Annotated in this window: 125 protein-coding genes and 3 pseudogenes (2 of these 128 cut by a window edge); 42 read left to right on the forward strand and 86 right to left on the reverse strand. The window is 41.9% G+C overall.

The genetic code is table 11. The annotated features are described in order from the left end of the window. Nucleotides 1-67, reverse strand: the start of a protein-coding gene (locus tag AC623_RS16005) for a hypothetical protein (protein ID WP_049664231.1). The gene continues 245 nt to the left of window position 1, outside the view; 67 of the gene's 312 nt are visible here — the first part of the coding sequence; the start codon lies at nt 65-67; its stop codon lies off the left edge, out of view. 175 nt (nt 68-242) lie between these two features. On the opposite strand from AC623_RS16005, the gene AC623_RS16010 reads away from it, so the two are divergent. Together AC623_RS16010 and AC623_RS16015 are read left to right on the forward strand one after the other, a co-directional pair. After that, nucleotides 243-557: a DMT family transporter gene (locus AC623_RS16010; protein WP_049664236.1), complete on the forward strand. Its 315-nt coding sequence runs from the start codon at nt 243-245 to the stop codon at nt 555-557. A gap of 11 nt (nt 558-568) precedes the next feature. Further along, nucleotides 569-910, forward strand: a complete 342-nt coding sequence (locus AC623_RS16015; protein WP_049664241.1) for a DMT family transporter — start codon at nt 569-571, stop codon at nt 908-910. Between the two features lie 62 nt (nt 911-972). Here AC623_RS16015 and AC623_RS16020 read toward each other — a convergent pair whose 3' ends face one another. The 6 genes and pseudogenes from AC623_RS16020 to AC623_RS16045 form a co-directional block, all read right to left on the reverse strand. Beyond that, nucleotides 973-2,517, reverse strand: a complete 1,545-nt coding sequence (locus AC623_RS16020) for a BCCT family transporter (RefSeq protein WP_049664245.1) — start codon at nt 2,515-2,517, stop codon at nt 973-975. A gap of 179 nt (nt 2,518-2,696) precedes the next feature. Beyond that, the gene (locus tag AC623_RS16025) at nt 2,697-3,770 is read right to left on the reverse strand and encodes a tartrate dehydrogenase (protein ID WP_049664250.1); all 1,074 of its coding nucleotides are present in this window, start codon (nt 3,768-3,770) and stop codon (nt 2,697-2,699) included. A gap of 16 nt (nt 3,771-3,786) precedes the next feature. Then, nucleotides 3,787-5,150: pseudogene (locus AC623_RS16030) on the reverse strand (aldehyde dehydrogenase family protein). After that, a complete protein-coding gene (locus AC623_RS16035) occupies nt 5,143-6,225 on the reverse strand; it encodes an aromatic ring-hydroxylating oxygenase subunit alpha (RefSeq protein ID WP_049664252.1) in 1,083 nt (360 codons plus the stop codon). The pseudogene AC623_RS16030 and the gene AC623_RS16035 overlap by 8 nt, the downstream one beginning before the upstream one ends. Nucleotides 6,226-6,308: 83 nt before the next feature. Then, on the reverse strand, nt 6,309-6,557 hold the full coding sequence (locus tag AC623_RS16040) for a ferredoxin (protein WP_049664256.1): 249 nt from the start codon (nt 6,555-6,557) through the stop codon (nt 6,309-6,311). A 60-nt stretch (nt 6,558-6,617) separates the two neighbouring features. Further along, the gene (locus AC623_RS16045) at nt 6,618-7,637 is read right to left on the reverse strand and encodes an NAD(P)/FAD-dependent oxidoreductase (protein ID WP_049664259.1); all 1,020 of its coding nucleotides are present in this window, start codon (nt 7,635-7,637) and stop codon (nt 6,618-6,620) included. Nucleotides 7,638-7,881: 244 nt separating this feature from the next. On the opposite strand from AC623_RS16045, the gene AC623_RS16050 reads away from it, so the two are divergent. Next, nucleotides 7,882-9,261 (forward strand): sigma-54 interaction domain-containing protein, encoded by a 1,380-nt coding sequence (locus tag AC623_RS16050; protein WP_049664262.1) that lies wholly within the window; start codon nt 7,882-7,884, stop codon nt 9,259-9,261. A gap of 78 nt (nt 9,262-9,339) precedes the next feature. Here the strand turns inward: AC623_RS16050 and AC623_RS16055 are convergent, their stop codons facing one another. The 3 genes from AC623_RS16055 to AC623_RS16065 all read right to left on the reverse strand — a co-directional run bounded on the left by AC623_RS16055 (nt 9,340) and on the right by AC623_RS16065 (nt 11,528). After that, nucleotides 9,340-10,152, reverse strand: a complete 813-nt coding sequence (locus tag AC623_RS16055; protein WP_049664266.1) for a YitT family protein — start codon at nt 10,150-10,152, stop codon at nt 9,340-9,342. Between the two features lie 169 nt (nt 10,153-10,321). Continuing rightward, nucleotides 10,322-11,185: a permease prefix domain 1-containing protein gene (locus tag AC623_RS16060; protein WP_049664269.1), complete on the reverse strand. Its 864-nt coding sequence runs from the start codon at nt 11,183-11,185 to the stop codon at nt 10,322-10,324. Between the two features lie 16 nt (nt 11,186-11,201). Beyond that, nucleotides 11,202-11,528, reverse strand: coding sequence for a PadR family transcriptional regulator (locus AC623_RS16065; RefSeq protein WP_049664273.1), 327 nt, complete (start codon nt 11,526-11,528; stop codon nt 11,202-11,204). Between the two features lie 206 nt (nt 11,529-11,734). Between AC623_RS16065 and AC623_RS16070 the strand changes: the two genes are divergently transcribed. Next, nucleotides 11,735-12,958 (forward strand): MFS transporter, encoded by a 1,224-nt coding sequence (locus tag AC623_RS16070; protein ID WP_049664276.1) that lies wholly within the window; start codon nt 11,735-11,737, stop codon nt 12,956-12,958. A 40-nt stretch (nt 12,959-12,998) separates the two neighbouring features. Here the strand turns inward: AC623_RS16070 and AC623_RS16075 are convergent, their stop codons facing one another. The 3 genes from AC623_RS16075 to AC623_RS16085 form a co-directional block, all read right to left on the reverse strand. Further along, entirely contained in the window at nt 12,999-14,225 is a 1,227-nt protein-coding gene (locus tag AC623_RS16075; RefSeq protein ID WP_156187063.1) for a CynX/NimT family MFS transporter, read from the reverse strand. 2 nt (nt 14,226-14,227) lie between these two features. After that, complete coding sequence (locus tag AC623_RS16080; RefSeq protein ID WP_049664281.1) at nt 14,228-14,920, reverse strand: FadR/GntR family transcriptional regulator; 693 nt, start codon at nt 14,918-14,920, stop codon at nt 14,228-14,230. 218 nt (nt 14,921-15,138) lie between these two features. Then, nucleotides 15,139-16,023, reverse strand: coding sequence for a LysR family transcriptional regulator (locus tag AC623_RS16085; RefSeq protein ID WP_049664286.1), 885 nt, complete (start codon nt 16,021-16,023; stop codon nt 15,139-15,141). A gap of 121 nt (nt 16,024-16,144) precedes the next feature. On the opposite strand from AC623_RS16085, the gene AC623_RS16090 reads away from it, so the two are divergent. Next, nucleotides 16,145-17,329: an MFS transporter gene (locus AC623_RS16090; RefSeq protein ID WP_049664288.1), complete on the forward strand. Its 1,185-nt coding sequence runs from the start codon at nt 16,145-16,147 to the stop codon at nt 17,327-17,329. Between the two features lie 217 nt (nt 17,330-17,546). Here the strand turns inward: AC623_RS16090 and AC623_RS16095 are convergent, their stop codons facing one another. The 4 genes from AC623_RS16095 to AC623_RS16110 form a co-directional block, all read right to left on the reverse strand. Next, complete coding sequence (locus tag AC623_RS16095) at nt 17,547-18,251, reverse strand: pirin family protein (RefSeq protein ID WP_049664291.1); 705 nt, start codon at nt 18,249-18,251, stop codon at nt 17,547-17,549. Between the two features lie 40 nt (nt 18,252-18,291). Continuing rightward, a complete protein-coding gene (locus tag AC623_RS16100) occupies nt 18,292-18,693 on the reverse strand; it encodes a DoxX family protein (protein ID WP_049664294.1) in 402 nt (133 codons plus the stop codon). A gap of 71 nt (nt 18,694-18,764) precedes the next feature. Continuing rightward, complete coding sequence (locus tag AC623_RS16105) at nt 18,765-19,208, reverse strand: MarR family winged helix-turn-helix transcriptional regulator (RefSeq protein ID WP_049664296.1); 444 nt, start codon at nt 19,206-19,208, stop codon at nt 18,765-18,767. Between the two features lie 136 nt (nt 19,209-19,344). Continuing rightward, nucleotides 19,345-19,845, reverse strand: a complete 501-nt coding sequence (locus AC623_RS16110; RefSeq protein ID WP_049664300.1) for a flavin reductase family protein — start codon at nt 19,843-19,845, stop codon at nt 19,345-19,347. Between the two features lie 168 nt (nt 19,846-20,013). Here AC623_RS16110 and AC623_RS16115 point away from each other — a divergent pair, with 168 nt between their 5' ends. Then, the gene (locus AC623_RS16115) at nt 20,014-21,393 is read left to right on the forward strand and encodes an Asp-tRNA(Asn)/Glu-tRNA(Gln) amidotransferase GatCAB subunit A (protein WP_049664303.1); all 1,380 of its coding nucleotides are present in this window, start codon (nt 20,014-20,016) and stop codon (nt 21,391-21,393) included. A gap of 61 nt (nt 21,394-21,454) precedes the next feature. On the opposite strand, the gene AC623_RS16120 is transcribed toward AC623_RS16115, so the two are convergent. The 14 genes from AC623_RS16120 to crcB (AC623_RS16185) form a co-directional block, all read right to left on the reverse strand. Continuing rightward, nucleotides 21,455-23,047: a long-chain-fatty-acid--CoA ligase gene (locus tag AC623_RS16120; protein WP_049664305.1), complete on the reverse strand. Its 1,593-nt coding sequence runs from the start codon at nt 23,045-23,047 to the stop codon at nt 21,455-21,457. 284 nt (nt 23,048-23,331) lie between these two features. Then, complete coding sequence (locus AC623_RS16125) at nt 23,332-24,345, reverse strand: NAD(P)/FAD-dependent oxidoreductase (RefSeq protein ID WP_049664307.1); 1,014 nt, start codon at nt 24,343-24,345, stop codon at nt 23,332-23,334. A 43-nt stretch (nt 24,346-24,388) separates the two neighbouring features. Continuing rightward, nucleotides 24,389-25,426: an aromatic ring-hydroxylating oxygenase subunit alpha gene (locus AC623_RS16130; protein ID WP_049664309.1), complete on the reverse strand. Its 1,038-nt coding sequence runs from the start codon at nt 25,424-25,426 to the stop codon at nt 24,389-24,391. 57 nt (nt 25,427-25,483) lie between these two features. Further along, a complete protein-coding gene (locus AC623_RS16135) occupies nt 25,484-26,926 on the reverse strand; it encodes an aldehyde dehydrogenase family protein (protein ID WP_049666709.1) in 1,443 nt (480 codons plus the stop codon). Between the two features lie 106 nt (nt 26,927-27,032). Next, a complete protein-coding gene (locus tag AC623_RS16140; protein WP_049664312.1) occupies nt 27,033-28,466 on the reverse strand; it encodes an amino acid permease in 1,434 nt (477 codons plus the stop codon). Between the two features lie 91 nt (nt 28,467-28,557). After that, nucleotides 28,558-29,736: a Glu/Leu/Phe/Val family dehydrogenase gene (locus tag AC623_RS16145; RefSeq protein WP_049664315.1), complete on the reverse strand. Its 1,179-nt coding sequence runs from the start codon at nt 29,734-29,736 to the stop codon at nt 28,558-28,560. A 67-nt stretch (nt 29,737-29,803) separates the two neighbouring features. Further along, on the reverse strand, nt 29,804-31,468 hold the full coding sequence (locus AC623_RS16150; RefSeq protein ID WP_049664317.1) for a thiamine pyrophosphate-dependent enzyme: 1,665 nt from the start codon (nt 31,466-31,468) through the stop codon (nt 29,804-29,806). Nucleotides 31,469-31,532: 64 nt separating this feature from the next. Further along, nucleotides 31,533-32,537: a hydroxyacid dehydrogenase gene (locus AC623_RS16155; protein WP_049664318.1), complete on the reverse strand. Its 1,005-nt coding sequence runs from the start codon at nt 32,535-32,537 to the stop codon at nt 31,533-31,535. 199 nt (nt 32,538-32,736) lie between these two features. Next, nucleotides 32,737-34,671, reverse strand: coding sequence for a sigma-54-dependent Fis family transcriptional regulator (locus AC623_RS16160; RefSeq protein WP_049664321.1), 1,935 nt, complete (start codon nt 34,669-34,671; stop codon nt 32,737-32,739). 75 nt (nt 34,672-34,746) lie between these two features. Next, nucleotides 34,747-35,952 (reverse strand): MFS transporter, encoded by a 1,206-nt coding sequence (locus tag AC623_RS16165; protein WP_049664323.1) that lies wholly within the window; start codon nt 35,950-35,952, stop codon nt 34,747-34,749. A gap of 190 nt (nt 35,953-36,142) precedes the next feature. Beyond that, nucleotides 36,143-36,436 (reverse strand): SAV0927 family protein, encoded by a 294-nt coding sequence (locus tag AC623_RS16170; protein WP_049664326.1) that lies wholly within the window; start codon nt 36,434-36,436, stop codon nt 36,143-36,145. 250 nt (nt 36,437-36,686) lie between these two features. Then, complete coding sequence (locus AC623_RS16175; protein WP_049664330.1) at nt 36,687-36,902, reverse strand: DUF6366 family protein; 216 nt, start codon at nt 36,900-36,902, stop codon at nt 36,687-36,689. 59 nt (nt 36,903-36,961) lie between these two features. Further along, the gene (gene crcB, locus AC623_RS16180) at nt 36,962-37,309 is read right to left on the reverse strand and encodes a fluoride efflux transporter CrcB (protein ID WP_049664333.1); all 348 of its coding nucleotides are present in this window, start codon (nt 37,307-37,309) and stop codon (nt 36,962-36,964) included. After that, a complete protein-coding gene (gene crcB, locus AC623_RS16185; RefSeq protein ID WP_049664336.1) occupies nt 37,306-37,692 on the reverse strand; it encodes a fluoride efflux transporter CrcB in 387 nt (128 codons plus the stop codon). The genes crcB (AC623_RS16180) and crcB (AC623_RS16185) overlap by 4 nt, the downstream gene beginning before the upstream one ends. A gap of 173 nt (nt 37,693-37,865) precedes the next feature. On the opposite strand from crcB (AC623_RS16185), the gene AC623_RS16190 reads away from it, so the two are divergent. The 3 genes from AC623_RS16190 to AC623_RS16200 are packed head-to-tail and all read left to right on the forward strand — an operon-like array spanning nt 37,866 to nt 39,444. Beyond that, a complete protein-coding gene (locus AC623_RS16190) occupies nt 37,866-38,207 on the forward strand; it encodes a winged helix-turn-helix transcriptional regulator (protein ID WP_049664340.1) in 342 nt (113 codons plus the stop codon). Further along, nucleotides 38,200-39,135, forward strand: a complete 936-nt coding sequence (locus AC623_RS16195; RefSeq protein WP_049664344.1) for a DsbA family oxidoreductase — start codon at nt 38,200-38,202, stop codon at nt 39,133-39,135. The genes AC623_RS16190 and AC623_RS16195 overlap by 8 nt, the downstream gene beginning before the upstream one ends. Nucleotides 39,136-39,138: 3 nt before the next feature. Then, entirely contained in the window at nt 39,139-39,444 is a 306-nt protein-coding gene (locus AC623_RS16200) for a monooxygenase (RefSeq protein ID WP_049664345.1), read from the forward strand. 60 nt (nt 39,445-39,504) lie between these two features. Here the strand turns inward: AC623_RS16200 and AC623_RS16205 are convergent, their stop codons facing one another. Then, entirely contained in the window at nt 39,505-40,386 is an 882-nt protein-coding gene (locus AC623_RS16205; protein ID WP_049664347.1) for a DUF6612 family protein, read from the reverse strand. 210 nt (nt 40,387-40,596) lie between these two features. Between AC623_RS16205 and AC623_RS16210 the strand changes: the two genes are divergently transcribed. Then, a complete protein-coding gene (locus AC623_RS16210; RefSeq protein ID WP_049664350.1) occupies nt 40,597-41,664 on the forward strand; it encodes a hypothetical protein in 1,068 nt (355 codons plus the stop codon). A gap of 161 nt (nt 41,665-41,825) precedes the next feature. Then, the gene (gene yhfH / locus AC623_RS21200; protein WP_082174451.1) at nt 41,826-41,954 is read left to right on the forward strand and encodes a protein YhfH; all 129 of its coding nucleotides are present in this window, start codon (nt 41,826-41,828) and stop codon (nt 41,952-41,954) included. A 126-nt stretch (nt 41,955-42,080) separates the two neighbouring features. Here yhfH (AC623_RS21200) and AC623_RS16215 read toward each other — a convergent pair whose 3' ends face one another. After that, complete coding sequence (locus AC623_RS16215) at nt 42,081-42,980, reverse strand: LysR family transcriptional regulator (protein WP_049664353.1); 900 nt, start codon at nt 42,978-42,980, stop codon at nt 42,081-42,083. A gap of 135 nt (nt 42,981-43,115) precedes the next feature. On the opposite strand from AC623_RS16215, the gene hutG reads away from it, so the two are divergent. From hutG to mutT, 4 genes are all read left to right on the forward strand, one after another. After that, a complete protein-coding gene (gene hutG / locus AC623_RS16220; protein WP_049664355.1) occupies nt 43,116-44,069 on the forward strand; it encodes a formimidoylglutamase in 954 nt (317 codons plus the stop codon). 11 nt (nt 44,070-44,080) lie between these two features. Then, nucleotides 44,081-45,274 (forward strand): sodium/glutamate symporter, encoded by a 1,194-nt coding sequence (gene gltS / locus AC623_RS16225; protein ID WP_049664357.1) that lies wholly within the window; start codon nt 44,081-44,083, stop codon nt 45,272-45,274. A 165-nt stretch (nt 45,275-45,439) separates the two neighbouring features. After that, complete coding sequence (gene yhfH / locus AC623_RS21205) at nt 45,440-45,568, forward strand: protein YhfH (protein WP_082174452.1); 129 nt, start codon at nt 45,440-45,442, stop codon at nt 45,566-45,568. A gap of 125 nt (nt 45,569-45,693) precedes the next feature. Beyond that, nucleotides 45,694-46,098: an 8-oxo-dGTP diphosphatase MutT gene (gene mutT, locus AC623_RS16230; RefSeq protein WP_049664360.1), complete on the forward strand. Its 405-nt coding sequence runs from the start codon at nt 45,694-45,696 to the stop codon at nt 46,096-46,098. Between the two features lie 38 nt (nt 46,099-46,136). Here the strand turns inward: mutT and AC623_RS16235 are convergent, their stop codons facing one another. From AC623_RS16235 to AC623_RS16245, 3 genes are all read right to left on the reverse strand, one after another. Further along, complete coding sequence (locus tag AC623_RS16235; protein ID WP_049664363.1) at nt 46,137-49,043, reverse strand: DUF3427 domain-containing protein; 2,907 nt, start codon at nt 49,041-49,043, stop codon at nt 46,137-46,139. A 28-nt stretch (nt 49,044-49,071) separates the two neighbouring features. Continuing rightward, nucleotides 49,072-49,512 (reverse strand): GNAT family N-acetyltransferase, encoded by a 441-nt coding sequence (locus AC623_RS16240; protein WP_049664366.1) that lies wholly within the window; start codon nt 49,510-49,512, stop codon nt 49,072-49,074. Nucleotides 49,513-49,646: 134 nt separating this feature from the next. After that, nucleotides 49,647-50,102, reverse strand: coding sequence for a GNAT family N-acetyltransferase (locus AC623_RS16245; RefSeq protein ID WP_049664369.1), 456 nt, complete (start codon nt 50,100-50,102; stop codon nt 49,647-49,649). Between the two features lie 213 nt (nt 50,103-50,315). Here AC623_RS16245 and AC623_RS16250 point away from each other — a divergent pair, with 213 nt between their 5' ends. Both AC623_RS16250 and AC623_RS16255 read left to right on the forward strand, forming a co-directional pair. After that, a complete protein-coding gene (locus AC623_RS16250; RefSeq protein WP_049664372.1) occupies nt 50,316-51,647 on the forward strand; it encodes a S1C family serine protease in 1,332 nt (443 codons plus the stop codon). A 213-nt stretch (nt 51,648-51,860) separates the two neighbouring features. Beyond that, nucleotides 51,861-52,325: a hypothetical protein gene (locus AC623_RS16255; protein ID WP_049664376.1), complete on the forward strand. Its 465-nt coding sequence runs from the start codon at nt 51,861-51,863 to the stop codon at nt 52,323-52,325. 218 nt (nt 52,326-52,543) lie between these two features. On the opposite strand, the gene AC623_RS16260 is transcribed toward AC623_RS16255, so the two are convergent. Together AC623_RS16260 and AC623_RS16270 are read right to left on the reverse strand one after the other, a co-directional pair. Beyond that, the gene (locus AC623_RS16260; protein ID WP_049664381.1) at nt 52,544-52,837 is read right to left on the reverse strand and encodes an SAV0927 family protein; all 294 of its coding nucleotides are present in this window, start codon (nt 52,835-52,837) and stop codon (nt 52,544-52,546) included. A 269-nt stretch (nt 52,838-53,106) separates the two neighbouring features. Then, complete coding sequence (locus AC623_RS16270) at nt 53,107-54,798, reverse strand: hypothetical protein (protein ID WP_053104160.1); 1,692 nt, start codon at nt 54,796-54,798, stop codon at nt 53,107-53,109. A 242-nt stretch (nt 54,799-55,040) separates the two neighbouring features. On the opposite strand from AC623_RS16270, the gene AC623_RS16275 reads away from it, so the two are divergent. Together AC623_RS16275 and AC623_RS16280 are read left to right on the forward strand one after the other, a co-directional pair. After that, complete coding sequence (locus AC623_RS16275) at nt 55,041-55,718, forward strand: response regulator transcription factor (protein WP_049664386.1); 678 nt, start codon at nt 55,041-55,043, stop codon at nt 55,716-55,718. After that, nucleotides 55,711-56,949, forward strand: a complete 1,239-nt coding sequence (locus tag AC623_RS16280; protein ID WP_049664389.1) for a sensor histidine kinase — start codon at nt 55,711-55,713, stop codon at nt 56,947-56,949. Before AC623_RS16275 ends, AC623_RS16280 begins: the two co-directional genes overlap by 8 nt. 23 nt (nt 56,950-56,972) lie before the next feature. Here AC623_RS16280 and AC623_RS16285 read toward each other — a convergent pair whose 3' ends face one another. The 9 genes from AC623_RS16285 to AC623_RS16325 form a co-directional block, all read right to left on the reverse strand. Beyond that, on the reverse strand, nt 56,973-57,524 hold the full coding sequence (locus AC623_RS16285; RefSeq protein ID WP_049664392.1) for a ferric reductase-like transmembrane domain-containing protein: 552 nt from the start codon (nt 57,522-57,524) through the stop codon (nt 56,973-56,975). Further along, a complete protein-coding gene (locus AC623_RS16290) occupies nt 57,521-58,450 on the reverse strand; it encodes an FAD:protein FMN transferase (RefSeq protein WP_049664395.1) in 930 nt (309 codons plus the stop codon). Before AC623_RS16290 ends, AC623_RS16285 begins: the two co-directional genes overlap by 4 nt. Further along, entirely contained in the window at nt 58,416-58,664 is a 249-nt protein-coding gene (locus AC623_RS16295) for a hypothetical protein (protein WP_049664397.1), read from the reverse strand. The genes AC623_RS16290 and AC623_RS16295 overlap by 35 nt, the downstream gene beginning before the upstream one ends. A gap of 14 nt (nt 58,665-58,678) precedes the next feature. Then, entirely contained in the window at nt 58,679-59,296 is a 618-nt protein-coding gene (locus tag AC623_RS16300; RefSeq protein ID WP_049664400.1) for a copper amine oxidase N-terminal domain-containing protein, read from the reverse strand. A gap of 256 nt (nt 59,297-59,552) precedes the next feature. Then, complete coding sequence (locus tag AC623_RS16305; RefSeq protein ID WP_049664403.1) at nt 59,553-59,981, reverse strand: CBS domain-containing protein; 429 nt, start codon at nt 59,979-59,981, stop codon at nt 59,553-59,555. A gap of 84 nt (nt 59,982-60,065) precedes the next feature. Continuing rightward, nucleotides 60,066-60,461, reverse strand: a complete 396-nt coding sequence (locus AC623_RS16310) for a secondary thiamine-phosphate synthase enzyme YjbQ (protein ID WP_049664407.1) — start codon at nt 60,459-60,461, stop codon at nt 60,066-60,068. A gap of 56 nt (nt 60,462-60,517) precedes the next feature. After that, a complete protein-coding gene (locus AC623_RS16315; protein WP_049664411.1) occupies nt 60,518-62,245 on the reverse strand; it encodes a DUF262 domain-containing protein in 1,728 nt (575 codons plus the stop codon). A gap of 90 nt (nt 62,246-62,335) precedes the next feature. Further along, the gene (locus AC623_RS16320; protein ID WP_049664414.1) at nt 62,336-64,768 is read right to left on the reverse strand and encodes a DEAD/DEAH box helicase family protein; all 2,433 of its coding nucleotides are present in this window, start codon (nt 64,766-64,768) and stop codon (nt 62,336-62,338) included. Then, complete coding sequence (locus AC623_RS16325; RefSeq protein ID WP_049664416.1) at nt 64,761-65,087, reverse strand: nucleoside triphosphate pyrophosphohydrolase; 327 nt, start codon at nt 65,085-65,087, stop codon at nt 64,761-64,763. Before AC623_RS16325 ends, AC623_RS16320 begins: the two co-directional genes overlap by 8 nt. Before the next feature lie 204 nt (nt 65,088-65,291). Between AC623_RS16325 and AC623_RS22370 the strand changes: the two genes are divergently transcribed. Further along, nucleotides 65,292-65,471 (forward strand): DUF7878 domain-containing protein, encoded by a 180-nt coding sequence (locus AC623_RS22370; RefSeq protein WP_442853575.1) that lies wholly within the window; start codon nt 65,292-65,294, stop codon nt 65,469-65,471. A 21-nt stretch (nt 65,472-65,492) separates the two neighbouring features. Continuing rightward, the gene (locus AC623_RS21585) at nt 65,493-65,630 is read left to right on the forward strand and encodes a hypothetical protein (RefSeq protein WP_156187064.1); all 138 of its coding nucleotides are present in this window, start codon (nt 65,493-65,495) and stop codon (nt 65,628-65,630) included. Between the two features lie 85 nt (nt 65,631-65,715). Here the strand turns inward: AC623_RS21585 and AC623_RS16330 are convergent, their stop codons facing one another. The 3 genes from AC623_RS16330 to AC623_RS16340 form a co-directional block, all read right to left on the reverse strand. Beyond that, the gene (locus AC623_RS16330) at nt 65,716-67,107 is read right to left on the reverse strand and encodes a M20/M25/M40 family metallo-hydrolase (protein WP_049664420.1); all 1,392 of its coding nucleotides are present in this window, start codon (nt 67,105-67,107) and stop codon (nt 65,716-65,718) included. Nucleotides 67,108-67,176: 69 nt separating this feature from the next. Beyond that, nucleotides 67,177-68,211, reverse strand: coding sequence for a tetratricopeptide repeat protein (locus tag AC623_RS16335; RefSeq protein WP_049664423.1), 1,035 nt, complete (start codon nt 68,209-68,211; stop codon nt 67,177-67,179). Between the two features lie 192 nt (nt 68,212-68,403). Continuing rightward, nucleotides 68,404-69,192 carry a formate/nitrite transporter family protein gene (locus AC623_RS16340; protein WP_049664427.1) on the reverse strand — a complete coding sequence of 263 codons (789 nt, stop codon included), beginning with the start codon at nt 69,190-69,192 and terminating at the stop codon, nt 68,404-68,406. A gap of 451 nt (nt 69,193-69,643) precedes the next feature. Between AC623_RS16340 and AC623_RS16345 the strand changes: the two genes are divergently transcribed. After that, nucleotides 69,644-70,270 (forward strand): FMN-dependent NADH-azoreductase, encoded by a 627-nt coding sequence (locus tag AC623_RS16345; protein WP_049664430.1) that lies wholly within the window; start codon nt 69,644-69,646, stop codon nt 70,268-70,270. Between the two features lie 133 nt (nt 70,271-70,403). Here AC623_RS16345 and AC623_RS22005 read toward each other — a convergent pair whose 3' ends face one another. Together AC623_RS22005 and AC623_RS16350 are read right to left on the reverse strand one after the other, a co-directional pair. Then, nucleotides 70,404-70,532, reverse strand: a complete 129-nt coding sequence (locus AC623_RS22005; RefSeq protein WP_231603533.1) for a DUF6254 family protein — start codon at nt 70,530-70,532, stop codon at nt 70,404-70,406. Between the two features lie 69 nt (nt 70,533-70,601). Further along, on the reverse strand, nt 70,602-71,891 hold the full coding sequence (locus AC623_RS16350) for a glycoside hydrolase family 18 protein (RefSeq protein ID WP_049664435.1): 1,290 nt from the start codon (nt 71,889-71,891) through the stop codon (nt 70,602-70,604). Between the two features lie 212 nt (nt 71,892-72,103). Between AC623_RS16350 and AC623_RS16355 the strand changes: the two genes are divergently transcribed. Continuing rightward, entirely contained in the window at nt 72,104-72,556 is a 453-nt protein-coding gene (locus tag AC623_RS16355; RefSeq protein WP_049664438.1) for a nucleoside deaminase, read from the forward strand. A gap of 196 nt (nt 72,557-72,752) precedes the next feature. On the opposite strand, the gene AC623_RS21210 is transcribed toward AC623_RS16355, so the two are convergent. Beyond that, a complete protein-coding gene (locus AC623_RS21210) occupies nt 72,753-72,887 on the reverse strand; it encodes an FbpB family small basic protein (protein ID WP_077247464.1) in 135 nt (44 codons plus the stop codon). A 193-nt stretch (nt 72,888-73,080) separates the two neighbouring features. Between AC623_RS21210 and AC623_RS16360 the strand changes: the two genes are divergently transcribed. The 4 genes from AC623_RS16360 (at nt 73,081) to AC623_RS16375 (ending at nt 75,201) form a co-directional block, all read left to right on the forward strand. After that, a complete protein-coding gene (locus AC623_RS16360; protein ID WP_049664440.1) occupies nt 73,081-73,572 on the forward strand; it encodes a hypothetical protein in 492 nt (163 codons plus the stop codon). Nucleotides 73,573-73,590: 18 nt separating this feature from the next. Beyond that, nucleotides 73,591-74,049: an OsmC family protein gene (locus tag AC623_RS16365; protein WP_049664442.1), complete on the forward strand. Its 459-nt coding sequence runs from the start codon at nt 73,591-73,593 to the stop codon at nt 74,047-74,049. Between the two features lie 286 nt (nt 74,050-74,335). Then, on the forward strand, nt 74,336-74,788 hold the full coding sequence (locus AC623_RS16370; RefSeq protein ID WP_049664447.1) for a LytTR family DNA-binding domain-containing protein: 453 nt from the start codon (nt 74,336-74,338) through the stop codon (nt 74,786-74,788). A 2-nt stretch (nt 74,789-74,790) separates the two neighbouring features. After that, nucleotides 74,791-75,201, forward strand: coding sequence for a DUF3021 domain-containing protein (locus AC623_RS16375; RefSeq protein ID WP_049664450.1), 411 nt, complete (start codon nt 74,791-74,793; stop codon nt 75,199-75,201). A gap of 49 nt (nt 75,202-75,250) precedes the next feature. On the opposite strand, the gene AC623_RS16380 is transcribed toward AC623_RS16375, so the two are convergent. After that, nucleotides 75,251-75,631, reverse strand: coding sequence for a hypothetical protein (locus AC623_RS16380; RefSeq protein ID WP_049664454.1), 381 nt, complete (start codon nt 75,629-75,631; stop codon nt 75,251-75,253). A 114-nt stretch (nt 75,632-75,745) separates the two neighbouring features. Between AC623_RS16380 and AC623_RS16385 the strand changes: the two genes are divergently transcribed. Then, nucleotides 75,746-76,627 (forward strand): alpha/beta fold hydrolase, encoded by an 882-nt coding sequence (locus tag AC623_RS16385; RefSeq protein ID WP_049664457.1) that lies wholly within the window; start codon nt 75,746-75,748, stop codon nt 76,625-76,627. Nucleotides 76,628-76,703: 76 nt separating this feature from the next. Then, complete coding sequence (locus AC623_RS16390) at nt 76,704-77,585, forward strand: alpha/beta fold hydrolase (protein WP_049664460.1); 882 nt, start codon at nt 76,704-76,706, stop codon at nt 77,583-77,585. A gap of 51 nt (nt 77,586-77,636) precedes the next feature. Here AC623_RS16390 and AC623_RS21215 read toward each other — a convergent pair whose 3' ends face one another. From AC623_RS21215 to AC623_RS16420, 7 genes are all read right to left on the reverse strand, one after another. After that, on the reverse strand, nt 77,637-77,777 hold the full coding sequence (locus AC623_RS21215) for a YfhE family protein (protein ID WP_082174453.1): 141 nt from the start codon (nt 77,775-77,777) through the stop codon (nt 77,637-77,639). Nucleotides 77,778-77,850: 73 nt separating this feature from the next. Beyond that, a complete protein-coding gene (locus tag AC623_RS16395) occupies nt 77,851-78,174 on the reverse strand; it encodes a YnfA family protein (RefSeq protein ID WP_049664463.1) in 324 nt (107 codons plus the stop codon). Between the two features lie 15 nt (nt 78,175-78,189). Then, complete coding sequence (gene arsC / locus AC623_RS16400) at nt 78,190-78,615, reverse strand: arsenate reductase (thioredoxin) (RefSeq protein ID WP_049664465.1); 426 nt, start codon at nt 78,613-78,615, stop codon at nt 78,190-78,192. A 27-nt stretch (nt 78,616-78,642) separates the two neighbouring features. After that, nucleotides 78,643-79,941: an arsenic transporter gene (locus AC623_RS16405; protein WP_049664468.1), complete on the reverse strand. Its 1,299-nt coding sequence runs from the start codon at nt 79,939-79,941 to the stop codon at nt 78,643-78,645. Nucleotides 79,942-79,960: 19 nt separating this feature from the next. Continuing rightward, complete coding sequence (locus tag AC623_RS16410) at nt 79,961-80,296, reverse strand: ArsR/SmtB family transcription factor (RefSeq protein ID WP_082174454.1); 336 nt, start codon at nt 80,294-80,296, stop codon at nt 79,961-79,963. Nucleotides 80,297-80,509: 213 nt separating this feature from the next. Then, nucleotides 80,510-80,929 (reverse strand): universal stress protein, encoded by a 420-nt coding sequence (locus AC623_RS16415; protein WP_049664475.1) that lies wholly within the window; start codon nt 80,927-80,929, stop codon nt 80,510-80,512. Between the two features lie 21 nt (nt 80,930-80,950). Further along, on the reverse strand, nt 80,951-82,408 hold the full coding sequence (locus tag AC623_RS16420; RefSeq protein WP_049664479.1) for a SulP family inorganic anion transporter: 1,458 nt from the start codon (nt 82,406-82,408) through the stop codon (nt 80,951-80,953). 184 nt (nt 82,409-82,592) lie between these two features. Between AC623_RS16420 and AC623_RS16425 the strand changes: the two genes are divergently transcribed. After that, nucleotides 82,593-83,135 carry a recombinase family protein gene (locus tag AC623_RS16425; RefSeq protein ID WP_049664482.1) on the forward strand — a complete coding sequence of 181 codons (543 nt, stop codon included), beginning with the start codon at nt 82,593-82,595 and terminating at the stop codon, nt 83,133-83,135. Between the two features lie 62 nt (nt 83,136-83,197). Here AC623_RS16425 and AC623_RS16430 read toward each other — a convergent pair whose 3' ends face one another. Then, nucleotides 83,198-84,103, reverse strand: a complete 906-nt coding sequence (locus tag AC623_RS16430) for a LysR family transcriptional regulator (protein ID WP_049664485.1) — start codon at nt 84,101-84,103, stop codon at nt 83,198-83,200. A gap of 130 nt (nt 84,104-84,233) precedes the next feature. Between AC623_RS16430 and AC623_RS16435 the strand changes: the two genes are divergently transcribed. Next, nucleotides 84,234-85,271: a YeiH family protein gene (locus AC623_RS16435; RefSeq protein ID WP_231603653.1), complete on the forward strand. Its 1,038-nt coding sequence runs from the start codon at nt 84,234-84,236 to the stop codon at nt 85,269-85,271. 132 nt (nt 85,272-85,403) lie between these two features. Here AC623_RS16435 and AC623_RS22375 read toward each other — a convergent pair whose 3' ends face one another. Next, entirely contained in the window at nt 85,404-85,994 is a 591-nt protein-coding gene (locus AC623_RS22375; protein WP_442853576.1) for a methyl-accepting chemotaxis protein, read from the reverse strand. Between the two features lie 351 nt (nt 85,995-86,345). Beyond that, nucleotides 86,346-87,077 (reverse strand): annotated as a pseudogene (locus tag AC623_RS22380) (cache domain-containing protein); the annotation flags it as partial. Nucleotides 87,078-87,355: 278 nt separating this feature from the next. Between AC623_RS22380 and AC623_RS16445 the strand changes: the two are divergent. Further along, complete coding sequence (locus tag AC623_RS16445) at nt 87,356-87,811, forward strand: universal stress protein (RefSeq protein WP_049664494.1); 456 nt, start codon at nt 87,356-87,358, stop codon at nt 87,809-87,811. A 223-nt stretch (nt 87,812-88,034) separates the two neighbouring features. Here the strand turns inward: AC623_RS16445 and AC623_RS16450 are convergent, their stop codons facing one another. The 5 genes from AC623_RS16450 to AC623_RS16470 all read right to left on the reverse strand — a co-directional run bounded on the left by AC623_RS16450 (nt 88,035) and on the right by AC623_RS16470 (nt 93,643). After that, nucleotides 88,035-89,144: a Ger(x)C family spore germination protein gene (locus AC623_RS16450; protein WP_049664498.1), complete on the reverse strand. Its 1,110-nt coding sequence runs from the start codon at nt 89,142-89,144 to the stop codon at nt 88,035-88,037. After that, nucleotides 89,141-90,235 (reverse strand): GerAB/ArcD/ProY family transporter, encoded by a 1,095-nt coding sequence (locus tag AC623_RS16455; protein ID WP_049664501.1) that lies wholly within the window; start codon nt 90,233-90,235, stop codon nt 89,141-89,143. Before AC623_RS16455 ends, AC623_RS16450 begins: the two co-directional genes overlap by 4 nt. 2 nt (nt 90,236-90,237) lie before the next feature. Beyond that, complete coding sequence (locus tag AC623_RS16460; RefSeq protein WP_049664504.1) at nt 90,238-91,587, reverse strand: spore germination protein; 1,350 nt, start codon at nt 91,585-91,587, stop codon at nt 90,238-90,240. Nucleotides 91,588-91,872: 285 nt separating this feature from the next. Further along, nucleotides 91,873-93,042 carry an FtsW/RodA/SpoVE family cell cycle protein gene (locus tag AC623_RS16465; RefSeq protein WP_049664507.1) on the reverse strand — a complete coding sequence of 390 codons (1,170 nt, stop codon included), beginning with the start codon at nt 93,040-93,042 and terminating at the stop codon, nt 91,873-91,875. 133 nt (nt 93,043-93,175) lie between these two features. Continuing rightward, nucleotides 93,176-93,643 carry a hypothetical protein gene (locus AC623_RS16470; protein WP_049664510.1) on the reverse strand — a complete coding sequence of 156 codons (468 nt, stop codon included), beginning with the start codon at nt 93,641-93,643 and terminating at the stop codon, nt 93,176-93,178. Nucleotides 93,644-93,809: 166 nt separating this feature from the next. Between AC623_RS16470 and AC623_RS16475 the strand changes: the two genes are divergently transcribed. After that, nucleotides 93,810-94,124, forward strand: a complete 315-nt coding sequence (locus AC623_RS16475) for a thioredoxin family protein (protein WP_049664512.1) — start codon at nt 93,810-93,812, stop codon at nt 94,122-94,124. A gap of 159 nt (nt 94,125-94,283) precedes the next feature. Here the strand turns inward: AC623_RS16475 and AC623_RS16480 are convergent, their stop codons facing one another. Then, nucleotides 94,284-94,685, reverse strand: coding sequence for a hypothetical protein (locus AC623_RS16480; protein ID WP_049664515.1), 402 nt, complete (start codon nt 94,683-94,685; stop codon nt 94,284-94,286). Between the two features lie 303 nt (nt 94,686-94,988). Here AC623_RS16480 and AC623_RS22385 point away from each other — a divergent pair. Together AC623_RS22385 and AC623_RS22390 are read left to right on the forward strand one after the other, a co-directional pair. Next, nucleotides 94,989-95,429 (forward strand): annotated as a pseudogene (locus AC623_RS22385) (protoglobin domain-containing protein); the annotation flags it as partial. Nucleotides 95,430-95,645: 216 nt separating this feature from the next. Further along, the gene (locus AC623_RS22390) at nt 95,646-96,200 is read left to right on the forward strand and encodes a methyl-accepting chemotaxis protein (RefSeq protein WP_442853577.1); all 555 of its coding nucleotides are present in this window, start codon (nt 95,646-95,648) and stop codon (nt 96,198-96,200) included. 141 nt (nt 96,201-96,341) lie between these two features. Here AC623_RS22390 and AC623_RS21590 read toward each other — a convergent pair whose 3' ends face one another. Both AC623_RS21590 and AC623_RS16490 read right to left on the reverse strand, forming a co-directional pair. After that, on the reverse strand, nt 96,342-96,479 hold the full coding sequence (locus tag AC623_RS21590; RefSeq protein ID WP_156187065.1) for a hypothetical protein: 138 nt from the start codon (nt 96,477-96,479) through the stop codon (nt 96,342-96,344). Nucleotides 96,480-96,554: 75 nt separating this feature from the next. Further along, a complete protein-coding gene (locus AC623_RS16490) occupies nt 96,555-96,878 on the reverse strand; it encodes a winged helix-turn-helix transcriptional regulator (protein ID WP_049664520.1) in 324 nt (107 codons plus the stop codon). 233 nt (nt 96,879-97,111) lie between these two features. On the opposite strand from AC623_RS16490, the gene AC623_RS16495 reads away from it, so the two are divergent. Both AC623_RS16495 and AC623_RS22010 read left to right on the forward strand, forming a co-directional pair. After that, nucleotides 97,112-97,714: a nitroreductase family protein gene (locus AC623_RS16495; protein ID WP_082174457.1), complete on the forward strand. Its 603-nt coding sequence runs from the start codon at nt 97,112-97,114 to the stop codon at nt 97,712-97,714. A gap of 116 nt (nt 97,715-97,830) precedes the next feature. Continuing rightward, on the forward strand, nt 97,831-98,094 hold the full coding sequence (locus AC623_RS22010; protein WP_049664524.1) for an iron-containing alcohol dehydrogenase: 264 nt from the start codon (nt 97,831-97,833) through the stop codon (nt 98,092-98,094). Between the two features lie 177 nt (nt 98,095-98,271). Here the strand turns inward: AC623_RS22010 and nagB are convergent, their stop codons facing one another. After that, complete coding sequence (gene nagB, locus AC623_RS16505; RefSeq protein WP_049664527.1) at nt 98,272-99,021, reverse strand: glucosamine-6-phosphate deaminase; 750 nt, start codon at nt 99,019-99,021, stop codon at nt 98,272-98,274. A gap of 265 nt (nt 99,022-99,286) precedes the next feature. Here nagB and AC623_RS16510 point away from each other — a divergent pair, with 265 nt between their 5' ends. Further along, nucleotides 99,287-99,811, forward strand: a complete 525-nt coding sequence (locus tag AC623_RS16510; RefSeq protein WP_049664530.1) for a methylated-DNA--[protein]-cysteine S-methyltransferase — start codon at nt 99,287-99,289, stop codon at nt 99,809-99,811. Between the two features lie 59 nt (nt 99,812-99,870). Here the strand turns inward: AC623_RS16510 and AC623_RS16515 are convergent, their stop codons facing one another. The 4 genes from AC623_RS16515 to AC623_RS20810 all read right to left on the reverse strand — a co-directional run bounded on the left by AC623_RS16515 (nt 99,871) and on the right by AC623_RS20810 (nt 102,831). Further along, a complete protein-coding gene (locus AC623_RS16515) occupies nt 99,871-100,848 on the reverse strand; it encodes a S66 peptidase family protein (RefSeq protein ID WP_049664533.1) in 978 nt (325 codons plus the stop codon). 24 nt (nt 100,849-100,872) lie between these two features. Beyond that, the gene (locus AC623_RS16520; RefSeq protein ID WP_442853578.1) at nt 100,873-101,289 is read right to left on the reverse strand and encodes a GlcG/HbpS family heme-binding protein; all 417 of its coding nucleotides are present in this window, start codon (nt 101,287-101,289) and stop codon (nt 100,873-100,875) included. 68 nt (nt 101,290-101,357) lie between these two features. Further along, nucleotides 101,358-101,528: a hypothetical protein gene (locus tag AC623_RS21595; RefSeq protein ID WP_156187066.1), complete on the reverse strand. Its 171-nt coding sequence runs from the start codon at nt 101,526-101,528 to the stop codon at nt 101,358-101,360. A 259-nt stretch (nt 101,529-101,787) separates the two neighbouring features. Then, entirely contained in the window at nt 101,788-102,831 is a 1,044-nt protein-coding gene (locus tag AC623_RS20810; protein ID WP_053104162.1) for an S-layer homology domain-containing protein, read from the reverse strand. Between the two features lie 249 nt (nt 102,832-103,080). Between AC623_RS20810 and AC623_RS16530 the strand changes: the two genes are divergently transcribed. The 3 genes from AC623_RS16530 (at nt 103,081) to AC623_RS16540 (ending at nt 105,683) form a co-directional block, all read left to right on the forward strand. After that, the gene (locus AC623_RS16530) at nt 103,081-103,443 is read left to right on the forward strand and encodes a hypothetical protein (protein WP_049664536.1); all 363 of its coding nucleotides are present in this window, start codon (nt 103,081-103,083) and stop codon (nt 103,441-103,443) included. Nucleotides 103,444-103,561: 118 nt separating this feature from the next. Then, nucleotides 103,562-104,254, forward strand: coding sequence for a response regulator transcription factor (locus tag AC623_RS16535; protein ID WP_049664537.1), 693 nt, complete (start codon nt 103,562-103,564; stop codon nt 104,252-104,254). Next, the gene (locus AC623_RS16540) at nt 104,241-105,683 is read left to right on the forward strand and encodes a HAMP domain-containing sensor histidine kinase (RefSeq protein ID WP_082174560.1); all 1,443 of its coding nucleotides are present in this window, start codon (nt 104,241-104,243) and stop codon (nt 105,681-105,683) included. Before AC623_RS16535 ends, AC623_RS16540 begins: the two co-directional genes overlap by 14 nt. Before the next feature lie 94 nt (nt 105,684-105,777). On the opposite strand, the gene AC623_RS21220 is transcribed toward AC623_RS16540, so the two are convergent. The 9 genes from AC623_RS21220 to AC623_RS16575 all read right to left on the reverse strand — a co-directional run bounded on the left by AC623_RS21220 (nt 105,778) and on the right by AC623_RS16575 (nt 112,266). Further along, nucleotides 105,778-105,936, reverse strand: a complete 159-nt coding sequence (locus AC623_RS21220) for a DUF1540 domain-containing protein (protein WP_082174458.1) — start codon at nt 105,934-105,936, stop codon at nt 105,778-105,780. Between the two features lie 137 nt (nt 105,937-106,073). Further along, complete coding sequence (locus AC623_RS21225) at nt 106,074-106,238, reverse strand: DUF1540 domain-containing protein (protein WP_065409836.1); 165 nt, start codon at nt 106,236-106,238, stop codon at nt 106,074-106,076. A gap of 17 nt (nt 106,239-106,255) precedes the next feature. Next, entirely contained in the window at nt 106,256-107,080 is an 825-nt protein-coding gene (locus tag AC623_RS16545; RefSeq protein ID WP_049664540.1) for a manganese catalase family protein, read from the reverse strand. 132 nt (nt 107,081-107,212) lie between these two features. Beyond that, nucleotides 107,213-108,175, reverse strand: a complete 963-nt coding sequence (locus AC623_RS16550) for a siderophore ABC transporter substrate-binding protein (RefSeq protein ID WP_049664542.1) — start codon at nt 108,173-108,175, stop codon at nt 107,213-107,215. Between the two features lie 22 nt (nt 108,176-108,197). After that, nucleotides 108,198-108,956 (reverse strand): iron ABC transporter ATP-binding protein, encoded by a 759-nt coding sequence (locus AC623_RS16555; protein ID WP_049664543.1) that lies wholly within the window; start codon nt 108,954-108,956, stop codon nt 108,198-108,200. Next, on the reverse strand, nt 108,950-109,900 hold the full coding sequence (locus tag AC623_RS16560) for an iron chelate uptake ABC transporter family permease subunit (RefSeq protein ID WP_049664545.1): 951 nt from the start codon (nt 109,898-109,900) through the stop codon (nt 108,950-108,952). Before AC623_RS16560 ends, AC623_RS16555 begins: the two co-directional genes overlap by 7 nt. Beyond that, nucleotides 109,893-110,843 (reverse strand): ABC transporter permease, encoded by a 951-nt coding sequence (locus AC623_RS16565; RefSeq protein WP_049664547.1) that lies wholly within the window; start codon nt 110,841-110,843, stop codon nt 109,893-109,895. Before AC623_RS16565 ends, AC623_RS16560 begins: the two co-directional genes overlap by 8 nt. A 179-nt stretch (nt 110,844-111,022) precedes the next feature. Next, the gene (locus AC623_RS16570) at nt 111,023-111,460 is read right to left on the reverse strand and encodes a MarR family winged helix-turn-helix transcriptional regulator (RefSeq protein ID WP_049664552.1); all 438 of its coding nucleotides are present in this window, start codon (nt 111,458-111,460) and stop codon (nt 111,023-111,025) included. Nucleotides 111,461-111,750: 290 nt separating this feature from the next. After that, nucleotides 111,751-112,266 (reverse strand): DUF3231 family protein, encoded by a 516-nt coding sequence (locus AC623_RS16575; protein WP_049664554.1) that lies wholly within the window; start codon nt 112,264-112,266, stop codon nt 111,751-111,753. 141 nt (nt 112,267-112,407) lie between these two features. Between AC623_RS16575 and AC623_RS16580 the strand changes: the two genes are divergently transcribed. After that, nucleotides 112,408-113,695, forward strand: the 5' portion of a protein-coding gene (locus tag AC623_RS16580; RefSeq protein WP_049664557.1) for an MMPL family transporter. The gene runs 869 nt beyond the window's last position; 1,288 of the gene's 2,157 nt are visible here — the first part of the coding sequence; the start codon lies at nt 112,408-112,410; its stop codon lies off the right edge, out of view.

Here is a 113,695-nt window from a genome sequence, read left to right on the forward strand (position 1 = left end):
GCACAATGATCCCAGCCAACGCTAAAAACCATTTCCATTGCGGGGATGATACACGGGCAGTATTCATAAAAACCCTCCTTTAACTGATTTCCCATTATGTAATTACTTCCATTTTATAAAAAAACAGACCGTTGTTTCATCTAAAATGTGACAAAATTCCTACGTTTCCTTTTTTATCAAGAAAGGGAACAAAATGTGTTAAAATAACGATAAAGTTTTTTACTTATACGGAGGGCTTGAAGTTGATTTTTCCTTACATACTTTTAGGAATCGCGATTGTGTCAGAAGTATTCGGTTCAACCATGTTGAAACTTTCAAATGGTTTCACACGCTTATCTCCAATAGCAGGTGTCATCGTCGGATTCGGGATTGCCTTTTATTTATTATCCATCTCTTTGAAAACGTTGCCTCTAGGAGTGGTATATGCTACGTGGAGCGGCTGTGGAACGATTCTCACGGCAGTGGCAGGTGTATTATTTTTCAAAGAAAAGATCAATCGACAAGGTGTATTAGGAATAGGGCTGCTAGTGGTTGGACTCATTCTATTAAATGGCTAAGGAGCTTCAAAATGAAAGGAATGCTATTTTTAATACTTGCAATCCTGCTTGAAATATTCGGTTCTACTATGTTGAAACTATCAGATGGATTTACTAATCTTGTTCCCTCTATCGGGGTAGCTGTCGGTTTTCTTTCTGCCTTTACTCTCTTTAGCTTCGCACTGAAGAGCATCCCTCTGTCTGTCGCTTATGCGATTTGGTCTGGTGCGGGTACGGCCCTTACTGCTATCATCGGTGTGCTGGTGTTCGGCGAAAGCTTTGGCGCCTTAAAAATCAGCGGATTGTTTCTTATTATTTTTGGCATCACTCTGCTCAATGCCTCTTCTCAAAAAGCGGCGCAAGATGAAGGGTAGCTTATACTAGTTAGTAAACAAAGTTAAAAGCGGACTTATCAAAGTCCGCTTTTAACTTTCCTCTATAAAGCCTTTTTTTCAGGAATGGCTTTTTTTTCTTTTAACTCTTTATTTTTTTTTTCGGACATGTTAAACAGTTCCTCATTCAGTCCTTTATAGGTGGAGTAACACATGACGAGCATAAGAACAGCAAGCGGGACAGCCGTTGCTACTAGAGCTGACTGTAATCCAGATAAACCGCCCGTCATGATCAAGACGACCGAAATAGCCGCGATGACTACTCCCCAAATAACTTTCGTCCGATGAGCCGGGTTTGGATTTCCATTCTCACTGATCATGCCTAATACGAAAACCGCCGAGTTAGCTGATGTAATAAAGAAGACAAGCACAAGAACCATCGCCAGGATGCTGAGGAATGAACTCATTGGAAAATACTCGAAAAACTTAAACAAAGCAGACGTTATATCAGTTGATACTGCCGTGGCGAGCGCCTTTTCTCCCATGTTTTGAATGAGGTGAATAGCCGATCCGCCCATTACCGCAAACCAGAAGAAGGAACCAAGAACAGGAATGAATACAGCCCCCATCATAAATTCCTTGATCGTTCTGCCTCTAGAAATCCTGGCAACAAAGCTGCCGACAAGCGGTGCCCAAGCAATCCACCAGCCAAAATAGAAGAGCGTCCAACTGGCAATCCAGGAACCATCATTATACGGCTCTGTCCGAAATGACATTCCAATAAAATTCTGAACATAGTCGCCAACTCCTTGGAAGAAAATCTTAAAGATTGATTGAGTCGGCCCGAGAAAAAGAACAAAGCCCAATAAAGCAAACGCAAGAATCATATTCAGATTGGATAAATTCTTCATCGCTCCTTGCAGCCCTGAAACGGTGGAACCTACATAAATAAAAGTAACGACAATCACAATGATTGCTTGTGTTGTAATATTCATTGGGATTCCCCACAGGAAGTTCATGCCGCTATTCACTTGCAATGTTCCAAAGCCAAGTGAAGTAGCGATTCCAATCACAATCGAAAGAATGACCATCACATCAATTGCTTTACCTGCTGAACCACTAATTCTATCTCCAATAAGAGGATGAAAAACGGAACTCAATGAGGACGGGAGTTTTTTTCTAAACTGAAAGAAAGCCAAGGAAACTCCTACGAGAGCATAACAGGCCCAAGCCGACACGCCCCAATGCAAGTAAACAAATTGCATCGCGAGCTTTGCTGACTGCTCAGAAGAGGCCTTGCCAAATGGAGGGTCAATATAATAGGAAACCGGTTCTGCTACACCCCAGAATACAAGACTGATCCCAATAGAAGCGCTGAAAAGCATGCCAATCCAGGTAGCTGTTTTATATTCAGGCCGGTCATCATCGTCTCCTAGACGAATTTGCCCGAACTTAGACAATCCAATATACATACAAAAAGCAAAGAAAATAAATACGCTTCCAAGAATAAACCATCCTAAGTTGTTATAAATAAAACTCAGTGATGAGTTAGAGAACTTTTCTAGTTGTTTAGGGGCAAATACACCAACACTAATTAATAATAAGCTGGCCGCTAAAGAAGTATAAAAGACAGCTTTTTTGCTATTCATCCAATCACTCCTATAAGGTTGAGTTACTTTTTATAGCGAAATCTACGTTATCGATGTAAGCGGTTACTATATATTGAATTAATGGTAATTTTTGTAAATAATTCGAAATTTCAATTAATTCAATTGGCAACAGATGAAGATCCATGCCTCCATCTGTTGCCAATTGTTACATCATTTTATTATTTAATCAGCGAGTCAATTATATGCACGACTCGGTCTCCGACTTCAGAAGTAGAAGCTGTGCCATTCATGTCAGGCGTCAGCACTTCTCCTTCTACAAGCAACTGCTCCATCGCTTCCAAGACAGTTCGTCCGTACTTTTCATAGCCAAAAAAGTCGAGCATTTGGCTTGCGGACCAAATAGATGCAAGCGGATTTGCTACTCCCTGCCCTGCAATATCGGGAGCCGATCCATGAATCGGTTCGAACATGGACGGGAACTTGCGCTCAGGGTTAAGATTTGCTCCTGCCGCAAGCCCAATGCCTCCCGCTAGCGCAGCACCTAAATCTGTTAAAATGTCTCCGAATAAGTTAGACGTCACTACGACTTCGAAGCGCTTTGGATCTTTGATCATGAGCATCGCTGCTGCATCAACGAGGTAAGAAGCGGTTTCCACTTCCGGATAGTCTGCACTCACCTCTTCAAACACTTGATCCCAGAAAACCATCGAGTAATTTAAAGCATTGGCTTTGGAAATACTCGTTAGTGATCTTCCTTCTTTCTTTGCTGTTTCAAATGCATAACGAATGATCCGCTCTGTTCCTTTACGAGAGAACACACTGTTTTGCAATACCACTTCATGTTCTTGTCCTTTAAACAACCAGTCGCCGGCACCTGAGTATTCGCCTTCACTGTTTTCGCGAATAAAGAGCATGTCAATGTCTTCACGCTTAGCATCGACAAGCGGCAGGTGAGCGCCTTTTAATAAAGTAACAGGCCGGATATTGACGTACTGGTCAAAGCTTTTACGAATTTTCAACAGTAAATCCCAGAGTGAAATATGGTCCGGAACGCCTGGGAACCCAACAGCTCCTAAGTAAATAGCATCAAATTCTTTTAGCTGCTCAATCCCGTCATCATCCATCATTTTACCGTGCTTCGTATAAAATTCGCATCCCCATGGAAAGTACGTAAACTCAAACTGAAAACCTGAATCAAGCTCAGCTACTTTATTTAAAACCTTTACCCCTTCGTTAATGACTTCCGGCCCGATGCCGTCGCCGGCAATAACCGCTATTTTAAATGTCTCCACGATAATCTCCTCTTTTTTAGCTTTGATTCCAAACAACTAATTTCATTTCAGTCATTTCTTCAACTGCATACTTAATGCCTTCACGCCCTGTTCCACTTTCTTTGACTCCGCCATATGGCATTTGGTCAACGCGGTATGTCGGCACGTCATTGATCATGACACCGCCTACATGCAGCTCCTGGGCAGCATATAGAGCATTTTTAATGTTGTTTGTGTAAATTCCTGCTTGCAAACCGTAGCGGGAATCATTGACTAATTCCACCGCTTCTTCGATGCTGCTTATTTTGTTTACGACGACAACCGGAGCGAACGCTTCTTGACAAGATACCTTTAGCTCACTGTCTGCACCGGTAACAATCGTTGGCTCTAAAATACCATTTTGCAGCTTGCCCCCTGTCGCTATTTGGGCATTGCTTTCTTTCGTTTCTTCGATCCATCCCAGCACACGCTCTGCTTCTCCTTTGGCGATCAAAGCAGAAATATACGTATCAGGATCAAGCGGATCACCGACTTTCAGCTTTTTCGCTGCTTCCGTAAACTTCTTAATGAACTTATCATACACCTCTTCATGAGCATATACACGTTGAAGCGAGATACACACTTGACCTTGATTGGAGAAAGCTCCCATAATGCAGCGATCAATGATGTCCTCAATCTGAATATCTTTGTCAATGATCAAGGCTGAATTAGAGCCTAGCTCCAGTGTTGTCTTCTTCAACCCAGCCTTGCTGCGGATGCCAATGCCGACACTTGGACTGCCTGTGAACGTTACCATGCTGACGCGGTCATCTTCCACAATGGCATCTCCGACTGTTCCGCCTGGCCCTGTTACCACATTTAACACACCAGCTGGAAGACCCGCTTCTGCAAATAGCTCCGCAATAAAGAGAGCGGAAAGTTAAATGGCGTAATCGCTCCAATCACCCCGATCGGCTCTCTCACTGTATAACCAATTCGGCCAACGCCGCCTGCAGCCGCGTCAAAAGGAATCGTTTCACCGTGAATTCGTTTCGCTTCTTCAGCAGAAAATTTGTATGTTTCAATCGTTCTAGCTACTTCTGCTTTAGCAAATACGATTGGCTTCGCTGATTCACGAGAGATAATTTCAGCCGCCTCATCTGCTCTTTCTTTCAAAAGATCGACTACTCTCTCCAAAATTTCTGCCCGTTGATAAGCAGGCATTTTACTGATGGCTCCACGCGCATTGTATGCAGCTGTGATGGCCTGCTTTGTCAACTCTTTATCCGCCATGGCAATCTGAGCAATTTCTTCTCCTGAATAAGGAGAGTAAAGGGGCGCATAGGCCGAACCTTCTACTTTCTCACCATTGATCAAAAGAAACTGTTTGATAGACTTTGCTTCACTCGTTATTTTATTCATTGAGGGCCTCCAGTACCATTTCGTGGAATTGAACGATCGCTTTTTCTGAAGAAGAATACACACCTTTATTAAAGGCACGAGAGCGGAAACCAATTTGTTCAAGCTCTACTAAGTCCACATCCTCTTGACGAACTTGTTCTGCAAAAGCAACTAAATCTTTTTCTTCCTGCGTTAAATTTTCATCGCGGAAATAGTAAGTGTACACAGCTAATGTATTTTCATGATCGATTGGCAGCATTTGAATCGTCGCCATGTTTCCTGGTCCTGGATAAATCGTTACCATCAAGTTTGGCCATAACCAATAGAAAGTGCCGCCTTGCATCTCCGCCTGACTTAAATCAACTTCTCCGTAATTTTTATCCGGTTTGACAACAGTGCCTTGGATGGAGTAATTCTCACATGTAATGATCTGATAATCATCCATATCTAGTGTAGCAACAAAGCTTGGATGAGCAACATGGCAATGGTCACATTCTAAATAGTTGTCGATAAATGCCTTCCAGTTTGCTTTAATGACACGCGTTTTTTGGCCTGTTCTTTTTAACTCACTTAAGAATGGGAACTTGCTTAATCTTTCAAAGAAATCGCCGTAGGACTCGCTAAGCGGCTTCGCGTTATCATCTAAGTTCACGAAAATCAAAGATTCCAAGATTTCCATACGAACAGATCGTAAGCAAGCATCTTGCACACAAGCAGCGTCTTCCCCTCTGAAGTTCGGCGCTTTATTTAATTTTCCATCTAATTTGAACGTCCATCCATGATAGCCGCATTGAAGAATTTTCTTCTTGCCCGCGTCACTTTTCTCAAGCTTTGTCGCACGGTGCGGGCAAACGTTGTAAAATGCGCGTATCACTTCATCTTGGCCGCGGATCACAATGATTGGTTCTTTCGCTACTTCTGTTGTAAAGAAAGAGCCTGGTTTTTCTAATTGGCTGACATGGCCCACAAGCTGCCAGGATTTTGAGAAAATAAGGTCCATTTCCTTTTCCAATACTTTTGGATCTGTATACAAGTCATACGTCATCGTTCTTTCAAATGTCCGGTTTGTCGCGTTTTCCACTTTATTATAAGCCATGATTCATTCTCCCCCTCAAAATTGTGCTAAATTGATATTGGCACTGCCAAATAGAATAGTTGATATGATAAAGCGCTTTCGTTTTAGCTGACTGCTGCCTTATTACATGAAAAAGGCTGTTCTGCTACTTTAATAGAGTCTGTTGGACAGCCATCAAATGCATCCTCTAAATCTTCTTCCAGCTCTTCCGGAACTTCTGTAGTTCCTTCATTATGATCGAGAATAGCGAAGGCAAGTCCTTCTAAGTCATAATCAAATAGCTCCGGTGCTGTTGCTCCACAGGCACCGCAGGCAATGCATGTCTCTTGATCTACCATTGTATATTTAGCCATACTGCTTGCCTCCTTCCTGTTATCCTAGTTCACTTCCTAATGGATCGACTCCCCTCGGCATCACACCGACTGGGTACTTTTATCTTTTTCACCCATCACGCTTGTGCTATGAAGCGGCTGTACTTTTGCACTCGGGTCAATATATACTTTGGCATTGCTGACAGCAGTCGGCGCTTCTCCAAAACCGCTCGCAATGAGTTTCACTTTTCCTTCATATGTGCAAATGTCCCCCGCAGCATAAATTCCTTTAATGTTGGTCTCCATGCGGGAATTCACAACGATTGAGTTACCTTGTATCTCAAGTCCCCAGTCTTTAATTGGACCAAGGGAAGAAACAAATCCATAGTTCACTAGTACGTCGTCGACTTCGAGTTCAAATGTTTCGCCGCTCTTTGTTTCTGATAAAATAACTTTTTCAATTTTTTCGTCCCCAACGAGTTCCACTGGTACATACGGTGTTAGAATGTCAACTTTTGATTGTTTTAATAGCTCAACGCTATGCTCATGCGCACGGAATTTATCTCTGCGGTGAACGAGCGTTACTTTTTCTGCAATTGGCTCTAGCATCATCGCCCAGTCAACCGCTGAGTCTCCTCCGCCAAATACGACTACTTTCTTTCCGGCAAATTGATTTAAGTTCTGAACAAAATAATGAAGGTTAGCGTTTTCAAACTTTTCTTCCCCTTCAATTCTCAACTTACGCGGCTGGAAAGCACCGTTTCCAGCTGTGATAATAATGGCTTTCGAATAATGTGTTTCTTCATTTGTTGTAATAGCAAACACTTCATCGGTTGTTCGCACAATACTCTCTACCGATTGTTCAAGACAAACCGTTGTCGCAAACTGGTTCATTTGCTCCATTAACTGATCAATCAGCTCTTGGGCACGTACTTTTGGAAAACCGGCAATGTCATAAATATATTTCTCAGGATATAAAGCGGACAGCTGTCCGCCGAGCTGAGGAAGGCTCTCAATAATTTTTACCGAAGCCTGGCGCATACCCGCATAAAAAGCGGTAAACAACCCGACTGGACCGCCGCCGATAATCGTAATGTCAAATACTTCAGACTGCTGCTTCATCATCATTCCCCCTTTGATGTAGAAAGTGATTTCCTTGAACCTTTAACTGACTCTTAAGACAAGTTGTTTTATTGCCTGTCGCTTTTATATATGCAATTACGATGCCAACGTTTATAAATAGCGTGATTAATAAAAAAATAAAGAAAATTCTTTCAAAAACAACCGTTATTGAGTTATATTTAACTCAAAACAGACAACATTTAGTCAAAAATAACTCACATGCTTTAAAAAGGAGGATTATTTCATGAAACATACAGAGGACAAAAACAGCGTTGAGATGACATTAGAGACTTTATTGAAAATCCTCGACCACTCTTCCGATGAAATTTTCGTACTAGACGGCGAAAAGCGCATTCTCTATGTAAACCAGGCATGCGAACGACACTATGGATTAAAACCGACAGATGTCATCGGCAAATACAATATTGAATTATTTGAAAAAGGCTATTGGAGACCTTCTATCGTTCCAGAGGTGTATAGAAGAAAAAAGCCATGTTATATGAAGCAGCAAACCTATATTGGAGCAGAACTGCTCACAGCGGCTGTCCCTCTTTTAAATGAGGCAGGAGACATTGAATTAGTCGTCATTACATCTACAGAATCACAGACCTATAAAATGGTGAAGGCCAACGAAAATGAAAACGAGTCAAATTCAACTCACGTCGAAGAAGAAGCAGATCGGATTGTGACAAATAGCGGCAAAATCAAGCAGATCATTTCATTTTGTGAAAAAGTGGCACCGACCGACTCCACTGTTTTAATTGAAGGAGAATCCGGTACAGGGAAAGGTGTATTTGCCCATTTCATTCATCAGATCAGCCAGAGGAAAAAGGGGCCCTTTTTAACGATCAATTGTGCAGCTATTCCAGAGGAGCTGCTGGAATCGGAGTTGTTCGGCTATGCCAAAGGCGCCTTTACAGGGGCTAACAAAGCAGGAAAGCCGGGCCTTATTGAAGCAGCCGATGGCGGAACTGTCTTTCTTGATGAAATTGGGGAAATGCCGCTCGCATTACAGGCTAAGCTGCTTCAAGTCATCCAGGACAAGCAATTCATCCCGGTTGGGGGCAGTGAAACGAAAAAAGTAGATATTCGTATTGTGGCAGCGACGAATCAAAATTTAGTGCAAATGGTCAAGGATAAAAAATTCCGGGAAGATTTATTTTACCGTCTTAACGTCATCGATATTCATCTTCCACCGCTGCGAGAGAGAAAGGAAGACGTTATTCCACTCACGTATAACTTCTTAAATACATTTAACAAGAAATATCATACGAATAAGGTGATTTCAGAAGAATGTCTAAACATCTTGATTCATTATCCATGGCCAGGCAACGTACGTCAGCTTGAAAATTTGATTGAACGATTAGTAGTGACGAGCGACTCGATTATTCAAGTGTCTGACCTGCCAGCCATCATTACGGAAAACGCCGGTACTGTTACCCAATTATCCCTTCCCCACACACTCGATGAAGCGCTTGATCAAACGAAGCGGAGTCTTATTCGCAGATCTTATCAAATGCACAAATCGTCAAGAAAAGTGGCAGATGATCTTGGCATCAGCCAAACGAAAGCATCGCGGCTCATTCGTGAATACTGTGAAGATTTAGTGGCCAGTAAGCCGTAGGATGAGGCCCGTATTTCAGCTGAAGTGGCCAGTAAATCAAAAAGCAAGCCTTTTCCGACTTGGAAAAGGCTTGCTTTTTTACGATGCGCGATGGAAGGAACCGACGACTTCGACCGTCTGAGTAACGTTCACGAACGCTCCCGGATCGGCATCATGAATCATTCTTTTCACATCGGTCAATTGATAACGAGTGATCACAGTGACGAGCACAGCCCGGCCTTCACCTGTATAAGCCCCTTCTCCGTTCATCATCGTCACGCCTCGATACAAATTTGCCAAAAGTTTTTCTTTTACTTCTTCCCCTTTAGCCGTAATGATCATCAGGGTCAGCTTCACATGGTTCGTGTGAATCATATCCACTACTTTTCCAGTCGCATAGATGGCGATCATCGTGTTGAGCGCAGCATCCCAGCTGAAAATAAACCCTGACGCCAACACAACGACAGCATTCATAGCTGTTAAAATCGAGCCAAGTGGAAAATCCTTTTTCTTCGTCAACAGCATCGCGATGATGTCAAACCCGCCGGATGAACCCGAAGATCGAAATATCATCCCAATGCCAACTCCTGTCATCACACCGCCAAATAGAGCAGATAAAACAGGCTCCGTTGACACTTCCACGATCGGTATCGCATAGAGGCTAAAGGAGATAGCCGCTACCGCTAAAATAGTATAACTAATAAAGCGCTTTCCTAGTTTAATAAAACCGATAATCAAAAGCGGCAAATTGAGAAGCAAGTTCACTACGCCGGTATTTAAAGGAGTGATCAGGCCAAACATAATAGCGACTCCACTGAGCCCGCTGCTCAGGATCTCATGCGGGATTAAAAAAAAGTTATAGGCTACCCCTACTAAAAATGAGCCAAACAAAATCAACAGAACATTTTGCATCTAATCTCCCCTTTCTCCCATCCACTATTTAATTATTTTTATTATAAGGGAGAAAATGGAGATGATCGAAATGATTGTTTTTTCTGAAAAGCCAGACGCCCACTTAGAAAAAAGAGAAGAGATACCTAACTTCTCTTCTCCTTTTTAATCACTATAAAGTACGTTTCTTTTATAAAGCTCTCTTCTGCTTGAAAGGAATGATTCCAATGAGCACTTCTATACCTGTTGCAAAAATAAACACGATCCATGCGTACTTCCAGCTAACAGCAAAGCCGAGAATAAGAAAGATGGCAAAGGCAAAAATCCACAGTGCACCAGAGATACTCCCCCGAACCATTTGATATTCAGGATTATAATATTTAGTTGTATATCGCATCCACTCTTGATCTTGCTTTCCGCGATCCTTTTCTGTCAGACCAAGAAAAACGTAAAGACAGATAGAAGGAATGGAAAAAGGAAGAAGAGTAGCAACCCACTCGCCATTTTCCGCCTGTCCCTGAAAATAAACAATACCAGCCGTGAATAAACCGAACAACAAAAGTGCTGTCGCTGCTGTGTAGCCTGCTGCCCGGATTGGTTTCATTCCGAAGTGATGAGGGGTTTCTTGAGTCAATCCTAGATAAACGAGCGCACTAATCGAAACGAAGGCAAATGGAAATAAGGTAGAAACCGTAATATAGTATTCCTCCATTCGCAAATGGACGAGCAGTGCAGTAATGATACCGAACAGCAGAACACCAATACTAATAACATATCCAAAGACGTGAACTTTCGGAAGCGGCTTTTTATTGTACATATGATCAATCACTTCATAGCGAGCTTTTATACCGATGTCTTCTGCCACCTTTGTGATATCTCCAAGCTGACTGATTGCTTTCTGAAATGCTTCTTCCCCATTCATCCCCTGATGAGTAAATTCTTGAATCCTCTCTTGGAGATTAGCCTCTACCTCCTCCTTCAGCTCTGTTAATTGATTGGAGGGAGGAAAGTCAGCAAATACTTGCTCGATGTACTGCTTTACGCGACTCTTCATTTTTTTCACAGCCTTTCTATAATAATTTATCGATGACTTCTTTAGTAAACTCCCAATCATCACGATTTCGTTTATAAAGTGTTTCACCAGAAGCCGTCATACTGTAATATTTCCTTCTTCCTCCTTGCGTCTCACTCCCCCAATAAGAGGTGACACACCCCTCTTGTTCAAGTCTTCTAAAACTAGAGTATAGAGTGGCTTCCTTCAATTCGTATTGCCCTTCGCTTTTCTCAATGATTTTTTTATAAATTTCATATCCGTAACTGTCCCCTTCCTTTAAGATTGCAAGGACAATCGTGTCTGTGTGGCCTCTAATTAAATCTGATGATATTTTTGCACCCATTATGCGTCCCTCCTACAAGTACACTATACTTCACATTACTTTGTCTGTTAAAGTAATGTCTCAGACATTTTTCATATAAAAAAGACAGGTTCAGTCATTTTCATTTGTAAGAATGACGACCGAACCCTTAAAAAAATAGTCCTTCCATTTTTTATGCGGTATGATGAAGACAGCATTCAAATCTCTCATTTTCAAAGGAGAAATCTATGTTCCTTGTAAAAAGAGAAAACTATCAGTGGATCATCCTGTTAATTGCTACTTTTTCACAGGCATGTGCTACGTTCGTCACGTACGGCATCGGACCGCTGGCAGCCTTCTATCAAAGAGAGCATCATCTTTCACAATTTGAGGTTGGTCTGTTAGTGTCAGCCGTCAATATAGGCCCGATCTTTTCAATGTTATTCTTCGGTGATTTAATGGATAAGCATGGGGAAAAGTGGGTCGTCGGGTTAGGCTCTGTTTTTCTTGGATTAAGCATTTTATCCGCTTCCCTGACCAATCAGTATACCTTGCTCCTTTTCATTTTAGCCGTTGTCGGCCTATGGTACGGAACGGCCCAGCCTGGCGGAAGCAGTGCCATTATGAAATGGTTTCCACAGCAGCATCGCGGATTGGCGATGGGCATCCGCCAAACCGGCATTCCTCTTGGCGGTGCGGCCGCTTCAGCAGTGCTCCCCTTCTTCTTTCACTCTAGCGGTCTAATCGCCGCTATTACTGTACAAGGTACGGTCGCTATTATAGGAGGGATCATTTTTCTTCTTTTCTATAAAGATGTCAAGCAAAAGCAAGTCCAAACGGAAAAGCAGCGCTTTATTGAAAAATTAAACAAAATAAAAAGCAACTCCGCTCTTTATCCTGTATTCTTTATCGGGATGATAATGGTTTCCTTGCAAATTATCATCATCGCCCACTTCATGAGTTACTTTACAAACACGTTGCACGTAAAACTTAGTACAGCTGGATCCTTTTTAAGCTTTGCCCTTGCAGGCGGGATGGTTGGACGAATTATTCTTGCTTGGATCAGTGACCGGCTATTTAAAGGAAATCGCAGCAAACCGCTGCAGTTGACGATGCTGGCCTCTGCTCTTGCCATACTGGGACTGATTTTCCTGCCGCCTCATCTCTCTAGCTGGGAGATTAGCCTTTTAAGCTTCTGGATCGGCTTTCTAGGAATCGGGTGGTTTAGTCTCTTTATCGTGCTTGTCTCAGAAAAATCAAATCCCCACTTTGCTACGTTGACCGTTAGCTTTGCTTTAACGCTAAATCAACTATGGATTATGCTGTCTCCATCGTTATTTGGCTGGCTTGTCGATTATTTTTCTGGATATACCATTCCCCTGCTCCTGCTGGCTTTCTTCGTTTTGACAGGGGCTGCATGGCTCTGGATATCCGAACGCCACTACAATAAAAAAGCGGATGAGGACCTTTAACAAACTGGTCATCATCCGCTTTTTAACGGTCATATCTTCTCTATTTTTTAATAGGCGAGGTAACATATCCTTTTTTTCCAACCGATAATCCAATGATAAAAATCAGCACTGAAGCAGCGATAAGCGTAGCTAAAGGAAGGGTCCAGCTTCCTGTCATATCATGCAGCCCGCCGAACAAAACAGGTCCAATAGAGGCTAGAAGGTAACCGAATGATTGGGCCATTCCCGATAGCTCTGCCGCCTCCTGTGTGCTCTGCGTACGCAGGCTGAAAAACATCATCGACAAACTAAACGCGGACCCTGCTCCGATCCCAACTAAAATAATCCATAAGGGCAAAAGCATCCCGCTATCAAACAGAACACCGACAAGACCGATCGTAAATAAAGCTGCCGTTGCAGCAGCCATGCCGCGCTGCGACTCCTGCCGCCCGGCTAGCACTGGAACAATGAAGGTAAATGGCAAAACAGAAAATTGCATTATCGACAGCATCCAGCCAGCTGAGCCAGCGTCCATTCCCTTTTGCTGGAGAATATCCGGAAGCCACGTAATGACTACATAGAAGATCAACGATTGTAACCCCATAAACAGGGTGACTTGCCAAGCTAGACGAGAATGCCATAACCGGCTGCTAGGACGATTCTCGCCTAGTACGGCCGTTTGTTTCTTCCTGCGCAGCTGAGGCAGCCAAAAGAGAATAGCAATCAACGCTAATCCTCCCCATACTCCAAGCGCACCTGACCAGCCAAAGCCGGCACCGGAGGCAAGCGGCACGCTAAGACCAGAGGCCACCGCCCCGCACAAATTCATCGAAACAGAGTAAACACCTGTCATCACACCGAGCCGCTTGGCAAAATGCTGCTTAATAAAACCAGGCAGCAACACATTGCCAATGGCAATAGCCAACCCTAGTAAAACGGTTCCTGCAAATAATGCCGCTACCCCTCCAGAAGAACGAAGCCCGATTCCCGCCGCCAGAGCGATCAAAGCAGCGAATAGAGTCCACTCTATTCCAAACCGCTGGGAGATCTTTGGAGCAAATGGCGATAAAAGAGCAAAAGCAAGCAAAGGCAACGTTGTAATCGTACCTGCAACAGCATTCGTTATCCCCAGGCTATCCCGGATCGCTGGCACTAGAGGACCGACAGAGGTTAAAGGTGCTCTTAGATTTGCGCCGATCAATAGGATACCGGCTATTAAAGCCGCCGCCTTCCACTTTTTCGCTGTGTCTACCGCTTCTAAAGACTTAATTGTTTGTGGTTCCCCCATTTTCATTCCTCCAAACTAGTAGATAGCAAGTCTTTTAAGTAAGCCATATATTCATTAACAGCCTCTGCTGCTGCCTCCTCATTTTGTGCAGCAATGCCTTCCACCAGCTTTTCATGAATATACTCATGAACATCTGTGCAAAAAGAAAGTTCAACGAGATTACGAACAGAAGAATGCAAAGCCTCGGTCATGTGCTCGTATAATTCAATAAGCAGACGGTTACGGGTAGCTGCGGCAACTGCTTGATGCAGCTGAATATCCGCCTCAGCATAAGCCTCCTGATTTCGTACCGCGCTCGCCTGTCGGCAGTTATCCAAGTACAGCCGCAGCCTTCTGACATCCTCCTCACTCCGGCGGGCAGCCGCAAGCCGAGCGGCTTCTCGTTCAAGCGCATGCCGGACCTCTAATGTTTCCTGTAAGCGTGACTTACTCACCCGGCGCTCAATGGCCGCACCGAGAGCGCTCGTCGAACAGACATGGGTGCCGCTTCCCTGCTTTGTCTGTAAAAGGCCGCTATGTACAAGAGCACGAATGGCTTCACGCAATGTATTACGGCTTACATCAAATTGTTCCATTAGTTCCATTTCAGAAGGAAGCCGGGTGCCAACCGGCCAAGTGCCGGACTCAATCAACTCTTCTATTTGTAAAACCACTTGATCGACAAGCGACATACGGTTCGTTCTTTCGATTTTCATTTTTCACCTCGAATTTGTAGGATGATTGGTTTATTGGTTAATTTATCATGTAGAGTGATCTCTGTAAATGCCCTATAAGAAATAAAAAATTTTAGAACTATGATGAACGGAAAGGGCGAGCATCCTTTAGTGGAAATCAACCACTCCCTTTTATTTATGAAAGCACCTCAAATAAAAAAGCCAGCCGCAATAACCGGCTCGCTTGGAAATGAAGATCGTTAATTATGTTTTAATTTCTCCTCTACCGTTTCAATAAACTTTTGCACGGCAAATCCGAGATACTTATCTGCTCTGTAGATAATACCAATCTCACGCTCAGGCGGATGGTCGTGAATCTTAATTAACCGCAAAGCAGGATCTTTTAAAGCTTGAGATAGCGGCAGCGGCTGAAGAGTGGCTCCGATGTTTTCTTTCACGAAATAGAAAAGGGAGGGGCCTGTTGTCGTTTCGACTACTACATTCAATTGAAACCCGTGCTTTTGGCAATGATCCTCTAACAGCCTTCTTCCTAAAAATTGCTTTGCGTACATCACCATCGGCATATCTCTTAATTCTGCTAAAGAAATCGATTTATAACGAGCTAAAGGATGATTTTCTGATACGACTAAAACGTATTCCTCGCGGTAAAGCGGAATGCTGACTAATCGGCTGTCCGGCAACGAAAGCAGTGTAATGCCGACATCCACCTCATTATCAAGTACTTGCTTTGTAATTTCGACAGTAGAAGCCGATAAATTCAAGTGAATAGCAGGAAATCTTTTATGAAAATCGATGAATAATGGAGTAAATCGGTAATCCAGCTCTGCCGGCAAAACACCTACCGATACATGTCCTCCCTGATATTCGCGAAGCTCCTCAATTTTATGGACGGCATTTTCAAGGCTGTGAAAGATTTCTCTGCAATGTTCAAGAAGAATCCGCCCTGCTTCTGTTAAAGCAATCCGCTTTCCAATCCTGTCAAACAAAGGCGTACCTAATTCTTGTTCAATCGCTCGAATTTGCAAACTAAGTGTCGGCTGGGAAATGCCTATTTTTTCTGATGCTCTCGTAAAATGAAGTTCCTCACAAAGCACCATAAAGTATTCTAATTGCCTAAGTTCCACGACAGCCCTTCTCCTCTAATCATTGGTTTTCTCAATGATTATAATAGTTTTTATTGAATTGTTCAATCATTCATCTTCAGGTAATCTTGAATTCAAATGAGGAACAAAAAGGATGAAGAACATGAAAAATTCTAGGACCACGCTTATGATCATCGCTCTATTTACGGCGTCTTTAAATCTGCGCCCTGCGATCAACTCGATTTCTCCCTTATTAGAGACATTAAGGCACTACTTAGGGATTAATGCCTCAACAGCTAGTTTGCTTACTTCGATTCCTGTGCTTTGCATGGGCATTTTTTCTCCGACAGCTGCGAAACTAGGAAATCGCCTCGGAATTGAAAAAATGTTAGGGGGCGCTCTTATTCTAGTTGGTATTGGCACGTTTTTACGCTTTTTTATACATTCCGCTTTCTTTTTGCTTTGTACCGCGTTTTTAACAGGCATTGGGGCAGCGGTTATGGGGCCCTTGCTGTCCGGGTTTATTAAAAAACATTTTCCGAACCAAGTACCAAAGATGATTAGTGTATATTCTGTTGCGATGACGATGGGTGCGGCTCTTGCGTCTGGGTTAGCCGCACCATTGCAAAACAGCCTGCATTCTTGGCGGGCGGCTCTTGCGATCTGGGCTGTTTTAGCCTTTATCGCTATTCCTCTGTGGTGGCTTTTCGTTCTGCGAGGAGTAGAACGCCCAAAGATTACAGCTGCTTCAAAATCATTAACTATGCTGCCTTGGAAAAATCCGAAAGCTTGGCTGCTGACGTTCTCATTCGGACTGTCAGGAATCATTTTCTTTTCGATCACAGCCTGGCTTCCGCCCATTATCCAAGGCCTCGGTTATGGAGAGGGATATGCCGGTAACGTCCTAACGACTTTTGCCATTGCCCAAATCCCCGCAAACTTAGCGCTGCCTTTTATGATTAGACGTTTTCCATCAAGACTCTTGTTGCTGCTTTTTTTCTCGTTCGTGGAGCTAGTGGGCTTTGTCATGATTTATTTTTCTGCTTTCCCTTGGGTCGCCGCTATCTTCCTCGGAATCGGCGCAGCGTCATTGTTCTCACTTAATCTGCTGCTTCCAATTGACGCTACAGCAAATGGACAAGAAGCGGCTGCCTGGTCAGCGATGATCCAAGCAGCCGGTTATGTTATTAGTGCGACAGGGCCTATCCTTATTGGCTGGATTCATGATGTAACGGGAGGGTTTTTGTTTTCTATTCTAGGGCTTATCCTCATCAACTTGTTATGTATGGCCGTTCAATTTTTCGCTGTCTCCGGAAATAGGAAGAAAGAGATCCGCACAGCTGCATAGAACAACACAGGATAGTCCCGCGGTCATTCTTCGAGAGTGTAAACAAAGTCTCCTTGCCCTATCCCAAGTTGGATGAAAACGGTTGTCTTTCGAGGCGCGAAACCTGACAACGTGCGGCGTGACCAGCTGGGTCATGAGCACCGCAGTCAGGCGAGCAACGAAAAAAATGAACGTTTGCCAACAAATTAGAAGGATGGCCCCGCGGCCATCCTTCTTTTTAAGGTAAATCAATTAACATAAAACGTGCACCTGATTCTGTTTCTAACTGCAGCCTATTCATGTCCGTTATACGGGCTGAGTCCCGTTTGTTTAAGACAGTTTCACCATCCAGTAATAAGTCTCCTTCGATTACAAATAAGAAAATACGACGTCCTTCTCTTTGAGTAAATGTGATTTTTCGATCTTTTTCTAAATCAGATAAATAAATCGTCAAATCCTGATGAATGTAAGCGGTCTGATCAGAGGCATGCTCTTTGCTTACAACCGGGAGCAAATGATTTTGCATTTTCTCGACATCAAAGCTGGTTTTCTCATAGGATGGGGTCAAACGGTGTTGTTCCGGCTCGAACCAAAGCTGCAGAAAATTTACATTCTCTGTGGAAGACGGGTTGACCTCTGAATGGACAACTCCTGTACCCGCAGACATTCGTTGGACGCCGCCAAAGGTTGTGGTCGCCGAATGCCCTGCACTGTCTTCATGCTTTAAATAGCCTTCCAACACAATCGAGACTATCTCCATTTCCCTATGCGGATGAGCGCCAAATCCCCGAAGCGGCTTAACAATGTCATCATTTAAGACGCGCATCGGACCGAAACTCATATTTTCTGGATCATAGTATTCTGCAAAAGAAAAACTAAAGTTACTTTTAAGCCAGCCATGGTCGGCTGTGTATCGTGCGTTTGCTGGATAAATTGTTATCATTTCAACAACACCTCTTTCCCTTTATTGTGTTATCCCTATTTTAATTGAAAATAATGGCGTCTAGTGCATATTGGCCCGCCCCGGTTAAGGCAATACCAATCGCGACAGCTATAATCGTTAAGTTATATTCATACCCATTTTCAGTGGCCCAATATCCGTTAGCTCCATGTACTTTTATAATAGCGACTGCCATCGTTCCAGCAATCATTACAGCTGCTAACGGTGTCAGCAAGCCTAAAGAAAAAAGAGCCCCGCCAATTAATTCAGCTAAACCCGCTAAAACAGCCATTGTGACACCAGGCTTTATGCCAATGGAATCAAAGAAACCGCCCGTTCCTTTAACGCCATGTCCTCCGAACCAGCCGAATAACTTTTGTGCCCCGTGTCCGACAAAACTGATGCCAATTACTAAACGGATCACTAATAAACCTATATCAATCATATTACTTCCTCCTTAACTTTTATCACTAATTAATATATTACGAATTCGAGATATTTGTTCAAAAAAATTAGTTACAGCTCTTGAGCATGAAAACCTAATTTTTTTAATTTTTTTATCATGTTTTCTTTCTCTTCGGCATTTAATCCACCAAATATCTCTTGAAGGGCTTCTTTATGTTCAGGAAAAATAGTACTCATTAACTCCTGACCTTCTGGGGTAATAGACGCGTATGTGACGCGGCGGTCTTTCGGGCATGGCTTCCGTATGAGATATTTCTTCTTTTCTAATTTATCTACTACATACGTAATGCTGCTGCTTGCAAGTAAGATTTTTTCGCCAATCTTCTGGATAGGCTGGTCCCCTTTATTAAACAATAACTCAAGTACTGCAAACTCAGTAGGGTTCAAGCCATAATTTTTTATATCTTCTTCTACCCGTTTCATTACCGATTGCATAGCTCGAGATAGTACAACGAATAGTTTTAAAGACAAGTCTTGTTCGTTAGCTGAAGCCATCGTCATCCATCCTTTTATAAATTATCTCGAATTCGAGATTTATTATATAATGATTCATTTTTAAAGTCAAATAGGTTTCTTAGAATTTTATTAAAATAGAATCATCCGCTGCCATTGGACAGCGGATGAGCGAAGATTACTCTGTATAAAATTCAGCTGGAATTGGACCGAAGCAGCGGCGATGATATAGCATCGGATCCTTTTCTTTATCGAGACGAATGTTCGTTACATTGCCAATCAGAACCGTATGGTCACCCGCTTCGATTGCCTTGAACGTTTCACATTCAAATACACCAAAGGCTCCATCAATAATTGGCAGCCCATTTTCAGACATTTCCCATTTGCACTGGCTGAAGCGATCTACCCCTTTAGTAGCAAACGTTTTGCAAAGCTCTTGCTGCTCGCCTGCAAGCACATGGACAGCAAACTTGCCGCCTTCTGTAAAAGCTTTAATAGTCGAGACACCATGATCAATTGACCACAGGACCATGAGCGGATCAAGTGATACAGAAGCAAATGAATTCACTGTCAATCCAACTGGCGTTCCATCCTCCGTTACCCCTGTTACGATCGTAACGCCTGTTGGATAATTCCCCATCACTTCTTTAAACATCGTTTGCTGTTCTGCTTTTTCCATTTTTCATCATCTCCCTTGTTATGTATGTATCTCTACTGTATCAAAAAATGAACAAAAACTGGGCAAAAAAGTTTGCTTTTCGTACTTTAATTTTTAATATTCAATCTTTTTTATTATTTCATGGTAATATAAGGAGATGAGATCAGGACTATAAAGGGGAGACAAGCAATGAAGAGTAGAACGATTCGTGAGTTAAAGGCTCATTATCAAAAAAAGGAGCTATCTCCAGTTGAAGTGACAAACTCTTATTTAGAACGGATCAATCAGTACAAAGATTTAAACGCTTATATTACAGTGTGCGCTGATCAGGCGTTGAAGCAAGCAGAAATTTCCGAGAAAAAATTTTTAGCCAATGACGTGACAGGCATTCTCGAAGGCATTCCACTTTCCTACAAAGATAATTTATATACAAAAGGAATCCGAACAACGAGCGGATCGAAAATTGAAGAGAACTTTATTCCAGAAACTGACGCTGGCGCTGTCCACACTCTTCAACGTGAAGGAGCCATTAATCTTGGCAAAGCAAGCCTGCATGAGTATGCGTTTGGAATAACATCGAACAATCCCTTCTATGGACCAGTCAGGAATCCATGGAATAAGGCGTATACACCAGGTGGATCGAGCGGCGGATCTGGAGCAGCTGTGGCCGCCTCCTTATGCATGGCGTCAATTGGCACTGATACAGGCGGATCCATCCGTATTCCAGCTGCTTCTTGTGGCATTGTAGGGTTAAAACCTACCTATAACTTAGTGGATGCTACGGGGGTTACGAATATTTCCTGGTCACTTGACCATGTTGGGCCGCTTACAAGAAACGTGGACGATCTAGCTATGATGATGGAGGCTTTAACGGGGCTCTCCTATTCGGACTATTTACAGGAGGATATTCGCGGCTTACGAGTAGGTGTACCTGTTCATTATTTTAATGAACATATAGATAAAGAAATATTAGCTCTTTATCAAGAGGCCCTTAACCATCTAGCGTCTTTAGGTGCTGTGCTCATTGAGATTGATGTCCCATTTACGGCGAATGATCTTGCTTTAGTATCTGTTCTTGCTATTTCTGAAGCAGGCTTTGTTCATGAGAATAGCCTCAATACGGCAATCGATCAATTCGGCGTCGATGTCCGTGCTGCTGTGGAAGCAAGCCGTACTTTCTCTGCCCTAGATTATATTAAAGCATTGAAGCGGAAAGCTGAAATCACAGAGCAATTTGAAAAGCTGTTCCAGCAAATTGACGTGATGGCATCTCCAACACTGCCGGCCACTGCTCAAAAAATCGGTGTTGAAGAATTTGAGATTGATGGCAGGAGGGAGCCGACCTTTGATGCGATGATCCGCTATCCATCCGTCTTTAACCTCACTGGGCAGCCGGCTCTATCCCTCCCAATCGGATTGACTAAGAATGGACTTCCGGCCGGCTTGCAGCTGGCAGCTGCTTCTTTTAATGAAAAGCTGCTGATCCGTGCAGGCTACGCTTATGAACAAGCCTTCCTCCAAGAGTTCTACCAGACAAGAGAGGCACTGGAAGAATCGATCATTAACTAACAAAGGAAAGAGCTTGCGCCTGCTAATCAATCAGCTGGCGGCAAGCTCTTTTTTATCGTTATTAATTAACGAAACGTCCAGATTTTCCTGTGGACTCCCAATATTCGTTTCGCAAATGAACTTTTTGAATTTTTCCAGAGGCTGTTTTTGGCAGCTCTTCTACGAACGTCACTCCCGTAATCGCCTTGAAATGGGCGAGCCGGCTTCTTGAGAAATCAATGAGTTCTTGTTCGGTTAAATCTGAGGCTGGGCGCTTAACGACAAAAGCGTGTGGCGTCTCCCCCCACTTTTCGTGAGGAATCGCTACGACTGCTGCTTCTAACACGTTACTATGTTCATATAAGGTGCCTTCCACTTCAATGGAGGAAATATTTTCACCACCGCTAATGATGACGTCTTTTTTTCGATCAACAATATCGATATTTCCATACTCATCTACCGTTGCCATGTCTCCTGTGTGCAGCCAGCCGTTCTGAATGGCTTCCATCGTTGCTTGTTCATTTTTCCAATACCCCTTCATAACGCCGTTGCTGCGAACGATTAATTCGCCGATGGCCTGTCCGTCGTGAGCGACCTCTTCGCCAAACTCATTCACGACGCGCACTTCGTTGCCAATCATTGCAAAGCCGGCTTTGGCTTTCATTCGATATCTTTCTTTTAAAGGTAAGTCATCACACTGAGGGCGAATAACAGAATAGGTGCTAAGCGGTGAAGATTCCGTCATTCCATACACCTGAAGAAATTCCCAGCCAAGCTCTTCTTCTACACGAGCAACAAAGGCTGGCGGCGGGGCAGACCCTGCAATAACGACCCTCAGCTTTTGTTGAATAGCAGGCGCGTGTTCTTCGTTATATTGAAGCAAACTATTCAACACGGTCGGCGCCATGTGCATGACCGTGACGTTGTGAGCGGCAACGGCTTCAAAAATTGTTTTCGGATCTGTTTTCTTCAGACAAATATGAGTGGCTCCATTCGCTGTATAATAGAATGGCGCTCCCCATCCGTTTACATGAAACATCGGCAAAACGTGCAAATATACGTCTCTGTCCGATACACGAATAGCGTGCATAGAAGATAGCGCATGTAAATAATTGTTGCGATGTGTGAGCATGACACCTTTTGGATTACCGGTCGTTCCGCTCGTATAGAGAAGACTGGCGAGGTCATCTTCTTCAACTTCTTCTCTTTCGAAAGCGGTTTCAGAAAAGCGTGACAGCCATTCTTCATAGCCTGTTTCCTGACAATCCTTCTTTTTATCATGAACAATAATTTTTTCTACCGTCGTTAACTTGTCTTTAATTGGTACAATTAGTGAATAAAGCTCATCATCAACGAAAAGCAATTTCGCTTCACTATGATTAAGGATAAATAAATAATCTTCTGGTTTGAGACGGATATTGAGTGGCACCATAACTGCTCCTAATTGAAAGACGCCATAAAATCCTTCTAGCATTTCCAGCGAGTTAGGAGCAAGATAAGCGACTCGATCTCCTTTTTGAACGCCCTCTGCTCTTAAACCACGCGACAATTGCTGAACTCTGGCAAATAACTCTTTATAAGTAAGAGAACTTGTTTGAGTAATAACTGCCGTTTTTTCTCCATAATACGTAACAGCTCGATCAAGAAATTGCGTGACTACAAGTGGTACATTCATTTCTCTCATCCCCTGATAGTGTATTTGTCCCTACTCCTTTATCTTAATAGATTTTTCAGAAAATTAAAATCAATATTTGTTAAACTTCTCCAATTAAACAAAGACTATTCATACAGCTTTTTTTATGTTGCTTGCAGATCAGGGCTATTGATTTCCATTCTAATCAACTTCTTTATCAACAGGTTACTTTCCCATAAATAGTTAAAAAACAATCATCCTTTTGAAAAAAACCTTCACACAAAAAATGACGCGGAACTCATTTCCGCGTCATGATATATCCTTCATTAATTTAAAACTTTTTCTTTCTCCCCCATCACAGATGTACTGTGAAGCGGCTGAACCTTCGCTTTTGGATCAATGTACACTTTGGCATTGCTAACAGCAGTCGGCGCTTCGCCAAAGCCGCTCGCAATCAATTTTACTTTTCCTTCGTACGTACAAATGTCACCGGCTGCGTAAATGCCTGGAATGTTCGTTTCCATTCTGGAGTTGACGACGATGCTGTTTTTCTCGATTTCCAGCCCCCAGTTTTTGATCGGGCCGAGGGAAGACACGAAGCCGTACGTCACGACTACATCATCCACGTCGATGACTTCTTTTTGTTCTCCCTTCACTTCTTGAAGAACAACCTGTTCAATACGCTCTTCGCCAATCAGTTCAGTCGGCACGAACGGTGTCTTAATGTTCACGGAAGAATTTTGCAGCGTTTCCACACTGTGTTCATGCGCTCGGAATTTATCACGGCGGTGAGCAAGCGTGACCTGTTCCGCGATCGGCTCAAGCATCAAAGCCCAATCGACAGCAGAGTCGCCGCCGCCGAATACTTGTACTTTTTTTCCAGCAAACTGGTTTAAATCATTGATAAAATAGTGAAGGTTTTGGCCTTCATATTTTTCTGACCCTTCAAGCTCCAGCTTTCTCGGCTGGAACGCTCCGTTTCCAGCTGTAATAATAATCGTTTTCGTGAAGTGAGTGCCCGCATTTGTTGTGAGCTTAAACACACCGTCTTCCTGCTTTTCCACTTCTTCTACCGCTTCTTCGAGGCAGACAGTTGGGCTAAACTGCTCCATTTGTGCTTTTAAATTATCAACGAGTTCCTGTGCTCTCACCTTTGGAAAGCCGGCTACATCGTAAATGTATTTCTCAGGGTAGAGAGCGGACAGCTGGCCGCCGAGCTGCGGAAGGCTTTCAATGATTTTACAAGACATTTGTCTCATCCCCGCATAGAAAGCTGTAAATAATCCAACTGGCCCTCCTCCAATAATCGTTACGTCATAAACTTTATTGCCTTGATCCATATTTTCTTATCCTCCGATTCCATAAAGCCTTACTAGTAATAGCTTATTCACCCTTCAAAGCCGTGTCAACGAGTTGATGAAAGTACTCTTCCGCATTTTCAGTAGGAGAAAAGATTCCGTTTGCGAATGCTTTCGATCCTAAACCTTTCTGCAGTTCTTCCACTAATTCAAAATCTTCTAGTCGTACTTGATCGACAAATTTGAAGTATTCTTCTTTTTCTGCCGTAATCGTTTCATCAAGGGAATAATCACGGTAGATTCCGAGTGAAGTCTCCTCATCTAACGGAACTACTTGAATGGTGTTGACGTTTCCGTCTCCCGGATACACATTAATCATCATATTTGGCCAGATCCAATAAAAACGAGCAAGTTCACTTTCATCCGTGCTCTGGCTTGCCGCCATGTATTGATGAGTAAATTTATCATGGGCTGTTGTACAGAAATTGGATAGATCATAAGATTTCGCAAATCCTGGATGAGCGATTGCACAGTGGTCACACTCAAGATAATTGTCAATAACCGCTTTCCAGTTCGCTTTTACGACACGGCGCGTTTCTCGAATGAGCTTTACAGAATCAAAGAAGGAATACTTCGACATCTCTTCTAAAAATTCTTGATAAGCTTCTGACATTGATGGAGCTTTCTCATCTAAATTAACGAACGCTAAAGAATGATGAACCTCCAAACGAACTGATTTCATACAGCTGTGCGCTCCCAGCTCCGTTGTTTTAAAGTTAGGTGCTCGGTTAACGGTTCCATCTAATTTAAACGTCCAGCCATGATATTTACATTGCAGTATTTTTTTGTTGCCATGATCACGCTGCTCTACCTTCATTCCACGGTGTGGACAGATATTGTAAAAAGCTCTTAGTTCTCCATCTTTATCATGTGTAACGATAATCGGCTCTCCAGCTACCTCCATCGTTAAAAAGTCTCCCGGCTTTTCCAGCTGGCTCGTATGCCCGATAAAGATCCAGTTTTTCGCAAAAATCTTTTCTCTTTCTTCTTTGAATACTGCTGGATCCACATAACGTGAATAAGGCTGTGTTGAATTAAATTCTAATTTTTCTGTTGCTGTCATCGTAAAGACCCCTCTCATTATTCGTAATCAATTAAACTTTTTTCTCTCTTTTACGGATTACATCCGATCCATGTAAACCGTCTTCACTTCTGTATAAAATTCAATAGCACTTTTCCCTTGCTCCCGGCTGCCGGTGCTTGAGTTTTTATTACCGCCAAACGGCAATTGCGGTTCAGTTCCAGCTGTTTCGGAGTTCACGTGGACAAGTCCTACTTCAGCATCTTCGATAAAGCGGTGCGCCATCGTTAAATTATTCGTGCAGATCGCCGCGCTCAAACCATATTCTGTATCGTTGGCCATCTTAACCGCTTCATCGTAATCCTTCGCTTTAAAAAGAGCGATAACAGGTCCAAAGATTTCCTCGCGGGCGATACGGGCATCTTGTGGAACATTTTCAAATACAGTTGGCTGCACATAGAAGCCATTTTGCAATTCCTCTTCTGCTGGAATTTCTCCTCCGCATAGAAGTGTCGCTTCCGCTTTTCCCGCTTCAATCATTTCTAGAACGCCATCGCGCTGTGCTTTGGATACAGCCGGTCCGATATAATTTGTTTCATCGAGAGGATCACCAATCTTCAATCCTTTCGTCCGCTCTACAAGGCGGTCACGGAATGCTTCATAGATTCCTTCTTCGACAATGACACGGCTCGTTGCCGTACACTTTTGTCCTGTTGATTTAAAAGCGCCGCCCACTGCTATTTCAACTGCTCTTTCAAGATCAGCATCAGCGAGAACGATAAGCGGGTTTTTTCCTCCCATTTCCATCTGCACTTTCTTACCGCTTTCGATCGCCTGCATTTGGATTTGCCGTCCGACTTGATTGGATCCCGTGAAGGAAATAGCTTTTATATCTGGATGCTTGACTAGTTCATTGCCAATGACCGAACCTCTTCCAAATACACAGTTCACAACACCTGCCGGAAGGCCCGCTTCATCAAATGCTTTCATGACGTGGTAGACGGACTTTGGTGTCAAATCAGCTGGTTTAATCACTACTGTGTTTCCGTAAATAAGAGCCGGTGCCATTTTCCAAACAGGAATAGCAATTGGAAAGTTCCATGGGGTAATCAACCCAATTGGTCCAAGCGGCGTGCGCGAAGTATATAAAAAGGTTTCTGCATTTGCGGAAGGAATCACCTGTCCGAGCGGCTGTCTTGCTTCTGCCGCAAAGTATTCCAGAATGCTGGCGGCACGATTGGCTTCTCCCATTCCTTCTGTGAATGTTTTTCCTTCTTCTTTTATCAGATCTTGCCCGACTTCTTGTATATTGTCTTTTAAAATAGCGGCTGCTTTTTGTAAATAGGCAGCCCGCTGTTGGAATGAAAGTTTTTTCCATGCAGGAAAAGCTTGTTTTGCAGCAGCTGCCGCTTCATGTAGATCTGCCGCTGCACTGGAAGGAAACTCTCCCAGCTTCGCTCCGTTGTGCGGGCTAAGATTTTCTCTATATTCTCCTGTAGATGGTTCTTTCCATTGACCGTTAATGTAATTTAAATAACGCATGCCTTCTCCCCCTGCAATCTGTTTTTCTGCTTCTGCATAATCTTTCTCTATGAAAGGGACTCTTTTTATCGCTATGGGATCCAAGAGTCCCCTCTTTTCGTTTTTTTTAATGAACGATTTTATCAGGCTGTTCCGCTGCCGTTGTTAGAGCGGGTGCCTCCACCTTTCTCCTTGTGAATCTAAAGTAGTAAAAGATGTAACAAACAGCAACGAAGCCAAAGCCCCAATAGAGCGACGTTCGCTGTGTCGGATCATAAGCAGTGAATATGAAAATTCCTGTACACATGATCAGACAAAGAATCGGGATGAACGGGAAGAAAGGGACCTTGAACTTTAAATCTTCCACCTTCCCGCCTTCTCTAATGTATTGCTTACGGAATCTATACTGTGCAAAGGCAATGGCCATCCAAGTCAGTACGCCGCCCACTCCACTGATCGCAAGCAACACGACAAACAGTGTTTCTTCTGCTACTACACTCGTAAGCAAAGACAACAAGGCAAAAGCAAGTGTGACAAGCAAAGCGTTCATCGGAACACCGCGACGATTGACCTTTCCAAAGGCAGCAGGCGCCATTCCAGTTTGAGAAAGCGAGAAAAGAATTCTCGTACAAGCGAACAGTCCTGTATTTCCTACAGAAAGAACCGCTGTTAGGATAACGAAGTTCATAATGTCCGCGGCATAAGGAATGCCCGTCATTTCAAATACCGTAACGAATGGACTTTCCAATACACCTGCTTCTTTCCACGGAACGATAGCCGAAAGAACGAAAGTAGCAAGAACATAGAACAGCAAGATGCGGATGACGATGCTGCGGATCGCCCGCGGAATGTTCTTTTCTGGCTCTTCTGTTTCTCCTGCTGCAACGCCCATAATTTCTGAGCCTTGGAAGGCGTAGACCACTGTCATCATCGAGATAAATATGCCAGTAAATCCGGTAGGGAATAATCCGTCACCGACAAAGTTAGTAAGAAACGGAGCAGAATTATCCTTCATAGGAATGATCCCAAACATAGCTGCCCCACCAATAATGATAAACAAAATAACGGTAAGCACTTTAATGGCCGAGAACCAGTATTCTGTTTCAGCAAAGCTCTTCGTTGTCAAAGCGTTGATGCCAAATAAAAGCAAGGCAAAAACTGTACACCATACCCAAACTGGTGTGTCAGGGAACCACCTGGACATGAGCAAACCTGCTGCTATAAATTCTAACCCGACATAAAGGGCCCAACTCATCCAGTACGTCCATCCGATGACAAATCCGGTGGCTGGTCCAATAAACTTCGCTGCATGGGCTTGAAAAGAACCCGATACCGGCATGATGACGGATAATTCTCCGAGACAAACCATGACCAGGTACATTAATAAACCACCGACTAAATAGGCTACAATAGCTCCCGCAGGACCTGCTTCACCAATTGCATAGCCCGATCCCAAGAAAAGTCCGGTTCCAATTACTCCACCTAAGGAAAGCATAAATAAATGTCTGCTCTTCATCGAACGCTGTAACTCTTTTGGTTGGTTCTCTTGCTCTATGTGCATTACATTCCCCCCGTTTCTAACCTTCCACGTATTCTCTTACTTGTGTGCTTGGAAGTTCACACCAATGTTTCTATTATTCCGAATGATATTTTCACTGTTGAGCCGTTACTGCTTCGGAAGGCTCTTCATATTCTAATAAGTCGCTAATCGTTGGTTTGAAAATCTCGTACGCTACTTCTCTTTGATATCTGTTTTGATTTTTGGCTTCTGTGAACAAGCGGTTTGTATTTTTGCGGCATAGCTTTTCAATATCATCTATTACCGCTTGTGGATTTGGTTCCACTAGACCGAAGATAACCGCATCATAGAATCGGATCGCTCCTAGATTAGCAACAAAATCATTGACGATATCAATTCCTCTGCGTTTGACGATGGCATCTCCTTCAGCAGAAATCGGAATATTGGCTGCTTCTACAATTAAACTTGCTTTTACACTTTCAGCATTGGATACGTTGATCACGTCTTCTAGCGCAGATGGAATTAAAATGTCACAGTCTACATCAAGCCATTCTGCATTTGGTCTTACCGTGTAGTGAGGCTCAAAGTAAGCTTGATCCATCTCTCCGTATACGTTTTTATGGTCAATCAGCTTTTGGATGTCTAACCCTTCTTCACACGTCACCAATAGGTTAGCATCAGAGATTCCGACAACTTTGTAGCCTAATTGAGACATTTTCAATGCACAACTTGCTCCTACACAGCCGAAGCCTTGAATGACCACTTTCGCTCCTTCTTTTCCACTTTTGAACTTCCAAGCTTCATCCGCTGAAAAAGCCACCCCATAACCCGTGACTACATCATTTAAAAGCAAGCCGTCGATTCTTGTCGCCAACAATTCATCAAAATCCTTTATTCCTTGTAAAACGTCTGGATTTTGTTTCATTGATTTAGTCAATGGAATATCAATGCCAAACTCATTGAATACTTTCAGGACATCTTCATATTTCGTGCCTAAATCACTGCCTAAGGACACACCGATGTCAATATACGGCATCATCGCAATTAAAAATCTTCTTAACACAGCGTAAGCGTCCGGTGCTTTGTAGTCATAGGCGATACCCGCTTTACAGCCGCCAGTCGTGCCGCACTCGCAGGCTACATACTTGTAAGCCATCGCCTCGGCTAATCTTTCAACTTCCTCTTTTGTTACGGAAGGGTGCATTCTTGTACCGCCGCCTGTATAGCCTTTCACGAAATTATGAACAACAAGCCAGCCTTGTGCATCTGTTTCTGTATCATTCCACTCTACGACTAAATATGGTTTTGACATGATGAAACCTCCTAAAGATCTTCTTAAAATAGATTGATTGTTTTTAAAGGGATACCTAAGGTAAACATTACTTACTGGATACGAGTCTTCCTTGTACTTTCGTCTTATCCTGGCTTACAGAAATAATTTCAGGATTTGTGACTACTTCAATGACAGCCGGCAGTCCTGAAGCTAGTGCTCGCTGCAGCGCTGGCACAAATTCAGCGTTTCGTTCGACTCTTTCTCCGTGAGCTCCAAACAAACGGGCCATCTCAGCAAAGTCTGGATTCGTTAAGTCAGTCCCAATCATTCGATCCGGGAAATGTATTTCCTGATGGGCACGAATCGTTCCGTAAATGTTGTTATTTACAACAATCGCAATAACTGGCACTTTATACCGTACAGCTGTTTCAATCTCTTGCATCGTCATCATGAAGCCGCCGTCTCCTGAGAAAGAAACAACTGGCCGATCAGGATGAGCAAGTTTTGCCCCAATCGCTGCAGGCAGTCCGTATCCCATTGCTCCTGATGTTGGTCCTACATAAGTGTTTTCTTGTTCAAATCGGTAATAGCGAGATAGCCAGCCGAAGAAGTTACCAGCATCATTCGTAATAATGGTGTTCTTTGGAAGCTGTGCGACAATATCGTGCATGAACCCATCCATATCGGTGAACTCTTCTGTATAGTCTGACTTTGTTTCAGAAAATTCCGTATACTTTCTGTGTAACTCTTCTGTTCTCTCTTTGCCTGTATGAATAGATTGTGAGTCTACAGATTCTAACACCAGCTCTAGGAAGCTTTTCGCATCTGCTTCAATGGCAAGAGAAGGAGCATACACTTTTCCGAAAATATCAGGACAAATATCGATATGGATTAACTTTGTCTGTTCAGAAAGCAAAGTATAATCCTGTGTTCCTACTTGAGAAAACCTCGTTCCTAAAGCAATCACCACATCTGCCTCTTTAATCTCATCAAGCAAACTGCGAGGAGTTCCAAAACCGAGCCAGCCGGCGTAGCAGGCGTGTGTATTAGGAAAAGCATCAAACCGGCGGAAAGCCGTCACAACAGGCAAGCTCATTTTCTCAGCGAACTGGACAAGCAACGGCTGGGCTTTCGCATGGATAACGCCGCCTCCTGCAATTAGCACTGGCCGCTTGGCTTTTTGGATTTCTTCCACTACTCGTTCGGCATCTTCCTTATGGGCATGTGGACGGCGTGAAATGTATGGCGAATACTCAGCCATTATCGCCTCATCCTCTAACATGTCATGTGGCAGCGCCACTAAAACAGGCCCTGGTCTGCCTGAGCGAGCAATATGAAACGCTCGGTGAAGCAATTCCGGAATTCTCTCAACTCGGTCAATCTCTACCGTCCATTTACATAAATGACTGAAAAATCCGGCAAGGTCTACCTCTTGAAAGGCTTCCTTTTCTTTAAAAGGACGCTCTACCTGGCCAATGAGCGCCACTAATGGAGTAGAATCTTGCGCAGCCGTATGAATACCGATCGCCAAGTTTGTAGCCCCTACACCTCTCGTTGCCATACAAACGCCGACTTCACCTGATGCTTTTGCATACCCTTCTGCCATAAAAGAGGCTCCTCCTTCATGACGGGTCGAGATCAACTCAATTTGAGGGTGCTGATACAATGCATCCATAACACCGAGATAACTTTCCCCTGGTACACAAAATGCTTTCTTCACCCCCTCTTTCACCATGACATCTACAACGGCTTTGCCTCCACTAACTTTCATAAGTACTCCTCCTGTTTCTATCTCTAGTAAGTTATCATTTCGCAAATTGCTCAAACAGATTTGATTAGTTTGCTAAATGGATCGTCTCTTTTTCCTTTTCTAGCAGCTTTCCATTCACCGGCTCGTTAACAGCCCAGCTAGGTTTTTCCCCTTTTAATACTTGATCTACTTGCATCGCAGCATGAACTGCCATCCGTACGGAGGCCTCTTTCGTTAAAGCTGCACTATGTGGACTAACGATCACATTATCTAATTGAAAGAGAAGGTTATCCAGCTGAGGCGGCTCTACTTCAAAGACATCGATTCCCGCTCCAGCAATTTCACCTGCTTTCAAAGCTTCTATTAAGTCGGCCTCCTTTACGATTCCTCCTCTGGAAGCGTTAACAAAATACGCCGACTTTTTCATCCAGGAAAATTCCCGGCTTCCTATTGTTCCTTTTGTTGCTTCAGTTAACGGCAAATGAAGACTCACAACATCGGCATTCCGAAACAGCCATTCTATATCTGTTACGATTTCCAAATCGTCACTCGGGCTTGTCGTTAAATAAGGATCATAGCCAATCACATTCATCCCAAATCCTCTAGCTGCCTTTTGTGCTAACAGCGTACCGATTCTCCCGAGGCCGATCACGCCCAACGTCTTTCCTTCCAAATCCATACTAGGAAGTTGATGGCGAGCTCCATAGTTTCCACCTCTTAGCTCTTTATCAGCTGCAATAAGCTGTTTAGACAATGCTAGGATGAAAGCCATCACATGTTCCGCGACAGCGTTTGCATTTGCCTGTGGAGTATTCGTTACATAAATGCCTCTTTCTGCAGCCGCCTTTACATTAATATTGTCTAAGCCTACTCCATACTTAGCAATCACTTTTATGTTTTTGCCTGCCTGGATTACTGCTTCATTGATGACAGCGATTGATCTTGTTAAGATAGCATCACAATCCTTAACTTCCTTCATTAGAATTTCCTGAGACAGATCAGAGCCTATTTTTAGGTTGTAGCCTCTTTCTAATAAATAATCTTTTCCCTCTTGCTCAATATCTTGAGGAATATATACCAGGTAGCTCACGTTGTCCCCTCTTTCGTCTTAAAATGATGTTTCATTCTTTAGGAAAATCTACCTTATCCTTTTGATGATATACTTGCAAGAGTTGTGCCAATATTTAAAAATGTCTTTTTATTCGTTAAAAAGCTGTTTACAGCCCTTTTTATTCGACACAAATTGTTAACATTTTGTTTCTTTGTGAAACGAAATGTTTCAAAACGTTTCATTCTGTTTCAATTCTCCACTCCTTTATCTTCCTCCATAGCGTCGTCCGGCTCATCCCTAGCTCATCTGCTGCTTTTCCTTTGTTATAATGACAGTTCTTTAAAACTTGTAAAATTCGCTCTCTTTCGGATATATGCGATCCCTTCGCCGCTATCTCTTTTTCCTGCTGTAACGGCTGGGTTCTTTCTTCAGATACACCCGGCAAATATTTCTCAATATCATAAATGTCAACCACTCTCCCTTTACAAAGAACGGCTAATCGCTCGCAAAAGTTTTGTAATTGACGTACATTCCCCTCCCAGCTCGCTTCGCTTAATTTTTGACTAGCTGCATCTGTAATCATCACCTGGCTTTGTCCAGGAAACGCCTTGCTAATAAAAGCATTCACTAACACAGGAATATCCGCTTTCCTCTCCCGAAGAGGCGGCAAATGAAGGTCTAATACACTTAAACGGTAATAAAGATCTTCACGGAAATCTCCCTTCTTGACCATATGAATCAAATTTTTATTTGTGGCAGCAATGATCCTGACATCGACTGGGATAATCTTATCGTCTCCAATGCGCATAATTTCCCTTTCTTGCAGCACACGGAGCAGCCGGCTTTGGAGTTTAGCTGAGATCTCGCCAATTTCATCTAAAAAGATGGTCCCGCGATGGGCCAGCTCAAAAAAACCTTGTTTCCCGCCTTTCATCGCTCCTGTAAACGCCCCTTCCGCATAACCGAACAGTTCACTTTCCAATAAATCCTCAGGAAGGGCAGCACAGTTAATTGCGACAAATGGGTTGTTTCTCCGCTTGCTGTAGTTGTGAATGCTTTGCGCGAATATTTCTTTTCCTGTTCCGGTTTCCCCGATAATTAGAATATTGGAATCCACTTCGCTATAGCGCTTCGCTGTCTCAATCGTTTTTTCAATTTCAGTACTGCGGAACAGGATATCTTCAAATGTATACTTTGCCACGTGTCCGCGGGAATGAATTTTTTTACGGATCTTTCCTTCCATTTCTTGAATGCCTGTCACATCTTGGAAGGCTACCATATTCCCGACTTTTTTCCCTTTTAAAAAATTGCTAACTTTCTTAACAGAAAGCTGAATAGACTGGTAAGAAACGATCTCTTCCCGGTAATCCCCTTCACTCAGCAGTAAATCCCGAAATTTCCCCTTCTGCAAAATCTCATAAATAGAATGGCCGACTAGGCTTTTTTCTGAGATGGATAAAATCTCCCTAGCCGCTGTGTTAAAGACTGAGATTTGCCCTTTTAAATCAATGGCAATGACTCCTTCATAAGCATGGTTCAAAATCGTCTGGTAACGTTCAGCTTTTTCCTGTTCTCTTAAACTAACGAGCGCCAGCCTCTTCGCTTCAATTAAAGCCTGCCGAAAAGATTCTTTTCCTGTTTCTACAATAGCTGCTCCTAAGCCGATAGCCTCGGCATATTCTGTTGTACTCAATCCGCTGACGACGATTTCACATCCTTCACTAGCAGCTAAATCTACTAAGCTCGCCGATTTTTCTATATCCTCTAAAATGTAAGATTGAATAGGTAAATCAACGATATCCGCCAAGTTTTCTACACCATAAATCATATTGAGTGCACCAATCACCGCTACTTTTTTTCTTCCGAAGCGTGCTTTACAATCGGATAAACAACGGATCAGATCAATTCCTTGTACTGGGATATCAACGATTGGCATAAATTCATTGTGCTCTTTTAAAAGCTTTGTCATCAACCCTCTTGAGATAATGACATCCGCATCCAATTCTAATTTGGCAACTTTATCAGCAGCGACTACTACCTCCTCTAACTCAAATTCTACGGTTTCTTCATGATGATGCTCTTCCCTTTCCTCTAATCGATTGAATTCTTCAAACCGCTCAAAGGCATGTTTAATGTAACCTTTACGCGGCACAACAAGCTTTATTTTAATCAAAACATTCACCCCTAAAAAAACGTCGCGCAGGCACAATCAGCAGCCTGCGCGGAACGGTTTATTTTTCTAAAATGATCATTCAGAACGCCCTGCCGCCTGTTGAGCAAGGCGAAACGTAACGAAAAAACCGATCGCTAATAAAGCGGCAATCACTTCGAACGCCAGCACATAACTTCCTGTTTTCATAAAGAAAACAGCCAGCACTGGTCCAAGCGTCGATCCAATAAATAAGAAGAAAGAATACAATGACATAGCCGATGCCTTTTCTCTCCCTCCAAACTGACCAAGCAAGGAAACTAACGAGGGAACAGTAACGGAAATCCCAGCTGTAAAGACGACACTCATTGCTGTTATCACAAAGATATTTCCCGAAATGCCAATACAGAAAAGCCCAATGGCTGCTGCAGCAAGACCAGCGCGCATTAACGGAAAAGTACCAAAGCGGGAAGCGAGCCGTCCTCCGAATGGCGCGAGCAGCATACCGATAATTCCAGCCGAGCGGATGAGCAAGATTTGTGGCGCTTCAAGTGTATAGATGTCACGCAAATAATTTTCAAGTGTTGTATACGTTCCCACAAAGCTTAATAACAGCAAAATCGTAATAAAATAGCAAAAACGAAAGAAAGGTTGAGACAACACAACCGTAAAAGCCCCTAAGACAGATCTCTTTTTACCAGAAGCGGGAAGCGCTCCTCTTGGAATCACCGCATTAAATCCGATCGCTATCACTAAATACACAAGGCCGAGCATGTAAAACACATAGTTCCAACCGAGGAAATCATTGATCACGCTGCTATACACCTGGCCGATGATTCCGGCCATCAAAAAGCCGGCGCTTATAAAACCAATAGCCGTTACTCGCTTGTTAGGAGGATATAATTCGGTGATAAAGGTAAGCGCCGTTGGAGCAAACGAAGCTGCCACAAACCCTTGAATGCCTCGAAGCAGCAGAATAGCCTCATAACTCTTCAGAAAGCCAATTAGTGGTGAGATAACAGTCAACGCAAACAATCCGAATAGAATGACACGCTTGCGGCCGTACCGATCAGAAAGCGGTGCAAAAAAAACAGTTCCTAACGCATAGCAAAATGAACAAATACTTGTCGCTAAAGCCGCTGTTTCGGCCGTAAGCTGGAACTCCCCCATGAAGACTGGACTTAACGGAATAGTTGAAAATAAAGCCGAAACGATGAATAACCCACTGCAAAAAAAGACGAATGTCATCAGCAAATATTTTTTCTCCGCGACTGCGATTTCTGTTTTTGCTGCTAACTGCTCCATCAAATCCCCCCTTTAGTATGTAATTTTTTAAATATTTCAACTTCAATTATAAAAGTCCATAAGCCTCTATGTCTAATAGCAATTTGTTATCGGGATCCCAGGCTAAGACAAAAAAAGCCTGAGCAGCTAGTCGCGGATGCAACTATTTTGCTGCGCAGGCCTCTTATTATACTTCAGCTGACAACCTCTATCAATAATAAGCATTGACAGATTCACGCTGTCCTAATGCCGTATAAAAGAAAGCTTGAATTTCCTCAATATCTTCCTTAACAACGCCTAATTTCTCCATCCAATAGGCCGGATCTTCAATATCCTCTTGAGACATTAACACCATTTGAGCGTTCAAAATGGAAAACACTAGACTTTTCCCACAAAACTGACTTGAATGAATGATCGCTAAATTGTACAGCTCATGATCCGTCACAATACAGACGTAACGGCTCGATTGCAGTTCATTCTCATCCATTAACAAAGTAATCCCCATGCTGTCATCCCTTCCTCTTATTTTTTCAGTAACCAAAAAAGCCAGTTAACAGCCTTTTGATTACTGGCGTTAACTGGCATGTATCTACTAACGGCTTCTTGTGGGAAGTCCCATAGATTGATCAGTTTCATTTAATATGTACTCATTTTATAAGAGGCTTCTGAGCAGGTCAATCAATTATTAGAATGTTCGAATTATTGACACTTTCTCTCTAGATAATGGCTAATAAAAACCTCAAAAAGAAATCTTCTTACTTTATAAATGTAGCTGCGATGATAAACCCTATTATGATAACGAGAATAAGTATGCCAGTGCCTTTCCAACCTAAACTGCCGACTAAATCAGCAAGGCTTCCGGCATTAGCTCTATTAAACGCATCATTCAGTTTTCCAGCCGGGTTTCTTTTTAATTCTTCTTGTCTGAGTCTTTCTCTCCTTCTTTCAGATGTTTCTTTGTTTTCACTCATGCCCACACCCCCATACCCTATCCTATTACGAGCATATTTAAATAAAACAACCATTAGCCTTAAATGAGCAGGCCAATTGCAGCTGCGATTCCTCCTGCTAATAATGAAGTTGTGACGTACGTAACCGTTGTTTTTAATTTCTTAGACTGGAGTAACGTGATCGTTTCGTAACCAAAGGTAGAAAAGGTTGTGTATGCTCCACAAAAGCCGACGCCTCCAAATAACCATAGCTCTTCACTAATTTGACCAGCTAAATGAAGCCCGGCCAGCCAGCCAAGCAGAAAAGAGCCTGTCACGTTTACTAACCATGTTCCTGCTGGAAACAGCGACTTCTTATTTAAAAGATTTCCTAATAAAAACCTAGAGATCGCTCCTAAAGCACCGCCTATTCCAATGAACCAAATCATCCCTTCACACCTTCTTTTTCACCGGATAAAGCCCATCTGCGCCCGGCATCGGCCAACAGCAAACCGAACAACGTGCTCACCAGTACATAGAGCACAGCAAGAAAAGCATGTCCTCCCTGAAACAAATGAACAGTTTCTACTGAAAAGGTCGAAAAAGTAGTAAAAGAACCGATCACCCCTGTTCCGATCATCAAAGTAATTTCAGGCTTTACCCTCTTATAACGATTGACAAATGTCAAAAACCAGCCAAGAAAAAAGCAGCCGATAAGATTAATAAGTAAGGTTCCTAACGGGAATTCATGGACTGGCTGCACCCACTCCCCTGCTAAATATCTGCCGATAGCGCCAAAAAAACCGCCAATCATCACGAATAACACATTCACTCACATCACCTTTCTTTCACTTAGGCTTCTTATCATTTTACACCCGTATTTAAATCGTTGACATAAAAAGAGCAAGTTGTTTCTTTTTTAAATTAATAAAAAACTAAATGAGCATACCCTTTGATATATTTTTTATACTAGATATAATTAATATATCAACGTGAGGTGACCTTATGGATATTTGTCCTTATTTAGAGCGCTCCTTTCAGATACTTGGTAAGAAGTGGAACGGGTTGATCCTTCATTATTTGTCCCTTTATAACGATGGCGACGCTCACTTTACCGACATGAAGCGGGATCTTCCAGACATTACGCCGCGGGCTCTTTCACTAAAATTATCTGAATTGATAGAGTACGGCCTAGTCGAAAAAAGAGTAACGAGCGGATCACCTGTCGTAATTTCTTACCGGTTAACAGAGAAAGGCCAATCGCTCGCTGCTGCACTGGAGCCCATTCAACAGTGGGCGCAAAAACATATGAACTTAGAAGAGAAAAGGAGAGAATCAAATGACTAACCCTACTATGATCTGCGACTTAGGAACCGGAGTTTGTGGTCCAGCCAATGATGAAGAGATGGAGATCATCCAATTCGATCATGTAAAAAAATCCATTGAGCTTTATTATGTGACGGACCCCATCTGCTCTCACTGCTGGGCCCTAGAACCGGTTCTGCGCCGATTTTTAGAACAATACAAATATCATTTTAATGTTCATACTGTGATGGGTGGTTTGCTGAAGGGCTGGGAAGGATTCGCCGATACAGCAAATGGCATTTCTGCTCCTTCTAACGTGGCTTCGCATTGGAGAGAAGTTGGCGAACATTCCCGTATGCCGATTGATGGATCATTGTGGTACGACAATCCAGTTCAATCATCTTATCCGCCCTCCCGCGTGTTTAAACTGATCCAAGGGGATGACGAGCAGCTTGCCGCTACTTTTTTGCGCCGTGCACGCGAAGCGGTATTTGCCTTTAACCGCAATATTGGCGATGATCAAGTGTTAATGGACATCGTCGATCAGCTTGGACTTAACGGAAAGAAAATCGTCGGAGAAGCAAATTCTCCTATTGGCCAACAGCTGCTCGACCAAGACTTTGCCTTATCCCGAAAGCTTGGCGTCCGCGGATTCCCGACTATTATTATGGTCAATGAAGAAAACAAAGGTGTCAAAATTGTCGGGGCGCGCTCACTCGATCACTACGTAAAGGGACTACAGCAGCTTCTTCCTTTGGATGAAGAATTGCAGTCACAACCGCTCTCGGAATTACGCCAGCTTCTCGATGCAGAGAAATTATTGTTCTCAAAAGAAATTGAAGCGATGTATGACCTAGAACAAGCTGAAATAGAATCTTTTATTCAAAAAAATCTTTCACCAACTGAGTATGAATTAAATCACCTTCTTGGGGAGATGTATATAGAGAAAAAACTAAACAAAGGGGAGTAAGACGTGGCTTATTTATTACAAGTAGACTTTGATCATCCCGGACCATTTGGCGCTGAAATGATAGCAGCCTTCACCGATTTGGCGAAGAGCATTAATGACGAAAAGGGCTTTATCTGGAAAATTTGGACGGAAAATCAGGAAACAAAAGAAGCAGGCGGCATTTATCTATTTGAAACGAAAGCTGACGCCGAAAATTATCTAACAAAACATACACAGCGTCTAACCGGCTTTGGGATTGCGAAAGTTCATGGGAAAATTTTCGAAGTGAACGACGAGCTAAGCAGGATTAATCGCGGACCGATAAAGTAAAGAAATAACCTGAGCCCCGCTTTGATCAGCGGGGCTCAGACTACTGATAAACGCTTACTATTATTGCATAGCTGGCACTGGCATTTCCTGAGCACTGTTGATGATATCTTCTGGAACTTTAATTGGCTCCACCTTATTGAAGTTGCTGTAGACAACATTCATCACTTGAGATGTTTTCATTTCATTGCCTTCAATATCCATCGCCATATCCATATCTACATCCATTTTCGTTGTTTGGAAAGACTCTTTATCAAGGTAAATGGTGTAGTTTACTTTTTCAATCTTCATCGCCTTCATCATTTCTTTCATCATAGCCTCTGCTTCTGCACCCATTGCTCCTTGTGTCATTTGTGCCATTTGTGTTTCTATCAGCTTATTAAACTTCTCTCCTGATGCATCGAGTTTCAATACATACTCATCCGCCGTTTGCTCAAATGTAAAGTCATCTTTAAATTGTTGAAGCTGCTTCAGCTGCTCTTCCGGCTCGACTTGCTGCTGAGACATGTTCATGATTTGCTCGTACAATTCTGCTGGCATTTTAATCCACTTGCCGCTTTGGGGTTCATTCATATAAAATCCTTCCGGCGTCATATACGATTCAATATTCATAGATGGCATTTGTTCGCTGCCTTCCCCTGAAGCAGTCATCGTACCTTTTTGATAAATAGCGAGCGGTTCTGTCGTAATGTTCATATCCATGTCCATTGCCGTATCCATTGACTTCTGTTCTGCTGGATAGTTGATTTTTTGCTTCATATTGACTTTCGCACTCATGCTTTTTGTTTCCTTAGAAGCTTTAATTGCTTGACTAAACACCTCTCCAAGCGTCATTTCACTCTTCTCTTCCTTCGGCGTTTCTGGTGTCGGTTTTGCTGTTTCCCCACAGGCGGCAAGCCCAAGAGTCAACACGCCCGCCGCCATCCATTTAGTCCATTTTTTCATATGTATTCCCTCCTCATCGATCATCCTCCATCTATTTTACACGAATAAAAGGAAGAAATGTTCCCATAACTGGATAACATTGTATTTTTAGGATAAAGATACTATAAGGTCAGCTTTTCACAAAGACTAAATTACCTATTCTTATGACTCTCCCCTTTCTTTAAAAATCATGTTATTCTATGAAAATACTCTGTAAAAGCGGTGAAAACGATGTTGCTCTTTATCTTATTTACTGTCATTACCGTTTGCCTAATGTTGTTTATTTTTCACCATAAGATTTTCATTAAAACGTCTACCATGGCCATTGTTATGGCTCTTGGGATTATTATTCATGGGGTGCTGTATCACCTAGCGAATCCTCATTTTTTCTTTATTAAAATGCTCAGCGCGTTGACTATCACTTTCTGGGCAGCATTTTCTTTTTCTATTATCTTATCAATTGTCTACAGGCGATTTAGCTCATTACATATCGTTCATCCGTTAAATCGGTTCAGTATCGGCACGTGGATCGCCGGTACTTCTATTTGTGCTATTCTGATTTTTGAACAATTCAGCTACTGGCGGCCGGCTGTCCTCTTTCTTTCATACGTTAACGTGGCTCTTTGGCTTTATTATTTATGGCTGTCGTTCCAATCCTTTCACGAAATACGGAGAAATCTGGAGCTAAATGTACACGGTATCTTACTTCTGACTACTGTCAGCACGCAATCACTTGTCCTGCTCCTGAATGTCATTCATAGTAATGTTCCCATTATACTCGATCGAGTGCTCATTAGTATGGGACTCACTCTGTATGCTGCGAGCGCCTTCTTTATCATTCAGCACATGTTTACTCCAGGCTGGAACATAGAAGACGACTGGGCTAACACGAATTGTATTTTACATGGAGCTTTATCGATTACTGGATTTGCCTGCATCGTCTCCAATGCTATTGGTAAGCCCTTTATTCTCTTATTATGGATCGCTGTTACGCTTGTCTTTCTCCTTGTTGAATCACTTGAAGTTTGGCGGCTGATTAAGCGCCTTAGACACTATGGATTTAAGCAGGGACTCTGGACGTACAATGTCACTCAATGGAGCCGGCTATTTACTTTTGGCATGTTCTACACCTTTACCTCTCTTATAAAACCAGGGATGGATTGGTTCGTTACTGTAAGATCCATTATTTTAACAGCGGGCATACCTATCATTTTTTTCTTGCTGATGATTGAACTGTTGCTTTATGAAACGTTTCTTTTGCGTATGATTCGAAAACGGTTAACTCACCAAATGCGATGAAGGGAGCTGCTTGTAAAACCAAACAAATTGGTTTTACAAGCAGCTCCTCATTATTTTTAAATTTTTCAATTAATTATATAACAGGTATTGATTTTTACTTACTGTTATAATACAATGAATTCAACAATAAATCAGAATAATCAAAAAAGGAGGTCATCAATATGATGCCATTAGATTTTTACCGAAACATCCCGGGAAAGCAATGTTGCCAATGCGGAGCTGAGATTGCAGAACAACACGAGTGCTATCACAACGAATGCGAACGCTGCCTAAGTAAAATGGAGGAATAAACATTGGTCTTTGCAAATGAATATTTTGATCAATCCGCCTGATTGTTTAAGAGACAGAACAGAGCGGATTTTTTTATGTTTTATTGATAAAAAAAGACCAAATGAATTGGTCTCAGGTTGTTCTCCCTATTCTTTCATTTGCTCCTCTTCAAAAAATGCTTTAACTAGCGCTATAAACCGAAGCACTAGCGGAGGCAAGTAGCGATTTTTATCAAATGCTACGTACACTATTCGAGACAGGTTAGGATCTTCTAAAGGCTTAACGTGAAAATGAGTGGTCTCCGAATATTTCACATAATTTTCTGGCAGGACAGTCGCACCCAATCCTTCCTCTACTAGCCGGCACGCTGTTTCAAAGCGCTCAATTTCAAATTGTATGTTCGGTTTAATTCCTGCTTTTTGAAAAGCATTTAAAATATCGGTACGAGTTTGAAATCCTTCTTTACATATAATAAAAGGCTCTTGATTCAATTCTTCAATGGTAAGTGTCTCGTTATTTCGCAAAGGATGATTTTCCGGTAAAAGAGCGACAAGCTTTTCTTCATAGATTGGTATTACTTCGATTTCTTCACTATTAATATATTGATTCGTTATCGCTAAATGAATATTGAAGTTGCTCAATGCCTTTTCGACATCTGTCAGGCTTAATATGTCCATTAAGTGAATTCTTACATGTTTGTATTCCCCTTTAAAGCGCGCCAATATTTTCGGCACCCAATACTTAGTGGATTCAATAACCCCAATGGACAACTCTAGCGGCCCCTGCTCCTTCAACCGTTTCATCTCGTTTTCTACGTGCTCAAAATGATTCACGAGCTTTTTCGCTTCCTGGTAGAGAATCTTCCCTTCCTTTGTTAATTGCACTTCTCTGCTGCTGCGGTCTAATAACACGAGACCTAATTCGTTTTCCAGCTTTTTTATCGAGGCACTTAAGGAAGGCTGGGAAATATGCAAAGCAGAAGCTGCATTAGTAAACGTATGTTTTTCTACAATTGTAATGAAGTATTGAAGATGACGAATTTCCATATTTTACCCTCCTATAGATGAAAACTATAGAAATATACATTATCTATATTAGTCATTATACATTACTTTATTTTATAATAATAAAAAATACGTAATTTCAGAATTTAATAACAATGCAGCTATGAGGTGATTACTATGTATACACTGCCAGATAAACAGTATTGGAGTGGCAGAATTGACAGTGAGAACGATCAAAATGCTTTTCGTCTCCATCAAGTTGTGGAGTTAAAAGATGTGGAAACATTAGCGGAAAATGAAAGCGCTTTTGGTTTTGTTGGATTTGAATGCGAAGAAGGCGTCAGACGCAATAAAGGAAGACTAGGAGCCGCTTTAGCTCCGAACAAGATTAGACAGTTCTTATCTCCTCTTCCATATAATCTCGAAAGAAAACTACTGGATACCGGAAATGTTGCTTGTGAAGGACAAGAGCTTGAAAAAGCACAAGAAGAGCTCGGCCGTCACCTTCATAAGCTGTACAGCAGCTCTTGTACTCCTATCATTTTAGGAGGAGGACACGAAACCTTATATGGTCACTATTTAGGTGCGCGAAACCATATCGGACCTGATGCTTCATTAGGCATCATTAATATTGACGCCCATTTTGATATGCGAGATGAGCCGCTTCCTTCTTCCGGGACGATGTTTAAACAAATTCTTGAGCAAGATGCCCATGCAGGCTACTTGTGTATTGGCATACAGGAATTCGGAAATACTGAATCCCTATTTCAAACGGCTAATCGGTTAGGCTGCACCTACATTTATGAAGAGGATGTAGCAGCTAACAATTTTATAAAGACATTTGGAGAAATCGATCGGTTTGCTGCTAACTACGATTACCTGATCTTAACTTTATGTACCGATTCAATCATTTCGTATGCAGCACCTGGGGTCAGTGCACCTTCTCCATTTGGCTTAGACCCGAAAACAGTGAAAACACTACTAAGATATATAGCTGAGAAAGACAACTTACTTAGCTTCGATATATCAGAAGTAAATCCCGTGTACGATGAGGGCGACAGAACAGTCCGACTCGCTGCTTACTTAATCGCAGAAGTACTGCGCCATTTCAACAAGAAACAGACATCATAAGGAGTGAAAATATGACAGCCGAAATCAACCAAGTGACGACGATCTTCTTAGCAGTCGCTGTCTTCATAGCTGGGACGTTTTTAAATAAAAAGTTACCTTTTTTGGACAGGTTCTGTATTCCTGCCCCTGTAGTGGGCGGACTCTTATTCGCTATAATCGCCACGATCTTAAAAAGCCTAAACCTCTTAACGATCAGTTTAGATACTTCTATGCAGGGACTATTCATGCTCACGTTCTTTACAACCGTCGGTTTAGGAGCAAGCTTCGGCTTAATTAAGCTTGGCGGCAAATTGCTTGTTATTTACTGGCTATCCTGTGGATTTTTAGCTCTTATGCAAAATGTGATCGGGATTTCTTTTGCCAAACTGCTTGATATTCATCCGCTTATTGGCGTCATGGTCGGTGCCGTCTCAATGGAAGGCGGACACGGGGCGGCCACAGCCTTCGGTACGACGATTGAAAAAGCAGGCATTGACTCTGCTTTATCAATCGGACTAGCTGCGGCTACACTAGGATTGGTAGCCGGCGGCTTAGCGGGCGGACCGATTGTGAAATACTTAGTAAACAAATATAATTTAAAACCAACAGAACCAGAATTGAATACAGCATCAGCTAATTTGGAAGATGCTGATGCCCCTGTTACATCGCAATCATTTATGATGCAAGTCTTTATTATTACGCTGTGTATGGCTGTAGGGTCGTATCTCGGAAATGTATTTACGAATCTTACCGGGTTTTCTTTACCTGATTATGTAAGCGCTATGTTTGTCGCTGTGATCGTCCGAAATATCCTTGATCAATTCGATAGAAATATCATTCAAATGAAAAGCATTTCGATTATTGGTGATATTACGCTAGGCATCTTTTTATCAATGGCGTTAATGAGCATCAAACTCTGGGAAATCGCCAACCTCGCCCTTCCTTTAATCATTATCGTGATGATTCAAGTCGTGTTTATTGCTCTGTTCGGCATCTTCGTCCTTTTCAAGCTGCTGGGCAAAGATTACGACGCTGCCGTGATGGTCGCCGGCTTTACCGGCCACGGTCTTGGAGCGACTCCGAATGCCATCGCTAATATGAGTGCCGTTGTGAATAAGTTCGGCCCTTCGCAAAAAGCTTTTCTGATTGTTCCAATCGTCGGCGCTTTCTTAATTGACGTGTTCGCGATGCCAATCATTATTACAACGATTAATATGTTTAGTTGAACAACTGCTGCCAAAGCTTGAAAGATTAAGCTTGGGCAGCAGTTTTTTAATATTTCTAAAAAAAACGAAAACAATTGTATAACAGTTGTTGACTTTATAACACTGTTATAATACAATAAATTTAACAATAAATCAGAATAATTAAAAAACAAGGAGGTCATCACAATGATGCCATTAGAATTTTATCGAAATATTCCTGGGAAAGAATGCTGCCAGTGTGGGGCACAAATGATCGAACAACATGAGTCTTATCATAATGAATGTGAATATTGCCTAAGTAAAATAGAGGAATAAATTTCTTCTCGCCTGCTCTTTCAAACAATAGAGCAGGCTTTTTACTGTTTTCATCTTTAATGAACACTATGTTACAGTGAAAGAGCAGAATTTTATTTGTCTCATACATAAAGGAGTTGGCTTTTGTGAAGAAAACCATTCAAGTGGTCGCAGCTGTCTGCATAAATGAACAAGGGGATGTATTATGTGCATTGCGTTCTCCCGATATGTCTTTGCCTAATTTGTGGGAATTCGCAGGGGGAAAAGTAGAAAAAGGGGAAACACCTGAGGAATCGCTCGTTAGAGAAATTCAAGAGGAACTTGGCTGTACGGTGAAGGTGCATGAATTGATGGAAGATATTTGCCATGAATACCCAAATATCATCGTAAATCTGTTAACGTATCGGACAACCATTGTCGAAGGAACCCCAAAAGCAAACGAACATGCCGAAATAAAATGGGTACCCCTTCAAGAGCTGCGCTCATTAGAGTGGGCACCCGCTGATATTCCGACGATTGATAAACTGCTATCGTCTAAAGTGGATATATGAATAAACTAAAGTGGCACGGCAAAGGGTGCCATGCCACTTTATAACCCCTCTGTACCTGTCTTAATATAGTGATAAAGATTTGTATCAACTGTCTTTTCCATCACCATATTCATCCGGACAACTGGAATGTTTTTCCCTTTCTTATCCTTCATCTCTGTCTGTTCTACGCTCTGTCCATCCGGAGAGGCTTGCCCCAAATAATAAAAGTCGCCGCCTTCATCGTTATCCTTTTTTACAAAAACATGAATATCAATGTTTCTTTCTTTTGCCTTAATAATATTTTGGACTTCTTCTGATTCCAGCTTTCGATTGCTCCTCGTATACCACTTAAGAACATTTTGGCTGAGAAACTCATCTCCATAGTCAACACTCGCCTCTACCTCTTCATGTTTATGATAAGTGATAAAAATCGGACATGTACCATGCTTTGTTTTATAGCCATAGATGGTGGACTGCTCATTATTGTCCCAATTCAACAGGCGGCAGGCATCTTTTCTCGTATACTTTTGATACAAGGTCAGCGGCTGGCTGCAGCTGTAAAGCTTGCTTTTCTCTTTAGCGCTTTTTATAATATCGAGCACCATATTCTTAAAATGCGGCTTAGAATGAAGACTCCTCTCTACCATGTGGTTTAGCCGGTATCGCTTATCTTCCCCGATAGAAACGACTGGCTGATCCCCGTAAAGACTTCTTTCGCTTTGAGTAAAAAAAGATAAATTAAGAACACGCTGCACAGAAGCCAATGTTTCTTCATCTGCCCGGCAATTGAACTGATTCAAGTAATGAATATACTCTGCACGTGACACGCTCTTTTTTTGCAGCAAGCCTTCCAGCAAAAGCACCTCATGCTTCCTCTTACCATTCAATACTTCGAGCGACAGCATCGCCAGCACTTTATTTTCATAATCGGTTAATGCCTGAACCTCTTCTCCCATTTTCATTAAAAACTGATGATAGTTCGAATACTTTTCTGCAACAACTAGCGGATCGATCGAATGGTTATGGATAAAATCATATAAATAAGGAACTCTGCCAATCTTGTTTTTCAAGTGAACGAACGCTTCTTTTAAAATTTTCGCCGCTGTCAAATTGCTTTTATTAATCGCTTGAAAAATTCTCTTCTTAGCGATTTCTTCAAAATTGACGGTGGAGACTCCTTTAATATAACTCGTATCTAGTGTCCGCCGCCGGATGGCATCCTTACTCTGTGACCGATCACCAGAAAGCGCCACGGGGATTAAATAGTTATTTTTATAGTTGCCAATGAAGTCAATAACAGTGACAAACTCTTTCTCTTTATGCTTCCGAAGTCCTCTTCCTAATTGCTGAATGAAAATAATGCTGGATTGCGTCTGTCTTAACATGACTACTTGATTAATACTCGGAATGTCGACTCCTTCATTAAAGATATCGACCGACAATATGTAATCTAGCAGTCCTTCCTCTAGTTCCTCCACTCGTCTGGCTCTTTCTTCCTGTGAGCTCTCTCCAGTTAAAGCCGCGGTGCGAAATCCTTTTTCATTTAGTTTGGCCGATAATTCCTTCGCTTCCTCTTTTCTGCTGCAAAACATCAACCCTTTTACTGTAGGGCCGGAGAAACCGTAATAGTGTATTTTTTCTATCAAATGATGAATCCGCTCTTCCGTCACAAGCTTTGACAACGCAGCAGTATCATCGATCGCCTCGCCATTATATTCAAAATCCGTTACACCGAAGTAGTGAAAAGGACAAAGCATCTCTTCTTCCAACGCTTCCTGGAGGCGAATTTCATAAGCAATATTATAATCAAACAGCTCATAAATGTTCACGTCATCAGTACGTTCAGGAGTAGCCGTCATGCCCATTAAGAATTTAGGCTTAAAGTAATCGATCACCCTTTGATACGATACAGCACCGGCTTTATGTACTTCATCGATTAAAATATAATCAAATGCATCAGGCGCGAACTGCTCCAGCGTTTCTTGCTTCGAGATCGTTTGAATCGTCGCAAATAAATACGGAGCATCCGTCTGTCTGCTTGTCCCCGTTAACGTACCAAACTGCTCATCTATCCCGCCAAGCACTCGCTGAAAATCAGCTTTGGCTTTATTTACTATTTGCTCCCGGTGAACGATAAACAACATACGCTTAGGCGCAAAACGTCTGACATCAAAAGCTGAAAGATACGTTTTTCCTGTCCCGGTTGCTGAAATCACCAATCCCTTCTTTTCACCCGCATCCCGGACTGCCTGGATTTCCTGCAAAGCGGCTGTTTGCATCTTGTTCGGCTGAATATTAAGCGAATCAATTAAAGGATTTGCCATGTAGGAAACAGGCCATTCTGCCACTTGATCTGCTGCTCTGCTGCCAGCGAGTTGAACGTACTCCTTTTCATAATCAGCAATCCACTGCTCTGTCAATGGCTGTGACTTCTCCCATATATTTTTAAATTGCCGGCGAAAATGATGAACAATTTCGCCATTTTCATGAGAGGTCAGCTTTATATTCCATTCATAATTTACCTTCAATGCGCTAGCAGTTAAGTTTGAGCTGCCGACAACGAGCGAATAATACGATCCATGGTCAAAGATATAGCCTTTGGAGTGAAACCCTTTTACATTCGTTAATCTTACTTCCACATTTGTAATTTTCAATAGTTCTCTAAACACTTTCGGCTTATTGAAGCTTAAAAATGTAGAAGTTAAAATCCGCCCTTTAATGCCCTTCCGCTTTAAATCAAGAAAATGCGATTTTAACGCCGCTAGTCCGCTCTCTGTAATAAAAGCAACCGAAAACATAAACGACTGGCTATACTCAAGCTCCTCTAGCAAGGAGGAAAGGACATTTTCATTCTCTGTCATATTATTCACTAACAGCTTTGGCTTATAATTTCCCGTTTGACCGGTGCTTTGATTAATAAACCCTTTATACAAAGAAGCTTCTAAATTCTGAATAAAGTTTTCCATAGTCTCACCATTTCTACTCCCTTAAAGATCACACACTCAGCTCATAATAGAAAAACGCTTCATCCTTCACCCATCCGTCTGATTCGTACAGATGCTGAGCTGTCGTATTATCTACTGCTGTTTGAAGCGTTAATCCCTTCGCTTCCGTCTCTTTAGCGAATTGTTTTGCAGCATGTAAAAGCTTTCTTCCTACTCCCTTATTTCGGCTTTCCGCCGTGACATACAAATCATTTAAAATCCAAACTCTTTTCATCGAAACGGAAGAGAAGGACGGATACAATTGCGTAAATCCCATATACTTATCCTCTTCCACCGCCACAAAAATAACAGACTCCTCTTTTTCCAGCCGTTCGCGGATAAATTTCTTTGCCTCTTCTATATCGGATGGCTGTTCGTAAAAAATTCTGTATGAATTAAACAGCTCCGCTACTTCATTTAAATCTTCCTGTGTTGCTTGATAAACGTCCATCGCCCTTTCCCCCTGTTCTAAATTCTCTACACGTACAGTGTATATCATTAGATTAAAAATTAAAAAGAATTTTCAAACTTTTTTCTCTATTTTTATCCCCTTATGAATAATAAATTCACCTTGTCATAAGCCTCTTACTTAATTTCATAGTTTAGCCATATCGCTTTACTTGCGCCAGCTTTATCGTATAAAGACTGAGCTGCTAAGTTATCATGAGCTGTTTCCCAAATCATATGAGAATAACCATGCTCCCTAATATAATGAATACACGTGTGAAGCAGCTTCTCACCAATGTGCTGCCCTCTTGCAGCTGATGTTACATATAAATCATAGAGAAGAGACATGCGCTTTACTTCCAACGTGTTAAATGTAAAGTATAAAGTGGCAAAGCCAACGAGTTGATGGGATGGGTTTTCTGCCACAAATTGAATGCCCTCGTAAGGATTTTTAATTAAATGCAACATTAATTTCTCAAGTGCCTCTTCATTCGGACGGTCACACTTATAAAAACCAACAATATATTCATACATCAAATCCATCAGTTGCGGGATGTCATGTTCAGCGGCAGGTCTAATGTTTACAGTTTCCATATTTCACTTCATCCTCCCTATTTATTAAATGCAACAAACATTCATGCAAGATATATGCCGACACCGCTAAGCATAGCTGCTTATCATCCCAAATTATTATATTTAGTTCTTCATATCTCGTTTATTTTCACCGTACAACCTTCATTTCACTTCAAAGATGAGTATATTGTAGTGGATTTAGAATTCTCATGACGAGATGAAGAGGTGAAAGCGTTGAAGAAGAGAGCCCTTTTTACTGTGCCCATTAGCATTTTACTCATCGCCGTAATCGTTACCTCATTTTTCTTATTAAGTCTCAAACCGAATGCTACAGGTATTTCTCAAGCACAAAAACTGTCCGAGTACTCCAAACCGGCCGTTGTACGAATTATCGACTACGCAGTCGTCGAATGGCAGTTTAACGATTATTACCCAGAGATTGAGGCTCTTCTACAGGAATTGGATTACCAAACCGTCATTGGCGGGTCCGGATCGGGGGCGATTATTAGTCCAGACGGTTATATTGTGACGAATGCCCATGTCGTAGAAGGAGCTAAAATGCAAGAAGCAGACCTGGCAAATGCTGCGTTCGAACAGCTTGTTGCGCTCGTAGCCGAGCATTTTCAGGTAGACTACAATGAAGCCTATGAATACATGGTCACCTACACGCAATACACGAAAGTAACGAGAGCACTAAAAGTGATTTTACCGGGCGGCGATGTGTTAGACGGTGAAGTGAAAAGCTATGGAGCCCCGATCAATGAAGGAAAAGATGTAGCCGTTTTGAAAATCGAAGGAAAGAACCTTCCAACCTTGCCACTTGGAAAATCAGAAACGATTGAAGATCAGGATAACGTTTGGGTGCTTGGTTATCCAGCAGCCGCGGAATCTGACTTGTTGTCACCGGATTCCTCACTCGTCTCTTCCATGAACGCTGGGCAAATTTCAGCCACTTCTAAAAAGACCGAACAAGGAAGCCCGGTCATTCAATTAAATGCAGCCGCCACACATGGAAATAGCGGCGGGCCAGTCATCAATGAAAAAGGTGAAATTGTCGGTTTATTAACCTTTAGAGGAGATACGGTGAACGGCCAGGAAGTGCAAGGATTTAACTTTGCTGTTCCCGTCGATACCGTAAAAGAATTTGTCAACCAAGCAGGGGCTAAAAATACAAGCAGCCCAACCGATCAACTTTTCAAAGAAGGCTTAACTCTGTATTGGGGCGGCTATTACAAAAATGCCCTGGAAAAGTTTGAAGCCGTCCAGCGACTCTTCCCGAACCATCCGGAAATTAAGCAATACATTACAAATGCCCAGAAAAAAGCAGACAACAGTAAGATCCTGTGGTCTGACTATCGAACGATCTTCTATATTGTAGACGGTGTTGCTGCACTGCTCATTATTCTTCTCATGGTCTTTACCTTTGCGATGAAGCCAAAAACGGCTGTAGCTTCCACACAGAAGAATACCATTCCAGATTCAAACGGTGATGGAAAAATGGATATTGAAGATATTATCATCGCCCTGCAAAAACAGCAAAAGGAAGATAAGAAGAAAGATGAATAAGTAAAGGAGAGGGAGAGCCCTATGCCGCTCTCCTTCTATTTGTTTTCACTGCGTGAATTATAATTGGTATGTCCTGTTTTACATTTAAGAATCCTCAAGATAATTGTAACTTTATGTTAAAATTGGATATATGAATATACTTTTTATGAAATGAATAATTAAATCAGGAACGAAATGGATGTATTTTGCAATGTGGAAATTAGGTGGTGCTAAATGAAGACGTTTTTAAAATTATCAATAACATTATTTTTAGCTTTTACATTAACAGGATGTTTTGCCGAAGATTATGATGTGGGAGTTCCAACTGCTCATTTAAATTTTGATATCATGTCTGTCAAATTAACAGAAGCAAATATTAGTTGGAATACAGCAAGTGAAGATGTACAGCGAAAAATAGAAAATATTGAAGAATACGCAGCCTCACTCGATGAAATAAAGGCCTTCCCTGGTCAAAAAGTGTCTTTAGAATTTAAAGAGAACGAAGATAATGGTGGGGATATTTGGACGGACCCCAAGATAACAGTTGCCCTATTAAAAGATAACAAACGAATCGAACTTGCCTTGGATGATGATGGAGAATTTCAGTTTCCAACTAACAAAGGGAGTTACGTGCTCGAAGTTGAATTTCTAAATTCCGCAGGCAGTGCCCAATATGTAGGGAATATCTCCATTCAGTAATATAAAGAAAAAGGGATCAGAATGGAAATATCCCTAGTAAATTTAAGTGTTCGGGTTGTTGACAAACGCTCGTTTTCTTCGTTGTTCATCGAGCTCTGTGGTTTGATAGACTAGTTTTTAATCAAGCTAGGCTATTAAATTTACACTCTCAAACACTTGGTAAACTTACGCGTTTGAGAGGGCGTGAAAACTTCTGCTCATTACAGCTATCCTTTCGCTTAATAAACAATTGCAGCCGGCTCATATTTTCCTAATGCTGTATAGAGGAAATCCTGGATAGCTTTCGTATCCTCTTGTTCCACCCCTAGTTTCGGTGCCCAGTATTCACTATCCTCGATGTCCTCTTCACACATTAAAATCATTCTGTTGTTTTGAAGAGAGAGGACAATGCTATTGCCTGAGAATTGCTTCGTATCAATAATCGCAAAGTCGTAACGATGATGATCGGTGATCAAGCACACGAAGCGATTTGATTGCATTTCAGATTCATCCATCAAGAAAGTTACATCCATATTATTTCACCCTTTCGCATTTTTAGTGGTCTTAGCAGGGAACTTCAGTTGGAACATTCCCCTTCTTTTTGTATTGTTGAATATCAAAGCAAGAAGTGTGCCACTTTTGAAAAACACGATGAATGGAGAAGAAATGGGGTCTCATTAGTCTGGACCCCTGTAGCTGATCAGCTAAAAACAAAAAGAAAAAAGCCGCTTTTATTCAATTTTGGGTTGCCCAATCCCATTTTGAATAAAAACAGCCTTCTTTTTTAAGAAAATACGTATTGTCATCGAATATCAACCTTAAAAATCTGTCCCCCCCTGCTAGCAACGATGATAGAGTCATGAAAAATGGCGGGAGAAGCTTCAATGTTGGAACCTAAATAAAGTTGGTTCAGAGTCTTTCCGGTTTTTCCATCTATTAAAAACATTGTACCAGTAGAGTCGCACTGAATGATATACGCCTTTCCATTTTTATCGTATAACACAGCCGGAGAGGACCATGTATAATTCGGCATTTCCCATCTCCAAACTTCTTCTCCAGTTGTCTTATTAAGCGCTACGAATAAGCCAGCATCCATTTTTTTATGCCGGGCAATTGTGAAAATCGCCAGATCCTGTATGTCTTTTTGGCCAACAATAGGAGTCGCAAGCAGGCCCCCGTTCACGCTTTCATGATAAAAAGCCGCATACTCCTTTTTCCATATCACGTCACCCGTCGTTCCATTGATTTTCCGAATAAGAGAATGACTCCCGCTTCCTCTTCTTTTATCTACTTCTGTTCCTGTATACAGAACCGGAGTCCCTTCCTCGATATCGATAACAATCGAAGCATCGGTATCATCGGTTCCCGGCAATGCCCAGATCGGCTTCATCGTCATCAAGTCGATGCCTTGGACGCTGCCGCCATTATCTGCAAAGAAAGCAAGATTTCGATAGACAGCGACGGAATTCTCAATCCCCTGATAATCGTTTCCATTTACGTTGTAACGGTATTTGACCAGCTCGGGGGTAACCGCAATGCTCTTTGCTTCTTTATTAAAGACGGTATGTAACTTTGCGCTGTAAAACAAGCCGTTCTCGCCGCCAAGTAACAGCGTATCCGTTTCCCTGTTCACTAAAGCAGAACCATCAAATGCTCCCCACTGACGGTAAGCATCCGAATCGTTTCCCGGAATAAAGTGCAGCATCTTCCCATCTAGCAAACTAAAAATCCGAAAACCGATTTCTCCTTGCTGAGGAATGCCTTGACCGACATAGAGTAACGGATAGCCACGTGGATCAACGGATACACTCCCCTTAATAGGGTTATGAATGCAAATTGGTTCTCTAGACTGCCGTCCCGACTCTAGGTCAAAGAAATAAATGTTTCCATCTAAGCTCGCATAAATGACTTCTATAAAATTTTCCTTGCTTTTAAACTCCTCTTTCACATTCATGATTTCTTTTACATCGGCGGGCCACTTTACGATAGCTGGCTGTCCTGTCCAGCCAGCTCCTCCACCCCATTTAGGGCTTGAACCTGTTGAAAACGACCATACCTTCTGTAAAGAACGAGGGTTCGTTTTTACCTCTCCGTAACTGGATGTATTTCTAAAATGATTTCCACGAAAAGTCAGGATTCCCTCTACTTCCGTATAGACATCGGGAAACACAGAAGCTGCTTGCCAATCGTATACCTTGTTAGCCGGAAAAACATTAAAGGAAAGATTCTGCTGGGCCTGCGGCTCAACCTTCAGAAAATCTTCATCAAGCTCCCTCTCTACCGCTTCTGGTTCCATCTCGTCAGGTGTAACAGCCGGTTTTTCTTTCTCCACTTTTGTCATTTCACTTGCCTGCGTGCCTTTACCCGCTTCCTGAGGGGCACACGCTGCTATTAAACTAAGACAAGCGAAAAGGACGAGCATCATTCTATTCTTTTTCAATCTGGCTTCACCCTTCACATATCCTTCTACAATTAATAAATGGATTATTTTCAAAGCATCCCCTTTCTTATATCATAGGTATAATGTCATATACCCTACTATTTTGTCGGAGAAAAAAAGTTATTTTCGCCATTTTTTGCTTCCTACGGGGTCATTCCTCCGCGACACTAAAGTGTTAAAGGAATAGGATTAAAAAGGGATATACAATGAAAATTGTCATAATTTTTCAGATGATTTTCAGAATGGTTTGTTATTCTAAAAACAGAACCATACTGTACTGTGAGGGGGTTTTTCTTTTGAATATCTTATTTGCGGAAGATGACGAGAGATTGGGAAAGTTAATTTATCACTTATTACATAAAGAATTTGGCCGGATAGATTGGGTAAAGGACGGAAAAGCGGCTTGTGAATACGCCTTATTTACCGACTATGATGTTATCATTCTCGATTGGATGATGCCTGAACTAAGCGGCATTGAAGCTTGTCATAAACTGAGAAAAAACGGATACAAGGGTGGGGTTTTATTTCTTACCGCCAAAGATTCGGTCGAGGATGTGGTAGAAGGACTGGATGCTGGTGCTGATGATTATATTATTAAACCATTTAAATTTGAGGAGCTTGCGGCCAGGTTAAGGGCGCTATCAAGAAGAATAGAAAAGCCTTTCGAAGAAATTCTCTCCTATGATGATTTGCAATTAAATTTAAGTACACGGACTGTTAGCCGCCATCAGCAAACCATCGAGCTGTCAAAAAAGGAATATGATTTGCTAGAACTTCTGATCCGTAACCAAAACCAAGTCCTCACAAGAGACATTCTGCTTGAAAGAATTTGGGGATTTAATGTCCATGTAACCGAAAATGCCCTTGATGCTCTCGTAAAGCTAGTGCGAAAAAAAGTGGACCAGCCTGGAAAGCCTTCTATTATTAAAAACGTAAGAGGGGTGGGATACAAGTTGAGGGATCGTCATGTTTAAGACCGTAAAATCAAAGCTCACTCTGTTATTTACAGGTTCTTTGTTAATCATTCTAGCACTTTTCATTCTTACCTTATACCTGTTTATCCCAGGAGCGATAAAGAACAGTGAACTAGATGAATTAGCAAAGTTCTACCACGAGGAGGAGCATGAATGGATAGAGGAGTTATTTGAAGATCACTACGAAGATATAGAATTCAAGCCGGACAGAAACATCTTCTATTACTTGTTTAATCAACACGGTCAATTGATTAAAGGGGAAGAAACAACGAAACAACTATTTCATTATATTAAGAACCATGAGCTTCAAAAAACACCCGAAGGATACAATAAAGAGCTAGAGTGGAAGAATTCTCATTTACTTTTGAGCCATCATACGATTAAACGCGGCGAACAAACCCTTGGAAGTGTCATCGTTGGAAAAGATATCACAACAGAAAAACACTTGATAAAAAACATTATATGGATACTTATTTTGCTTTCTGCCTTATTTAGCGTTCTCTTTGCATGGACAGGATACTTCTTTGCGGACCAAGCGATAAAGCCTATCCAAAAAGCTTACACGAAACAAAAAAAGTTTGTCTCGGATGCCTCTCACGAACTAAGAACACCCCTTAGTATTTTTTATAGCTCTCTTGAAGTGATTGATAAGGAAAAAGAAAATTTGAGCCCTTTTGGCCAGAATGTATTAGAAGAGGCAAAAAAAGAAGCAGAGTTAATGAATAAGCTGCTCAACGACTTGCTGGTATTAGCCCGCAGTGACCAGCATCACTTTGAATTAGAATTACAAGATGTAAATCTTTCCTTGCTTACAGACGACTTGCTTAAGCGATTTTCGAGAATCCTCCCCTCTTCCTTAACGATTGAAAGCATGATCGAGAATGAAATTATGATGAAAGGCGACCGAGATCGTTTGCAACAATTACTTTATATTTTATTGGACAATGCCTCGCACTATACAAAAGAAGGCACTATCACGTGTACGGTAAAAACAATAGGCAAAAAAATTGTCGTAAGCATAAAAGACACGGGCAACGGCATTTCACCAGATGATTTACCGTATATCTTCGACCGTTTCTATCGTGGCGATCCTTCGAGAAACAGAAAAGGGGCTGGTATTGGGCTTTCTATCGCTAAAACAATTGTTGAGGCTCATGGCGGGATGATAACGGTGCACAGTGAACTTCACAAAGGAACTGAATTTTCCATTAACTTCCCCCGAAAAAGCTAAAAAACGCCAATGATTGGCGTTTTTTAATTTGGTTTCTTTATTGGCTGTAAGAGCCCTTCTACATAGCGAAGCACAAACAGCAAGAGGACGAGTGAAATACTTCCCGCATAGACAGAAATAATTCCCGTTTGTTCTGTATCTGTACCAATCAATATACCGTGAAGAACCATTAATATCCACGCTGGCAGGACGAATAAATGTACCTTCTTCCACAAATTTCTCCCTAATTTCTTCATAAAAAAATCTGACGTGATCATGACTACGAAAAAAAGGAAGAAGGAAAGAGTCCCAAGTGCGGAAGAGAAAGGGGCATAGTCAGCTGTAAACGGAACGAGTATCTCCGAAACTTGATAGGAAATATACTCGTCTTTCGATAACAGAATCATATGGAAAAGGATGACTAAAAACCCCACCCACCCACTCGTCTGGTGAAGCTCGATCATAAAAGGTTTTTTTCGTTGACATAACCCCATACGGCTTAACAAGCCGGCTGAAATGGAAAATGTCATTAGAAACAACGCTAGAAAGCCCGAAAAACGGATTAAATGCCATGTAGAAAAAAAGTCAAAACTCATGTATGGTTCCCTCCTATCTCTACCTCACCATTAGATTTAACGAGGACAAATTTAAAACGATCATGAAGCTTTTTCAATTGGACTTTTGCCTGTTCCAGATTGTCCATAAAGCAAAGCTTTGCCCCGATTTCAGCATCTAGACAGTACTCTGTGAGAACGGTCGCCTGTATGATTGGTGAATCCACTGGCATTCCCGTTCTGCCATCTAACAAATGATGTTTTTTTGTTGCCCCTTGCCACCAGCTTCGGTAGACAAGGTTAGACGTGGCAATTCCGCCATTTTGAATTTCAAAAAATCCAATTTCTTTATCCTCCTGAAAGGGGGCCATGACTCCTATTCTCCATGTCTTTTCTCCATTTGACCACACTTTTATGTCACCGCCGCCGTCCACTATTCCGCAACAGCTGCCAGCGTGCGTCTGCAGCCACTTGGCGATCGCTTCTACAGCATATCCTTTTGCTATTCCTCCAAGGTCGACTTTTTGAGCTGTTTTCTTTGTAATGGCACGATCCTTATGGAAAATTAACGGCTGGCTTTCTAATTCACCGTCCATCTTCGCCTCTTTCTCGTTCTCCTCTACTAAAAAGGGAAAGGACTGTTTGTACCCATGTGCTTCAAGGTGAGAGAGCATATAAGGTGAAAACCTTCCTTCTGTCTTCATGCGATAATCTTCTGCTTTCTTCAAAAGATCATACAGTATAGGAGAAACCACAACGGTTGAATCTTTCTCAAGCTGGTTGAAAAGCCATAATTCATTGTGGGTAAGAAATCTTGAGAAGGCACGCTGGAAGTAGCGAAGCAGGGAAACAACCAGGCTTTTCCAATCAGAAATCGTACTATTGGACACCGATATAAAAAAGGAACTGTCCATCACTTCCATTTCAAGTGTATCAGTCTCTTTTTGATTTTCTTGAAGTGCGATCACTTTTCCCGCCCCCTTCGTTTATTTCTTGAATAGAAAAATCACCCCAATCCAGCTTCACAAGTTCCTGTTCCCGCTTGCTCATCGTATCGTTCACTTCTCCTGCTACTGTATTGGTACCACTGGCCTCATAATCCTCTAATTGACCAACAATAAAAGCGGAGAAGGCTATTCCCGAAACGCCGACTATCCATTTTGCTTTAGCACTTTTTTTCATGTTCTTCCCCTCCCTTATAAAATTTCTTGCAGCACGATAGTGTCACTATTCTCATCCCAGCTTAGCCGATATCCAAATGCATTGGCTGCTACGGAGATCGGTAAATAAACCGATTTCTCAAAAAAGTAGGCACTAGAAGGCATAGGCGTTTTCACCATGTTTTCGTACGCTGCGTTTGATCCAGCGCGGACGATTAATTCTTCTTTTCCTTTTGAAACCTCGAGTATTCTGCTTTGCTCATAATACTTATAATCAGCCTGAATCAACTGTGCCAGCTTTTCACCTGAAACGAACAATTGAGAATTCCGGGGAATAAGGTAAACTTTTTGAGTTTGGTTATTTAAGCGAATATTTACCTCCTGTGCCTGTTGAAAAGGCAGACTTCCATTTCCCGCGACCGCAAGATCTCTCGTCCAAATATTCCAGGAGGATGATGAAGTTTTATCCTGCTGATAAGAAGAATCTGCTTCATCGTTCTCTTCCTCCCACTCATCGTCATCCCCATCATGATACTCTTCATGTTCTCCCCCCCTTTCATGATCATCGTCATCGGCATAAACAAAATTCCCCGATGAAAAACTTAAAAAGAATAGAAACATCATCAACATTACTGCCATCCACTTTTTTGTCATATGATAACCTCCTTGTATCTCATACTTTAAGTCTCGATTCTGAAAAAAGTATGAAAGGCGGGCAAAAAATTGAAAAGAACTTAATAGATGTTAAAGTACGTTCAAAAGTACTTAAGCAATTGGATAAACTACCGCTTATTCTGCTCTGAACACTCCTGAACGACAGAAGACGCCTTTTCCTCGCAAAAAAACAGGAGCTTTCTCATAAGGTTGGATCCCTTATGAGAAAGCTCCTGCAAAAATGTTCTTCTCTTTATTATTTATAGTTTGGCTCGGATGGATAAGAAATATCTTCAAGCGTATCTCCCGCTCTGCGGCCCGTCTGCTCATTAACCGCAAGATCACCAAGCGATACGATGCCAACGAGCTGATCATTTTCTACAATTGGCAGGCGGCGGACTTGATGCTCTGCCATCAGCTCGGCAGCTTCTTCAACGAGCATGTTACAATTTCCTGTCACTATATCTGTGCTCATTATCTGCGACACCTGGGCATCAACCGGAATATCATGGGCAACGCCATTGATCACAACATCCCTGTCTGTCACGACTCCTACTAGCTGGTCATTGTCACAAACCGGTATGACACCGACGTCTAGCTCCCTCATCTTCTGAGCCGCTTCTTGAATTTTACTTTCTGGTTCACAACATGCAACATTGGAAGTCATCATTTCTGTTACTTTCATGCTTCAAATCCCTCCTCTGTTTGTGATCACCCTTTCTTTTCCCCCATCTCCAGCACTAAAACGTACTTAGCGGCTGCTCTCCTTCTACAAAACCTTCACATAAAACGTCCGAGTGCGCGGTCCATCAAACTCACAAAAATAAATGCCCTGCCACGTTCCTAAAAGCAAACGGCCTTCCGTAATAATGACATACTGCGACGAACCGACTGTACTCGCCTTCATATGAGCCGCCGTATTCCCCTCTGCATGCCGATCCAACCCATGCTCCCACGGATATACCTCATCAAACCGGCGAATCATATCCCGCTTTACATCGGGGTCTGCATTCTCATTGATCGTAATGCCCGCTGTGGTATGAGGACAATACACCACCGCAGCTCCTTCTTCTATCCCCTTTTCCCGAATAAACGCCTCTACCTGCTGCGTTACTTCGATCATTTGGTCACGACTTTTTGTTTTTAATGTGAATTTCTTGAGCATGGCTTTCTTCCTTTCTTGGTGATGTTTCTAAGCCGGCTATCACCGCTAACTTTCTCTTATTTTATTGTTACTTTGTCTGGAACGAAGTATATTGCCATCAACTTATCGGTTAAGTTTTCATGGCGAGATTCACATTCTTTAACAGTCCACTGCTGAAACTTTTTCAAGTCTTTTGTAAGTTCGAAATCTGTAATGCCATTTGAAAAATACTTTTGTAATTTTATATGGAATTCTCTGTTATTAGCTGATGAATTTTTCTTGCGGCTAAGCAATACTAAATTCCCTAGACGGTTCGTCCAAACTTTCCGTTCTTCTTTTGTAAAATCCTGTCGCCAACTGCTCCCTTCAGAAGGATTTTGAGGTAAAATGTGCTCCACACTGATAACCCCTGTATATGATTTTTTTACGTTAGCATTTTCATTTAAAGACATATCTAGACGAAGCAGTAAATACTTAGCGTATTTTTTCTTGTATAAATCATCTACCTGAATATTGAGTTTTACAGCTTTATAGTCCTCAGAAGTTTGAAAAATTTTCTCTTTTGCTACATCGTTTGGATCTGAAGCGTTATCCACTGCCTGAATCATCTTTACTACTTCCGTTACCCTTCCAGTAGGAGTGATTCCTTTAATCCAGCTCACTACAAACTTACGTTCTAACACTCGCAAGAACGAGTAAATTTCGTTAGGTGACTGAAACTTTTGGATAAAATGAATCAACACAGGAATCCAATCAGAAGAAGGAATGAAATCCCTCATGAGAGTTAATAAGCCATGATATTTTACAGCTACTTCTTTATCAGTTGTCTGAATATCAGCATTTAACACTTTTTCCCGATAAATATCAGCAAACTGCTTCACATATTCAATAAACTGCTTCCCTCTAAAATCAGGGTTCTTTGCAAAGATCTTTTCTTCGTACTCTTCTTGAATAGTTTTTCTGGCTTTTTCCTTTACAAAAATAAGCCGGATATAACCTAGAAGCTTCTCGAGCTCTTCTCTGCCTAACTCTTCTTCCATTGCTTCCCACAAATTTTGATAATGAAGCCGTTCTGTTTCAGTAATAGCCCCTAAGTTGGTGCTTTTCAATAGGTCCGCATTACTGAGCGGCATTCCCCGATCATTCAAGATCGAGAATAAGCGAAAAGCAGATGTAAACGTACCTGTTTTTACATAAACAAACATACACTTATTCAAGATAAAATGAATCATGTTATCAACTAATTGCTCATCCAGCTGCCCGTTCTCTAAAAATTTCTCTGAAAAGATATATATCGCTTTTGTCATTCTATCCTGGGACTCAGTTAAATCAGGCTCATTAACCGTTAATTTTGTACCCCCTTCTTCTAAAATATATTTCTTAAAGAAGGAATAGTCCCGGTCACGCACACGGAGACGAACCGTTTCAGGCTTATCCTCATAAGGATCTGCCTCTTGATAAATTTTAGATTGAAGTGTCGTTTTAGCTTTTGGATTTGTTATCAAATCACGCATTACTGCAAGGAGGATGGTAAGAGTTGTAAGCCTTTGTTGACCATCTACTACGTCATACATACCACTATTATCGCTCTTTTGATCAATAACCTGTAAAATAACACTTCCTAAAAAATAACTATCTTCTTTAAGTTCCATCGCTTCCTTTATATCTTCAAACAATTGCTCCAATTGGTCTTTTTCCCATGAATACTGCCGTTGATAACCAGGAATTTTAAAAGCAAATTTTGAGCCGAATAAATCCTTAAATAGGATTTCTTTTGCCTCGATTTTTTTATCTATTGTCGCCATGTTTAAACCTCCATAGAGTTCTCTTGTTAAGTCTTTTTGAAAAATTATATTGTTGCATCCTTACTAACTGGAATATACTGAAGTTTTTCCCTATTGATCTTTCGCCTTCCTCTCAAAATACCAATGCAGACGATATTCACAAATTTGCTTCGTCCACTCAAACAGAATGGTTTCATCTTCTTCCTCCGCACTAAGTTGAACCTTGAATTGGTTACCTTCAAAAGAAACCAGTCCGTTTGATGATCCACTCCACTTAGTCATGGGCATTCTAGCAATGAGCGCTGCTGTTTTCTTCCGGTCGTACTCAATCAGCTTGCTGCTTTGCTTATCTGCCAAATCTTTATTTTTTCGGTACTCCTTCGATGTTAAGTAACTGTGAAAAAATGGCGCTGCTTCTTCCGGCGTGATGGGTTCTAGCCATTTGTCCGGCCCTTTCGAAAGGAGATAAAGTAAAACAACCATTTTGTAGCTCTTGGTCATAACGGTTCGTTCAACTTCTTGGAGCCAGTCTTTGTATTGGGAGAATACCTCTTCCTCTTTATCGCTCAGTTCATCAATACTCTTTAGAAAGCCAGGATAGGAGCCGTAGTATTCTTTAATAGCCTTGCTGTCAGCATTAGCATTCAAATGAAACTCTAGATGGGTCGGCCGCCGTCCCAGCTCCAGTTTAAGAGTCTCGTAGGCATAGCGCAGCTGTTCCTTCCTTGGACTTCTTTTGCGGTTCATTTCCTTCAACAGTTCTATTGCGGCTAAGTCAAATTCTATCCGGCAATTCTCCGGCACAGCAGGAACAATAGCCTGACGTTTGCTATCGTTCTCTTTTTCCTTCGTATCAAATACTTGCAGTTTCATATCGGCATTGCGGTAGTTTCCAATTAAATCAATAATGACACAATGAGCTTTTCCTTCTGCTATACGCAATCCCCGTCCAATTTGCTGGGTAAAAACAGTGAGTGATTGCGTCGGCCGAACAAATAACAATGTATCAACAGAGGGAATGTCGACTCCTTCATTAAATAAATCAACGGTAAAAATGATGTCCAACTCCCCAGAATCTAACGCTTTTATAGCTTCTTCCCGGGAATACCCTTTCATTTTTGAATGCATAGCAATCGTTCTCCAGCCTTTGCTGTTGAAGTAGCTGCTTAAAAAGGCTGCCTGTTTAATAGATGAGCAGAATCCGATTGTTTTCGTCTGACGATATTTGTTCCAAGCTGTTTCAATCTTTTCTGCCATTTCTCCCCTTAGCTGCACTTGCAGCAGTTCTTCTTCATCGTATCGTGTGCCAAGCCACGTTAAAGTTGAATAGTCTGTATCATCATAAACACCGTAATACATAAATGGAGCTAGCCACTGCTTTTGGATGGCTTCGATGAAATGGATTCGGTAGGCCGTATTGCCGCCGCAAATACTGTAAACATCTTTGTTATCCATTCGATCAGGTGTCGCTGTAATACCGAGAAGGAACTTTGGCTTAAAATGATTTAATATCGACTGATAGGACTTGGCGGCCGCATGGTGAAATTCATCAATAATAATTAAGTCAAAATCAGTCGGATCAAAGCTCCCTAGGTTTTGCTTTAAACCAAGCGTAAAAACAGAAGCAAACAACATTTCTGCTTCTTTCTCTTTAAAATCAGCGTTAAATAACCCGGCAGTTCTTTCAGGCATGACGTCTAAAAAAGACTTTCGAGCTTGCACCAGCAGCTCCTTTTGATGAGCAATAAATAAAACTCTATTAAATCTCTGCGCAAAAAAAGCAGCTAAATATGTTTTTCCAAGACCTGTTGCCATCACAACGAGTGCACGATCATACTCTTCTTCCAGCGTATCCTCCAATGCCTGAAGTGCTTCCTGTTGCGCCGGGCGCGGAATTAACTGCTCTAGTTTTACGGTATAACCTTCCGATGGATCATTCACCATCTGGTCTTGATCACTTGGTTCGGAAAACATCATCTCCGTTTCCTCTGCTTCTGTGAAGGTTCTCATAATGGATTGACTTTTGTGAAAGTGATCGTAGGCTTCTTGATATTGTCTAATTGTTTCTAGATTCACCGGAATCGTATAGTCATGATAAAATACCTTTTCAAATTCAGAAAGCCCCTTTTCAAAGATTTCTTCATCAACTGCAGGCGGCGCATGAAGATTCCATTCTACCCCGCCTGTCAAAGCAGAAAGGGATAGATTAGAAGACCCTACAATAACGTGACCCTCTTGTTTGGAACGAAATAAATAGGCTTTTGGATGAAAAGACTTCCCGCCGCTCTGCCACATACGCACTTCAGCTTCAGGCAGTTCGGCGGCCAAAAGATGAAGTGCTTCCGGCTGAGTGATAGACAAATAATCACCAGTACAAATTTTAATATCCGCACCACGCGAAGCAGCCAGCTGTAAAGCAGGAAGAATCCGCTTTACACCTGACCTCATGACAAAAGAAGTAAGTATGTAGATTTCTTCTGCTTCTTCTGCCAGTTTAATGATTGTCTCCACAAGATTTTCTGTAATTAGCTGCAACTTAGTCATCTTCTACCTCAATTAAAAAAATCCGCTCGCTAAATCCGCCGCGCTTTTCAGCCTTCTGTTGGCGTATTGCCTCAAGCTCGTTAACATCAGCCCCGTGAATGGCGGCTGCAGCGTGTATGAGTTCAAGCAGATCAGCTAGTTCTTCGAGCGCTTCTTCATCATTTTGAGCCGCCTCGTATTCAGCCAGCTCTTCGTTCATTTTTTTACGGACTTCCTCTTCGTATTCTCGTTCATTAAGAATACGGGAGCTGTATTTCTTTCCGCTTCGGTCAACAATTTCTAGTATCCGATCACGTACAAGTTTGTTGTGAATAGGCATCGTTTTCTCTCCTTCTTTCTACTATATAATGCTATTTTACCAGAAGATTAGAGGATGACTAAATAAGGAAAATACTCTGTAGTCAAAGAGGGAAAATATGGACAATATATTCTGTAAACAACTAAACATCCAATATGATTTCCTAAACGATGCGTCTGCTATGGCCGAGGATGAAAAAAAGAATCCCGCAGCCTGCTCATTCACATTGATCAGCAGGTGTTCTTTGAAGAATCAGTAGCCCTACTTGAGTTTTACTTATATTTGGATCGCTGGGTAAACAGCTTAAATCAAGCAAAGCCAGATCGTTTCGATTACTTTACCATGGAGATCGAAGAAGAACCTTTAATTAGCGCTATTTTTTATAATGGCTTGGGCAGAATTTAATCCATTTGGGAAGCAGAAGCAATGAATGCCGTTTTTGAAAAAGGGTATTTGGTTTCTGAATGGATCAAACTGCAACATCGTCTTGGCTGGGACATTAAAAGACAGTATGCTCTTGATTTAATACCATTCAAGAAACGTCCATCGATAAGAAAAATGTAAAGATGACAAAGAGGCACTTTCTCTATTTACGAGCCAGCGCCTCTTTATTATTTATCCTATGCTGTTAATCTCACTATACACTCTTTTATCTCAACATCACTCTTGGGGCCCTTTCTCCGCTTAAGTCTCTGCCAATGGTAATTTGCCGGATTACCCTTTGCAGGTCTCTTGCTTGGTGAAGCACTCCTATCAACAGCTGCACAGTCTGATAGCATGCTTCGACATCAAGTGTTTCTGATGAGGTATGCTCGTTTTGGTAGCCAGCAGACAGGTTGACGCTTTGAATACCATGAGAAGCCCAAACTCTTGTATCACTGCTTCCTCCCTTTGTGCATCTCCAACCCGTTAAGCCTTGTTTTTCCGCAGCTTCTTCGATAAAAGTGCCGTAACGTTCATCACAGAACGCTTCATATCCACCGCATGAGGTCACAATATCCCCTGTTCCGCGGCGATCAACAACGAATGCAGCATTGACATCCCAGAGAAAATATTCGTTCACACTTCGGGCCCCTACTAAGCCTACTTCTTCTTCAACGGTAAAAATGAACTTGATTTTTCCGTTGAACTTGCATTCTTGAAGACGGCGAGCCATTTCCAGCAAGACAGCTACTCCTGCCCGGTCGTCTGCTCCCAGTATTCCTTTACTGCTCGACCAGATCGTTCCTTCTTTCATAATGTTCCGATCATCTTCTATTGTATCGACTGTGTCTAAATGAGCATTCAATAGAATGACAGGACCATGACCGGTTCCACACACTTTTTGAGCTAAAACATTGCCAGCATGATCTACCGTCATGTGATCTACATATTGATTAAGTTCTTGCATAACAAATTCTCTTATTTTCCCCTCATTTCCGCTTTTCCCGTTAATGGATAAGCATTGTTCCAGCTGATGAAAAAAGAGCTGCTTTTTAATGAAATCTACTTCTTCATCTAACCATGCCTTTTCAATTTTATTTAAGTTTTCAGCAAGGCTTAAGAGCTGATTGCGCCCTACTAACATTTTTATATTCCGATTCCTTACTAATAATCTTGATACGCCAGCTGCGTGTAACACTTTGCTTGCCCGCTCCATATCGACCCATTCGGCAAATTCAATGGACGGATTTCTCCGCTCATGCCCATCACAGGAATAGGTAGTGTGAAGCCCCAGTCGGTTCAGATGCCGTACTACTCCGGAAATGTATGTGTCGAGTTCTTTAATTTTTGGCTCTTCTTCACCTGGGTGAAACCAAGCCCATTCCCCACCGCCTCTATGCTTGAAGCTTACAGCTCTTAGCCACTCTTCTTCTGAGACAGCCGGACTCATAATTGTTAATATCCCCTGTTCAAGACTATACTCTACAGAAAGCTTTGCTAAGCTCTCCAGCAAGAAATCTATATTCTTTTCTGTTTCTGTCCAACAGAAAAATTTATTTGCTTCTTTCTCCTCTACCATAAACCCTTGACGGATGAATAAACGATTCCAGCTTTTCATTTGATCATCTCCCTTTTGTTTATGGCTTTATTATCGCAAAAAGCCTGTGACACCCCTGTCACAGGCTTCTTATCCTAAATATCCAATCCCTTCATCTACACGATACATGACGATATAGGGGAGTGACCCATTGAAATAATAGGCAGTTTCTTCTCTAAAACGCGTTGTTTCAATAACATGGGCTATGTTGCAATTTCGCATTCTGTTTCTCAGTCTATGGATCGCTTGTCTTAAATTCTCTCCGTTCACCTCACCTGTAAGACCAGCGGAAAAACAATAATGCAAAGTCATTCGTGTGGCTGGCGAAACTTTAGAGCTTTTGGTTAATAAATGACGCAGTATATCTCCTTGCTCCTGGCTAAGAGTCGTGGCATCTTCATTAAAAATCAATCTAATATTCCGGTCATTAAAATAAAGCACAATCGTGTCCGCCGGTTCGTGTGTGATGACTTCTTCACACTCCTCCTTTGAACAAGTAGTAGATTCTCTTTCACTTATCTTGTAAAAAGCGTGCTGGATTAAATGCCGGTCGCTATCCCTTAAGCGCTCATAAAGAGAGGAAAATTCATAGTTTGGCAGCTCTTCCTGATTATCGTGAGGCAGCTCTTCGATTCTTTCATAGGCTTGCTTTGCTAGATGCAGAGCACTATTCGTTAAGTAAAGGTGGGCGTTGATCAGCTGTTTTTCACTTAACCGATAGTCTGATTCCTTATGCTTCTGCTGACAATCTATAGCTCTTTGGAAATAATCCATAGCAGCTTGATACTTTTGGCGTTTATACGATAAAAAACCGAGTCTGTATGCGGCAATTGGGTTGGTGTTATCATAACGCAAGGCTGCCTTCAAACAGCTTTCCGCTCCATCTTCACTCTTCTCGTATTGCATTTTAAGGTATGTACCATAATGAATTAAGTGGAAAATGAGCTTTTTTCGCACATAATTGAAATAGCCCTTTTCGTCCTCTGTCTTTTCGAGACGGCGATACATTTCCTTATAAATTCTTATTTTCTGAGAATAATTTGAATAAGGGCTGTCCTCTTTTTCATTGTGAAGAGCTTCTTCTAGTTCCTCTAGCTCTTCCATCGCCATCTCGGTTAGACGCATAGTATTTTCCTCCTTTAAGATACTAGAATTTTCGTTATCCATTTTTTATAGTTTAACATGCTTTTTCCACTAAACTATTTCATTAGCAAATAAAAAAGACCCTACAGAAGCCAACTTCAGATTGGCTGCCCTGCAGGGAACGTTTCAAAAAGTATTCGATTGTGTTTCTTGTTTTCTTTAATTCCTTTTGTTTTAAGAATGACTATCTGACGTAAGCTCCCGCCGATAAGAGAGCCAATAAATGGCTGAAACAAATACAGACCCTCCTATGGCATTCCCTATAAATACAAAAATAAAATTATAGAAGTAGTCTCCCCAATTAAAATGACCAGCAAAAATAGCCGCTGGGATCACAAACATATTAGCGACAACGTGCTGAAAACCAATAGCAACGAACGCCATAATCGGAAACCAGATCGCTAATATCTTCCCGCCGATGTCTTCTGCGCCGTAAGACATCCAAACAGCTAATCCAACGAGCCAGTTACAACCGATAGCAGAACATATCGCCGCCAGCGGACTGGCTTCTATCTTGGCCTGTGCGGTCGCAATTGTTTTGTCCAGATAAGGACCTGTCGTGGTTAACTCAGCTAGATGGCCAAAACAGTAAGCCACAAAAAGGGCTCCAATAAAATTGCTGAGGGTGATCCAGAACCAGTTCTTAATAAGCTGGGCTATGTGAACTCGTTTCGCCAAACAAGCTATCGAAACGGCCATCATATTTCCTGTTAATAACTCTCCTCCCGCAATAAGGATCAGCATCAACCCTACAGGGAAGATAGCCGCCCCCAGAAAAGCCGAGAATGAGCCCCACTCGTGAGGCAAACTGGCAACTACCCGAATATCTAAAAGATAACCGATCGAAATAAAGGCTCCTCCTAAAAAACCTAACAATAAAACGCTTGGAAATGGTAAATGAACTTTTTTAGTTCCAGCTTCTATTGCCAATTGGGCAATTTGCTGAGGGCTATGATACGCCACTAGTCTCTTCCTCCTTTATTCATGTTGTTTTGTTCTATGTACTTTCCCTAAGTTGCCTAATGTTAAATCGACAAAATTCCTTTAATTAGGTTTGCGATACAAGTGAAAGAGCAGGGACGGTGATCGTGTCTTTATTTAAGAAAACAAACTATGTGTCCAGCTTTACAGCAGGGATAGCTGCCATTCAGACAGCTAGTTAAATCAATAACTTTTCCATAATGAGGACACGCTGCTTAATGATGAATCTGGTTGAACGATGGGAATAAAAAGCCGAAAAAACCAGACACTATTGAAGTAGCCCAGTCTCTAAAAGGACAAAATGAAGCTGTTGACATAAAAGTTTCGATTATTTGACAATAACTTTTTTTTTAACTTAAACTAGTAAAGTTAACAAATATAATGATTTTTTACTTTATAGGAATAATTACTCATTTGATATGGAGGGTTTTGTATGTCAAAAGTTTTATTCGTTAAAGCGAATCCAAGACCAATCGATCAGTCCGTTAGCGTCAAGCTCTATCATGCTTTCCTTGATAGCTATAAAGAGAGCCATCCAAATGATGAAATTACAGAGCTTGATTTATTTAAAGAGAACCTCCCCTACTACGGCAATGAGATGATTAATGGCACATTTAAAGCAGCAAGAGGTTTAGAGCTAACCGCTGAAGAGCAAACAGCTGTGAATACAGTAAATAAGTATTTAAATCAATTTCTTGAAGCAGAAAAAGTCGTCATCGCCTTCCCTCTCTGGAACTTTACGGTGCCTGCTGCCTTGCATACATACTTAGACTATTTATCACAGGCTGGCAAAACGTTTAAATATACACCAGAAGGACCTGTTGGCTTACTTACTAATAAAAAAGTGGCGCTTCTGCAAGCTCGTGGCGGCGTTTACTCCGAAGGGCCTGCCCAAGCAGCAGAAATGTCCATGAATTATGTAAAAGCGATGCTTGGCTTCTGGGGCGTACAGGATATTACGACTGTGATTGTGGAAGGTCATAACCAATTCCCTGATAGAGCAGAAGAAATTATTGAAGAAGGCGTAAGACAAGCAGCCACAGCAGCTAATACGTTTTAACAAAAAAAAGACCCGAAAAGCCATTTAGAATGGCTTTTCGGGTCTTTTTTTTCAATTTCCTGTTATCCGCAGGCAAATAGGCCGATTCCATACAGAGAAACCGACCTTCTTATGGATGGTGATCAAATTCACATCATTTACTCTTCAGATCTTTTCCCGCGTCTTCAGCTAGCTGATCGAACGACTTAACTTTTCCATCTGGATTTTGCGATTGCTTTCGCTCTCTCCATTGCCGCTCTTCCTCTCGTTTAGAATGAGTCATCTGTTACATACTCCTTTTCAAAAAGTAGTCAGTAGTAGCGTAACCTCAGACGTTATTTTTATGAGCTTTTTAGGTCATTCTTTTTGCAATAGTGAAGTTATCCTGCAGCAGCAGCCAATTTTGCGGGAAGGCAAGGCCAAGCTTCCAATACATAATCCCTCGTAAACGAAACTGTTTAATTAAATCAAATTTTGCCTGAATGCTGCGGGCATCCTCAAACCATACTTCATGCTGCCGCCCAGCATCGTCGATATAGCGGAAAAAAGGCGCTTGTGCTTCGTTATCATATTGAATGTCGGCATTCTCCCTTAAGGCGATGGCAATTGCTTGCTGAGGGCTGACCGCTCTTGCAGGAGGGCCTCCTGCTGGCGGATAAGGAGCCGTCCAATCATAGCCATATAAATTTTGCCCTAATAAAATTTTATTTCGCGGGATGACGCTCACAGCATAACGAACGACATTTCTGACTGGTCCAATCGGGCTGACTGCCTGCGGTGTACTGTAAGTGAACCCCCATTCATATGTCATGAGTGCGACAAAATCAACGATTCCCCCGATGGCTGCATAATCATGAGCCCCATAGATGCCCGTTTTCACATCACTCGCCTTTGGAGCAAGAGCCGCTGATATCATAAGTCCGGCTGCGTGTATCCGATCCCTCGCTCTTCGTAAAAAGGCAGTATACAGCTCCCGATCTTCAGGATTCATAATTTCAAAGTCAAAATGAATGTCTCGATAGCCAACCGTATTCGCCACTTGAATAATATTTCCGAACAACTGATTTTGGGCTGCTTCGTTCGTGAAGATGGCATGAGCCAAGTCAGCGCTGAATGCATATTCTTCCAAATTGGTCACGACCATCACATTCGTCACTCGAGCAGCACGAGCAATCGCCGGAATAGTATCAATAGGAGGAGCGGTTAACGATCCATTACGATTTACCTGGTAGCTGAATATGGCCAGATACGTTAAAGAACCGACACGATTGCGCACTTCTCTGATCATCGCTTCACTCACTGACGCTCGCGGTTCCACGTACAGCAGCGCATCGGCCGCCGGCTTCGGACCAGGAGGAATATAGAGCCGCTGTCCTACTTGTAGAGGCGCAGAAGGAGATATATTATTAACACGAGCAAGCTCGCTGACCGTCGTGCCGTATAGTCCCGCGATTTCAGAAAGAGATTGTCCTTGCTGCACCCAATGGTAACGTCCTGTTATTGGAATCACTAACGTCTGCCCAACGACTAATTTTGAAGGATCAGGCAATTCATTTGCCTGCGCAATGGATTGGACAGAAGTTCCATACCTTTGGGCGATGCGATATAGATTTTGCCCTTGCCGAACAACATGGATCTGCAAACTAAACACCCGCCTTTCTGATTAAAAGATGGCTCCACAATCAAGTATATTTGCCGTACAAGCTGAGTATTCATTGAAAATCATTCTTCTCTAAATATGCGGAGGGATGGCCTTTTTTCTTATGACATGCAAATAAGTAACCCCCTACCCGAGAAAAACAAGAGCGGATGACTTATAATAACGGTAAAGAGATTTTAAAGGAGGGTTTCAACATGGATTCATTTATGAGCCGGGCAGTAGAATTGGCCATTGAAAACGTCCGGAATGGCGGCCAGCCTTTCGGAGCGGTGCTTGTAAAAGATGGCGACATCGTTTCAGAAGGAGTGAATGAGCTGCATAAAAAACATGATATAAGCGGTCATGCGGAAATGCTGTCCATCCGGCGTGCTCAGGAAAAGTTTCAGACAAACGATTTATCAGGCTATACGATGTATGCAAGTGGAGAACCTTGTCCAATGTGTTTTGCAGCTATGTATTTTGCCGGCATCAAAGAAGTTTATTATTGCGCGGCGGTTGAAGAGGCAGCGGCAGCAGGATTAACTACTTCCGGCATGATCTATGAGGATTTAAAAAAACCAAAAGCTGAACGAACCCTATCCATGATTCATATGCCGCTAGATGAAGGACAGGAAAATCCGATGAAGCTTTGGAAAGAACGCTCTTAATCTTTTTTTCAAAATAAAAAGCCAGCTTGTTATGCTGGCTTGAAAGTATAGACAAAGTCTATGTTCATGTTGTCAGGCTGGTCTTCTAAGCAGCTAAGCCTGAAGGGAGACACAGCAGCCATAGGGGGAATAGCTGCTGCGTGCAGGCTAAGCAATAATAAGAACAATCGTTTCGAAACAGCCTGAGGCTAGCTCGTTAAGCTAATCGTTTTAACTCGTGACGCTCTTCAATACGCTTTTCGATCTTCTCAATCGCTTGTTTGTCCTTCAGCAATTGTTCTTTGTTCTCTTGGATCAATTCTTCAAGAGACTTCTTGTGCTTAATGCGCATCTCTTTACACCCCTTTATCTATCATTTGGCCCGTAAGCCATTAAATTAGAAAAATTATTTCTGATAGAATTTTCTGAAAAATCCTATCTACTCTTAATATATACCACCTCACCGTGTTGTAAACGGTCGAATTTTGACAATTATATGAAGGATTTTTATGTAAAACTTTTTACTCATCTAGGGGGGGAACGCAATGGGTAGAAAAAGCCTTTTTTTATTGTTTATTTTGCTGTTAGCTGCTTGTGCACAAAAGGAGAAAGAACCCCAAACCGCCTTTTATAAAAAAGAAATCATTCCAACTATTTATTACACGCTGGCTGTCGATTATGTTACAGATAAAAATTTCAGTAACTCACCAAAATCAGAAGTAATTGAGAAAGGCCAAACGATTCAAGTAACCGCCACTGTCGAAAACACCGGGAAAACAGACTTTAAATTTGGCGGCAATCCCTGCTCCGGTCATTTGGGAGTGTCCTTTAGAAAAAAGGACACGGTTGTACCTGGAACTGGCGACGTGGCTCCGGACTTTTGTATAGAATCCTATGCTGAGCATGTACTAAAAGCCGGCGAAAAACTAACCGCTTCGGCTAAATTTGACCTCAAGGATATAGAGCCAGGCGTATATGAGCTTTCATCCTCTTATGCGAATCGGCAGTTCGTGAAAAAAATAAAAGTAATAGATTAATCTTAAGGAGACGAACATATGGCACTACACCATTTTCATTTAAAAGCAAACTGGCCCGGCCTCCGAAATGATGTTGGGCAAATTGAAGCAGGCAACTTAAAAACAGAAGTGTCCATTCCACCAGAAATGGATGGACCAGGTATCGGTACGAACCCCGATGAAATGCTGCTCGGAGCTGCTGCTACTTGTTACATTATTACTCTAGCCGCTATGATGGAGCGCAGCGGACTGGAAAAAGAAAGCTTGACGATGGAATCGGAAGGCATTGTTGAAGTGATTAAAGGCGTTATTACGTACAAAACCATCATTCATCGTCCAAACATTGTGTTGAAAGCTGATGCCACGAATAGAGATATCTCTCTAGCTCAAAAGCTTGCTGAGAAAGCAGAAAAATCCTGCATGATCAGCCGGGCGATAAAAGGAAACGTTGAGGTACAATTAGAAGCTTCGATTCAAACAGGACTGTCCAATAGCTAGTAAACGACTAGCTGCTGGGCAGTTTTTTATATATGAGCGGAGTTTTAAGTTATACGAGCGGGATTTTGTCGAATGTGCGCGCAGCTTTGTCGATTGTGAGCGGAGAACTAACTTTGTGAACGCAACCTTGTCGAATAGGCACGCGCGGCATGCCAGCCCTGCATCTTGCCGGGTAAAATTAGCAAGTGACATTGATTTTTACACGTCTTGTCTGTATGACAGCTACACGACGTTCCGTTTATCATACAATAGGACTAGAAAAGCGGCAGCAAAAGGGGGTTCCACAATGAAGGTGTCAGTTGATATTGATGAGGACTACGAAGAAACGAAAGTAACGATCCAATGTAAAGAGGTAGACGATTCCATTAAAAACATTCTTGATTTTCTAAAAGGGAGAGAGATAGAATTCATAGTCGGCCGCGATGGAGACATGCAGCATATCTTAAAACCGGCTAACATCCACTATTTCTATTCACGTAAAGACGAGGTATTCGCCGTGACGGCCGATGGAGAGTTTAAAGTGAAGGAAAAGCTTTATGAACTTGAACAGCTGCTTTCGTCTAGACAATTTGTTAGGCTTTCGAAATCAGTTATCGCCAATCTATACGAGCTTAGCCATTTTGAGGCGTCGTTCAATGGCACACTTTGTGTCCATTTTAAATCAGGCAAGAAAGAATATGTGACACGGCATTATGTCAGTTCTATTAAAGAGGCATTGAAAATGAACAGGAGGAAATAGCGATGAAGACTTTTGTATTGAGAAGTTTAATAGGCATCTTTTTTGGCGCCTTCCTTAGCGTGATGGTCACAGCAGTTGTTATTTATGTTGGCAGCAAAGAACTGCTTGAGGGAGGTTTGTTCATAAAAAATGCTTTTGCCACAATGTTTTGCGGCTGGTTCTTTTCCATCACTCCGCTTTATTTTGAAATAAAATCCCTTCGCCTGTCCCAGCAAACGGCTCTTCACTTCGTTACCGTTGCTGTGCTCTACTTTGCTCTCTCTTTAGGAGTCGGCTGGATTGCCTTTAATATAAAAAGCGTTCTCTCATTTGCAGCTTTATTTATCTTCATGTATGTAATCATCTGGGTCTGCTTCTATCTTTACTTTAAACACGAGGCAAAAAAGTTAAACGATGACTTGCGGCATATTTAATCTAAACACGGTTGCCTAATTGATAGGGCAACCGTGCTTCCCTCTTCTTCTACAAACCGCTCTTTTTCATTTCTTTCACTACAAATTTCCCATTCGATTCGCTGTTGCTAATTGTAATGAGAAGGGCGTTTTCCTTTCTCGGAACATTTAGCACGTTTACCTTCAGCATAATTTCATATTCTGTACCCGGCTTCATTTCCTCTGAAGGCTCCGGCAGTGCGGCTTTTTTGATCGAAATAATGTGTGCCTTTTCAAATTGCGGGAACCTAACATGATAGGCAGCTTTTATCGATTCAGAAATTTGGGTATGGAACTGGGCAACGAGCACTTCCTCCATATCCTCGGGGCTTACTTCCTGAGCGGCTGTGCTCGTCACACTTCCTAAAAGGATAAGAATAAAGAGCGGCAAGCAATAAAATAATGTTTTCAAGATCCTCACCTTTCTTTCACGCTTAATTTTTCCTTAATGACTTTGATTCATAAGCGTTAACTTATACCACTTGAGGATGTTGGCTATTCTAAAAGAAAGACAGGAGGCGATTACATGGAGCATTCGTCCATTTACGAACATCCTCATATTAAAGACTATATTTTGCAGCAATATGAGGATTATGTAGATTTATTTCCTAGTGGTGTAGAAAGAGACTATGTACAAACAAGGTTCGGCCGGACACATGTATTAAAGCTTGGCAAAGAAGATGGCAAGCCGCTATTTATTTTTCACGGAGCAAACTGCCTCAATCCGATGACACTCTCCTGGTTTGAAGGATTGTTTCCCGAGTATAAAATTTACGCACCAGATACAGTCGGTCACCCTGGTTTCAGCAGTGAAAGAAGGATTGATCCTGAGGATAACAGTTTTGCCCTATGGACCCTCGACTTGCTTCATCATTATGGGCTCGATACTTGTGCTTTCGCCGGTGTTTCCTATGGAGGTGGAATCGTATTGCGGATGGCGGCTTTTTATCCCGAAAAAATAAATTGCGCCATTCTCGTTGTTCCTGCTGGCATCATCCCTTTCTCTAAATGGTGGACGATGAAAAAGATGCTCCTTCCTTTTACCCTTTATCAGCTAAATGATTCAACAGAGCAAATTGAAGCCGTCGCGGATGCCATGTCTGCTGGTAGAATGAAAGCCATCGACCGGGATATTATCGCCACCCTTTTTCAGCATGTGACGCTTGAACACGATTTGCCAAAACTAACAGAAAAACAAGAACTGCATAATTACCGTGCACCTACTATGATTATTGCCGGTATGCAGGACGTCTTTTTCCCTGAAGAGAAGCTTTTCGAAACAGCCGCTCCTCTCTTTGGAGACTTGCTGGAATGGAGAGCTTATAATATGGGACATTTTCCTTCTCGAGAGCACATCGACAGAATGAATAAAGACATGGCGGCTTTTTTACTTCAGCATTATCGCTAAATAAGCTCTCCTCACTCATGGTGCTTTCTGTTAAAATTTGACTAAAAAAGACCTTTTTGATACTGGGGGAGTAACCGTGAAACAGAAGTCCATCTATAGGAGTGAGCAAGGAAGACAGCTCATTTTGCAGCACTATGAGGATTACCTGAAATCATTTAATTGTAACATCGACAGAGAATATGTACCGACTCGATTCGGAAAAACACACGTATTAACGATGGGCAAGAAGGATGGAAAGCCATTATTTATTCTTCAAGGCGGGAATTGCATTAACCCGATGACGTTATCTTGGTTCAAAGGCTTGCTGAGTGAATATAAAGTGTACGCACCTGACACGATTGGGCATCCTGGCTATAGTGATGAAACGAGACTATCCGCCAAGGACGAAAGCTTTGCCCTGTGGATGACCGATCTTCTTGATCACTATCATATTGAGCGCTGTGCTTTTGTTGGTCCCTCTTATGGAGGAGGGATCGTTTTACGGCTTGCCGCATTTTATCCTGAAAAAATCGCCTGCGCTGTATTAGCTGCTCCAGCTGGTATCAATCTCGGTTCTAAAACCAAAATGATAAAAGAAATTCTCATTCCCTTGACCCTTTTCAGAATAAGCGGCTCGAAAAAACATTTAAAAGCTATTGCGGATGCAATGTCTTTAAGCAGCATGAAGTCGATTGATAAGAAAATAATCGGAAAGATTTTTAGATATGTTTCCCTGGAACAAGATATGCCCAAGCTAACGACTGAAAAGGAGCTAGAGCGCTATCACTCCCCCACTTTAATCGTGGCAGGAAAAACGGATATTTTCTTCCCTGAAGAAGCGTTATTCAAAAAAGCAGCGCCCCTCTTCGGTGATTTATTAGAATGGCGTGCTTACGACATGGGACACTTTCCTTCCGATTCACATCTCGAATGGATCAACGCCGACATTAAAAATTTCTTGCTGCATCATTATAAATAAAAACAAAAGGCTGTTTTAAGAATCCGTGTTCTCAAAACAGCCTCGTTTATTTTACTGATTATTCTTCTTGTTTTTTTCCTTGTTGGCAGCATCAGCCCGGTTAAATTCATTTTGATATAAAACCTCTTGCGTATCACTTAATCCGTTGTTTTTGTCTGTCATTTTTTCATGCGGTTCTTTTCTGTTCGCCACTTGTTTATTCTCCTTTCCTTGTGAAGTAATGATATAGTATTACTCTTCCCGAAGGAATAACGCTTTAAACGAATCAACTTCGAGGCCACAAGATTACCATCACACCTGCTAGACAGATGAGACTGCCGATCCAATCAAAGGCGTCTGGTGTTTTCTTGTCCACCCACCATCCCCATAACAAACTAAGAGCGACGAATACCCCGCCATAAGCAGCATACACGCGGCCAAAAGTAGGGAATATTTGAAGTGTGGCAATAACTCCGTACAAAAACAATATGATTCCCCCGAGGAGGCCCAACCAGCCTGGACGTCCTTCACGCAGCCATTGCCAAATTAAATAGCCGCCGCCAATTTCAGCTACCCCGGCTAAAACGAATAAGATAACTGCTTTTACCACTTATTTAACCCCTTCTTAAACAGATTCTTTGCATTGGGCGAACTGCTTGATTCTTGCACCGATTTCGTCACGCACGCTTTGAAAGAAAGCCCACTTTTCCTCTTCTGTTCCTTCTGCCTTCGCAGGATCATCAAATCCCCAGTGCTCCCGTTTGACTGTCGGCGGCGTCACTGGACATTTATCAGCTGCATCTCCACATAAGGTAACCACCAAATCAGCCTGATTTAAAATAGTAAAGTCGATCACGTTAGAAGTTTGATTGGAAATATCAACCCCGGCTTCTTTCATTGCTTTGACGGCATGAGGATTAAGTCCATGGGCCTCAATGCCAGCACTATAGACGTCCCATTCTTCTCCTAAATATTTCTTTGCCCATCCTTCTGCCATCTGGCTGCGGCAGGAATTTCCGGTACACAAAAAATAAATTATTTTCTTTGCCATGCTATCTTTTCTCCTTTTTCTATAGACTTAGACGATGAGCAGCCATAAATAAAGACCTAAAAGAGTTATAAACAAGGTCGGAATCGTTAACACAATGCCCGTCTTAAAATAAGTTCCCCAGGAGATTTTCACTCCTTTGAGTGACAACACGTGCAGCCAGAGAAGAGTAGCCAACGAGCCGATTGGGGTAATTTTTGGACCTAAATCAGAGCCAATCACGTTCGCGTAAATTAATGCCTCTTTAATCGTTCCCGTTGCATTCGTCGCTTCAATCGCCAACGCGTCAATCATGACAGTCGGCAAATTATTCATGATAGAAGAAAGAATAGCTGCCGTAAAACCTGTCACCATCGTGGCTGCAAACAAGCCCTTCTCTACACCGGCCGATTGAATAATGTCGGCTAGTACATCCGTTAATCCAACGTTGCGCAAGCCATAGACGACGACGTACATACCAATCGAGAAGAATACAATGGCCCACGGTGCTCCTTTTAACACTTCTTTCGTTTTCACAGCCGGACTTCTTTGCGCCATTACTAAAAAGAAAATAGCGATCACGCCTGCAATAACGGAAACCGGTATATGTATCGCTTCACTTAAGAAATAGCCGACTAATAAAATTCCTAGCACAAGCCAGGATAGCCGAAACATTTTCTCATCCTGGAGAGCCTCTTCTGGCTTCTTCAAATGAGACAAATCATACTTCTTTGGGATACTGCGCCGGAAAAATACATATAAAACCGTAATACTCGCACATAAAGAGAAAACATTAGGCACGATCATCCTTGAAGCATATTCCGAAAAACCAATGTTAAAAAAGTCAGCAGAGACAATATTCACTAAGTTGCTGACAATAAGCGGCAATGATGTCGTGTCCGCAATAAACCCACTGGCGATAATAAACGGAAATACCTTTGCCTCATCAAACTTTAAGGCTCGCACCATCGCTAATACAATCGGCGTTAAAATTAAAGCCGCTCCATCGTTCGCAAAAAAAGCAGAGACAAATGCTCCTAAAACCGCTACATAGATAAACATAAGAATCCCATTTCCCCTTGCGGCGCGGGCCATATGTAACGCGGACCATTCAAAGAAACCAATTTCGTCTAATATTAAAGAAATGATGATAATCGCAACAAACGTTAACGTTGCATTCCAAACAATGTGTGTCACATCAATGACATCTTGAAAATCAACAACTCCCACTAATAAGGCGAGCAGTGCCCCTCCACAGGCAGACCAGCCAATGGATAAGTTTCTCGGCTGCCAAATCACAAACAGGAGTGTAACCAAAAAAATAGATGCTGCTAATACAATTGATGCCAATTTCTAAACCTCCACCTCATTAATCACATGTAATACGCAAGCCTTGTATTTCTAGTTCCCGTAAATAACCTTCCTGGCTCGGAAGCTCATTCAGAAGATGCTGAACAAATTCGTAATGCTCACTGTCTCGGTTAAGAGAATAATGAACCCACTGGCCCCTCCGTGTTTCCCGAACGAGTCCCCCATCTCTCAACTTGCGCACGTGTTGACTGACAGCCGGCTGGCTGATTTTAAAGATTTCTACAAACTCACATACACAGCAGTCGTTCACCTGCAGCAGCTTCATCATCGTGAGCCTTGTTTTATCGCCTAACAACTTTAGAATATTTGCAGTTTTTTCAATTTCCTCTGTCAATGTCAAGTGCCTCCTTTTCCTTGATTAGCTTATAATAATATGCTTATATATACAATGTTCTTTACTGATAGTATTGATGAGCGCGGAAATTTGCTTGTTACGGTTGGGGTTATTCACGCTCTCAGGTCCTTATCAACAGTCCCCTGATTTTGATAGAAAAAAGCCTGCTCATTGATGATGTTCCATCCTTGGGCAAGCTTTTTCAACAATCGCTTACTTGACTATTAACGCCGGGCAATGGACTCTTTTCATTACTTTATGGCTGACGCTGCCGAGTACCATTTCCTGCAGCGCGTTCAATCCGCGGCTGCCAATTATAACGAGATCAAACTCTCCTTCATTTGCATATTTCACAATAGCTGGTCCTGGTTCTCCATGCAAAATTTTCACCTCATAAGCTGCTTTTTGAGATTTTAATTCTTCTTCCACACGATGAAGCTTTTGTCTGCGAGATAATTCTAGCTCCTCTGTACTCTGTACGTGAAGAATATCACTCTTGGATTTAGCAAAGTCCACAACATACACCACTTCGATTTTGCAGCCGGTTACCAGTGAAGCCATCTTCCCCGCTTCTTGGGCTGCCCGCAGTGAATTTTCAGAGCCATCTGCCGCCAATAAAATTTTTTTGTACATCTTTCCACCCCATTCACTCGTTTAATGCGTAATTAATTTTGTATTTTTGTGTACTGTCAGCTTGTCGACGATTCTTTGGCTAGGCGAATTTAATCCTTTAATCGTCACTCTGTTATTTCCTTCATTATATTTCATGACCACTTTGTCAATGGCCCCAACAGCGGAATCATCCCAAATGTGAGCGCCTGAAAAATCAATCACAATCTCTTTATGTTCCACAGTAAAGTCAAAGGCATCTAGAAAGCTGTCTACAGAGGCAAAAAACAATTGACCCTCTACCGCAAACAAAACCCGTTCTTTTTCCACCTGCTTATTCACTTTCATTTTAGAAATTTTTGCAGTAAAGAAGATCGCGCTCAAGATCACTCCAGCGATCACACCTTTAGATAAATCATGTGTGGCGACTACAATCGCCACGGTTATGAGCATAACGGCCGCATCTGTCTTCGGTGCTTTTCTTAAATAAGAGAACGATGACCAGTCAAATGTGCCGACCGACACCATAATCATAATTCCCGCAAGCACAGGCATCGGAATTTGTACTACAAGGTCTCCCAATACGATAATGAGAAACATCAAAAACGAGCCGGCCACCAAAGTAGACAATCGGCTGCGGCCTCCTGATTTAACATTGATAACAGATTGGCCAATCATGGCACAGCCAGCCATGCCGCCAAAGAACCCTGTGACAATATTGGCTATTCCTTGTCCCCTTGCTTCTTGGTTCTTGTTGCTTTCTGTTCCTGTCATATCATCAACAATCGAAGCGGTTAATAACGATTCCAATAAACCAACAATCGCTAAAGCAATGGAATAAGGGAAGATAATAGCGAATGTTTCAAATGTAAATGGAACATCTGGAATAAAAAACTGTGGCAATGTTTGACTAATATGCCCCAAGTCGCCCACCGTGCGTAAATCGGCATTCGTATAAATAGCGACCGCTGTCAAAGCAATAATAGCCATTAACGGCGCGGGAATAACCTTAACAAATCGCGGGACAACATATACAATAACTAATGTGATCGCTACAAAAACGTATGTGATAGATGAAACATCAATAAACTGAGGAACCTGGGCCATAAAGATTAAAATAGCTAATGCATTAACAAACCCGATCATAACCGCCCGTGGAATGAATTTCATTAATCTAGCCACTTTACATACACCAAATACGATCTGAATAACGCCCGTTAAAATCGTAGCGGCTAACAAATAATTAATCCCATATTCTCTTACTAGCGGTCCCATTAATAACGCCATAGCACCAGTTGCCGCAGAAATCATAGCCGGACGGCCGCCAGCAAAAGCAATGACAACTGCCATCGTAAAGGAGGCATATAAGCCAATCATGGGATCCACTCCAGCAATAATCGAGAAGGCAATCGCTTCTGGAATAAGCGCTAATGCTACAACGATCCCAGCAAGAACGTCCGCTCTTATATTCGAAAACCAATTTTTTTTGATTTTATTAATCACTTTCTATTACACCTCGCCTATCATAAATTAATGTTTGGCTTTTAACTCTCATAAAAGCCGGGCCGATAAAAACAAAAATCAGTTTACCACTTATCCTCCTAAAAAGGAACCTTTTTGGGACGAATTTTTACATACTTTCTTATAATAGAGGGAAAATCATTTTCAATAGATGAGGAGAATTTGTATGCTAATAGGATATATGAGGCCCTATTATGAAGATCCAAACTGCGACAGCCAAGCACAATATTTGGCCGATTGGCCTTGTGAAAAAGTTTTACAAGAAGAACACTCTTCTGCAAAAAGAAGAACAGAGCTTGACAATATGATCGCCCAGCTTTGTCCTGGCGATAAAATCATCGTAACGAAGCTTTTTATCTTAGCTGATTCTACCCGTCATTTAGTCGAACTCTTAGAAGCGATTGAAGCAAAGGGATCTTTTATCCACTCTCTAAAAGAAGGAATTGACACGGGCGATGCAGGCGGCTATCGCTTCACGGATATTGTTAAGCACCTTGTTGATTTTCAAAGCGATGTCATCAGTGAAAAAACAAGAAGCGGTGTTCATGAGGCAAAGCAGAAAGGAGTGGCGCCTGGAAGACCGCGAAAGCCTGATGAAAATGTGAAAAAAGCGATCCGGATGTATCAAAGCAAGCAATATAGTTTGAAGGAGATAAAAGAAGAAACGGGGATTAGCAAATCTACGCTATATCGATATTTGGAAAGCTAGCCGCTTTCCAACTTTAATAGGACAGCCGATAAGATAGCTGTCCTTTTCTTATACTTTAATAGCTATATTTCCACCTTTGGGACAGTGTCAGCAAAATCATTTCGTAGTAACTGTCCTAAGATTTCAACGACTTTCGGCTGAAAAGGATCAGTTGTCGTGACTAAAGAGAACTTTCTTGTTATCGGGGCTTCCTTTACTTTTAAAATGGCAAGCGATCCAGTCGCTGCTTCTTTTCTGATAGCCCATTGTGACAGCAGGGAAATGCCCAAACCAGCTTCAACTGATTCTTTAATAATTTGTGTGCTGCCAAACTCCATTAATTGTTCCGGCGGTTGTTCAAACAGCTGGAACATTTTTTCTGTTGCCTCCCTTGTGCCTGACCCTTCTTCCCGAACAATCCAAGTCTCCTCTTTCAACTCAGTAAGCTTAATGGACTTTCTGCCAGCAAGGCGGTGATGGGCGTCGGCCACTATATACATTTTATCTTCAGCAAACGCTTCAAACTCAAGCCGTTCATGTTTAAACTCCCCTTCTATAATGCCAACGTCTAACTGCCGGTTGGCAACTGACCGTTCAATTTCCTTTGTATTCCCAATCTTAATGACCGGCTTAATGAGCGGATAATGCTTTTTTACATAAGCGATAATATGCGGGAGCACATACTCTCCAAATGAATAACTAGCTCCTATCGATAGTTCCCCACTCGCTTTGTTCGTTAAATCATCCACCAAACATTTCATTTTAGTGTATAACCCGGTAATTTCTTTTGCGTGGTGGTATACGATCTCCCCTGCTTTATTTAAGCGGACATATTTATTCGTGCGGTCTAACAGCCGAGATCCAACGGTACGCTCAAGTGTCTGAACACACTGGCTAACCGCTGGCTGTGTCATATGCAGCTCCTCTGCTGCCCGAGAGAAATTCTTTTTTTCAGCTACTGTCATAAAAACGAGCAAAAGTTGATCCATCCTTCTCTCTCCTTTTTGCATGTATCATGCATTTTACTTATCATCACAATCACAATGATTTATTTTTCTTATATTAAAACACCCTTTAAGATAGAATTACAACCTATTTTACGGAGGTGTTAAGATGGCTATGCAAAACGTTCAAGTCAAGAAAAAGCTTGTACAGCAAAAGAAGGAGACATCTTCTTTTATACCGTGGATTAGCGGAATTGCGTTTACCTTTCTAATTGCTCTGCTCGGGTATTTACTAGCTCAAGTGCCTGGATTTGATCATGTCGGCCAGCTGGCCTGCGCGATTATCATCGCCGTTGGATATCGACAAGTGTTCGGATATCCAGAAGCCATTCGTTCAGGCATTGCTTTCTCGTCTAAAAGACTGCTGAGACTGGCGATTATTTTATATGGGTTAAAATTAAATATTGATATGGTGCTGCATGAGGGACTGGGACTACTCGTACGAGATGCGGGAGTCATCGTGTTTGCGATCTTTTTAACAATTGGGATCGCTAAATTACTCAAAGCAGATAAAATGATTTCGCTGCTTCTCGGTGTCGGCACAGGCGTTTGCGGAGCAGCGGCTATTGCGGCGGTAGCTCCCATTCTCAAATCAGACGATGAGGATACAGCAATTAGTGTCGGCATTATTGCTCTAGTCGGCACGGTATTCGCTATTACGTATACCCTTTTACGACCGATCCTGCCTTTGTCAGCAATTGATTATGGTATTTGGTCAGGCATCAGCCTACATGAAATTGCCCATGTTGCCTTAGCAGTGGCACCGGCTGGTCAGGACGGATTAGCGGTCGCTTTACTTGCCAAGCTAGGTCGTGTCTTTCTACTCGTTCCGCTTTGTTTTATCTTTATGTATTTAATGAAGCGGAAATCGGCAGAGAACCAATCCGAAGCAAAAGTCGAATTCCCATGGTTTTTAATCGGTTTTCTTGTCATGAGCCTCTTTGGAAGCTATGTTCTTGGCCGCTCCATCCCGGTTTCAGCTGGAACGATGGATGGGATCGCAACTATGACAACATGGTTCCTAACAGCGGCTATGGTCGGACTCGGTTTGAATGTGAGCCTGCGTGATTTACGGACAAAAGCGTTAAAACCATTGATCGCCATGGGCATTACTTCTATCTGTTTATCCATTCTTGCTTATTTTATCGTTTAACTGGCCGTTGAGGCTCTTATATTCGTGGACTGGCCGTGCTTATTAGCCTACTATGCTTTTTTATCAGCTAAATTAGACAGTTTATTAGCCAAACCAAAAATGCCCCGGACAAATTCGGGGCATTTTTTAGCTTTAAGATATACGTAATTTAGAAATCTTTTGTTTCAACTCTTCTCCTGCTCTATTTAGCTGTTCAGCGGAATCTGCAATCGCTGCAATCGCACGAAGCTGCTCTTCCATTGAAGCCGTCACCTCTTCGGTAGAAGCAGCGGACTCTTCTGCTACTGCTGCAATATTTTCAATAGATTGCAGTACATCGCCTTTATGGACATCCATCTCTTGCACACCAGCACTGACTTCGTGGATAGAGAGCACGATATCCTCTATAGAAGAAGCAATAAGCTGAAAAGCCTTTTCTGTCTCCGTTACAACTTTCGCCTGTTCTTCTGCTAAAACCTGATTCATTTCAATGGCTTTAGACGCTTTCTCAGACTCGCTTATGATGCCAGTTAGCGTCTGCCGGACTTCTCCAGTCGCCTGGGCAGACTGTTCTGCGAGCTTTCTTACTTCTTCGGCAACAACAGCAAAGCCCTTGCCATGCTCTCCAGCCCTTGCTGCTTCAATCGATGCATTCAAAGCGAGCAAATTGGTCTGGTCGGAAATCGCATTAATAACAGCAAGAACGCTTTCAATCTCTTTCACTCTTTCCGAAAGGCGGGTCATGACTTCTGCTACTGATTGCGTCAGCTTATTTGTTTCTTCTGATTTTACTTGCAAGCTAGTCACTTGTGCTAATCCCTTTTCACTAGCTTCACTGGCGGCCTGGCTTTTCGCGGTCATTTTTTCTTCCTGTTGAAGAACAGCTTCAATTTGTTTAGTGAAATCAATCATTCTAACATTAGACATTTCAGCATCTTCGGCCTGTTTAGCTGCACCCCCCGCAATTTCATGAATAGCACTGCCGACTTCTTCGCTTGAAGCAGAAGTCTCTTCCGCGATGGCACTCAAGCTTTGGGAAGAATCGCTGACCTGCTGGGCAGATTGATCGACCGCTACTATAATCTCTCTCATATTGGATGCCATAGAATTAAAGCCCTTTGCAAGCACCCCTATTTCATCTTTATTTTTAATCCGCAGCTTTTCCACTGTTAAATCACCAGCGGCCACTTGATTGACATGATCTGTCAATTGCTGTAGTGGTTTCGTTAAAGAGCGAGTGAATCCAATGATCACTACAAGCCCAATAATAGTAGCAGCCACGATCGTCATAGCAATGATCACTAAGACGTGGTTGGCCCCTTTATTAAAATCCATCTTATATGTACCCGCAGCGACTACCCAGCCCCAGTTAGGATCTAAAGCGCTGTAAACAATCTTCTCTCCCGTTTGTTTTGGGTTATTCGGGAGCTTCCACTCGTACTCAGTAAATCCGCCGCCATTTTCCGCTTTATGGATCACCTCCTGAACGAAAAGCTTGCCGTTCATATCCTTAATCTCCCAGGAATCATCTCCTTCGTCAGAATAATGAACGACATCTGTTCCCTTCTGATCAAACGCGTTAAAGTAGCCGTGTTCTCCAAGATCAACCGGGCTTTGTTGATCTCTTATCCCCTCTTTATTTTTAGGGCCAATTAAATAAACTCTAGCTTGTTCCTGAGCTTCTTCCAGTGTCATGCTGCCGTTTTCTACCTGCTTATTTAATGAGTCAATGATTTGGAGCGCCATTTCTACCCCATTTTTTAACGTTGTCTCGCCAGCTTTGTTCAAGTTATCCTTAGAACTATAAAAAGCCGTTGTGCCAATCACTAAGCTTGGAACAAACAGCAAAGCAATAGAAATAACGAGCAGCTTTGTTCTAATAGAATTCCATACCAATGTTATCAACCCTCTCTAAATACCTAAGTCTATAGAACCAAAAACACATCACTTTTCTTTATCGTCTTATTCAACAAAATGTTTACCGAAATACTCTGAAATTTTCTGTATTTTCTATTTGTTTGGAAATTGTTCGTAAATCTTGTCTCTTTTCTGCTGTTTCTCCTAGATCAATTAGGTACAATAAAAGAAAAAGGAGGAAATAAGGGATGACGACAAAATACGAAAATATTTTAATTGCCGTAGATGGATCAGAGGAAGCTAAAAAAGGGTTCGAAAAAGCAATAGACATTGCGAAACGCAACGAAGCGGCTCTTCACATTGTACATATTGTTGATAATGGTTACTTCGCTTCAGTCGAAGCATTAGCGCATGCTTCTATTCCTGACTACAATGAGCAGCAGGGCAAAAAACTGCTCGCAGAATATGAGCAAGCAGCGAAAGAAGCTGGAGCTCCAAGTGTTCATGCCCTTATGGAAACAGGCTCACCAAAATCGCTCATTCCAAATCGCATCGCCAATCAGGTACAAGCAGATTTAATTGTTTGCGGAGCGACTGGAATTCATGGAATGGAGCGTCTTTTCCTCGGCAGTGTCTCTGAGCATATTACCCGTACAGCTAAATGTGATGTGCTCATCGTTCGAAACAACGAAGATAATAAATAGTATACAAACGAGATCGAGCCGGTTATACCGGCTTGATTGGGATTGGAAACAAAGTCTATTTTCAATACACCAGGTTGATTGAAAACGCTTGTCTTTCGAGGCGCGAAGCCTGACGAGGAGCGGAGTGACCATAAGGGTCATGAGCACCGCAGTCGGGCGAGCAACGAAGAAAGTGAGCGTTTGTCAACAGCCTGAATCAAGCCGAGTATACCGGCTTGATTTTTTATTCAATAACCCCTGGACTTTTTATCGCAACTTTCGTATTTACATCGAATTTCAACTGCGGGTAAATACGCTGCCATTCCGCCTCTGTATCCCGGTTGTGCATCCTTGTCGCCTTGTAACGAAGACCAAATCCTAAGGGGTCTACTTCGTTTTCTTGAAGCAATTTTAGAAAATGGGTGAACCGCTTTTGAGCGACTTCACTCGCCTCCCTACTATAATCCCTTAACTTCTTCGGTGTGACACGCTCTGTCGATTCTTCCACAACTCCCTGAATGTCGATATTCATTTTTAAAACTGGTTGTTTATTAGCAGGGGTGAGGATTTTATAATTCACTTTTATATTATTCGCTGCGATAGCGAAGAGAAGTCCCTTCTCGTTTATCTCAATGTCTGCTTTTGTCTCTTTTTCTGTTAGGATATTGTAAAACTTCGTGTATTCAGAGGTTAACTTTAACTGTTTCTTGTCACCTTTGAAAACAATGGCCTGATTCGTTCGATACTCATTCGTTTTTTCGGTTGTTCGAATAATCGGTAAAATCGGGTCCAGCCCCGTTTCGAACAGCCGGCGGGAAAAGTCATAAAGGTAGGTCGTTACAATATACGCGCTTTCTGTTCCCTCATTTGAAAAGATATTAAATAAAGCATTAGAACCCGGCAAATCGGTAGTTGGATTTGTTTTTAAAACCTCTTCCGCTGATGGCTCTCCTACCGCTATCCATGCGATTCCTTGGAAGTCCCTTCTTCTTAGGAAAATATCAAATGTTTTTTTCATGTCGCGCTCCAGAATGCTCTCCCCTAATACGATCACTTTCGCATGGGCAAAGTCCAATTCCTTATCAGTATGAGTTTTTAATATCCGGATCCCTTCTGCCAAGGTAACCGATTCGATAGACAAATAAGCATAGGTTGGTTTCGGAGATTGTTTAAATGTTCCTGTGGGCACAGCCAATTTTAACGTCAGGCGGTAAGGCTTCTTTTTGTTCTTTGTTCCATCTACACCAACCGCCACGACGAACCCCCTCTTATCAATATCTTTAAATCCGCAGCCTGATATGAGGATCATAGAGGATAGGACGACAACGAAAAGAAGAAGCGTTTTCCTCTTCATGCCCTCGCCCTCTTTTTTATCCATAAGAGACTAAATAGAATAACGAGGACGTAAGGGGACAGGAAGTTGAGCGCATATTTTGTATACTCATAAAGCTGAGGTTCTGTTAAGTAAGGAATAATCACAAGACTTCCAATCCAGAACAGCCCCACAAAGACCAAAGGAGTCAAATTATAACCTTTCCATTGAAACTTCTTAAACCATATTATATTTTTAAGCAGTTCTGTGGTCACGTGCCAGTGAACGAGAATACTTAAAAATGAAACAGCCAAATTGACAAGCGCAAATATGAACAGCACACGCTCGATGAACCCAAACTTCATTCGAATAGAGTCCGCTGTAAGAAACCAAGGGTGAATAAGATAATTAATATGCTTAAAACCTTGGAAGCCAATTGGAATGAAATAAGAAGTAAACAAAGCAAACGCCCCCGTCATACCTATAATCAGTACCTCTTTCCATGTCATTTTTTGTTTATCTGTAAACACACGGTTAAAAATAATTAAATTCGCCGGACCTAAGATGACATATAGGGAGGCAGAGAAGGACGGATAATCTGGCATATTTCCGATGTACATCATCGCTTCCCTTACAAAATCCCAATTCATCCCTTTATCCAAGTACATTTTGACGAAAATAAAAATCGTGAAGGGGATACTTAACAGAGCTACAATTTCTACCGTATACAAAACACTTTTCGAATTCATTAATATTCCAAATGAAACAAAAAGTACCATCATCGAAATAATGCCCATAAGCGGCATCTCGGGAGTTAAAAATCGTCTTAATAGAGCTGAATACGTGATAACAGTAATTAAGCCGGCTGTAAACCAGACGAGTGCTGTAGAGAGAAGCAACAGAAAAGAAATCCATTTGCTCGTATATTCTTTTAATAGCTCGGGATATCCTTTGCCGGGAAAATGGGTAAATATTTTAACGATCCAGGATATCATTATCGTTCCCAAGACAAGGGACAGAATCATAGATACGATGGCCCCTCCCTTTCTAGCTTCAAACAGCACCATCGGAACGAAAGTAATGATATGAGCGACCATATTAACGGCGAGCAAGTAATAAAAATAACGGTTCATCTCTATATCCCTTCATTTTCATTCGCTTTTTTTTGTATAAATACTTTTAAATAAGGCTCTCCAAAACTATTGAGATGCGTTAAATACATCACTAAACCGATAAGACCCAGCGTTAATCCGGCTATCCCCGAAATAGTTGCAATGAGTAATAACACAAATTTCATGACCCTGATTGCCGTATTCATTTCATTAATCGGGATGGCAAAATTTGAAATGGCTACAGCCGACACGATAATAATCATAATATTGGAGACTAAAGCAGCTTCTGTAGCAGCCGTTCCTAAAATTAAACCGCCAACTGTTGTTGCTGTTCCGCTAATGACTTTTGGCAGCCGGACACTCGCTTCAATGAGCAATTCCATAATTAGGAGCATAAACAGCACTTCAATAAAGGAAGGATATGGAATTCCGACCCGGCTGCCGGCTACGGATAAGGCGAGCTGCACTCGAAAAATTTCCGGATTATATGAACTAACCGCTACATATAAACCAGGAAGCACTAAAGAAAGGAACATTCCTAAATAGCGTATCCCTTTGAGAAATTTTACGACAAAGTATGGATAGTAGTTATCATCCATGGCTGATAAAAAATCAAAAAAGACACATGGAGCAATAATGGCGAATGGATCGCCATCGAGTAAAATCACGACTTTTCCGCCGGATAGGTTATATACGACCCGGTCTGTCCGTTCTGTAACCATCATTTTTGGAAATAAAGTATACTTTTTTTTGCCCATCACTCTCTTTAGTTCGACCGTTGACTGAATAATGGGCTCCTTTAATTCCTTTAGGCTTTTTCTAACCTTGTCCAACACTTCTTTACTGACTGTTTCCCTGTCATACATTAAAACCAGTGCCTGATGAGACTTAGCCCCCACCTCAAACATTTCCACTGTAAGAGTGGGTTCATGGTACCGCTGCCTGACAAGGTTAATATTCGTTTGAATGTCCTCACTGAATGCATATTGAGGACCTTGTGTCGTTGTTTCAATAGCTGCTTCTAGCACATTATTTGTATTAACCTTTTTGACATCCAGCATAATCAGCTGTCCGCGAATAACTATGATCACGCTTCCTTTTGTTAACTCTATAATCAACTTCTCTTTTGTTGTAATTTCCTGCTGACTAGGAAGTGATTGCAAGTAGGCTTCATAATGGGTTTCTGAATCCATTTCAAAAAAGGGTTTAATGACTAGCTTTTGAAGCTGGTCGCCATCGACCACTGTCTTAATAAATAGAAGCGCAGCCTCTTTTCTTTCAATTTTCATGTGCTTTTCTACAAAATCTGTGTTTGGTTTTAGCTGCTTTGTTATCCAACGAATTGTCTCGGTTGCTTTAGTCGAACGCTGCATTCTTTCACCTAATCTCTATTCATAATGAAATATTTATCAAGCTATCGCCGAACACGCTAACTTTACAACTTTCACCATAAGCGTTATGTATGTATCTGAGAACGTAGACAAAGTCTAATTTTCAATATCCCACGCTAATTAAAAAAGAGCGCTTGCCAACAGTCTGTGTATCTTATTCTCGGTTTCCCGCTCCTTGTTTATACATCGTGACACAACAAAAAAGACTGATCCGGACGAAGGGATTTCCCTTCCTAGATCAGTCTTTTTAGAAATACTTACTTTCTGCTATCTATCATTTGAAAACATGTAATGCCGCTCATTGAAAGTCATCGAAAAAATCAAACTGATAGCGAACATATTACCCATGAGCGAGCTTCCTCCGTAGCTAATAAACGGAAGCGGGATCCCCGTAATCGGCAAGAGTCCGATCGTCATGCCAATGTTCTGGAAAGCGTGAAACGTAATCATCGCGATGACACCAGCACACATGTACGTATAATAAGGAATTTTCGTGCTTAAAGCGAGCTTCGTAATATGATAGATTAATAGGAAAAAGAGACTCACGACTATACTTGCACCGATAAAGCCATATTCCTCACCGATAATACTAAAGATAAAGTCCGTATGGCTTTCTGGAAGATAGACTTCCCGATAGCCGAATCCTTTTCCCATCGTTTGTCCAGAACCAATAGCCAGCAAGGATCTGGTTAAATGAAACCCAGTTGAACTTTCGTACGTATACGGATCAAGCCAGGAATAAATACGGCCAAACTGATACTGCTTAACCCCAAGATACTTTTCTAAAATAAGAGGATGCCAGAGCACCATATAGAAAATACCGGCCGTAATGGCTCCGGCAGAACCGAATAACGGCAAGAGAATTTTCCACGTAATTCCTGAAACAAAAATCATGCCGAGCAAAATGGATAAAAACACAAGGGATGTCCCAAGGTCTGGCTGCTGCATAACGAGCAACAGCGGAAAAGCCGTAACAAGCCCTAATTTAATGAGAAGCCAAAAATCTGATTGAATCGTTTTAACAGGATTCTTTTGGTGATGAACGATAAGCACACGAGAAAGCGTCAAAATTAAAAAGACCTTAATAAACTCTGAAGGCTGCAAGGACAAGCCCGGAAGCTGGTACCAGCTCTTCGCTCCGTTAATAACGGGCGCAATACTAGAAGGTGCGACAATCAAGAAAGCGAGCAGGAATATACCGAGCCCATATAAGTACCAAGACATGCCCATTAATTGATCCGAATCAAATCGAACGACAACTAAAATAATGCCGATACCGACCATATAATAAAGAATTTGCTTCATCACGAAATTACTATTATACTGCCCGGTCGTCTGGGCGCTGTAAATCGCGACACAGCTCGTTATAAACAACATTAACAATATAAGAATCAATCCGTAATCAATACGGCTGGAGTTTTGTTTTGGAGAAGTCATGAAAGGATGCCTCTTTCTTATAAAATTACACATCTTACATTATAACGTTAAAGTATGATTTCACAACAGTTTAAGATTGCCCAGCAAAGAGAAAATCGCCTGGAAATAAAATGAAGTGATGTTTCTCCTATCCCTAACTCCAGTGATTAAATACCAGCTCTCCAACCGTGCATGGTCTCCAATGAGCGATTTGCCCCATTTCTGCCTGATTTAAATCATTTTCCTGCATAACGGCGAGTGCAGGATTGGCTTTTAACTTTAATAATTGACTTAGTTCCTTTGCTTCACAAATATAGAAACCTTTAAATATTCCCTCTAAAGCAGGCTCATCATAAAATATAATATGTTCGAACTCTACGGAGGCGGCAAAAGCAATAATCGGATAATGGGCGTTCATTAATATATGAATCCGCTTTTTCCCATTATCAAGAACAGCTTCAAAAAAGTTCGTGTTTACTTTTGGCTTATGAAAGGCAATCACCTCTGCTTGTATGGTTCTGGCCGCCTCGAAACACATTTTTTTGAAGAGCTTGCCATTATTTCGCGGCGGTGGATTTTCGCCACTTTCATAAAACCCCGTAATTCCGTAAGATAAATGCATTCATACTGCTCCTCTCAACAATAAACACTCCTTCTTATTATAGGAAAAGCAAGCTTCGTTCACTCCCATTTAACAAAACCTTAAAGAAATTGAAATGTTTTATTTGTCTCCAGCCGCTCCAACTCATACAATGGAAGACAGAACAACAAATGAAGGAGAATGAAAAATGGAAAAAATACAAAGCACAGATCAATTTCAACAACTCATTTCACAAGAAAAACCAGTTATTATGAAATTTACAGCTGGCTGGTGCCCGGACTGCCGCCGTATGGACATGTTCATCGGTGATATCATTGCTGAGTACAACCAATATGACTGGTATGAAATCGACCGGGACGAATTTCCGGAACTCGCTGAAAAATATGACGTCATGGGCATTCCAAGCCTTTTGATTTTCAAAAACAGCGAAAAACAAGCACATCTCCACAGCGCCAACGCAAAATCACCAGAACAAGTTATCGAATTTTTACAGTCTGTCTAACTAGCTATCGCCCTGGCATGATATACCAGGGCGATTTTTTATGCTGATTGAGGATAAGTATACAAACTTTCTTGATGAAAAGCCGACAATTCATAATATGAATCGGCTGATTCTTGATATCTTCTTATTTATCCAGGATATACTCCTGGTTAATCGCATTCACTGAGCCTGCGCCTCGATCTGTTTCCTTTCCCCTTTTTCTGCCAAACCAGCATGCCGAAATTCACCAATTAGTATTCCGGCTGCTCCTCCAGCAGCATAAGCAAACGCCCATAACTCATCAGCAAGCAAAAAAATAGTAAGCGATGAGAGCACGTACACAGGCCAGGCGTACCAAAGTGACATGAACAAGTCATCTTCTTTTCTTTCAATCCACGGAACACCTTTGTAAAGAATGAACTGATAAACAGCTGAAATATAGAAGAAAAAACAAACAGTCCCTAATAGCGAGACACCGGCGAATGTCCAATCAATATAAAAAATAATAACAAAAGAAGTAAAGAACCAAACACCTAGTACAGCTAAAATATAAGGATTGACTATGAACTCTCTTATCTTCATTCTTTATTCCTCCTTTTTATACCGTATGCATGTAGTCGTATAGAAAGACGGATGTTCTGTGAAGACGCACAAAAAAGACACAACATTTTTACATTTTCTATAAATAATTTTGACAAACCTCCGATACCAAAAGAAATAACGCTTTTAAAAAGAGCCATGGGACTCTATCAGCTTTGGGGATAGGGATATAGGAGTGGGGATATGAAACTTTTTAGAACAAGACAAAAGAACACAGTTGAGACTGAAACAGCTTCAACTGTCTCAGCAGTCGGACGGCTATCGATCCGGCCAGGTGGCAGCCTCATGAACCAACTAGATATGATTGGATTGACTGAGAAAGATTTAGCTATCGTAAAAACACTTCAACCGCTTGTCGAAGAGCATCTCGATGACATCGTCACAACCTTCTATGATGCTGTCGGCAAACAACCGAATCTGTTAAAGATTATCGAGGATCATAGCAGTGTGAATCGGTTGAAGAAAACCCTAAGACAGCATATTCAAGAGTTGTTTAATGGTGAAATTGATGAGGAGTTTATTCAAAAGCGACTCCGTATTGCTTATGTACACGTACGTATCGGTCTAAAAACAAAATGGTATATGTCTGCTTTTCAGGAGCTTTTTAACTCTCTTATTGCCCTTATTTCTGAGCAAGACAAGACAACGGCTGAAAAAATTCAAGCCATTTCCTCTGTGTCTAAGCTGCTGAACCTCGAGCAGCAGCTCGTCCTTGAAGCCTATGAGAAAGAAGAAGAACGTCTCCGCACAGTCGCACAGCAAAAAAGAGAAGAGATGATTGCTAGTGTGCATTCTGTTTCTCAAGAGCTGGCGGCCATTTCTGAAGAGACAAGCGCTTCCTTAAAAGAGCTTAGCGCAAAATCAGATTCCATCCTTCAGCTTTCAAAAGACGGTATGGCACTTGCTGATGATTCTGCCAATCGCTCTGTTCGCGGACAAAAAATGTTAAAGGATCAAGGAGAGAAACTATCAGAAATTCAAACAGCAGTAACCGACATTCAAACATTTTCTGCTCAATTAAATCAAATCGCTTCCAATATCACAGAAGTGATTACGATTGTCGGCAATATTGCCGGCCAGACAAACTTACTGGCATTAAATGCTTCTATTGAGGCAGCGCGTGCTGGTGAATATGGCAAGGGCTTTGCCGTTGTGGCAGAAGAAATCCGCAAGCTGTCTGACCAAACAAAAACATCCACATCGAATGTTTCTGACCATATCATGAAGACAAATCACTTAATCGGCCAAATGAGCCATTCCGTCGACAAAGTGAATGATTTGGTTATACAAGGCATGGATAGCATGGGCAAAACAGATGAAGATTTCAATATGCTATTAGAGCTGATCGCTAATACGAAAAAACAAAATCATTTGATTGAAGGCGAGATGGCCGAGCTCAACCGGATTATCGATGAAATTGAACACGCTTCCCAGGAAGTGGCTAATTCAGCTGTCTCTTTGAGTGATTCCACTGACGACTTGCATTACGACCATTAAGAAGGTATCCCTTCCACTAGCGCTTCAGGTTTACTGCTGGAGCGCTTCTTACTTATGAGAATAGAGTTTTTCATATCAAAAAGCCCGGCCAACAGCCCGACTCTTTTTTCAAAAGAATCGCAAGCATTGGACGGGCTTTTTTTATTGATTGGGTACTACAATAAAGCCGACTTTTTCTTCAATTAATTTAAGTATGTCCGTTAATTTTGTGTCTTGTTTTTGTGCTTCTTCATAGGCGTCTCTCATAGCCAAAAGAAATTGCTGCTGGTCCTGTGTCATGTGTGAACTCCTTTTACGTTAAAAATAGAACAATACTTCTTTTCCACGTTTGTCTATTTTTAAACCAGGGCTCACTTAATTTTCTTCTGTCAGCTCTACCCATTCTTCCGCCCATTTAGAAATCTCTTTCATGACCGGCTTCAATGCCTTCCCTTTTTCCGTTAATTCATATTCTACTCGTACAGGCACTTCTGCGTACACTTTTCTTGTGACAAGCTCTTCTTCTTCCATCTCTTTCAAGCGCTCCGTCAACAGTTTTCCGCTGATCGGCAATTCTGCTTTAATATGTGAAAACCGTTGTGGCCCTAATAAAAGCTGATTAATAATCAATCCGGTCCACCGCTTCCCCAGCATCTTCATCCCTTTCTCAAATTTAGGACAAAGCTGAAAATCATTCATCGCCTTCACCTCTTTATATTCTTATTATACCTATTTTTCTTTAAAAGGAAATCTCATTACTTTTATAAACAAAGTTACTTGACACTATTTTATTTTTATTTTATATTTGGTTACGAAATGTAACAAAAGATCATTTCACATAGTTAGAATTTTGTGAAATGAGGATAGCTTCTTCAACTAACACACATACTGCCCTTAGGGACAGTAAAATCTTTTTTAGAAAGAGGGAAATCATGATGGCAAAAGATTTTTACACTGCGGTACAAGAAAGACGCTCTATCTATGCTATTAGCAACGAGCAGCCTGTGTCAAATGATCGCATCCAAGAAGTGGTAGAATTTGCAGTGAAATATGCACCAACCGCTTTTAATTCTCAATCTGGACGTGTCATTGTTTTATTTGGTGAGCAGCACGAAAAGCTTTGGGATTTAACAAAAGAAACATTGCGTGAGATTGTTCCTGCCAAAGACTTTGGTCCAACTGAAGAAAAAATGGGATCATTCAAAGCAGGTTCTGGTACTGTTCTCTTTTTTGAAGATGAGGAAGTTATAAGAGGACTTCAAGAACAATTCCCAACTTACAGCGATAAGTTCCCAGAATACTCCTTACAATCATCCGGCATGCTTCAATACATCGTCTGGACTGCTCTTGAACAAGAAGGGCTTGGAGCTACGCTTCAGCATTACCAACCACTAATTGATGAAAAGGTGCGCAACGAGTGGAATGTTCCTGCTTCTTGGAAACTGCATGCACAAATGCCGTTTGGCAAGCCGGTTGCACCTGCGGGCGACAAAGAATTCCAACCGCTTAGCGAACGTGTAAAAGTATATAAATAATCCCAATGATCAAAAGCTTATTCAGTCTTTCGCTGAATAAGCTTTTTTAGTATGTAAAGATTTTCCCCTGTGATGTTACAATAAAAACATCCTATTCACTAAAAGGTGGTGGCCTTATGTATAAATTCGTGATGCCCGAAGTCATTTTTGGCAGCGGTTCCATCCAACAAGCTGGTGAAAGCTGTGCCCGTCTCGGTGCAAAACGCGCTCTGATCGTGACAGACGAAGGCGTTATTCAAGCTGGCTGGTCAGAGCTAGTCGAAAAAAGCTGCCGGCAAGCCGGTCTTTCTTCCTTTCTTTTTTCTAAGGAACATGCCAAGTTAAAATTCATATTTTTATCACTTATTTTAAGAAAAGAAGCCGCCTTTTCGGCTGATTGAGCCGTTTTTACGGCTGATCTCTGACAAAAAAACGGCTCTTCTGCTCATCCTGACTATGCAAAAAAACAGCTCTACCCGGTGGCAGAACTGTTTAGTCTTTTATGGTCTAATTAATCAAAATAATTATCGGAGCTTGAGTTTGTAGTATCGACTGGCGTCTTCTAGTGTCTTCTTTAATTATCCTTGGTTTGTTTTTGTTAGATCTACTTTTTTCAACGCCTCTTCATCCACAATCAGAGTTACATTCGGATGTGTAAGTAAAGCTGAAGCCGGAAAGCTCTCGTTCGCTTCTTCTGTCAATAGCCGAACGATGGCATCTGCTTTTGATTCTCCTGAAACGAGCAGCACAATTTCTTTAGCACGCATGATCGTTTGAATGCCCATTGTAACCGCGTGTGTCGGCACTTCATCTAGGCTAGAAAAATAACGGGCATTTGCTTCTCTTGTTGATTCATCAAGCGTCACCACGTGAGTGACTGAATCAAAAGAAGTTCCTGGCTCATTAAAGCCGATGTGACCATTTCCTCCGATCCCGAGTATCTGAAGATCAACATCCCCTGCTTCTTTAATTAGCTGTTCATAGTAGCGGCATTCTGCTTGTAAATCCTCCGTTTCTCCATTCGGTAAATGAACATTTTCTTCCGGGATATCAATATGATCAAACAACTGCTGTCTCATGTATGTATAATAACTATTCTGATCTTCCCGCGGCAGGCCGGCGTATTCATCGAGGTTGAACGTCGTTGCCTGTTGATAACTTGTACCTGCTGTTCGATGATCCGTTACTAACTGTTCATACATTCCTTCAGGTGTTCCCCCTGTAGCAAGCCCTAGCACAAGCTGAGGGTTTGCCTTTACTTTTTCTAAGATGAGCCTCGCAGCGGTTTCACTTAATTCTTTGTAATCTTTTACTTTTATTATCTTCATGCTTTTATACTCCTTTGAACATATGAAAATAACGATGACTGGATAAATCGTTTTATTTATTTTTACCATACACTTGGCAAATAAGCTATGAGAGCCCCATATTTTATCGCCATATATTTCGTCTTTTTCCGTTGATTATCTTACTTTTTTATCGGGAAAGCATATGCTTTTTGATAGAATCATGTAGAATAAAGACAAAGAAGAACGTTTAAATCTACTCCAACGACTGACCGAAAAAACTTAATACAAGAAAAGAGGGATTCCGATGAATCAGAAAGAGACAATGATTGACTGGATGATCTTCACACACGATGAATGGCAGTTTTACATAGCGAAAACCCAAAGCGGGCTTTGTTACGTGAGTTCTCCTAATCAACCGTACGAAGAGTTTGAGAGCTGGATACGAAAGCATTTTCCTGCGGCAGTGCTCGCGGAAAACACGGAAGCTTTGAAACCCTATGCCATTGAGCTGCAAGAATATTTTGAAGGAACACGGCAATCCTTCTCACTGCCTGTCGATGTAAAAGGAACCGCTTTTCAGGAAGAGATTTGGGAAGCATTAAAGAGCATACCGTATGGAAAGACTCTTTCCTATTCTGATATTGCCCAGCTTATTGAAAAACCGAAAGCTGTTCGTGCCGTCGGGTCAGCCATCGGTGCGAACCCAGTGCTGATTACGGTACCGTGCCACCGTGTCATTGGCAAAAATGGAGCAATTACTGGTTATCGCGGAGGGACGGATATGAAGCACTATTTGCTTCAATTAGAAGCACAGAAAGACGTAAAATGATAGGATCATTTTAACTTTTAAAAAAGCCTGATTTATAGTTCTAAATCAGGCTCGCTTATTCAATTCCCATAAATAAGGATTTCCGTCTTTCCGTTTTCCGCCGTTATTTCTGCCTGTCCGCCAATTGGCAAAGTCGCAATTGGATCGGTATGCCCAAAGCTTACATTCGCCATCACCGGAATGTCACGAAGCTCTGGCTTATTTTTGAGCAATGAGACGAGTGCCGACTCGGTAATATCGGACTCTCTTTGGAAACGGCCGATTAAAACCGCTTTTAATTCTTTGGCATCCGGTAAATGAAGAACGGACTGTATATCACGATCAAACTTCATTAAATGCGTTTCATTGTCATCTTCAATAAACAATACCGCTCCTTTTAAAGAAGGCATGTATTCTGTTCCCTGCAGTAAATTTAACGTACTGAGATTGCCGCCGACAATCCTTCCTTCTGCTCGTCCTTCCGTTATAATGATAGGCCCTTCATTTGGATAGTACGTACGATCTTCCTGATCTAAATACCATTTATCATCGCTCCACGTCTCAGGAGCTTCTAATTCAAACGGAGCATCATTTGTCAGAGCAGCGAGCATTCCTTGTATCGTATAATCGGCCATCTGTTTCATTCCAAATGTAGAAAAATGGGGGCCCGAGTACGTAATCAATCCGGTCTTTCGATAAATAGCTAATTGAAGTGCGGTAATATCGCTGTAGCCAATAAGAATTTTTGGGTTATTTTGAATCAAATCATAATCGATATGAGCGAGCAGCTGATTCACATTGTATCCGCCGATCGCTGTAAAAATAGCTTTTACATTCGGATCACGAAACGCCTCGTGTAAATCCTCTAGTCTATTTTCGACAGAGGTAGAAAACACAAGATCATGTTCCTCGACATGACGTCCAAACGTCACACGAAATCCTAGCCCTTCTAACCGCTCCTGTGCGATCTCTACCTGTTTTCCTTTTACAATAGCCATGCTCATGGATGGGGCAATCACTCGAATTTCATCCCCTGGCTGCAAACGTGGTGGCTGCATTTTTCCTTCCTCCAAAATTCTGCTTTATTCGTTTATTAAGCTGAGTGCCGCTTCACAGCAGGCTTGGTCCTGATCGGTCGAACCGCCGCTTACGCCGATTCCGCCTGCTAAATCATTTCCGCAGCGTATCGGATAACCGCCGCCAAATACCGTCAGCCGTTTCGTATGCACGATGCCGGTTTTTAATGCCGGCTTATCTTTAATCACATCATACCATTCATGAGTAGGCCTTCCAAATGCAGCTGCCGTATAAGCTTTATCCTGGGCAATATCGATGCTTAACAATGGAGCTTGATCCATTCTTGAAAAAGCAAGCAAGTTACCGCCTGCATCCATAATCGCTACGTTAATCGCAATCCCCAGCTCTGCTGCTTTCTCCTTAGCCGCCTGGATCATCCGCTCAGCTAAATCACTAGAAACCGTCTTTTTTTCAATAAACATGGTCATGTTTATTCTCTCCTTTCTATAATTAAAGGGAAATTAAGAAAAGACGGCACACCGGCCGCCTTTTACCTGCTATGTACGTTCTCTTTGTACATTTCCTGCATTCTTTCTTTAATTATGTGCATAACTTTTTCAACCTTACTGTCATCCCGATAAGCTTCTTCATAAGCTTCTTGCATCAGCAACAATAACTGTTTCTGTTCTTGCACTTTCATTCCTTTACCTCGATTATCCACTAGATTTCTTTCTCAATGAAACAAATTTATCATACTATAAAATTGCGAATCTTCCAAGATAAAAGCAAATTATTCCCTTTTATGTCACCTTCCTATAAAGAAAGCCGAATAGTGACGGCACCCGGCTTTCTTTGTCTAATCTTTGCATGATTATCTGTTATCGTACGTTTTTTGTTCACGCTTACCTGATGTTGTCCATCATTCTATAAGCTTTACCGACGCTCACTGGATGTTGTTCACCTTTCAAAGCTAGCGGCCATTATCGTTTTACAAACATCTGTGTATAATAAATACCGTAATCGCCGCCCTCGGCAATCCCAATTCCCATTTCTGCATAGTTTGCACTTAAAATGTTAGCACGATGGCCTGGACTGTTCATCCATCCTTTCATAACAGCCTCTGCTGTACTGTAACCAGCAGCGATATTTTCACCGGCATATGTAAAGCCAATGCCATACCGATCCATCATATCAAATGGACTGCCATACGTTGGAGAAGTATGATCAAAGTAATTCTTCTTCGCCATATCTTCCGATTTCAGCTGTGCCACCTTCGCTACATCATCAGCATACTTTAGCGGTTTCACTCCGGCTTTTGACCGCTCTTGGTTAACAAGGCTCAGAATTTGCTGCGCTACCTCTGCATGGGCATCGGACAGCGTATCTTTAGCAGGCGGCTGCGGCGTTGTTACTTCCTGATCATGCTTAAGAATATTGCTAATAAAGACAGCAAGCTGTCCTCTCGTTACCTTTCCATTTGGTGAAAAGGTCGTTGCCGTTGTACCCGATGTGATACCGGCGCCAGCCAGTGTTCCAATGTATTCAGCTGCCCAATGATTTTCCGGTACATCCGTAAAGCTTGGCCCTTTCGCTCTCGGCAAGTTAAAGGCCGTTACCATGATTTTAGCTAATTCTGCTCTCGTAAGCGGGCGGTTCGGATGGAAATAATCCGCCTTTGAGAATATTCCCCGCTCTGTGAGCGCCACAATGTACGAATAGCCGGCTGTGCCAGAAGCTGAAACATCCTGAAACTTCATTGTACTTGTCTGTTTAGGATTGATCTTTAATGCCCGTCCAATAAAAATGGCGCTCTGTGCCCTAGTCACAGGTTCCTGCGCTCGAAATGTCCCGTCTTTAAAGCCTGTGATAATTCCTTGACTTGCCATTTTCTCAATTTGCGGATATGCCCAGTATTTATCAGAAATATCATGGAACGAAGTGGCTGCATCCGCTGGAGAAGCCCAGATACCGCCTGAAAGAATTAATGCTGCGGCTGCTGTTCCCATTTTTTTTGATAGTTTCATAGATTTCCACCTCTGCTAAATAAATGATTACTTGTAACCTGCCTCATTATATCAATTAGCTAAACCAATCTCATCGCCTGATTGACCTATATGAATAGAGAAAAATGCCTTTATAAAACTACTTTTCTCTTATTTAAATAAAATAAACCTAGAAATTTCCCATTTGACATGTTGTTGACACATTCCTCCTTTATATTAGAACTATCAAATCGTTATTGAAGTCTTTCTGTACATAGGAGGAATAGATAGATGAAGAAAAAAACGATGTCGTATGTGATGAGCGGCGCGCTCTCCATCAGCATTTTAGGATCAACTCCTTCACTAACAGCAGCGGGCCCAGCTACAACGAAGGCTGAAGCCGCTTCTTATAAATACCGGGACGGACAACAAATAAAGGGAATCAGAGATTTCTCTGATGTCATCCGTGAACAAGCAGCATCCTTTGGAATTGATCCTGCCAACAAAGATATTGAAACACTTGCCAGAGAAGTGCGGGAAGCAAAAGTACAACAGCAGGCAGCATCCTTTGGGATCAACACATCGAATAAAGATTTCCAAACTCTGAAACAAGAAATCCGTAACGCCCAGCAATCATTGAATGCTAAGCGTTAATTCGGTTTCTTCTCTTTTAAGCTGTCAATTGGCAGCTTATTTGTTTTTTTCTTATAATGAAGAAAAAATAGATCGAACTGTATGAAAACGGGATGATTAGAAAATGAGGTGAAGTAGGGTGACAGCTGCTATACTGCTCGCAGAGGATGAACTGGCCATTAGCCAGGTGTTAAAAGCTTATTTAACGAAAGCTGGCTTTCACGTTATGCAAGCCTTTGATGGACAACAAGCAATCGATTTATTCCATTCTGAACCGACTGACCTTGTACTGCTCGACGTTATGATGCCTAAAGCAGATGGTTGGACTGTTTTAAAAGAAATTCGGCAAACAAGCTCATGCCCGGTCATTATGCTCACAGCACTGGGAGACGTGAACTATCGGTTAGAAGGGTTAAATAATGGAGCAGATGATTATATTACGAAGCCATTTAACGGCGAAGAAGTCGTAGCGCGAGTACGGGCTGTCCTTAGGCGTTCAGGCAATGAAGCTCCTTCTTCAGCCATTAAACAATATGGAAGCTTAGCCATTGATAGCTCCGCGCATCGAGTGACATTAAAAGGAATTAACCTAGCTTTAACACCACGCGATTTATCGGTGTTATTATTTCTCGCTTCCCAGCCAAATAGAACATTCACACGTGAACAGCTGATCGAGCATGTTTGGGGCCATGATTACGATGGCAGCGACCGTGCCGTTGATTTATCCATTAAACGGCTGCGTAAATCGTTAAAAAATTGGCCAGAAACAGAAGGTGAAATCAAAACATTACGGGGATTGGGGTATCAATTTTGTGTTTATGAAAACAACTAGAAGAATCTCTTTGCTGCGCTATTGGACAACGCGTTATGTTGCGGCTCTTTGCCTTGGCCTCTTCATTGCAGCCATTCTGACTGTTATTTGGCTGCAGCATACGATGCTGAACAATCGACTGGAAGTATCAGAATTTATCGCAGAGGAACTAGCTAATCGGATTGCCGGCAGCCAAGAAGAAAAAAACGTCTCTCCAACGATTGATGAAGATATGCTGAAAAGCCGTGAGCTCTTTTTACAGTCCGAACATCCTCCTGCTATTTTTATTACAGATCCAAAAGGACGAGTTCTTTCAGCTAATCAGTCGACTTCTGGTATCGAAACGAGTTCCTTCGCTCCTTCTCTTTTACAGAAAAAAGGAGACGTATTAAAGCTTTCTCCCGAACTGGCGAACGGATCACGCACATGGATGATTAAAAAGCCTATTAAGGTGGATGATATTATATTCGGCTGGGTCGTTATGCTGCAGCCCGAAAATGAACTGGAAAATGTAACAGAGGAATATCGGCTGTTGACTGGGCTCATTATCAGCCTAGGCTTATTTGGCTGGGCAGCGATTTATATTTTATCACGCCGGCTTGCTACTCCGATTAGCCAAGTAGCAAAAGCTGCAAAGCAAATTCAAGAAGGCAATTATCAAGTGCGCCTGCCGGAACAAATTAAAGAACAAGAAGTATATGATCTTGTTCATTCCTTTAAAGAAATGGCTCAAAAGCTGCAACAGCTGGAATCTTTACGAGCTGAACTATTAGCAGGGGTTACTCATGAATTAAAAACACCGGTCACTTCTATTAGCGGTCTTTTACAAGCGGTAAGAGATGGTGTAGTAACAGGAGATGAAGCACAGAACTTTATTGATATCTCTTTGAAAGAGACGACAAAAATGCAAAAAATGGTGAACGATTTACTGGAATTTAATTCTTTTTCAGCGAATGCCTTGCCTGTAGCCGTTGAAAAACATCCAGTGAATGAACTGCTTTCTGAAATTGTCCATCAGTGGCATTTGGGGCAAGAGACGGAAGAAATTACGATTTCCTTCTCTCCTTTACCAACGAATCGTTCTATAACGACCGATGCTGTGCGTTTGCAGCAAATCATTGTCAATTTGTTAAACAATGCCCGCCACGCTGTTGATTCTGACGGCAAAATCGAGGTCTCTCTATCAGAACAAGAAGACGGATTTCTATCTATTGAAGTAAAAGACAACGGCAGTGGCGTTCCACCGGCTGAGCAGGCACTCATTTTTGAACGTTTTTACCGCGGAGAACAGAAAAAATACAAAGTCCGTGGCCTAGGCCTCGGCCTGCCTTATAGTAAGCTGCTCGCTCAGGCATTAAATGGAGAGCTTATATTGAAAGATAGTTCCTCATTCGGCACAACCTTTCAAATTTTGCTGCCGTTATCGAAGGCAGCAATCCTCGGTGAATAAAACAAGGAGTTCGGATCATATACATGCCGATTTCGCTAATCAAATAGCCAATCTAAATAATAAGGCTGACTCTTTCTAGAGTCAGCCTTATTATTTAGTATCCTTCCGGCTCAAATGTCTTACAGTCCGTCTCTTTCGTGTTAGTGGCCTGATTTCCTTTGTGGCTGACCACGTAAATCTGGTCGGCTGAACACTTGTTTCCTTGCGCCCAATAAGTACAGTTGTTTACTTCACACAATACGTCTTTCGCCAAGCTCCACACCCCCTCCTTTTTATAGTTAACAAAAAAGGGGAAGCCATGCACTCCTTATTTTGGACGGAAGGCTGACGTTTCCACGGTAGTTAACAGCACAACTAAAAAGGCTTGCCGCAATCGACAAGCCTTCTTTCTTATTCCCGCTTAAATGTCTGACAGTCGGTTTCTTCTACGCTGGATGCCTTGTGACCTTGTTGGCTGACGACGAGGATTTCATTAGCAGAGCATCTGTTTCCTTTTTCCCAATAGACACAGTTGTTCACTTCACATAATACACCATCTAAAATGTGTTTTCCCATGATAATTCCTCCTTTTATTATTGTGGGTCATGTGGCGGTGTGCTGTGCATGTATGGAGGAGCAGGTTCTAGCACCGGCTTTTCGCCATAGATAACCGGCATTTCCTCATATTCAAACTTTTTGCCATCCGGTGCTGTTCCTTCTGCCCACATTCCTTTGGCACTGTCCTCACCTTCCGAGAAATTGTAGAGCTTATGAGAGAACTCGGTTGCCTCGTATTCGGCAGGTACGGTAGAAGGAACGATGACGCCTTCTTTTTCCTCCAATTCTTTAATCGCAGCGATCCATTGATTTTGATGCATCGTGTCCCGTGCTAACAAGAAAGATAACATGTCTTTGACGCCGCGGTCGTCTGTCATTTCATAGAGACGCGCCACTTGCAGTCTTCCTTGTGATTCCGCATTTAAATTAGCACGGAAATCGGCTAACAGATTGCCGCTCGCTACAATATATCCGGCGCTCCACGGCACGCCTGTACTGTTTTCCGGCATAGCACCAAGACCAGATACGATGGCGTGATGCGGGTTCATGCCTCCCATAATAGCGCCGATCACTGGATCTTTTGCTGCATTTTCCTGCTCATTCACAGGTGCTTTATCAAGCAGACGCGCAATCATCGTCGCAATCATTTCCACATGTCCAAGCTCTTCTGTTCCGGTATCTAAAATTAAATCTTTATACTTCTCATTGCCTCTTGTGTTCCAGCCTTGAAATAAATACTGCATAGCCACTGAAATTTCACCAAATTGCCCGCCGAGAATTTCTTGCAGCTGCTTGGCGTAAACGGGATCTGGCTTATCTGGTTTTGCGTGGAATTGAAGTTCTTTCTTATGGAAAAACATACACTGCCACCTTTGCTGTTTTAGTTAATGAACCAGATTCGTTTGGTTAGGATGAAGATAGTATGTTATTCCACGTCTGCCTTTTTTTAAACAAAAAATCCCCTGGCATCATAGTGCCAGGGATAAATTGGTTTACTTCAATGCTGACTGTACTTCTTTGACCATGGCAGAAACAGATTCTAATCCGCCGCCGGATAAGTACCAATAGCCAGGATCAAGATAAACAATATGGCCGTCTTTATAAGCCTTTGTATTTTTCACCAAATCATTTTCAATCACTTGCTTAGCAGATGAACCGCCTCCCTCTGCTACAACAGCACCGCGGTCAATAACGAATAAGTAGTCAGGGTCTTTTTCCACGATGTATTCAAAGGAAATGCTTTGACCGTGAGTAGAGACTTCAATGCCCTTATCAACCGGAGTAATACCAAATACGTCATGAATCACACCGAAGCGGGAGCCTGGTCCATAAGCACTGACTTTTCCATCGTTCGCTAATACGACTAGGGCTGTTTTGTTTTCTTTCGAAGCTTGCTTTTTTAGCTTGCCGATTTCATCTTCTACGTTTGCCAATTCTGTTTGCACTTCATCTTCTTTGCCGAAGATTTCACCTAACACCTTCGTATTCTTTTCAAATGAATTCATAAAGTCAGCTGGAGCAACACCTAAGTAAATAGTTGGAGCAATTTCAGCAAATTGGTCATACAACTCAGCTTGGCGGGCAGAAATAATAATCAAGTCAGGAGACAGTTCATTTACTTTTTCGAAATCAGGCTCTTTTAAGCTGCCAACGTTCTCGTACTTGTCCTCTTCATACTTAGACAAATATTTAGGAATGTTTTGCTTCGGGAGGCCCGTTACTTCAACTCCCAGCTTATCAAGTGTGTCTAGTGAACCAAAATCAAATACAACGACTTTCTCTGGATTTTTCTTTACTTTCGTTTCACCTAATTCATGTTTAACTGTTACTTCTTCTGTTTCTTTTTTCGGCTCACTGCTTGTTTTATTCTCTTCTTTTTCAGCGTTTGAACTGCAAGCCGCTATAACGATAGCCAGCAGCGCTGTAATCATTAGCAAAGATAATTTTTTCCACATCTTTTCTCTTCTCCTCTTTCCTTCACTTAAAATAGACACAAATTTTTTCATTATCGACTGTTTCAATCTTCATATCAATTTCATAAATATCCCGTAAAACACTTCGTTCCATCATCTCATCCACGGTGCCTTCTTTGGCCACCTTGCCATCTTTTAAAGCCACGATATAATCCGAATAGCACGATGCAAAGTTAATGTCATGAATGACGATGACGACCGTTTTGCCAAGCTCATTTGTCAGCCGGCGCAGCACCTTCATAATCTGGACGGAATGCTTCATGTCCAGATTATTAAGCGGTTCATCCAATAACACATATTCCGTGTCCTGAGCAATGACCATTGCAATAAATGCCCGCTGGCGCTGTCCCCCGCTCAGCTGGTCGATGTATTTGTTCTGAATTTCTTCCAGCTCCATATAGTGAATCGCTTCGTCTACATGCTTCCAGTCTTCTCTTGTCAATTTCCCCTGTGAATAAGGAAACCGCCCGAACGAAACGAGTTCACGAATGGTCAATCGGAGATTTAAATGATTCGTTTGTTTTAAAATGGCCACTTTTTTTGCCAGTTCTTTGCTTTTGGCCTGTTTTACATTTTGCCCGTCAATTAGAATCTCGCCCTCATCCTTCGTAATGAGGCGGCTGATCATCGACAACAGTGTACTCTTTCCTGCACCATTTGGTCCGATAAAAGAAGTGATTTTCCCTTTTGGAATCGAGACGGAGACATGATCAATGACAGCTTTGCTTCCATATCGTTTTGATACATTGTTCACTTCTACCATTTTTTATTCTCCTTTAACAGTAAGTAAATAAAGTACACACCGCCGACAAAATTAATAATCACGCTTAATGTCGTGCTAAAAGTGAATACCCGTTCTACGATCAACTGACCTCCAACAAGCGCGATAATACTCATAAGGATGGAACCTGCCAACAAGTATGAATGCCGGAACGTCCGAAACATCTGATAGGTGACATTCACAACGAGCAGTCCAAGAAATGTAATCGGACCAACAAGCGCTGTCGATACTGAAATCAAGATGGCCACTACCATTAGCAATCGCTTTACCGTATAGTCATAATCCACTCCGAGATTAATGGCGTGTTCTTTTCCAAGTGACAAAACGTCCAGATACTTCATAAATCGGATAAAGTATAGCGATGTTAAAACGAGCACAATAACAGCAAGCGTCAGGACATCTGTCTGAACGTTATTAAAGCTTGCGAACATCCGGTCTTGAACGACTTGGAATTCGTTCGGATCAATCAGCACTTGCATAAAGGAAGTGAAGCTTTGAAAGAACGTGCCAAAAATTAAGCCCACTAGCAAAAGAAAATAAATGTTTTCGCCTTCACGTTTAAATAGGATTTTGTATAGAATGCCAGCGAAAACCACCATTAAGGCAACCGAAACGACAAAATTCAATTGCTTGTTCATCCACGTTAAATTCGTGGAGCCGAAAGCGAAGATTAACACTGTCTGTATGAGCATATAAAGCGAATCCAGCCCTAAAATACTTGGTGTTAAAATCCGGTTATTCGTGATCGTCTGGAAAACCAATGTGGAAAACGCAATAGCCGTTCCTGTTAATACAATTGCAAAGATTTTCATCCCTCTTTTTGGCAAAGCGTAATCCCAATTGTTTCCGAGACCAATAAATAGAAACGCCACGATTAATAGAACAGCAGCCGCCGACAGGATCAGTAACTTTTTCTTATCACTCATAAGCTCTTCTCCTCATCAGCAAGTATAGAAAAATGCCGCTCCCAATGACACCAACAGTCAGTCCAATCGGGATTTCATACGGATAAATAATCACTCGCCCCAGAATATCGCAAAATAGGACGAACACAGCTCCAAGCAGCGCCGTATGTGACAAACTCTTTTTTAAATGGTCTCCCTGGTAAATCGAAACAATATTAGGAATAATCAACCCTAAAAAAGGAATCATCCCTACCGTTAATACAACTAACGTTGCCGATAGAGCAACAATCACAAGACCAATGTTGACGACCCGCTTATAATTCAAGCCGAGATTTACAGCAAAATCTTCTCCCATACCGGCCAGTGTAAAGCGTTCCGCATATATGTAAGCAACAACTAAGAGCGGGAGACTAATGTAAAGCAGTTCATATCGTCCCGAGATGATCATAGAAAAATCACCTTGCAGCCAGGCAGCCATATTTTGAATCAAATCATACTTATAAGCGATGAAAGTAGAAATAGATGTCAAAATATTTCCGAACATCAAACCGACAAGCGGGATAAAGATCGTATCTTTAAATTTGATTTTGTCCAAAAGCTTCATAAACAGAAATGTGCCTGCCAATGCAAATACAAAGGCAACGATCATTTTTTCAATTGGGCTGGCGGCTGTAAATAAAATAAGTGAGACTAATATTCCAAGCCGTGCAGAGTCCAATGTACCTGCCGTAGTCGGTGAAACAAATTTATTTCGGCTCAGCTGCTGCATGATTAACCCACTAATACTTAAGCTGACTCCAGCAATGATAATACTGACGAGCCGCGGAATCCGGCTTTTCCAAACAATTTGCGTTTGATCATCTGTCAAATTAAACAATTCCAGCGGAGAAATATGCGTGACTCCAATGAATAAAGACAGGATAGATAAGATGATCAATGCGATGACTAAGTATCTTTTTTTCATGACCATGTCCCTTACTTTACTGTCGCAACAGTAATTTTTAAACTGTTCACCAGAAAAATTCCGATAATGAAATTCATTATCAATAAAGATTGAAAAAATAATCTTCATTGGCTGAAGAAACTTGTTTAAACAAGTATATAATTGGAAACATCATTTTATCATTTCGCCTATTTAAAAAATTATTTTAAATTGACTCGGATTCGATCCAGCACTTGCAGGCAAATCTCTAATTCTTTTTCATCTATCTCGAATGCAGCTTCCTGAATCGTTTGTATAGCTAATGCCGTATACTCCTCTTCCATTTGCTTGCTGCATTCGGTTAGATAAATCAAATTGATTCGTTTGTCGCTCGGATGGGCTTTGCGAACAATCAAGCCTCGCTTAATCATATTATCAATTAGACGTGACACACTAGGCTGGTCTTTCTCATTTATCCGGGCTAATTCATGCTGCGTTTGTCCATCTTTTTCATATAAACGGCTCAGGATTTGCCATTGTTCATGGGTCAATAGAAAACCCTGCTCTTTAAAATGACGGTTGAGCGTGTTTGTCATTAAACGCGAAGCTTGGAACAACTTATAGCCTAATGATTCCTCTAGAAGATATTTATTCTTCATCCGACAGACTCCTTTGACAGCTTTTCGTCTCATAATTTTACAAGTATCTACTTGTTTACACAAGAAGCCCTTGAAAACGAAAGGCTGTTTTCAGGAAAATTAGTCATTTTACGAACACTCGATTGATCTCCCAATAAATATGATGGTTTCCTTTCCTAATGATATTGATTATCATTAACAATGATAGATGATAATGCTTCTCATTGTCAATAGCGAATTGCCTATTTTCCAAAAAAGGAAAAGGCCATCCTATAGTGAATAAACAATCACTTATAAGACAGCCTCTTTTTCTATTCTCCTGTAACAGGTGCACTTTGGTGAAGCGGCGGCGGCATCAGCCAGCCATTGTTTTTATTTAATTGAAGAAAACGTCCGCCAAGAGCCGCTTTCTGATTATGAAATTGCAAAAACATAGCGCCAATGTCTTCACGAATACACTGGCTAGCCATTTGACTGCAAGCGGCTAGACTAGCAGCAATGCTGCCAGACATGATCATAGAAATTTCCTGGTCTTGAAAGCGAGCACCTGGAGGAATGCTGTTTACGTCAGCCTGCGGGCGCTCCATCGGGCCTGGAGGCAGACCAACACCATTCTCTTTCAGCAATGGCTCAAGTTGTGCCGCTTCTGACTGAGCTTGCCGAATAGCCTCTTCTATCAGTTCTCTCAGCTGCTTATCACCTGCATGGTTTAATAACGTTTGATGAGTACCGATTGCCCCATTCGCTGCAAGCAGAGCTGTCCATACACCGTATACTTCTCCGTAATGCATTGGTTCGTTTTTAGGGTTTCCGCTTAAAATTCCCATAATAACCTCCTCGGCTATATCTTTGATTCGTGTAACTCCTACACGCATTTATAGTTTTGTCCCTGTTCCTCTTTTTCATTCCAAAACAAAGCACGGTGTCGTATGATTATAGGTGTGAAAGACAAAAGGAGGACATTCGTTATGAGGAACATCCCTTCCTTCCTCGTCCGTTTTCATAAACCCCTTTTAATTTTGTGGCTTGCTGCCGCAGTTATTATGGGGGCCTTCGCTCTAAAGCTTCCTTCTATGCTTGAAGGCGATGGTTTCCGGATGGATGGGGAATATGAACAAGTTCAAAAAGAATTAACTCACACCTTCAACTTCCCTGAATCGACTATTATGGTGTTGTTTGAAAAAGGAAAAAACGAGTCACAAGCAGCCTTTAAAGACAAAATCGGCAAAACACTCAATGAAATAGAAGAATTAGACGTCTCATCAGCCATTGAATCACCATTGAATGATCCGTCACTTTTGAGAAAAAATGACGCTTATGCGATGGTACATATCGATAACAAAGTGGAAGAGATGTCCGGTATTATTAAGGATATTAAAAATCAAATTAAAGACAAAAAGGGCATTGCGTTAACTGGTGCACCTATTATTTCTGAAGACATTAATAAAGCAAGCCAAGATGACTTGAAACGAGCAGAGCTTATTGGTCTTCCGGTCGCCCTTCTCGTTCTTTTATTTGCATTCGGTACTGTCACGGCTTCTTTGCTGCCGCTTATCGTTGGCGGCATTACGATTGTCATTGGTTTCGGATTGCTGACCTTTATCGGCAAAGAGGTAGATTTAGCGATCTTTATTTTAAATATCGCCCCGATGGTTGGTCTTGCCCTTTCTATTGATTTTTCGCTTTTATTCATCAATCGGTATAAAGAAGAGTTTCAAAAACAGCCAAAAGCGGCGGCTCTTATTACGACGATTAACACAGCCGGACATTCTATTCTCTTCTCAGCTGTTTGTGTCTTCATCGGTCTAGGCTCCATGATGCTTATTGATGTTGATATTTTCAAAAATGTCGCGATTGGCGGCATGGTCGTTATTGCCATTGCAGTACTCGGATCACTTACACTGCTCCCGGCTCTCTTATATGTGCTTGATGAGCGAATTTATAAATGGCGTATCCTGCGCACAGACAAAGATAACAGCAGCCGGTGGCGGGCTTTTGCTTCTGCGGTCATGAAGCGTCCGATCTTCATTACTATTGTGGCAATGGCTATTTTAATCGCCGGAGTCATTCCAGTGCAAAACATGAAATTATCCATCCCGACAGCTAATTCTCTTCCTAAAGACTTTGATTCGCGTATAGCTTATGAAAAGATTGAGCAGAAATTTATGGGAGAAAACAAAAGTACCATTTACGCGATTGCTGAACGGAAGGATGGCTGGCTCAACGAAGCAGGCTTGAAGCAAATGAGGGAATTAG

The organism is Bacillus sp. FJAT-27231 (assembly GCF_001183975.1).
GTDB lineage: Bacteria > Bacillota > Bacilli > Bacillales > Domibacillaceae > Pseudobacillus > Pseudobacillus wudalianchiensis.

What these genes read in the sequence shown, in the direction of transcription:
- AC623_RS16370 (WP_049664447.1), top strand. Translation starts at nt 74,336, where the DNA reads ATGAAGGTGTCAGTTGATATTGATGAGGACTACGAAGAAACGAAAGTA.
- arsC (WP_049664465.1), bottom strand. Translation starts at nt 78,615, where the DNA reads ATGGCAAAGAAAATAATTTATTTTTTGTGTACCGGAAATTCCTGCCGC.
- AC623_RS16255 (WP_049664376.1), top strand. Translation starts at nt 51,861, where the DNA reads ATGAAGACGTTTTTAAAATTATCAATAACATTATTTTTAGCTTTTACA.
- AC623_RS16280 (WP_049664389.1), top strand. Translation starts at nt 55,711, where the DNA reads ATGTTTAAGACCGTAAAATCAAAGCTCACTCTGTTATTTACAGGTTCT.
- AC623_RS16040 (WP_049664256.1), bottom strand. Translation starts at nt 6,557, where the DNA reads ATGGCTAAATATACAATGGTAGATCAAGAGACATGCATTGCCTGCGGT.
- AC623_RS16245 (WP_049664369.1), bottom strand. Translation starts at nt 50,102, where the DNA reads ATGGAAACTGTAAACATTAGACCTGCCGCTGAACATGACATCCCGCAA.
- AC623_RS22390 (WP_442853577.1), top strand. Translation starts at nt 95,646, where the DNA reads ATGTTAAAGGATCAAGGAGAGAAACTATCAGAAATTCAAACAGCAGTA.
- AC623_RS16375 (WP_049664450.1), top strand. Translation starts at nt 74,791, where the DNA reads ATGAAGACTTTTGTATTGAGAAGTTTAATAGGCATCTTTTTTGGCGCC.
- AC623_RS16205 (WP_049664347.1), bottom strand. Translation starts at nt 40,386, where the DNA reads ATGAAAAAATGGACTAAATGGATGGCGGCGGGCGTGTTGACTCTTGGG.
- AC623_RS16480 (WP_049664515.1), bottom strand. Translation starts at nt 94,685, where the DNA reads ATGAAGATAAGAGAGTTCATAGTCAATCCTTATATTTTAGCTGTACTA.
- AC623_RS16150 (WP_049664317.1), bottom strand. Translation starts at nt 31,468, where the DNA reads ATGAAAGTTAGTGGAGGCAAAGCCGTTGTAGATGTCATGGTGAAAGAG.
- AC623_RS16360 (WP_049664440.1), top strand. Translation starts at nt 73,081, where the DNA reads ATGGGTAGAAAAAGCCTTTTTTTATTGTTTATTTTGCTGTTAGCTGCT.
- AC623_RS16260 (WP_049664381.1), bottom strand. Translation starts at nt 52,837, where the DNA reads ATGGATGTAACTTTCTTGATGGATGAATCTGAAATGCAATCAAATCGC.
- AC623_RS16520 (WP_442853578.1), bottom strand. Translation starts at nt 101,289, where the DNA reads ATGTTTATTGAAAAAAAGACGGTTTCTAGTGATTTAGCTGAGCGGATG.
- AC623_RS16300 (WP_049664400.1), bottom strand. Translation starts at nt 59,296, where the DNA reads ATGACAAAAAAGTGGATGGCAGTAATGTTGATGATGTTTCTATTCTTT.
- AC623_RS16065 (WP_049664273.1), bottom strand. Translation starts at nt 11,528, where the DNA reads ATGGGTGCAAAAATATCATCAGATTTAATTAGAGGCCACACAGACACG.
- AC623_RS16435 (WP_231603653.1), top strand. Translation starts at nt 84,234, where the DNA reads ATGCAAAACGTTCAAGTCAAGAAAAAGCTTGTACAGCAAAAGAAGGAG.
- AC623_RS16120 (WP_049664305.1), bottom strand. Translation starts at nt 23,047, where the DNA reads ATGAATGTACCACTTGTAGTCACGCAATTTCTTGATCGAGCTGTTACG.
- AC623_RS16495 (WP_082174457.1), top strand. Translation starts at nt 97,112, where the DNA reads ATGATGGCAAAAGATTTTTACACTGCGGTACAAGAAAGACGCTCTATC.
- AC623_RS16455 (WP_049664501.1), bottom strand. Translation starts at nt 90,235, where the DNA reads ATGAACCGTTATTTTTATTACTTGCTCGCCGTTAATATGGTCGCTCAT.
- AC623_RS16095 (WP_049664291.1), bottom strand. Translation starts at nt 18,251, where the DNA reads ATGATAACAATTTATCCAGCAAACGCACGATACACAGCCGACCATGGC.
- AC623_RS16450 (WP_049664498.1), bottom strand. Translation starts at nt 89,144, where the DNA reads ATGAAGAGGAAAACGCTTCTTCTTTTCGTTGTCGTCCTATCCTCTATG.
- AC623_RS16425 (WP_049664482.1), top strand. Translation starts at nt 82,593, where the DNA reads ATGCTAATAGGATATATGAGGCCCTATTATGAAGATCCAAACTGCGAC.
- AC623_RS16515 (WP_049664533.1), bottom strand. Translation starts at nt 100,848, where the DNA reads ATGCAGCCACCACGTTTGCAGCCAGGGGATGAAATTCGAGTGATTGCC.
- AC623_RS21590 (WP_156187065.1), bottom strand. Translation starts at nt 96,479, where the DNA reads ATGACACAGGACCAGCAGCAATTTCTTTTGGCTATGAGAGACGCCTAT.
- AC623_RS16320 (WP_049664414.1), bottom strand. Translation starts at nt 64,768, where the DNA reads ATGACTAAGTTGCAGCTAATTACAGAAAATCTTGTGGAGACAATCATT.
- AC623_RS16070 (WP_049664276.1), top strand. Translation starts at nt 11,735, where the DNA reads ATGTTCCTTGTAAAAAGAGAAAACTATCAGTGGATCATCCTGTTAATT.
- AC623_RS16240 (WP_049664366.1), bottom strand. Translation starts at nt 49,512, where the DNA reads ATGGACGTTTATCAAGCAACACAGGAAGATTTAAATGAAGTAGCGGAG.
- AC623_RS16325 (WP_049664416.1), bottom strand. Translation starts at nt 65,087, where the DNA reads ATGCCTATTCACAACAAACTTGTACGTGATCGGATACTAGAAATTGTT.
- AC623_RS16145 (WP_049664315.1), bottom strand. Translation starts at nt 29,736, where the DNA reads ATGTCAAAACCATATTTAGTCGTAGAGTGGAATGATACAGAAACAGAT.
- AC623_RS16235 (WP_049664363.1), bottom strand. Translation starts at nt 49,043, where the DNA reads ATGGAAAACTTTATTCAGAATTTAGAAGCTTCTTTGTATAAAGGGTTT.
- gltS (WP_049664357.1), top strand. Translation starts at nt 44,081, where the DNA reads ATGACAGCCGAAATCAACCAAGTGACGACGATCTTCTTAGCAGTCGCT.
- yhfH (WP_082174452.1), top strand. Translation starts at nt 45,440, where the DNA reads ATGATGCCATTAGAATTTTATCGAAATATTCCTGGGAAAGAATGCTGC.
- AC623_RS16105 (WP_049664296.1), bottom strand. Translation starts at nt 19,208, where the DNA reads ATGGCTTCAGCTAACGAACAAGACTTGTCTTTAAAACTATTCGTTGTA.
- AC623_RS16540 (WP_082174560.1), top strand. Translation starts at nt 104,241, where the DNA reads ATGAAAACAACTAGAAGAATCTCTTTGCTGCGCTATTGGACAACGCGT.
- AC623_RS16550 (WP_049664542.1), bottom strand. Translation starts at nt 108,175, where the DNA reads ATGTGGAAAAAATTATCTTTGCTAATGATTACAGCGCTGCTGGCTATC.
- AC623_RS16295 (WP_049664397.1), bottom strand. Translation starts at nt 58,664, where the DNA reads ATGAAAAAAAGTGCTAAAGCAAAATGGATAGTCGGCGTTTCGGGAATA.
- AC623_RS16565 (WP_049664547.1), bottom strand. Translation starts at nt 110,843, where the DNA reads ATGAAAAAAAGATACTTAGTCATCGCATTGATCATCTTATCTATCCTG.
- AC623_RS16045 (WP_049664259.1), bottom strand. Translation starts at nt 7,637, where the DNA reads ATGAAGCAGCAGTCTGAAGTATTTGACATTACGATTATCGGCGGCGGT.
- AC623_RS16170 (WP_049664326.1), bottom strand. Translation starts at nt 36,436, where the DNA reads ATGGGGATTACTTTGTTAATGGATGAGAATGAACTGCAATCGAGCCGT.
- AC623_RS16445 (WP_049664494.1), top strand. Translation starts at nt 87,356, where the DNA reads ATGACGACAAAATACGAAAATATTTTAATTGCCGTAGATGGATCAGAG.
- crcB (WP_049664333.1), bottom strand. Translation starts at nt 37,309, where the DNA reads ATGATTTGGTTCATTGGAATAGGCGGTGCTTTAGGAGCGATCTCTAGG.
- AC623_RS16080 (WP_049664281.1), bottom strand. Translation starts at nt 14,920, where the DNA reads ATGAAAATCGAAAGAACGAACCGTATGTCGCTTGTCGATCAAGTGGTT.
- AC623_RS16110 (WP_049664300.1), bottom strand. Translation starts at nt 19,845, where the DNA reads ATGGAAAAAGCAGAACAGCAAACGATGTTTAAAGAAGTGATGGGGAAT.
- AC623_RS16465 (WP_049664507.1), bottom strand. Translation starts at nt 93,042, where the DNA reads ATGACTTCTCCAAAACAAAACTCCAGCCGTATTGATTACGGATTGATT.
- AC623_RS16305 (WP_049664403.1), bottom strand. Translation starts at nt 59,981, where the DNA reads ATGAAAGTAACAGAAATGATGACTTCCAATGTTGCATGTTGTGAACCA.
- AC623_RS16460 (WP_049664504.1), bottom strand. Translation starts at nt 91,587, where the DNA reads ATGCAGCGTTCGACTAAAGCAACCGAGACAATTCGTTGGATAACAAAG.
- AC623_RS16530 (WP_049664536.1), top strand. Translation starts at nt 103,081, where the DNA reads ATGAAGAAAAAAACGATGTCGTATGTGATGAGCGGCGCGCTCTCCATC.
- AC623_RS16075 (WP_156187063.1), bottom strand. Translation starts at nt 14,225, where the DNA reads ATGGGGGAACCACAAACAATTAAGTCTTTAGAAGCGGTAGACACAGCG.
- AC623_RS16125 (WP_049664307.1), bottom strand. Translation starts at nt 24,345, where the DNA reads ATGGATCAAGGCAATAAAGTTTATGACGTAACGATTATTGGAGGAGGG.
- AC623_RS20810 (WP_053104162.1), bottom strand. Translation starts at nt 102,831, where the DNA reads ATGAAACTATCAAAAAAAATGGGAACAGCAGCCGCAGCATTAATTCTT.
- AC623_RS16570 (WP_049664552.1), bottom strand. Translation starts at nt 111,460, where the DNA reads ATGAAGAATAAATATCTTCTAGAGGAATCATTAGGCTATAAGTTGTTC.
- AC623_RS16140 (WP_049664312.1), bottom strand. Translation starts at nt 28,466, where the DNA reads ATGCACATAGAGCAAGAGAACCAACCAAAAGAGTTACAGCGTTCGATG.
- AC623_RS16385 (WP_049664457.1), top strand. Translation starts at nt 75,746, where the DNA reads ATGGAGCATTCGTCCATTTACGAACATCCTCATATTAAAGACTATATT.
- AC623_RS16015 (WP_049664241.1), top strand. Translation starts at nt 569, where the DNA reads ATGAAAGGAATGCTATTTTTAATACTTGCAATCCTGCTTGAAATATTC.
- AC623_RS22010 (WP_049664524.1), top strand. Translation starts at nt 97,831, where the DNA reads ATGTATAAATTCGTGATGCCCGAAGTCATTTTTGGCAGCGGTTCCATC.
- AC623_RS16330 (WP_049664420.1), bottom strand. Translation starts at nt 67,107, where the DNA reads ATGAAAAGCTGGAATCGTTTATTCATCCGTCAAGGGTTTATGGTAGAG.
- AC623_RS16190 (WP_049664340.1), top strand. Translation starts at nt 37,866, where the DNA reads ATGGATATTTGTCCTTATTTAGAGCGCTCCTTTCAGATACTTGGTAAG.
- AC623_RS16285 (WP_049664392.1), bottom strand. Translation starts at nt 57,524, where the DNA reads ATGAGTTTTGACTTTTTTTCTACATGGCATTTAATCCGTTTTTCGGGC.
- AC623_RS16560 (WP_049664545.1), bottom strand. Translation starts at nt 109,900, where the DNA reads ATGAGTGATAAGAAAAAGTTACTGATCCTGTCGGCGGCTGCTGTTCTA.
- AC623_RS16215 (WP_049664353.1), bottom strand. Translation starts at nt 42,980, where the DNA reads ATGGAAATTCGTCATCTTCAATACTTCATTACAATTGTAGAAAAACAT.
- AC623_RS16365 (WP_049664442.1), top strand. Translation starts at nt 73,591, where the DNA reads ATGGCACTACACCATTTTCATTTAAAAGCAAACTGGCCCGGCCTCCGA.
- AC623_RS16355 (WP_049664438.1), top strand. Translation starts at nt 72,104, where the DNA reads ATGGATTCATTTATGAGCCGGGCAGTAGAATTGGCCATTGAAAACGTC.
- AC623_RS22375 (WP_442853576.1), bottom strand. Translation starts at nt 85,994, where the DNA reads ATGACCCGCCTTTCGGAAAGAGTGAAAGAGATTGAAAGCGTTCTTGCT.
- AC623_RS16430 (WP_049664485.1), bottom strand. Translation starts at nt 84,103, where the DNA reads ATGGATCAACTTTTGCTCGTTTTTATGACAGTAGCTGAAAAAAAGAAT.
- AC623_RS16055 (WP_049664266.1), bottom strand. Translation starts at nt 10,152, where the DNA reads ATGCAAAATGTTCTGTTGATTTTGTTTGGCTCATTTTTAGTAGGGGTA.
- AC623_RS16335 (WP_049664423.1), bottom strand. Translation starts at nt 68,211, where the DNA reads ATGCGTCTAACCGAGATGGCGATGGAAGAGCTAGAGGAACTAGAAGAA.
- AC623_RS16195 (WP_049664344.1), top strand. Translation starts at nt 38,200, where the DNA reads ATGACTAACCCTACTATGATCTGCGACTTAGGAACCGGAGTTTGTGGT.
- AC623_RS16555 (WP_049664543.1), bottom strand. Translation starts at nt 108,956, where the DNA reads ATGGTAGAAGTGAACAATGTATCAAAACGATATGGAAGCAAAGCTGTC.
- nagB (WP_049664527.1), bottom strand. Translation starts at nt 99,021, where the DNA reads ATGAAGATAATAAAAGTAAAAGATTACAAAGAATTAAGTGAAACCGCT.
- AC623_RS21585 (WP_156187064.1), top strand. Translation starts at nt 65,493, where the DNA reads ATGAATGCCGTTTTTGAAAAAGGGTATTTGGTTTCTGAATGGATCAAA.
- AC623_RS16490 (WP_049664520.1), bottom strand. Translation starts at nt 96,878, where the DNA reads ATGAATGATTTTCAGCTTTGTCCTAAATTTGAGAAAGGGATGAAGATG.
- AC623_RS16130 (WP_049664309.1), bottom strand. Translation starts at nt 25,426, where the DNA reads ATGACAGCAACAGAAAAATTAGAATTTAATTCAACACAGCCTTATTCA.
- AC623_RS16475 (WP_049664512.1), top strand. Translation starts at nt 93,810, where the DNA reads ATGGAAAAAATACAAAGCACAGATCAATTTCAACAACTCATTTCACAA.
- AC623_RS16210 (WP_049664350.1), top strand. Translation starts at nt 40,597, where the DNA reads ATGTTGCTCTTTATCTTATTTACTGTCATTACCGTTTGCCTAATGTTG.
- AC623_RS22005 (WP_231603533.1), bottom strand. Translation starts at nt 70,532, where the DNA reads ATGACTCATTCTAAACGAGAGGAAGAGCGGCAATGGAGAGAGCGAAAG.
- AC623_RS16575 (WP_049664554.1), bottom strand. Translation starts at nt 112,266, where the DNA reads ATGGGAATTTTAAGCGGAAACCCTAAAAACGAACCAATGCATTACGGA.
- AC623_RS21210 (WP_077247464.1), bottom strand. Translation starts at nt 72,887, where the DNA reads ATGCGCATTAAGCACAAGAAGTCTCTTGAAGAATTGATCCAAGAGAAC.
- AC623_RS16545 (WP_049664540.1), bottom strand. Translation starts at nt 107,080, where the DNA reads ATGTTTTTCCATAAGAAAGAACTTCAATTCCACGCAAAACCAGATAAG.
- AC623_RS16415 (WP_049664475.1), bottom strand. Translation starts at nt 80,929, where the DNA reads ATGTACAAAAAAATTTTATTGGCGGCAGATGGCTCTGAAAATTCACTG.
- AC623_RS16060 (WP_049664269.1), bottom strand. Translation starts at nt 11,185, where the DNA reads ATGAAGAGTCGCGTAAAGCAGTACATCGAGCAAGTATTTGCTGACTTT.
- AC623_RS16315 (WP_049664411.1), bottom strand. Translation starts at nt 62,245, where the DNA reads ATGGCGACAATAGATAAAAAAATCGAGGCAAAAGAAATCCTATTTAAG.
- AC623_RS16050 (WP_049664262.1), top strand. Translation starts at nt 7,882, where the DNA reads ATGAAACATACAGAGGACAAAAACAGCGTTGAGATGACATTAGAGACT.
- AC623_RS16135 (WP_049666709.1), bottom strand. Translation starts at nt 26,926, where the DNA reads ATGCGTTATTTAAATTACATTAACGGTCAATGGAAAGAACCATCTACA.
- AC623_RS21225 (WP_065409836.1), bottom strand. Translation starts at nt 106,238, where the DNA reads ATGGGAAAACACATTTTAGATGGTGTATTATGTGAAGTGAACAACTGT.
- AC623_RS16090 (WP_049664288.1), top strand. Translation starts at nt 16,145, where the DNA reads ATGAAAAATTCTAGGACCACGCTTATGATCATCGCTCTATTTACGGCG.
- AC623_RS16510 (WP_049664530.1), top strand. Translation starts at nt 99,287, where the DNA reads ATGAATCAGAAAGAGACAATGATTGACTGGATGATCTTCACACACGAT.
- AC623_RS16035 (WP_049664252.1), bottom strand. Translation starts at nt 6,225, where the DNA reads ATGGCTTATAATAAAGTGGAAAACGCGACAAACCGGACATTTGAAAGA.
- AC623_RS16345 (WP_049664430.1), top strand. Translation starts at nt 69,644, where the DNA reads ATGTCAAAAGTTTTATTCGTTAAAGCGAATCCAAGACCAATCGATCAG.
- AC623_RS16115 (WP_049664303.1), top strand. Translation starts at nt 20,014, where the DNA reads ATGAAGAGTAGAACGATTCGTGAGTTAAAGGCTCATTATCAAAAAAAG.
- AC623_RS16100 (WP_049664294.1), bottom strand. Translation starts at nt 18,693, where the DNA reads ATGATTGATATAGGTTTATTAGTGATCCGTTTAGTAATTGGCATCAGT.
- hutG (WP_049664355.1), top strand. Translation starts at nt 43,116, where the DNA reads ATGTATACACTGCCAGATAAACAGTATTGGAGTGGCAGAATTGACAGT.
- AC623_RS16310 (WP_049664407.1), bottom strand. Translation starts at nt 60,461, where the DNA reads ATGCTCAAGAAATTCACATTAAAAACAAAAAGTCGTGACCAAATGATC.
- AC623_RS16165 (WP_049664323.1), bottom strand. Translation starts at nt 35,952, where the DNA reads ATGGAGCAGTTAGCAGCAAAAACAGAAATCGCAGTCGCGGAGAAAAAA.
- yhfH (WP_082174451.1), top strand. Translation starts at nt 41,826, where the DNA reads ATGATGCCATTAGATTTTTACCGAAACATCCCGGGAAAGCAATGTTGC.
- AC623_RS16175 (WP_049664330.1), bottom strand. Translation starts at nt 36,902, where the DNA reads ATGAGTGAAAACAAAGAAACATCTGAAAGAAGGAGAGAAAGACTCAGA.
- AC623_RS16470 (WP_049664510.1), bottom strand. Translation starts at nt 93,643, where the DNA reads ATGCATTTATCTTACGGAATTACGGGGTTTTATGAAAGTGGCGAAAAT.
- AC623_RS16020 (WP_049664245.1), bottom strand. Translation starts at nt 2,517, where the DNA reads ATGAATAGCAAAAAAGCTGTCTTTTATACTTCTTTAGCGGCCAGCTTA.